The 115,343-nt window shown below is 52.4% G+C and carries 101 protein-coding genes and 1 other RNA gene (1 of these 102 only partly in view); 69 read left to right on the top strand and 33 right to left on the bottom strand.

Annotated features, from left to right (window positions below; translation table 11 throughout):
• The 3 genes in view from C9I99_RS17260 to C9I99_RS17250 are tightly spaced (at most 13 nt apart) and all read left to right on the top strand, a layout consistent with a single transcriptional unit that may run on beyond the window.
• Window positions 1-2,324: the 3' portion of an efflux RND transporter permease subunit gene (locus C9I99_RS17260; RefSeq protein WP_107350095.1), read on the top strand. Its footprint begins 229 nt before the window's first position; 2,324 of the gene's 2,553 nt are visible here — the last part of the coding sequence; the start codon falls outside the window, past its left edge; it ends in the stop codon at window positions 2,322-2,324.
• A gap of 13 nt (window positions 2,325-2,337) precedes the next feature.
• Window positions 2,338-3,117 carry an outer membrane lipoprotein-sorting protein gene (locus C9I99_RS17255; protein WP_107350094.1) on the top strand — a complete coding sequence of 260 codons (780 nt, stop codon included), beginning with the start codon at window positions 2,338-2,340 and terminating at the stop codon, window positions 3,115-3,117.
• Window positions 3,114-4,367, top strand: coding sequence for a DUF1302 domain-containing protein (locus tag C9I99_RS17250; protein ID WP_107350093.1), 1,254 nt, complete (start codon window positions 3,114-3,116; stop codon window positions 4,365-4,367). Before C9I99_RS17255 ends, C9I99_RS17250 begins: the two co-directional genes overlap by 4 nt.
• Before the next feature lie 54 nt (window positions 4,368-4,421).
• Here the strand turns inward: C9I99_RS17250 and C9I99_RS17245 are convergent, their stop codons facing one another.
• Both C9I99_RS17245 and C9I99_RS17240 read right to left on the bottom strand, forming a co-directional pair.
• A complete protein-coding gene (locus tag C9I99_RS17245; protein WP_166645474.1) occupies window positions 4,422-5,132 on the bottom strand; it encodes a response regulator transcription factor in 711 nt (236 codons plus the stop codon).
• A 152-nt stretch (window positions 5,133-5,284) separates the two neighbouring features.
• The gene (locus C9I99_RS17240) at window positions 5,285-6,178 is read right to left on the bottom strand and encodes a LysR family transcriptional regulator (protein WP_107350091.1); all 894 of its coding nucleotides are present in this window, start codon (window positions 6,176-6,178) and stop codon (window positions 5,285-5,287) included.
• A 251-nt stretch (window positions 6,179-6,429) separates the two neighbouring features.
• Between C9I99_RS17240 and csrD the strand changes: the two genes are divergently transcribed.
• From csrD to tldD, 25 genes are all read left to right on the top strand, one after another.
• The gene (gene csrD / locus C9I99_RS17235; protein ID WP_107350090.1) at window positions 6,430-8,400 is read left to right on the top strand and encodes an RNase E specificity factor CsrD; all 1,971 of its coding nucleotides are present in this window, start codon (window positions 6,430-6,432) and stop codon (window positions 8,398-8,400) included.
• Between the two features lie 128 nt (window positions 8,401-8,528).
• Window positions 8,529-10,022, top strand: coding sequence for a PilN domain-containing protein (locus tag C9I99_RS17230; RefSeq protein ID WP_107350089.1), 1,494 nt, complete (start codon window positions 8,529-8,531; stop codon window positions 10,020-10,022).
• Window positions 10,019-10,654 carry a type II secretion system protein GspM gene (gene gspM / locus C9I99_RS17225; protein WP_107350088.1) on the top strand — a complete coding sequence of 212 codons (636 nt, stop codon included), beginning with the start codon at window positions 10,019-10,021 and terminating at the stop codon, window positions 10,652-10,654. The genes C9I99_RS17230 and gspM overlap by 4 nt, the downstream gene beginning before the upstream one ends.
• Window positions 10,647-10,970 carry an MSHA biogenesis protein MshK gene (locus tag C9I99_RS17220; protein WP_243734638.1) on the top strand — a complete coding sequence of 108 codons (324 nt, stop codon included), beginning with the start codon at window positions 10,647-10,649 and terminating at the stop codon, window positions 10,968-10,970. Before gspM ends, C9I99_RS17220 begins: the two co-directional genes overlap by 8 nt.
• A gap of 17 nt (window positions 10,971-10,987) precedes the next feature.
• The gene (gene mshL / locus C9I99_RS17215) at window positions 10,988-12,649 is read left to right on the top strand and encodes a pilus (MSHA type) biogenesis protein MshL (RefSeq protein WP_107350086.1); all 1,662 of its coding nucleotides are present in this window, start codon (window positions 10,988-10,990) and stop codon (window positions 12,647-12,649) included.
• A 3-nt stretch (window positions 12,650-12,652) separates the two neighbouring features.
• The gene (locus tag C9I99_RS17210; RefSeq protein WP_107350085.1) at window positions 12,653-13,495 is read left to right on the top strand and encodes an ExeA family protein; all 843 of its coding nucleotides are present in this window, start codon (window positions 12,653-12,655) and stop codon (window positions 13,493-13,495) included.
• Window positions 13,496-13,498: 3 nt separating this feature from the next.
• A complete protein-coding gene (locus C9I99_RS17205; protein WP_107350084.1) occupies window positions 13,499-14,713 on the top strand; it encodes a tetratricopeptide repeat protein in 1,215 nt (404 codons plus the stop codon).
• A gap of 2 nt (window positions 14,714-14,715) precedes the next feature.
• Window positions 14,716-16,431 (top strand): GspE/PulE family protein, encoded by a 1,716-nt coding sequence (locus C9I99_RS17200; RefSeq protein WP_107350083.1) that lies wholly within the window; start codon window positions 14,716-14,718, stop codon window positions 16,429-16,431.
• A gap of 19 nt (window positions 16,432-16,450) precedes the next feature.
• Window positions 16,451-17,671, top strand: coding sequence for a type II secretion system F family protein (locus C9I99_RS17195; RefSeq protein WP_107350082.1), 1,221 nt, complete (start codon window positions 16,451-16,453; stop codon window positions 17,669-17,671).
• Window positions 17,652-18,134, top strand: a complete 483-nt coding sequence (locus C9I99_RS17190; protein ID WP_243734637.1) for a hypothetical protein — start codon at window positions 17,652-17,654, stop codon at window positions 18,132-18,134. Before C9I99_RS17195 ends, C9I99_RS17190 begins: the two co-directional genes overlap by 20 nt.
• A 56-nt stretch (window positions 18,135-18,190) precedes the next feature.
• Window positions 18,191-18,787, top strand: a complete 597-nt coding sequence (locus tag C9I99_RS27570) for a prepilin-type N-terminal cleavage/methylation domain-containing protein (RefSeq protein WP_107350081.1) — start codon at window positions 18,191-18,193, stop codon at window positions 18,785-18,787.
• Window positions 18,788-18,810: 23 nt separating this feature from the next.
• Window positions 18,811-19,284: a type II secretion system protein gene (locus tag C9I99_RS17180; protein WP_107350080.1), complete on the top strand. Its 474-nt coding sequence runs from the start codon at window positions 18,811-18,813 to the stop codon at window positions 19,282-19,284.
• A 95-nt stretch (window positions 19,285-19,379) separates the two neighbouring features.
• A complete protein-coding gene (locus C9I99_RS17175) occupies window positions 19,380-19,916 on the top strand; it encodes a prepilin-type N-terminal cleavage/methylation domain-containing protein (protein WP_107350079.1) in 537 nt (178 codons plus the stop codon).
• A complete protein-coding gene (locus C9I99_RS17170; protein ID WP_107350078.1) occupies window positions 19,900-20,625 on the top strand; it encodes a type IV pilus modification PilV family protein in 726 nt (241 codons plus the stop codon). The genes C9I99_RS17175 and C9I99_RS17170 overlap by 17 nt, the downstream gene beginning before the upstream one ends.
• A complete protein-coding gene (locus tag C9I99_RS17165) occupies window positions 20,625-21,389 on the top strand; it encodes a PilW family protein (RefSeq protein WP_107350077.1) in 765 nt (254 codons plus the stop codon). Before C9I99_RS17170 ends, C9I99_RS17165 begins: the two co-directional genes overlap by 1 nt.
• Complete coding sequence (locus C9I99_RS17160) at window positions 21,379-21,813, top strand: MshP protein (RefSeq protein ID WP_107350076.1); 435 nt, start codon at window positions 21,379-21,381, stop codon at window positions 21,811-21,813. The genes C9I99_RS17165 and C9I99_RS17160 overlap by 11 nt, the downstream gene beginning before the upstream one ends.
• Entirely contained in the window at window positions 21,810-26,123 is a 4,314-nt protein-coding gene (locus C9I99_RS17155) for a DUF6701 domain-containing protein (RefSeq protein ID WP_107350075.1), read from the top strand. The genes C9I99_RS17160 and C9I99_RS17155 overlap by 4 nt, the downstream gene beginning before the upstream one ends.
• A 115-nt stretch (window positions 26,124-26,238) precedes the next feature.
• Window positions 26,239-27,282 (top strand): rod shape-determining protein, encoded by a 1,044-nt coding sequence (locus C9I99_RS17150; protein ID WP_107350074.1) that lies wholly within the window; start codon window positions 26,239-26,241, stop codon window positions 27,280-27,282.
• A 40-nt stretch (window positions 27,283-27,322) separates the two neighbouring features.
• The gene (gene mreC / locus C9I99_RS17145; RefSeq protein WP_107350073.1) at window positions 27,323-28,183 is read left to right on the top strand and encodes a rod shape-determining protein MreC; all 861 of its coding nucleotides are present in this window, start codon (window positions 27,323-27,325) and stop codon (window positions 28,181-28,183) included.
• Window positions 28,173-28,661 carry a rod shape-determining protein MreD gene (mreD, locus tag C9I99_RS17140; protein ID WP_107350072.1) on the top strand — a complete coding sequence of 163 codons (489 nt, stop codon included), beginning with the start codon at window positions 28,173-28,175 and terminating at the stop codon, window positions 28,659-28,661. The genes mreC and mreD overlap by 11 nt, the downstream gene beginning before the upstream one ends.
• Window positions 28,662-28,768: 107 nt before the next feature.
• Window positions 28,769-29,347 (top strand): Maf family protein, encoded by a 579-nt coding sequence (locus C9I99_RS17135; RefSeq protein WP_107350116.1) that lies wholly within the window; start codon window positions 28,769-28,771, stop codon window positions 29,345-29,347.
• 8 nt (window positions 29,348-29,355) lie between these two features.
• On the top strand, window positions 29,356-30,825 hold the full coding sequence (gene rng, locus C9I99_RS17130; RefSeq protein WP_107350071.1) for a ribonuclease G: 1,470 nt from the start codon (window positions 29,356-29,358) through the stop codon (window positions 30,823-30,825).
• A gap of 14 nt (window positions 30,826-30,839) precedes the next feature.
• Window positions 30,840-34,724: a YhdP family protein gene (locus C9I99_RS17125; RefSeq protein ID WP_107350070.1), complete on the top strand. Its 3,885-nt coding sequence runs from the start codon at window positions 30,840-30,842 to the stop codon at window positions 34,722-34,724.
• A 66-nt stretch (window positions 34,725-34,790) separates the two neighbouring features.
• Window positions 34,791-35,615, top strand: a complete 825-nt coding sequence (locus tag C9I99_RS17120; RefSeq protein WP_107350069.1) for a carbon-nitrogen hydrolase family protein — start codon at window positions 34,791-34,793, stop codon at window positions 35,613-35,615.
• A 46-nt stretch (window positions 35,616-35,661) separates the two neighbouring features.
• Window positions 35,662-37,110 carry a metalloprotease TldD gene (gene tldD, locus C9I99_RS17115; RefSeq protein ID WP_107350068.1) on the top strand — a complete coding sequence of 483 codons (1,449 nt, stop codon included), beginning with the start codon at window positions 35,662-35,664 and terminating at the stop codon, window positions 37,108-37,110.
• Window positions 37,111-37,222: 112 nt separating this feature from the next.
• On the opposite strand, the gene yjgA is transcribed toward tldD, so the two are convergent.
• A complete protein-coding gene (yjgA, locus tag C9I99_RS17110; protein ID WP_107350067.1) occupies window positions 37,223-37,747 on the bottom strand; it encodes a ribosome biogenesis factor YjgA in 525 nt (174 codons plus the stop codon).
• A gap of 170 nt (window positions 37,748-37,917) precedes the next feature.
• On the opposite strand from yjgA, the gene pmbA reads away from it, so the two are divergent.
• Window positions 37,918-39,261 (top strand): metalloprotease PmbA, encoded by a 1,344-nt coding sequence (gene pmbA, locus C9I99_RS17105; RefSeq protein ID WP_107350066.1) that lies wholly within the window; start codon window positions 37,918-37,920, stop codon window positions 39,259-39,261.
• A gap of 150 nt (window positions 39,262-39,411) precedes the next feature.
• On the opposite strand, the gene mgtE is transcribed toward pmbA, so the two are convergent.
• The 12 genes from mgtE to C9I99_RS17045 all read right to left on the bottom strand — a co-directional run bounded on the left by mgtE (window position 39,412) and on the right by C9I99_RS17045 (window position 48,820).
• Window positions 39,412-40,770, bottom strand: a complete 1,359-nt coding sequence (gene mgtE / locus C9I99_RS17100; RefSeq protein WP_107350115.1) for a magnesium transporter — start codon at window positions 40,768-40,770, stop codon at window positions 39,412-39,414.
• A gap of 232 nt (window positions 40,771-41,002) precedes the next feature.
• Complete coding sequence (locus tag C9I99_RS17095; RefSeq protein WP_107350065.1) at window positions 41,003-41,278, bottom strand: HPr family phosphocarrier protein; 276 nt, start codon at window positions 41,276-41,278, stop codon at window positions 41,003-41,005.
• Complete coding sequence (rapZ, locus tag C9I99_RS17090) at window positions 41,278-42,129, bottom strand: RNase adapter RapZ (protein ID WP_107350064.1); 852 nt, start codon at window positions 42,127-42,129, stop codon at window positions 41,278-41,280. Before rapZ ends, C9I99_RS17095 begins: the two co-directional genes overlap by 1 nt.
• A gap of 40 nt (window positions 42,130-42,169) precedes the next feature.
• Window positions 42,170-42,619 carry a PTS IIA-like nitrogen regulatory protein PtsN gene (gene ptsN / locus C9I99_RS17085; protein ID WP_107350063.1) on the bottom strand — a complete coding sequence of 150 codons (450 nt, stop codon included), beginning with the start codon at window positions 42,617-42,619 and terminating at the stop codon, window positions 42,170-42,172.
• Between the two features lie 3 nt (window positions 42,620-42,622).
• Window positions 42,623-42,910, bottom strand: coding sequence for a ribosome hibernation promoting factor (hpf, locus tag C9I99_RS17080; RefSeq protein ID WP_107350062.1), 288 nt, complete (start codon window positions 42,908-42,910; stop codon window positions 42,623-42,625).
• Between the two features lie 26 nt (window positions 42,911-42,936).
• Entirely contained in the window at window positions 42,937-44,427 is a 1,491-nt protein-coding gene (locus C9I99_RS17075; protein WP_107350061.1) for an RNA polymerase factor sigma-54, read from the bottom strand.
• A gap of 110 nt (window positions 44,428-44,537) precedes the next feature.
• Complete coding sequence (gene lptB, locus C9I99_RS17070) at window positions 44,538-45,263, bottom strand: LPS export ABC transporter ATP-binding protein (protein WP_107350060.1); 726 nt, start codon at window positions 45,261-45,263, stop codon at window positions 44,538-44,540.
• 7 nt (window positions 45,264-45,270) lie between these two features.
• Window positions 45,271-45,774 (bottom strand): lipopolysaccharide transport periplasmic protein LptA, encoded by a 504-nt coding sequence (gene lptA / locus C9I99_RS17065; RefSeq protein ID WP_107350059.1) that lies wholly within the window; start codon window positions 45,772-45,774, stop codon window positions 45,271-45,273.
• A complete protein-coding gene (gene lptC / locus C9I99_RS17060; protein WP_107350058.1) occupies window positions 45,761-46,318 on the bottom strand; it encodes an LPS export ABC transporter periplasmic protein LptC in 558 nt (185 codons plus the stop codon). The genes lptA and lptC overlap by 14 nt, the downstream gene beginning before the upstream one ends.
• Window positions 46,315-46,866, bottom strand: coding sequence for a 3-deoxy-manno-octulosonate-8-phosphatase KdsC (kdsC, locus tag C9I99_RS17055; protein ID WP_107350057.1), 552 nt, complete (start codon window positions 46,864-46,866; stop codon window positions 46,315-46,317). The genes lptC and kdsC overlap by 4 nt, the downstream gene beginning before the upstream one ends.
• Window positions 46,866-47,837, bottom strand: coding sequence for a KpsF/GutQ family sugar-phosphate isomerase (locus tag C9I99_RS17050; RefSeq protein WP_107350056.1), 972 nt, complete (start codon window positions 47,835-47,837; stop codon window positions 46,866-46,868). The genes kdsC and C9I99_RS17050 overlap by 1 nt, the downstream gene beginning before the upstream one ends.
• Before the next feature lie 14 nt (window positions 47,838-47,851).
• Complete coding sequence (locus C9I99_RS17045; protein ID WP_107350055.1) at window positions 47,852-48,820, bottom strand: calcium/sodium antiporter; 969 nt, start codon at window positions 48,818-48,820, stop codon at window positions 47,852-47,854.
• A gap of 420 nt (window positions 48,821-49,240) precedes the next feature.
• Here C9I99_RS17045 and mlaF point away from each other — a divergent pair, with 420 nt between their 5' ends.
• From mlaF to murA, 7 genes are read left to right on the top strand one after another with little or no spacing between them, the layout of a single operon-like run.
• Window positions 49,241-50,065: a phospholipid ABC transporter ATP-binding protein MlaF gene (mlaF, locus tag C9I99_RS17040; protein WP_107350054.1), complete on the top strand. Its 825-nt coding sequence runs from the start codon at window positions 49,241-49,243 to the stop codon at window positions 50,063-50,065.
• Complete coding sequence (gene mlaE, locus C9I99_RS17035; RefSeq protein WP_107350053.1) at window positions 50,062-50,844, top strand: lipid asymmetry maintenance ABC transporter permease subunit MlaE; 783 nt, start codon at window positions 50,062-50,064, stop codon at window positions 50,842-50,844. The genes mlaF and mlaE overlap by 4 nt, the downstream gene beginning before the upstream one ends.
• Before the next feature lie 37 nt (window positions 50,845-50,881).
• Window positions 50,882-51,358 (top strand): outer membrane lipid asymmetry maintenance protein MlaD, encoded by a 477-nt coding sequence (mlaD, locus tag C9I99_RS17030; RefSeq protein WP_107350052.1) that lies wholly within the window; start codon window positions 50,882-50,884, stop codon window positions 51,356-51,358.
• Between the two features lie 12 nt (window positions 51,359-51,370).
• Complete coding sequence (gene mlaC, locus C9I99_RS17025) at window positions 51,371-52,015, top strand: phospholipid-binding protein MlaC (RefSeq protein WP_107350051.1); 645 nt, start codon at window positions 51,371-51,373, stop codon at window positions 52,013-52,015.
• Window positions 52,008-52,319: an STAS domain-containing protein gene (locus C9I99_RS17020; protein WP_107350050.1), complete on the top strand. Its 312-nt coding sequence runs from the start codon at window positions 52,008-52,010 to the stop codon at window positions 52,317-52,319. The genes mlaC and C9I99_RS17020 overlap by 8 nt, the downstream gene beginning before the upstream one ends.
• A 20-nt stretch (window positions 52,320-52,339) precedes the next feature.
• The gene (gene ibaG / locus C9I99_RS17015; RefSeq protein ID WP_107350049.1) at window positions 52,340-52,597 is read left to right on the top strand and encodes a BolA family iron metabolism protein IbaG; all 258 of its coding nucleotides are present in this window, start codon (window positions 52,340-52,342) and stop codon (window positions 52,595-52,597) included.
• A 10-nt stretch (window positions 52,598-52,607) separates the two neighbouring features.
• Window positions 52,608-53,864: a UDP-N-acetylglucosamine 1-carboxyvinyltransferase gene (murA, locus tag C9I99_RS17010; protein WP_107350048.1), complete on the top strand. Its 1,257-nt coding sequence runs from the start codon at window positions 52,608-52,610 to the stop codon at window positions 53,862-53,864.
• A 91-nt stretch (window positions 53,865-53,955) separates the two neighbouring features.
• Here the strand turns inward: murA and degS are convergent, their stop codons facing one another.
• From degS to zapG, 3 genes are all read right to left on the bottom strand, one after another.
• Entirely contained in the window at window positions 53,956-55,023 is a 1,068-nt protein-coding gene (gene degS, locus C9I99_RS17005; RefSeq protein ID WP_107350047.1) for an outer membrane-stress sensor serine endopeptidase DegS, read from the bottom strand.
• A 188-nt stretch (window positions 55,024-55,211) separates the two neighbouring features.
• Window positions 55,212-56,579 carry a Do family serine endopeptidase gene (locus tag C9I99_RS17000; RefSeq protein WP_166645473.1) on the bottom strand — a complete coding sequence of 456 codons (1,368 nt, stop codon included), beginning with the start codon at window positions 56,577-56,579 and terminating at the stop codon, window positions 55,212-55,214.
• Window positions 56,580-56,689: 110 nt separating this feature from the next.
• A complete protein-coding gene (gene zapG / locus C9I99_RS16995; protein WP_107350046.1) occupies window positions 56,690-57,139 on the bottom strand; it encodes a Z-ring associated protein ZapG in 450 nt (149 codons plus the stop codon).
• Window positions 57,140-57,381: 242 nt separating this feature from the next.
• Here zapG and zapE point away from each other — a divergent pair, with 242 nt between their 5' ends.
• From zapE to sspB, 8 genes are all read left to right on the top strand, one after another.
• Window positions 57,382-58,479 (top strand): cell division protein ZapE, encoded by a 1,098-nt coding sequence (gene zapE / locus C9I99_RS16990; RefSeq protein WP_107350113.1) that lies wholly within the window; start codon window positions 57,382-57,384, stop codon window positions 58,477-58,479.
• A gap of 283 nt (window positions 58,480-58,762) precedes the next feature.
• Complete coding sequence (gene rplM, locus C9I99_RS16985; protein ID WP_107300019.1) at window positions 58,763-59,191, top strand: 50S ribosomal protein L13; 429 nt, start codon at window positions 58,763-58,765, stop codon at window positions 59,189-59,191.
• A gap of 15 nt (window positions 59,192-59,206) precedes the next feature.
• Complete coding sequence (rpsI, locus tag C9I99_RS16980; protein WP_107350045.1) at window positions 59,207-59,599, top strand: 30S ribosomal protein S9; 393 nt, start codon at window positions 59,207-59,209, stop codon at window positions 59,597-59,599.
• Window positions 59,600-60,030: 431 nt separating this feature from the next.
• Window positions 60,031-60,621: a ubiquinol-cytochrome c reductase iron-sulfur subunit gene (petA, locus tag C9I99_RS16975; protein WP_107350044.1), complete on the top strand. Its 591-nt coding sequence runs from the start codon at window positions 60,031-60,033 to the stop codon at window positions 60,619-60,621.
• Window positions 60,621-61,886, top strand: coding sequence for a cytochrome b (locus tag C9I99_RS16970; protein WP_107350043.1), 1,266 nt, complete (start codon window positions 60,621-60,623; stop codon window positions 61,884-61,886). Before petA ends, C9I99_RS16970 begins: the two co-directional genes overlap by 1 nt.
• Window positions 61,883-62,620 (top strand): cytochrome c1, encoded by a 738-nt coding sequence (locus tag C9I99_RS16965; protein ID WP_107350042.1) that lies wholly within the window; start codon window positions 61,883-61,885, stop codon window positions 62,618-62,620. Before C9I99_RS16970 ends, C9I99_RS16965 begins: the two co-directional genes overlap by 4 nt.
• A gap of 85 nt (window positions 62,621-62,705) precedes the next feature.
• The gene (sspA, locus tag C9I99_RS16960; protein WP_107350041.1) at window positions 62,706-63,344 is read left to right on the top strand and encodes a stringent starvation protein SspA; all 639 of its coding nucleotides are present in this window, start codon (window positions 62,706-62,708) and stop codon (window positions 63,342-63,344) included.
• 2 nt (window positions 63,345-63,346) lie between these two features.
• Window positions 63,347-63,841 (top strand): ClpXP protease specificity-enhancing factor, encoded by a 495-nt coding sequence (sspB, locus tag C9I99_RS16955; RefSeq protein ID WP_107350040.1) that lies wholly within the window; start codon window positions 63,347-63,349, stop codon window positions 63,839-63,841.
• An 88-nt stretch (window positions 63,842-63,929) separates the two neighbouring features.
• Here sspB and C9I99_RS16950 read toward each other — a convergent pair whose 3' ends face one another.
• Genes C9I99_RS16950 through C9I99_RS16935 form a run of 4 tightly spaced genes read right to left on the bottom strand, consistent with a single transcriptional unit; the run spans window position 63,930 to window position 67,262 of the window.
• The gene (locus C9I99_RS16950) at window positions 63,930-64,469 is read right to left on the bottom strand and encodes a BON domain-containing protein (RefSeq protein WP_107350039.1); all 540 of its coding nucleotides are present in this window, start codon (window positions 64,467-64,469) and stop codon (window positions 63,930-63,932) included.
• A 20-nt stretch (window positions 64,470-64,489) separates the two neighbouring features.
• Entirely contained in the window at window positions 64,490-65,080 is a 591-nt protein-coding gene (locus C9I99_RS16945) for a phosphoheptose isomerase (protein ID WP_107350038.1), read from the bottom strand.
• A 3-nt stretch (window positions 65,081-65,083) separates the two neighbouring features.
• Complete coding sequence (locus tag C9I99_RS16940; protein ID WP_107350037.1) at window positions 65,084-65,452, bottom strand: YraN family protein; 369 nt, start codon at window positions 65,450-65,452, stop codon at window positions 65,084-65,086.
• Window positions 65,436-67,262: a penicillin-binding protein activator gene (locus C9I99_RS16935; protein ID WP_107350036.1), complete on the bottom strand. Its 1,827-nt coding sequence runs from the start codon at window positions 67,260-67,262 to the stop codon at window positions 65,436-65,438. Before C9I99_RS16935 ends, C9I99_RS16940 begins: the two co-directional genes overlap by 17 nt.
• A gap of 61 nt (window positions 67,263-67,323) precedes the next feature.
• Here C9I99_RS16935 and rsmI point away from each other — a divergent pair, with 61 nt between their 5' ends.
• The 18 genes from rsmI to mutT all read left to right on the top strand — a co-directional run bounded on the left by rsmI (window position 67,324) and on the right by mutT (window position 89,431).
• Complete coding sequence (gene rsmI, locus C9I99_RS16930) at window positions 67,324-68,184, top strand: 16S rRNA (cytidine(1402)-2'-O)-methyltransferase (protein ID WP_107350035.1); 861 nt, start codon at window positions 67,324-67,326, stop codon at window positions 68,182-68,184.
• A gap of 133 nt (window positions 68,185-68,317) precedes the next feature.
• An RNA gene (gene rnpB, locus C9I99_RS16925) (RNase P RNA component class A) lies at window positions 68,318-68,707 on the top strand.
• 275 nt (window positions 68,708-68,982) lie between these two features.
• Entirely contained in the window at window positions 68,983-69,930 is a 948-nt protein-coding gene (rsmH, locus tag C9I99_RS16920; RefSeq protein ID WP_107350034.1) for a 16S rRNA (cytosine(1402)-N(4))-methyltransferase RsmH, read from the top strand.
• Window positions 69,927-70,247 carry a cell division protein FtsL gene (gene ftsL / locus C9I99_RS16915; RefSeq protein ID WP_107350033.1) on the top strand — a complete coding sequence of 107 codons (321 nt, stop codon included), beginning with the start codon at window positions 69,927-69,929 and terminating at the stop codon, window positions 70,245-70,247. The genes rsmH and ftsL overlap by 4 nt, the downstream gene beginning before the upstream one ends.
• Window positions 70,247-72,025, top strand: coding sequence for a peptidoglycan glycosyltransferase FtsI (gene ftsI / locus C9I99_RS16910; protein ID WP_107350032.1), 1,779 nt, complete (start codon window positions 70,247-70,249; stop codon window positions 72,023-72,025). Before ftsL ends, ftsI begins: the two co-directional genes overlap by 1 nt.
• Window positions 72,012-73,523 carry a UDP-N-acetylmuramoyl-L-alanyl-D-glutamate--2,6-diaminopimelate ligase gene (gene murE, locus C9I99_RS16905; protein WP_107350031.1) on the top strand — a complete coding sequence of 504 codons (1,512 nt, stop codon included), beginning with the start codon at window positions 72,012-72,014 and terminating at the stop codon, window positions 73,521-73,523. The genes ftsI and murE overlap by 14 nt, the downstream gene beginning before the upstream one ends.
• A complete protein-coding gene (murF, locus tag C9I99_RS16900) occupies window positions 73,520-74,908 on the top strand; it encodes a UDP-N-acetylmuramoyl-tripeptide--D-alanyl-D-alanine ligase (RefSeq protein WP_107350030.1) in 1,389 nt (462 codons plus the stop codon). Before murE ends, murF begins: the two co-directional genes overlap by 4 nt.
• The gene (mraY, locus tag C9I99_RS16895) at window positions 74,908-75,990 is read left to right on the top strand and encodes a phospho-N-acetylmuramoyl-pentapeptide-transferase (RefSeq protein WP_107350029.1); all 1,083 of its coding nucleotides are present in this window, start codon (window positions 74,908-74,910) and stop codon (window positions 75,988-75,990) included. Before murF ends, mraY begins: the two co-directional genes overlap by 1 nt.
• A 1-nt stretch (window position 75,991) precedes the next feature.
• Window positions 75,992-77,356 (top strand): UDP-N-acetylmuramoyl-L-alanine--D-glutamate ligase, encoded by a 1,365-nt coding sequence (gene murD / locus C9I99_RS16890; RefSeq protein ID WP_107350028.1) that lies wholly within the window; start codon window positions 75,992-75,994, stop codon window positions 77,354-77,356.
• A complete protein-coding gene (gene ftsW / locus C9I99_RS16885; RefSeq protein WP_107350027.1) occupies window positions 77,356-78,564 on the top strand; it encodes a cell division protein FtsW in 1,209 nt (402 codons plus the stop codon). The genes murD and ftsW overlap by 1 nt, the downstream gene beginning before the upstream one ends.
• On the top strand, window positions 78,551-79,624 hold the full coding sequence (murG, locus tag C9I99_RS16880; protein WP_107350026.1) for an undecaprenyldiphospho-muramoylpentapeptide beta-N-acetylglucosaminyltransferase: 1,074 nt from the start codon (window positions 78,551-78,553) through the stop codon (window positions 79,622-79,624). Before ftsW ends, murG begins: the two co-directional genes overlap by 14 nt.
• 14 nt (window positions 79,625-79,638) lie before the next feature.
• Window positions 79,639-81,096 (top strand): UDP-N-acetylmuramate--L-alanine ligase, encoded by a 1,458-nt coding sequence (gene murC, locus C9I99_RS16875; RefSeq protein ID WP_107350025.1) that lies wholly within the window; start codon window positions 79,639-79,641, stop codon window positions 81,094-81,096.
• A 220-nt stretch (window positions 81,097-81,316) separates the two neighbouring features.
• A complete protein-coding gene (locus C9I99_RS16870; RefSeq protein WP_107350024.1) occupies window positions 81,317-82,084 on the top strand; it encodes a cell division protein FtsQ/DivIB in 768 nt (255 codons plus the stop codon).
• Between the two features lie 52 nt (window positions 82,085-82,136).
• Complete coding sequence (gene ftsA, locus C9I99_RS16865) at window positions 82,137-83,393, top strand: cell division protein FtsA (protein ID WP_107350023.1); 1,257 nt, start codon at window positions 82,137-82,139, stop codon at window positions 83,391-83,393.
• 33 nt (window positions 83,394-83,426) lie between these two features.
• A complete protein-coding gene (gene ftsZ, locus C9I99_RS16860; protein WP_107350022.1) occupies window positions 83,427-84,620 on the top strand; it encodes a cell division protein FtsZ in 1,194 nt (397 codons plus the stop codon).
• Between the two features lie 115 nt (window positions 84,621-84,735).
• The gene (lpxC, locus tag C9I99_RS16855) at window positions 84,736-85,653 is read left to right on the top strand and encodes a UDP-3-O-acyl-N-acetylglucosamine deacetylase (RefSeq protein WP_107350021.1); all 918 of its coding nucleotides are present in this window, start codon (window positions 84,736-84,738) and stop codon (window positions 85,651-85,653) included.
• A 541-nt stretch (window positions 85,654-86,194) separates the two neighbouring features.
• Window positions 86,195-88,921, top strand: a complete 2,727-nt coding sequence (gene secA, locus C9I99_RS16850; RefSeq protein ID WP_107350020.1) for a preprotein translocase subunit SecA — start codon at window positions 86,195-86,197, stop codon at window positions 88,919-88,921.
• Window positions 88,922-89,023: 102 nt separating this feature from the next.
• Entirely contained in the window at window positions 89,024-89,431 is a 408-nt protein-coding gene (mutT, locus tag C9I99_RS16845) for an 8-oxo-dGTP diphosphatase MutT (protein ID WP_107350019.1), read from the top strand.
• Between the two features lie 162 nt (window positions 89,432-89,593).
• Here mutT and yacG read toward each other — a convergent pair whose 3' ends face one another.
• From yacG to nadC, 8 genes are all read right to left on the bottom strand, one after another.
• Window positions 89,594-89,812 (bottom strand): DNA gyrase inhibitor YacG, encoded by a 219-nt coding sequence (gene yacG, locus C9I99_RS16840; RefSeq protein ID WP_243734636.1) that lies wholly within the window; start codon window positions 89,810-89,812, stop codon window positions 89,594-89,596.
• 8 nt (window positions 89,813-89,820) lie between these two features.
• Window positions 89,821-90,558, bottom strand: a complete 738-nt coding sequence (zapD, locus tag C9I99_RS16835; RefSeq protein ID WP_107350018.1) for a cell division protein ZapD — start codon at window positions 90,556-90,558, stop codon at window positions 89,821-89,823.
• 19 nt (window positions 90,559-90,577) lie between these two features.
• Window positions 90,578-91,198 carry a dephospho-CoA kinase gene (gene coaE, locus C9I99_RS16830; RefSeq protein WP_107350017.1) on the bottom strand — a complete coding sequence of 207 codons (621 nt, stop codon included), beginning with the start codon at window positions 91,196-91,198 and terminating at the stop codon, window positions 90,578-90,580.
• Window positions 91,199-91,201: 3 nt separating this feature from the next.
• Entirely contained in the window at window positions 91,202-92,071 is an 870-nt protein-coding gene (locus C9I99_RS16825; protein ID WP_107350016.1) for a prepilin peptidase, read from the bottom strand.
• A gap of 171 nt (window positions 92,072-92,242) precedes the next feature.
• Entirely contained in the window at window positions 92,243-93,463 is a 1,221-nt protein-coding gene (locus C9I99_RS16820) for a type II secretion system F family protein (protein WP_107350015.1), read from the bottom strand.
• 91 nt (window positions 93,464-93,554) lie between these two features.
• On the bottom strand, window positions 93,555-95,255 hold the full coding sequence (gene pilB / locus C9I99_RS16815; protein ID WP_107350014.1) for a type IV-A pilus assembly ATPase PilB: 1,701 nt from the start codon (window positions 95,253-95,255) through the stop codon (window positions 93,555-93,557).
• Window positions 95,255-95,701, bottom strand: a complete 447-nt coding sequence (locus tag C9I99_RS16810) for a pilin (protein ID WP_107350013.1) — start codon at window positions 95,699-95,701, stop codon at window positions 95,255-95,257. The genes pilB and C9I99_RS16810 overlap by 1 nt, the downstream gene beginning before the upstream one ends.
• Window positions 95,702-96,002: 301 nt before the next feature.
• On the bottom strand, window positions 96,003-96,890 hold the full coding sequence (gene nadC / locus C9I99_RS16805) for a carboxylating nicotinate-nucleotide diphosphorylase (RefSeq protein WP_107350111.1): 888 nt from the start codon (window positions 96,888-96,890) through the stop codon (window positions 96,003-96,005).
• Between the two features lie 358 nt (window positions 96,891-97,248).
• Here nadC and ampD point away from each other — a divergent pair, with 358 nt between their 5' ends.
• From ampD to lpdA, 5 genes are all read left to right on the top strand, one after another.
• Window positions 97,249-97,803, top strand: a complete 555-nt coding sequence (ampD, locus tag C9I99_RS16800; protein ID WP_107350012.1) for a 1,6-anhydro-N-acetylmuramyl-L-alanine amidase AmpD — start codon at window positions 97,249-97,251, stop codon at window positions 97,801-97,803.
• A 315-nt stretch (window positions 97,804-98,118) separates the two neighbouring features.
• Entirely contained in the window at window positions 98,119-98,892 is a 774-nt protein-coding gene (gene pdhR, locus C9I99_RS16795) for a pyruvate dehydrogenase complex transcriptional repressor PdhR (RefSeq protein ID WP_107350011.1), read from the top strand.
• 82 nt (window positions 98,893-98,974) lie between these two features.
• On the top strand, window positions 98,975-101,638 hold the full coding sequence (aceE, locus tag C9I99_RS16790) for a pyruvate dehydrogenase (acetyl-transferring), homodimeric type (RefSeq protein WP_107350010.1): 2,664 nt from the start codon (window positions 98,975-98,977) through the stop codon (window positions 101,636-101,638).
• 14 nt (window positions 101,639-101,652) lie between these two features.
• Window positions 101,653-103,572 (top strand): pyruvate dehydrogenase complex dihydrolipoyllysine-residue acetyltransferase, encoded by a 1,920-nt coding sequence (aceF, locus tag C9I99_RS16785; protein WP_107350009.1) that lies wholly within the window; start codon window positions 101,653-101,655, stop codon window positions 103,570-103,572.
• A gap of 182 nt (window positions 103,573-103,754) precedes the next feature.
• Window positions 103,755-105,182, top strand: a complete 1,428-nt coding sequence (lpdA, locus tag C9I99_RS16780) for a dihydrolipoyl dehydrogenase (RefSeq protein WP_107350008.1) — start codon at window positions 103,755-103,757, stop codon at window positions 105,180-105,182.
• 122 nt (window positions 105,183-105,304) lie between these two features.
• Here lpdA and C9I99_RS16775 read toward each other — a convergent pair whose 3' ends face one another.
• From C9I99_RS16775 to C9I99_RS16765, 3 genes are all read right to left on the bottom strand, one after another.
• Window positions 105,305-105,772 (bottom strand): hypothetical protein, encoded by a 468-nt coding sequence (locus C9I99_RS16775; protein WP_133638257.1) that lies wholly within the window; start codon window positions 105,770-105,772, stop codon window positions 105,305-105,307.
• A gap of 60 nt (window positions 105,773-105,832) precedes the next feature.
• On the bottom strand, window positions 105,833-107,899 hold the full coding sequence (locus tag C9I99_RS16770; RefSeq protein ID WP_107350006.1) for an LruC domain-containing protein: 2,067 nt from the start codon (window positions 107,897-107,899) through the stop codon (window positions 105,833-105,835).
• Between the two features lie 249 nt (window positions 107,900-108,148).
• Complete coding sequence (locus C9I99_RS16765; RefSeq protein ID WP_107350005.1) at window positions 108,149-110,065, bottom strand: methyl-accepting chemotaxis protein; 1,917 nt, start codon at window positions 110,063-110,065, stop codon at window positions 108,149-108,151.
• A 60-nt stretch (window positions 110,066-110,125) separates the two neighbouring features.
• Here C9I99_RS16765 and C9I99_RS16760 point away from each other — a divergent pair, with 60 nt between their 5' ends.
• Window positions 110,126-112,438: a patatin-like phospholipase family protein gene (locus tag C9I99_RS16760; protein ID WP_107350004.1), complete on the top strand. Its 2,313-nt coding sequence runs from the start codon at window positions 110,126-110,128 to the stop codon at window positions 112,436-112,438.
• A 274-nt stretch (window positions 112,439-112,712) separates the two neighbouring features.
• A complete protein-coding gene (acnB, locus tag C9I99_RS16755; protein ID WP_107350003.1) occupies window positions 112,713-115,310 on the top strand; it encodes a bifunctional aconitate hydratase 2/2-methylisocitrate dehydratase in 2,598 nt (865 codons plus the stop codon).
• The last annotated feature ends 33 nt before the right edge of the window (window positions 115,311-115,343 follow it).

The raw sequence follows: 115,343 nt of genomic DNA, 5'->3' as shown, positions 1-115,343 counted from the left end.
AACCTTCGATTTTCAATTCGTTGTCACTGGCAGAGCTGCACCGGTTTACTCTGGCATTGGAGCAGCTGTCGCTGACCGTAGCGGCAGATGCGGAGAGAGTACACAGTTACTTGCTGCAGTTGGAAAAGCAGGGAACCTTGAACAATCAAGCACAGGAACTGAAAGCAAGGCTAACCCGTTATCTTGGCGGTGAGCAGCATTTTGCGCCTTTCAGTGCTGTTGACTACAGTCAGCTCAAGCGATTGGGCAGACAGTTTGAGCTGGGTGGCCTGATGACGGCAGAAGAGCTGGCCGGGTATACCGATTTTCTGACTCGGGTCGCGCCGATCCACAAGGTCCGCAGTATCGTGCGTATTGAAAGCGTGACTGCCAGTGGGGATGAACTGGATATTCACCCTATGATGTTCCAGATCCCGGACACCGAGGCTGGCATTACAGCACTGCAAGAAGAAGCCTATGCGAATCCATTGCTGAGGAACATCCTGTTCTCCGACAATCCGCAGGTTATTAACACCTTGGTTGAGTTGTCGATACTTCAAGATGATGCGCCAAATATGCGCCGGGTTTACAATGCTATTTTGGCCTTAGTCGAGCAAGAGGGGTTCAGTGATAGTTATCATTTGGGCGGGCCTCCGGCTATTTTTGCCCAAACTTCTGCCACGATGGAAAACGACAGCAACACCTTCTTCCCTGTTGTTTTTGCTGTCGTTATGCTGCTGCTCTATGTCTTGTTCCGTAACGTCAGGAACATGCTGTTGCCGGTATTGGTTGCTGTGATCAGTGTGATTTGGACCATGGGGACCATGGCCATTTTTGGTGTGCAGCAAAATATAGTCAGCACTATGCTCCCGGTATTCCTGATCGCCATTGGTGTCGCGGACAGTATTCACTTCTTGTCTGAGTACCGCTCCCGGACTCAAAGGGGAGAGAACCGACCGGTTGCCGCGGTAGTGGGTGTCTTGTTCAGGCCTATGTTGATGACATCCGTCACCACTATGGTCGGCTTTTTGTCTCTGACCTACACCCCGATCCGTTTTATTCAGGAGTTCGGTATTTTTGTTGCCGTTGGGGTTGGTTATGCCTTCGTGATCACCATGGTACTGCTACCGGCATTGCAATATTGGTTAAAACCGGAGAAAGCGGCCAATCTGCAGAAGTCGCCGCTGATGACCAACTGGATCAAAGCCAATGTGGATTTGGTTGTACGCCATCCGCGCCGAATTTGGTTTGGCGCTGCTCTTGTCTTGCTGTTGTCCGCCGCCGGGGTTACCCGGCTCACCATAGATAATGAGATGATTGGCTACTTCTCGTCGAGTACCAAGGTGTACCAGGATAATGAAGTGTTCAAGAACCACCTAGCGGGTGGTGGTGTGATTGAGTTTATCGTATCGGCAGAGCAAGCCGATTATTTCAAACAGGCTGCTGCCGTCGAAGGCTTGGAACAGGCTTCGAATAAGCTGAAAAGCTTGCCATATGTTGGTGATGTTTACGATCTACCTGCTTTTATGAAATTGATGAACAAGGCCCTTCATGGTGATGACCCCGCGGCTTACCACCTGCCACAGGGGGCCGAGGATATCTATGCCCAGTACCTGTTCCTATACGAAAACAGCAACGGTGATGAAATTTTCAATGTAGTCAGCGAAGCTGCCAACGAGGCAAGGATCATTGTTTTTGTTCGCTCTGACAAAACGTCGGTAATGGATAATATTTCAAGTACCATCGTGCCGTATATCGAGCAGCAGTTACCTGATGTGAAAGTGACTCCGGCTGGGTTTGGTGAGGTACTGATTGCGACCCGGGATGAGATCATTTACAGCCAGATCTCCAGCCTGTTGTTGTCATTTGGCTTTGTCTTCCTTGCGCTATTGGGACTGTTCCGTTCGTTGATCTATGCCGTCATTGGCATTGTGCCTCTGTTACTGACGGTTACCATCAATTTTGCCATCATGGGATGGAGCGGGCTGTTCTTGGATGTCGGCACCGCGATCGTTGCGCCGATTGCCATCGGTATCGGGGTGGACTATGCCATTTATTTCATTAACAGCTGCCGCCGACAAGGGACGGTTTCTGCCGAGACCTTGCAGCGTACTCTCAGTCATCTTTACCCTCCGATTGTCTTCAACACCCTAGTACAGGGATGTGGGTTCTTGGTACTGGCCCTATCAAGCCACCAAGCCCTGATTAATCTTGGGATCCTCGTATCACTGACCATGCTGGTGACCGCTGTGGTTACCCTGTTGATGCTGCCATCAATCATGCTGTTGCTGTTTGGTGCCAAGTCATCACCAGTGACACCGGCAGAAGAAGCTCCGGCTTCTTGAGGGGGGAGAAGGTATGAATAAGGCAATAATGGCTGTGATGTTCAGTGTGTTTGCGGCCGCCAGTCAGGCTGCCGATCCCAGCACATTGATGGAGAATGTGAAGTGGCGCGAAGATGGGGTATCGCGGACCGCCTCTGTCACTTTGTTGTTGACTGATGCTCGCGGCAATGAGCGACAGCGTGAAGTGGCATTCATCGAAAGGGATCGCGACAACGTCCGCGAGACACGGCTGCTGATCCAGCAGCCACTCGATGTGAAAGGAACGGCTATTTTGCTCAAGAGTGATGCCGAAAAGGCATCTTCTGAGGATGATATTTGGCTCTACCTTCCCGCGTTGAAGAAAGTTAAGCGGCTGTCAGCAACCAATAAGCGTGGTCGTTTTGTCGGCTCGGAGTTCAGTTATACCGATCTCGAGTGGCTACGGGTCGAGGATTTCAGCTATCAGCTGCTGGGCGCGGAGACCTGGCAGGGTGATACGGTTTATAAGATTGAAGCTTTGCCTGCGTCACAGGAGGTGATCAAGAAGACAGGCTACAGCAAGAAAGTTCTCTGGGTGAATCCGAACTACGACATGGTAGTCAAGGCCGTTTACTTTGACGAGCGTGAGCGTGAGCTCAAGACCATGCAGGTCGACGAGGTCAGTCAGCTACAGGGTTACTGGACGGCGGTGGTACAAACTATCCATAACCTCCAGTCCGGCCGGACAACAAAGATGGTGGTTAATGACATTGAGTATGACACCACAATACCGGCCAAGCATTTCAAGCAGCAAAATCTCAAGCGCGCATTATGAGTATGGAAAGCATGTTGATTTGCCGATATTTGTTGGTTGTTGCGGCTGTGTGGACAGCCGCTGCAGGGGCCAGTGACGCTTGGCTGGAGGGGCAGTTTGATATCCGGTCTGGTTATGGTACCAGCAGCCATGAATGGCAAGAGCAGAAGGCTCAGCTGCAATTAGCGGGTCAGTGGGAAACAGGCAGCACTGGTGGCTTCAGGCTTGCGGGGCTGGGGGTATACGATCACGTATACAGCCGCTCGGAATATGCGGGGACACCGGCAGAAGATCTTCGTAATGAATGGGAACTAAAGGACGCCTATTGGCTCTACGAGGGGCCGACCTATGCCTTGACCATGGGGACCCAGCAAGTAACGTGGGGAGAAGGCGATTACTACCGGGTACTCGATGTTATCCACCCGCTCGATGTTCGGTATTACTTACTCAATTATATTGATGATTTTTCGCTGGCCAAACAGTCGCTGGCCATGGTCAATCTGGAATGGTTCGGTGATGACTGGACCCAGCAGTGGCTATGGATCCCTGAATTCAAGGAGACGCTGTTGCCACCATCGATGAGCCGCTTTGCTTCTCCGAACTTGGAATGGGTATATCAAACATGGCAGGGGCTTCCAGAGGACAAACCGGCGGACTTTTCCCTCGTGGATTCGTCTACCGGAGTCAGGCTGAGCCGTGGCTTCGACTGGGCGGATATGGCGCTGTATGGTTACTATGGCTGGAATGGTGATCCGGTGATCGGCCGTGAAGTCAGTTGGCAGCGAAGGACGGTGCTTGGGATCTCACTGTCACGAGCGGTTGGTGCATGGGTCCTGCGCAATGACAGTGCGGTGTGGTTGGATGACGCAGTAGGCTTTGACGGTAGTGGGTTTGTCGAGCGGCATCGCGGCCATATATTGCTGGGGGCTGATCTGGCGGAGCAATCTTACAGCCTCAGTCTACAAGCCTATCAGACGTGGATTATTGACCCTGGCCCGGAGGCATCGTTGCAGCTTCCAGCCCAAGAGTTGGCGGTGTCGCTCTATGGGGATTATCGGTTGCTTGGTGATGATCTGATGTTAAGTGCTTTGGTATTGCATAACTTTGATACAGAAGTGGGATTGGTCGAACTTAAAACCGAATACCGGTTACAGGACAACATTATGCTTTCCGCACTGCTGGATCTGTTTTGGGGGGATGATGACCATACCTTATTGGGTGGTTATCAAGATCAGAACCAGATCACGGCAAAGATCAGTTACTACTTCTGAGTTCTGGAGTAAGGGGGAGCGGGTTGACCTGGTTAACCCGCTTGGCTGAGGTGCTTAGTAGTCGATCAACCGGAACTGGATAGCCTTTGCCAAGGCGTGGGTTCGGTTGGTTGCGTTGAGTTTGTGGCACAGATTCTTGATATGGAATTTGACGGTTCGCTCGGAAATGGACAGGATTTTGCTAATTTCCCAGGTCGATTTTCCTTCCTTGATCCATTGCAGCACATCGTATTCCCGCGGTGAGATCTGTTCGTCCAGGATATGGGGGCTGCGGCGGATCGCTTCATGGAAACTGGGCAGCAGGTACTTGACGATTTTGGAAAAAACCTCAGAAGCTTCGTTATGGCTGCAGTCGAGGGTCAATACCGTATTGTTGCTGCTGTTTGGCGAGGAAAAAGAGGCAATAAGGTTGTTTTGGCCAAGGATCCCGAAATCACATTCCCCGGAGTGACTCAGCCAAAATGGCTCTTGTTGGTTGATCGCGTAGTAGAGATCCTGGTTGTTGAGCAAGTACTCAGGTGCAGCCAACTCTTTTTGCTTATCACGAGAGATGTTTTTGCTAACGACCTTCAATCCAAATGCCGATAAGGATTGGCTGGACTGCGGTGCTGATGAGACATGAATCAATGTGGCCTTATCAAATGGGATCACCTTGCTCATGGCATCAAAAATCGCATTGAACTCTTCATCTTTGTTGACATGCACAAGATCCATATTCAAATCTAGAATAGCTTGCATGTCTGATTTTCTAATTTGTTGCTGCATGGTCGACATCCTGTCTCTTTAGATCTTTCGCCAATTATAAGCCAAGAGCTCATTGAGAGAAGAGAGTGCCGGTGTCTGGTAAATGGTCCGTCGGTTTAAAACCATACCTTTCGAGTGACTTCACAGCCGGTTGTAATTGATAGCTAAGTCATTTATCTATTTTCCTCAGCCGGGTTGGACTTGGCCTTGATGAAATCAATGAACAGCTTGGTTTTGACATGGTTGTAGTCAAGTTTGGGGTAATAGGCATAGGCTGAATTGACGGGCTGTTTCAGCTCAGGCAATACCGGTACCAAAAGGCCCTTGAGCAGTTCTCTTTTGACCGTGTTCTCACCCGATAGGATGATCCCCATCCCCGCAACGGCCGCCGCAACCAGGGCCTCGGGGTTCTGGGTAGTAAAATTGCCCTTGAGCCGTAACCGGATATCGTTTTCGAACAGGTGCTCCTGTTCATGGCCGTGGGTGCCGTACATCAGGCAGTTGTGCTGTGTCAGTTGCTCAGGGCTCTCAATCAGCGGCTTACCTTCGAGGTACGAAGGAGAAGCGTAGAAGCCATTGCTATAGTTGAACAGCTTGGTCGCAATGTAACTCGACGAGTTGAAGTCGGTTAACTCCCTGCTGATAAACACATCCAGGTTGAGATCCGGCAGCTGGCCCGGAGTGTTGGTATGGAGTTCGACCTGGATGTTGGGGTAGACCTCAATAAATTCGGCCAAGTAGTTAACCAGCAAACGGCTGCCGACGGCCAGCGGCGCACCAATCCGTAGTACCCCGCTGACTTCACCGTAGGTCGAAGTGGTTTCGGCCAGCATCTGATGCCAGTCATCGAGCAAGCGTGCACTGCGTTGATAGAAAAGGCGGCCGGCGTCGGTCATGGTGAGGCTGCGGGTGGTGCGTTTGAGTAACTGCACACCCAACTGCTTTTCCAGCCAAGCTAACCGCTTGGACAGGGCAGAGCTGGACGTATTGAGCTTGGTAGCGGCCTGGGCGAGGGAGCCCTGGTCGACCACGGTGACAAAGCTTTTGGTACAGGTGATCCAATCCATGTCGTAAAAAACCTATCGCGCTGGTGGTGGGCCCAAATTGCCGTTTTCCCTACATTACCATGAGTTTATGTTCGGTTCAGACTGTTTCTGTGCCTATCGGGTTTTACAAAATTGTTAATTTGTCGACTTTAGCACTGACAGTATGATTAATTGAATGGTATTTTGCTTGCAATATACCACCGTAGCTTCGCCTTGCAGAAATGTGAAATGGCGATGTATCTGTTTGACTCATTGATTTTTTTTGGCTGCTTATGAGAAAAGCTTCAGGGATGCGCTTAACCAACCGTCTGGTTGCCTTTGTTACGTTAATTGTGATTTGTGCCATTTTCGTCATTTTTATCGGCGGAGCGGTGAGTTTTCGTAAGTTAGGGCAGGACTATCTCACTCACTATCTTGATGGTGTTGTGGGCGTTATCGACCAGGAGTTGGCGGATCCTCAAGGGTCGCAGGCCATATCGCGTTGGCTGCCGAAATTGCTCAAGGCCAGTAATGTGGTTGAGCTAGAAGTCGGCAGCACCGCTGGCGTTGTTTACTCCTTCCAAGGGCTGCAGCCGCTCTCCGATCCGAGCATCCTTCATGAAAGTCGCTACGCTCTCGAGCATAATCCAGGCTTTACGGTCACCATGAAGTCGATCCCGCCTTACACCGAGTTTACCTATTCGATAGGGGCGATGTCGTCGATCAGCTTGGCGATCGCGATCATCATCATGGGGCTGGTCTGGGGCATGGACTGGCTACGTCGCCAGCTGGAAGGCTCGGAACGGCTTGAGCAGCGCGGCAGGTTGATATTGGCCGGGCGGGTCGAAGAGAACGAAGTGGGCGATGAAAGGGAGTGGCCGGCAACGGCGAGCCTTGCGCTAGATAAAATGATCGCCGAGCTCAAGGATGCCCGTCAGGAGCGAAGTCGGTTCGATACCTTTATCCGTACCCATACTTTCCTCGATCAGCTGACAGGGGCGGCGAACCGGGTGCTGTTCGATAGCCGGTTGCAATCGATGTTGCAAGATCAGGAAACCCACGGGGCGGTTATTCTTATCCGGATCACCGACTGGGAGGAGCTGCTGGCCGACAAGGGCAAGGCTGAGGCCGATGAACTGGTTCAGGATGTCGGGGGGATCTTGTCGAACCTGATCCAGCGTTACCCGGATACGGTATTGTCACGCTATTTCGATGCTGAGTTTGCTATTTTGCTCCCCCAGCAGTCGGTGAAAGAGGTCAAACAGTTCAGCAATGCGTTGATGAATGCGTTGGACCGGCTGTCACCGCCAGTGCCGCTGGAGCCAGATAACTGGTGCCATATCGGGGTGACTTTCTGCGCCAGCGGTGAACGTCGTGGCCGGATCATGGATGAAGCGGATATGGCTCTGCGCAGTGCCCAGCTGCAGGGAACCAACAGTTGGTATGCCTTTAAAAAGGATCAGCAGTTTGAAGATGCTCGCGGCAGTGTTCGCTGGCGTACCTTGCTGGATGCGATATTCAATAGCGGTGGCCCGATACTGTACCAGCAACCGGTACAGTTAGTTGATGGCAGCCCGCTGCACCGTGAACTGCTGTCCCGTATCCGTGATGAGAACGGTATGCTGATCAAAGCCTCACGTTTTCTGAGTGCTGTCGAACAAGTGGGGTTCAATGCTCGGATGGATAAATCCGTGGTGACTAAAGCATTGCATATGCTCAAGAGTGAACCGGTGACTGAATCCATTTCTGTCAACCTCAGCGTTGAAGCCTTACTGGAGAAGAGCTTTGTCAAATGGCTGCGGGATGAGATGCTGCAGACCCCGCGTACGGTACTCAACCGGTTGTCGTTTGAAATTCCCGAAGGGGGATTGGTTAAACACCTTGATGCCATGCGTCCGGTCACCCGGATGTTGGTGGGACTTGGTTGTCAGCTGGTGGTCGATCAGGCCGGTCGTACGATTGTCAGTACTCACTACATCAAGGATATCCGCGCTGATTACATTAAATTGCACCGTAGCTTGGTGCGCGAAATAAATCTTCGCCAAGAAAACCAGCTATTCGTCAGGAGTATGTTGGGTGCCTGTGCCGATTCTGATGTTAAGGTCATTGCGGTTGGTGTTGAAAATGCCAAAGAGTGGCAAGTTCTCAAACAACTAGGCGTTAATGGTGGTCAAGGTCGCTACTTTTCGCCTGAAGTGTCAGCCGAACAAGATGTTGGCCAAGATAATAACTCACGGAAATTGTTTGGAAAAAACACCGGATAGAGCAAAAAATCACTATTCATTATGAGATTTATCATTATAATGGTCAAAATATTGACACCTCGTGGTCAAAATAGTTAAAGCCTTTCCATATCTCCTGATATAAGCCTGTTAAAGCCAAGTAGCCTGAAATGATAGTGAAGAAATTATTAAGGAAGAAGACATATTCTCCTGTTGCAGGGATGGCATTGTTTGCCGATACCGTGGCCTTGGTCTATCAGGAAAATAAAACGTGGATCACCGATGAACTGCCTGTGACCGGGCTTGTCGGCTGGCCAAATGCAATTCAATCCCTGATTGAAAAGCACCAGCTCAAAGGCGCTGATATCCGTCTTGTCCTTGGCCATGGCTTGTACCAAAGCATGCTGATAGACAAGCCTGAGTTACCGCGGGAAGAGTACCCGACGGCTTTGCCATTTTTGGTCAAAGAGCTGGTCAATGAATCGCCGATGGAGTTGGTGGCCGATGGTTTTGTCGCGCCGCTGAAAGATCGCCTTCAGGCATTCTCGACCCAGAAAAAACAGATTGAGCCGCTGGAAAAAGCCTGCCGAGAGGCCGGTTGCGAGTTGATGTCTGTTTCCGCCGAAGAGGTGGTGTGGGGGCAGTTAACCGCGTTTGAGCGCAGCCAACTGGTACTGCACCGTCGTGGTAAAACAAACCTGCAATTATCCGCTTTCAAGCATCAGGTGTTGTGCTTCCAGCGTCAACTGCGCGGTTTTAGTGTGCCATTGTTGGCCGCTGATGATACCCCGTCACAGGAAAAAGGCTTGCAGCTTGACGGGTTAGCACTGGAGTTGCAGCGCTCGCTCGATTTTCTCAGCGCCCAACTGCGCGACGCGCCCATTACCCAGCTATTGATATCTTGCGATGACGATGATGACGATGAATTGGCCCAAGCGCTGAGCCAGCGTCTCAATGTGAAGGTTGCACCTGTCACCCCTTCGCACCCGTCTTTGGCGAGCAATGCGGTACGTGTTGCCTATTGTACCGTCATTGAACCAGAGCATGTGGGGATTAACTTTTACAGCGATGCCCTCAAGCCGAAATTCGATTTGATGACCTTGCCCAATATTGTCATGAGCTGGGTGGCGATCACCGTTATTTTGGCTGCACTGGCTGGTTGGTTTAGCTGGCAGGGTTACCAACAGCAGCAGGCGCTGGCTTCAGAGCAGCAGCGCTTGCAACAGAAAACCGGCGAGGTCGAACGGGCCAAAGCGGCGCTGGCGCAGCACTTGCCAAGTCAGCTGAAAGTCGATGTTGCCAATGGGTTGGAGCAGCACCTTGCCGATAAGCGGGCAGCACTTGAGGCAATAGCCTTACATGACAGCAGTTTGCAAGTGGGTTATGCCAGTATGATGCAGCAGCTTTCAGCCGCGGCCAGTGGTGATATTTCAGTCCAGCACCTGCGGGTGAAAGGGCCGCAGCTTAACCTCGAAGGGCTGGCGCGCACACCGGATGCGGTTCCGGCGTGGCTGCAGATGTTTAAGCAATATCCTTCGCTGTCGGATCGCCGCTTCAAATTGATGTCCTTGGGCCGCAACAAACAAAACATTGTGACCTTCAAGCTGCTGGCCGAGCGTAGTCAGCCAGTCGCTCAGGCTGTCACGCAAGGAGTCGGCCAATGAACCAGTGGCAGAGGTTATGTGACAAATTTGAACTGCTGACCAAACGCGAAAAATGGCTGATTGCCGTGTCGGGCTGGATAGCCCTGCTGTTTGTTGGCTTCGTGGCTATTATCGAACCGCAAGTCAAAGCCATTGATGCCGCCAAGGGGCAGCTTCAATCAGTGAAAAACGCGTTGGTAACGAACACTAACCAGCTGTTGGTGATGGAGCGTAAGCTCAAGGGGGATCCCGACGCTGATATTGATGAGCAGATCAGCGAGCTAGAGCGGCAGAATACCGACTTGGATACACAGCTGGATGGCCGGGTATCCAGCTTGGTTACCCCGGTACAGATGTCGGCGCTGATGGAGCAAGTGCTCCAGCATTCGCGCAAGCTCAAGTTGCTTTCACTTGAATCACTGCCGCCAGTCCAACTGGTTGGTGGGGAAGATCAAGGCTACTTCATCCACCCGGTCAGGCTGACATTGCGTGGCCGCTATTTCGATTTGATCCGTTACCTCGAGCAACTAGAAGCGTTGCCTGTCCAGTATTACTGGCGCAGCATGGACTACCAAGTGGATAACTACCCTTGGGCAGATATCAAGTTGGAAGTCTACACACTCGGTATTAGCGAGGACTTTATTGGTGGTTAGATTAGTTATGATGGCCGTGGCATGGTTGATGATGCCACAGGCACAGGCCGCGCAGGATCCCACGGCGCCATTGGGCTGGCAGGCGCCGGTGGTCAAGGCAACCTCATCACGGGCGCGCCTACCTGAATTGCAGGGCATATTTTGCGATCAGGATGGTCAGGCATGCCGGGCCATCCTTAACAGTGTGTCGGTCGGAACCGGTGGGCGGATCAGCGGTTATACCCTCAGCCAAGTGACGGATGATTTTGTCATCCTGCAGCGGGGCGGTCGGCAGTGGCGACTGGAAATGTTCGCCGATAACATAAAGTCAGAGTAGAACAAGAAGTGGTAAACATGCGTGGATTAATAATAGCCGTTGTCATGGCTTCCCTGGCAGGATGCTCGACCAATATGGGACACCGTGATCCGGTGGAAATGAAAAGCGCCCTAAATCAGGCCGCTAACGAAGCCAACAGCCGGCCACTGATGGATTTGCCGACGGCGGTCAGCGATGATTTGATGCCGGGCCTTGATGGAATGGATTATGCCAGCCAGTCAGTGCTTGAAAAGCGCTTTCGGGTCAATGCCCGCAATGTCGATGCCAAAGCCTTTTTTGGCAGCCTAGTCAAAGGCACGCCATTTAACATGGTGATCCACCCGGAGGTTCAGGGCCGTATTTCCCTGACCCTGCGTGACGTGACGCTTGATGAAGTGTTGTCTGTGGTTTCTGACATTTACGGTTATAACACCACCCGCAAGGGCAACATTATCCAGGTCTTCCCGGCCACCTTGCGCACCGAAGTGATCCCGGTCGATTACCTTCAGCTACAGCGCCGCGGCGTGTCCCTGACCTCCCTGACAACCGGTTCTATCACCAATAGTGATTCCGGTAACTCTGGCCGCTCTAGCAATAATTCTGGCAGTAACAGCAGCAATAAGAGTAATAACAACAGCTCAAATACCATAACGGGCGGTACGACCATCGAAACGGTGTCAGAAAGTGATTTCTGGGCGCAACTCGAAAAAGCCGTGCAAGCGATGATTGGCAGTGGCCAGGGTCGCAGTATTGTTGTCTCGCCGCAGGCGAGTTTGATTTCGGTACGTGCTTACCCGAACGAGCTGCGAGAAGTGAAAGAATTCCTTGGCATCTCCCAGCAGCGCCTCAAGCGCCAGGTGGTGCTTGAAGCCAAAATTATGGAAGTGACGTTGAGTGACGGCTACCAGCAAGGTATCAATTGGAGCAACATCACCAAGTCGATTGGCGGTACAGATATTATTTTCGGCCGCGGCGATATTTCGAGCGGTAATATTCCGACCTTGCCAGGGGCCGATCCTATTGCTGCGCTGCTTGGCGGGCAGACCAACATTACCATCTCGGACGGCAACTTCGATGCGGTACTGAGCTTCCTTGATACCCAAGGCGATCTGAACGTGCTGTCCAGCCCGAGAGTCACCGCCGCCAATAACCAGAAAGCGGTGATCAAAGTGGGTAGCGATCAGTATTTTGTCACCGATATATCGGGTGGTGAGGTCAATAGTGATGGTGGAACCGCATCTCCGGATATCCAACTGACACCGTTCTTCTCCGGGATCTCTTTGGATGTTACCCCGCAAATTGGCGATGGAGGTGGGGTCTTACTGCACGTTCACCCTGCGGTTATCGATGTTGAAACCGAGATTCGCGACATTGCGCTGGGGGATACCTTTGGTACTTATCAGCTACCTCTAGCGAAGAGCTCTATTCGAGAGTCGGATTCGGTGATCCACGCTCGCTCCGGTGATGTGGTGGTGATTGGTGGTTTGATGAAATCAGCGACGACGGATCAAGTTTCTAAAGTGCCACTGCTGGGTGATATTCCAATGCTGGGCCATCTGTTCCGCAACGTGAATAAGCTGCAAACCAAAACTGAGTTGGTGATCTTGCTTAAACCGACGGTTGTCGGCGAGCAGACCTGGCAGCAGGAAGTGGAGCGCTCCCGCGCCCTGATCAACGAGTGGTTCCCCGAAGAGGGCTAAACCATGTACCTCGAGCATTTCGGTATGGTGTCAGCGCCTTTTGGCCTGACACCCAATACCCACTTTTTCCATGCCTTGCCTCCGCACTTGGAAGCGATCGATACCACCTTGGCCGCGCTGGGGATGGGCGAGGGGATCATCCAGATTGCCGGCGAAGTGGGTACGGGCAAAACCGTGGTTTGTCGGATGCTGATCAATCAGTTGCCTGAGCATTTTGAGTTGGCTTACTTGCCGACACCAGCAGAGAGTGGCGTGGCACTGCGAATCGCGTTGTCTCGTGAATTGGGACTGGCAAGCGAAGGCGATAACAGCTTACTGGCCGACAGGTTGCAGCAAGCGCTGTTGGCACGTAAAGCGGTGGGCAAAACCGTGGTGGTGTTGATTGATGAGGCTCAGGCACTGCCGGATGATGCCCTGGAGGCAATTCGGCTGTTGGGCAACCTGGAAACCGAGCAAGAAAAGCTGCTGCATATTGTGCTGTTGGGGCAGCCCGAACTCGATAAGCAGCTTGCCAGACACGAGTTACGCCAGTTCCGCCAGCGGATCACGTTCCGCTGTGAATTAAGGCCGTTGAATTTAGCCGAGACGCTAGCGTATATCGAACACCGCTTACACACCGCAGGTATCGAACGCGAGTTGTTTGCCTTGCCACAGGGCAAGGCGGTTTGGCAAGCGAGTGGCGGCATACCGCGACTCATTAACCAGCTGTGTCACAAGGCGTTGATCGCCGCATACAGCGAAAACAAATTGATGGTTGAGCGCAATGAGGTACTCGTGGCGATCCGCGATACCTTGGGTGCGCGCCAGCCGAAATGGACATACCCGGTACTGTGGGGATGGCAATAGCCGATGAGTGAACTGAATAAAAAACTGAGTGCGTTAAGCCGTCAGCAGGGCCAAGGCCAAGAGCCGGCTATCTCGCGCAGTGAGATAAAGCCCGCAACGATTAAGCCCGTAAAGCAAACAAACCTAACACCTTGGGCAACGCTTGGCGTACTGAGCCTGGGTATCGTGATCGGTATTGGCGGCTGGCAGCTGTGGGCGAGTGATGATCCGGTTGGTGAGGTGGTGATGGCGGTCAATCCGGTTGCGCCGGTGGAAGCCGCTCCCGCGCCAGTGGCTGCTGAGGCTCCCGTTGTGGCAGAAAAGCCTGCTGAGCAGCCTGATCTTGCGCGGGCTGAATCGAAACCCATTGTCGAAGCGGCGCCTAAGGCCGATGCCGAAGTGGTAGCCAAAGCCGATACCAAACCGGCTCCGGTTCAGCCTCTGAAAGAGGCCCCCGTCCCTGCAGTAAAGACGAAAGCACTAAAAGCTGAAGCATCAAAGCCGGTTGCGCCTAAATCCGTAGCGCCTAAACCGACTGCGACTCAGTCAGTTGCGAGAAAGCCTGCAGCGTCAGAACCTACCGCCGGTCAAACCCATCAAATCGGCGGCGTAGATATGATGGACGGTGATGAAAGCTTGATGATCGAAACCGTTGAGCTTGATGCAGGCCAACTGGCCCAGATTGAATACAGTAAGGCAGAAAAAGCCCTCAAGCAAGGGGATAGCCGTAAGGCGATTGGCTACTTGGAATCGGCCGTCAAATACCAGCCTGAATGGATCACTGCACGCCAGAAGTTAGCGGCGCTGTATTACGGCCGTGGTGAAACCCGCCGTGCGATAGCGACCTTGCAGCAAGGGTTGTCTTTGGATGCTAGCCAACCGGATTTACGTTTGACCATGGCCAAGTTGTTGGTCAATGAGTCGCAGCAGCAGGCGGCACTGAATGTCCTGAGTCAGTTACCAAGCCACACCCATAGCGGCTATTTGGCGATGCGCGGAGCATTGGCCCAGCAGCTTAACCAGAATGACTTGGCACTGAGTAGCTATCAGAACCTAGTCAAAGCCGAGCCTTATGACGGCCGCTGGTGGCTGGGGCTCGGGATCGCGCTTGAGCGTGGGCAAGAGCGGGATCAAGCCGAGGAAGCTTACCAACATGCATTGCGTATGGGGCAGATCTCCGGTGAGACACAACGGTTTATTCGTCAACGCCTGGCCGTATTGGCCGGTATGAAGGGGTAATAATGGCACTTCGATTACGTAAACGCCTTGGCGATCTGCTGATAGAAGAAGGCATTGTCTCTCCTGACATGCTCGGTCAGGCGCTGGACAACCAGCAATCTACCGGCCGTAAGCTGGGTGATACCCTGATCAGCCTAGGCTTTCTGAGCGAGCAGCAGATGCTGCAGTTCCTTTCTCGCCAGCTTGATATTCCGCTGGTCGACCTTAACCGTTTGACCATTGATACCAATGCGGTCGCCTTGCTGGCTGAGGTCCATGCCCGCCGTTTGCGAGCTCTGGTGCTCAGCGAGCAGGATGGCATGGTACGGGTTGCCATGAGTGATCCGGCAGATTTGGCCGCACAAGAAGCGGTGTATGATCAGCTGGGACAGTATCGTATCGAGTTGGTGATTGCCTCTGAGCGCCAGTTAATCACGGCCTTTGACCGCTACTACCGCCGTACCCAAGAAATTGTTTCTTTTGCCGAGCAGCTGCAGGCCGAACACCAGCACCATTCCGACTATTCCTTTGGTCTGGACGATAACGACAATGATGAAGTCACCGTCGTCAAGCTGATCAACTCGCTGTTTGAAGATGCTATCCAGGTGGGAGCGTCGGATATCCATATCGAGCCCGATAGCGATGTGCTGCGGATCCGCCAGCGTATTGATGGCGTGCTGCATGAAACCCTGCTTAAAGAGTCCGGTGTTGCATCGGCCTTGGTACTGCGCCTCAAGCTGATGGCCAGCTTGGATATTTCCGAAAAGCGCTTGCCACAAGATGGCCGCTTCAACCTATCGGTGCGCGGCCAGTCGGTCGATGTCCGTCTTTCGACCATGCCGGTCCAGCACGGCGAATCGGTCGTGATGCGTTTGCTCAACCAGTCGGCAGGGATCCTCAGCCTCGAGCAAATCGGTATGCCCGATGACATCTTGCAGCGCTTGCGCCGCCAGTTGCGCAGGCCGCACGGGATGATTTTGGTCACCGGCCCGACCGGCTCGGGTAAGACCACCACCCTGTATGGCGCACTGAGCGAGCTCAACCAGCCGGGCAAGAAGCTGATCACCGCCGAAGACCCGGTCGAGTACCGCTTGCCGCGAGTCAATCAGGTGCAGGTTAACAGCAAGATTGGCCTGAACTTCTCGTCGATTCTGCGTACCTTCCTGCGCCAGGATCCCGATATCATCCTTGTGGGGGAGATGCGAGATCAGGAAACCGTTGAAATCGGTTTGCGCTCCGCCCTGACCGGTCACTTGGTGCTGTCAACGCTGCACACCAACGATGCGATAGACAGTGCCCTGCGCATGATCGATATGGAAGCGCCGGGGTATCTTGTAGCAAGTGCAGTACGGGCGGTATTGGCCCAGCGTTTAGTCCGGCGGGTATGCAAAGATTGCGCGACTGAGCATGATCTTGAACCGGCCAAACAGCAGTGGTTGATGGCGAGGTTCCCGCATTTGGGTGACGCCACATTCCGTAAAGGACGCGGCTGCCAGACCTGTAACTTTACCGGTTACCGTGGCCGTATTGGTGTGTTCGAGCTATTGGAGATGCAACCAGACATGATGGATGCGCTGCGCGGGGGCGATGCCGTGCTGTTTAGTCAGACCGCCCGCCAGTCACCGGGTTACAAACCGTTGATTGAGTCAGCGATAGAGTTGGCGCAGCAAGGGGTGACCAGTCTGGATGAAGTGTTGTTGCTCGGTGAGGGCGACGAACACAACAGTTACGTAGTGTAACGGTTAGCAGGAAAGGATCATGGCAGTATTTAACTACCGCGGCCGAAGCAGCCAAGGTGACATCAAGCGCGGGCAGCTTGACGCCGCGTCGCAAGACGCAGCCGCAGATATTCTGATGCGCCAGGGCATCATTCCGCTCGAAATTCGCGAAGGCAAAGCGAAATCCGGTGGGATCGACTTGGAACACCTGTTCAAAAACCGGATCCCGCTTGAGGTATTGGTGATTTTCTGCCGCCAGTTATACAGCCTGACCAAAGCTGGCGTGCCCTTGCTCCGAGCGGTGCGTGGTTTGGGCCAGAGTGCCAGCCATCCTTTGATGCGAGACACCTTGGATGCGGTGGTGGTCGAGCTGACCAACGGCAAGTCATTGTCGGCGTCAATGAAAGCCCACCCAAGGGTGTTCTCTGAACTGTTCGTGTCGATGATCAGTGTCGGCGAAAATACCGGTCGCTTGGACGAGACCTTGCTCCAGTTGGCGCAGTACTTTGAACAGGAAATGGAAACGCGTCGGCGGATCAAGTCGGCGATGCGTTACCCGACTTTCGTGCTTATCGCGATCACTCTGGCGATGTCGGTATTGAACATCAAAGTGATCCCGCAGTTTGCCTCGATGTTCAGCCGCTTCGGGGTTGAGCTGCCGTTGCCGACCCGTATTTTGATTGCCACCTCGAATGTGTTTGTTCACTACTGGCCTTTGATGCTTGGGGCGATCATTGTGAGTTGGATTGGTCTTAAGGTGTGGCGTCAAACACCTGCCGGTGGTGAGCAGTGGGATAAATTCCGGTTAAAAGTGCCAATTGTGGGCGATATTATCAATCGTGCCCAGCTATCGCGTTTTTCCCGAACTTTCGCACTAATGATACGTGCCGGGGTACCGCTCAATCAGGCGATCCAGATGTCGGCGGAATCGCTTGGCAATAACTACCTGGAAAACCGCCTGATAGAGATGAAAAACGGTATCGAGAGCGGTAGCAGCATTGCCGCAATGGCTCGCCAGTCGGGGGTCTTTACCCCTTTGGTACTGCAGATGATTGCCGTCGGTGAGGAGACCGGTCAGGTCGATGTTCTCTTACTTGAAGTGTCGGACTTTTACGATCGCGAGGTCGATTACGATCTCAAGACGCTGACCGCCCGTATCGAACCTATCTTGTTGTTTATAGTGGCGATTATGGTGCTGATCTTGGCACTGGGCATCTTCCTGCCAATGTGGAGCCTGCTCGATGTGGCGCGCGGTGTCTAGCCTTAAGTCCGACGGTCATGTGCGCTGGTTTTTTTGGTGCGGAGTCATTTTCTTGCTGCTCTGGATGTTGCTTGTGCAATGGCACAAGGTCAACGAAGGGGCGGAGCAGGCCCGGGTCAAATTATTGGCACAAACCATGAGCCGCAGTGCATCGGCAATACGCCAGCAGTGGGAGCTTGAAAATAAACCAAGCCACTCTCAAACCAACGGTATCGAATATTCATTTACCCGTTATGGGTGGCCGATAATCATACGTAATGAGCATATTGACTGCGCAGAAATGTGGGACTTATTGTCTTCACGACAGGCATCGATCGATTACATAACCCTTATCGATAAAAAGAAAGTGAGATCAGAGCGTTATAATTCGTGTTATTTCCAAATTACTGACGGAAAATGGCTAGCATTATTTTATGAAAATGAGACAATACACACCAACGGTTTTTTGACGCTGCCCGAATAATGGTGACGTCGATTTGACAAAACAACATTACAAAAACAAAAAAAGGGTGAGTAAAGATGAAAAAACAAGCCGGTTTTTCGTTGGTGGAGTTGGTGATCGTCATTATCGTGGTTGGCCTGTTAGCTGTAGCTGCACTACCGCGATTCCTGAACGTCACCGATGAAGCGAAGAAAGCACAAATTGAGGGTGTGGCGGGTAGTTACGCGACAGCTGTTCTTTCTGCGCGCGCTCAGTGGGAAGCGAATGGTCGTCCTGCGGCAATTATTAATAATGAAAAAGTGAATAGCGTGAGCTACGACGGTTCGACGTTCATGCTGACGGCAGAGCAAAGTGGTGTACGCGTCGGTTACCCTATTCACTTTGGTCAAGATAACAGTGCAACAATTGGTGGCTTGGATAATACCGAATGTAAGGTTTTGTTCGAGCAGTTAATGCAAAACCCACCGCAAGTCGCTGAGATTGATGATGGGAGTATCCTAGACGGCAACTACCAATATGCGGCTCGCAAAGATTCTAGTGGTAATAATGCTGCCTGTACTTATTTCCAGTTGGCATCAGTTACAAACAATGCTGGTGGAGTGGCTCAAATAACATCAGCACACTCTTTTACCTATAAGCCTAATGAAGGCTCCGTTGTCGTTAACATTCAATAATAAGTTGTATTTGGAGAAGTACTATGAAACGTCAAGGCGGTTTTACGCTAATTGAAATGGTTGTGGTTATTGTCATTCTGGGTATTCTTGCCGTGACAGCAGCACCACGTTTTTTGAACCTGCAAGATGATGCGCGAAACTCTTCGCTTCAGGGTCTAAAAGGAGCTATCGACGGTGCAGCAGGTATTACTTTTGGTAAAGCTGCAATTCAAGGTAAAGAAGCTGCAGACTCAGGACAAAACGTTGAGGGTATTGCGCTTGTTTATGGTTACCCAGCAGCGACATCAGCAGCGCTTGAAGCTGCAGTTAATGGCTTGAAGGAAGACTGGAAAGTTGTTGAAAGTGATAAGCTTGTCGAAGGTGAGGATGACGGTATTGCATATACCTTTAAGGCTCGAAACGATAAGGGTTGTTACGTACATTATAAAGCTGCGACTTCATCAGCTGCTGCCACAACTAAAGTTGTGACTGCTAATGGTTGTACTACTTCAAACTAATAAACAGCGCTCTTCGGAGCGCTATTTATTCAGGGTAATAATCTCGATTATGGCCCTGAATAAATAGAGACTAACAATAACTTCCCGGGTGACCCATGCCCCGACTGTATTCCGGAAAAAGCTACGCAAAAAACGCCGGCTTTACGCTTATCGAACTCATCATTGTTATCGTGCTGATTGGCATAATCAGTGTGACGGCCGCCTCGCGCCTGTTTGGCCGCAGCGGGTTTGATGCTGTATTAGCCCGTGATCAAGCCATTTCCATCGCCCGTCAAATTCAGTTGGTGGGAATGAATAGCCCGGTAACCCCAGCCAACCCAAATAGCTGCCTTGCCCTTCAGATAAGCACCACAGAGTTTGGCTCTGAAAATTGTGCTAGCAATAGCCACTCGACTCGCAAGCTGACTTTTGAGAACGATATGGTTAAGTTCGCCTTTTTTGATGGCGCAAATTCACACACTTCAGCAGCTATTTATTTCGATATGCTCGGTCGCCCTTCAGTCGTACAACATCAGCAATTGCAGCGCATCTGTACCGCCTCAAATTGTCAGGTGACCATTACTTCTCGCAATGGCGAACAAGCGAACTTATGCATTAACAGTGAGGGGTTTATCAATGACTGTACCCTCTAAATCCCTATTTTCTCGCTCACCGCGATTGCCTAATTCGCTTCGTCAGCAGGGCGGCTTTACCTTGATTGAAGGGATCATCACCATAGTGATTTTAGGGATTGCCATGGTGACCCTGACCAGTTTTTTATTCCCGCAGGTCGAGCGTTCGGCAACACCTTATTACCAAGCCCGAGCGGCGGCTATCGGTAATGCTTTTCTTAATGAAATTCTTTCGCGCAAGTTTGATGAACACTCAGACCCGTTCGGCGATAGCGTGGTGCGCTGCGGTGAAACCCATGAGGGAACAACCTATACCTGCAGTGAGCCCGACGAGAATGGCGTATGGCCGATAGATAAAGCGAGTGAGTACTTCGACTACGTGGTGCCGGGCAGCTCGCTGCCGGCAGGGAAAGGATTGGTGGTGGCTATTGCCAATGATGTCGATGATTTTCATGGCTGTTGGGGCGATTTATCACTTTGTTATGACCGTTATAGCCATAATCAGTTTCCTTGGCGCGGGGCGATAGAAAACCTCACTGGTGAGTCTGTGGCTGAAACAAACACCTATAAGAATATGACCGTAACGGTGAATGTCAGTTATGACAATCGCTTCAATAGCGCAGATCCGCAAAGCTCGACTTATCCCCATCAGCACAAGCGCGTAGTGGTCGAGGTCGATACCGGCCACTACGGTAAGCTCGATTTTGTTGCCTATCGGAGTAACTACTGATGGGGCAGACTGTTGTGATGAATAAAACTGTTGTGATCAAGAAAAATCAGGGCTTCTCGCTGATGGAAATGGTGATCGCTTTGGTGATCCTCGGCATTATTTCGCTGGCGATAGGCAGCTACCTCCAACTGGGCGCCGAAGGCTATATCAGTACGGTCAGTCGTGACCGTGTCCAGTCCCAAGCGCGCTTTGCCCTCGAGAAAATGACCCGAGAAATTCGCCATGCCGCGCCCAATAGCCTTGCCTCAACGGGAAACTGCGTGAGTTTTTATCCGATTCATTTGGCCGGCTTTACCCTAGGTAATGCTCGTATGATGAATATTGAGTTAGTGCCTACTATCGGTACGGCTGAGCAGTGGCAGACAATAACCGGCAGTGACCAATTGGCTCTCGCCGCAGGGCTGGGAAATGCCGCGGAATATGCCGCACAAGCTTTTAAAATCAACCGCGTCAATGCCGGGCCAGATGGTAATGGAACGGTGTTGGTCAATGTCATCGCCCCGCTCGATAACCGCTCCCCGGCTAATCGTGCTTACGCCTACGGCCAACCTGTATCTTTCTGTTTGGAGGCCAACGTACTGAGGCGTAAGTCTGGTAACAGCAGTGCAGTAATAGCAGAACAGGTGTCAGGCTTTGATGTTGCGGTGAGTGGTAAAGGACTGGAAAACAACAGCATGGTCCACATTAACTTGGCATTCCAAGATGGCCGGACAGGTGAACGCTTCAGCTACGAACACACAGTGCAGGTGATCAATGTTTTATAGCAGGCAGCGCGGTAGCGCGCTAGTCGTGTCACTCTTTATTATTACCGTGATGGGGGCCTTTGCCGCTGCGATGATCCGTATTGACTGGTCAGGACAAGATACCACGGCCCGCGAAGTGTTCTCGACCCGGGCTTGGTACGCTGTCCACTCCGGTAACGAAATTGTGTTGAGTAAATTATTTCCGCTCGGGCAGACCGCATCAGACCCTCAAGCCTGTAACCAAATGTATGATTTTAATACACAAGCAGAGCTGTTTTCGTGCCAGACGTTACAGGTCAGCTGTAAAACCCAAAGTTACAAAGAAAACGGCCAGCCAGCCAATAAGTATCAATTAGAAAGCACGGCAACTTGCGGTAATGGACAGTTTACAACGACCCGTACCCAAGAAGTGTGGGCGAAGGATTTGGAGATTGCATTACCATGAGGGCCATAAAATATTGCCTTTGGCTATTGATGCTGGCAACAGCTTTTCCGGCTTCAGCGTTGGAATTCCGTTTTGGTGAATACCAGTTATCGGCTCAAGGTCTCACCCACTGTATCGGTTCTGAGGCAGAAAAAAGCTGTGAAATTAAATTCGATCAGCCATTTACCACTAAGCCTTTAGTGTTTTTGATGCCGACTATCGAGGAAGGCCGCGGCCGGGATGCCCCGTCGACGCTGCGCCTGGTCGATGTCAGCGAAACCGGTGCGACGTTCCGCCAGTACATTGCGCCGAGGCGCGATGGGATCACGCTCAAGCCGGTTGGCCAACACTGCTCTCCTAATAACAAGGAAAACTTTTGCCTCGAAACGGTGCCGATGCAGAAGGTGCGCTATTTTGCCATTGAGCCCGGTACGCTGAACCTTGGCGACAAGGGACGGATTCAAGCCGGTACCGTGGAGATCAGCCGCTATCTGGTAGGGGGCAAGCCGGTCAATAAAGACAACCTGCAGCAGATATCTTCGCCGGTCAATTTTGACCCGGCCTTCAACAATCCAGGGATATTGGTCAGCCTGCAGGGCGACGGGCGGACTGACCTGGGCCAAAGAAGCAACTGGATCACGCCCGCCGTGACTGCGGTTGAACCGGATCTTAACCGGGTGTTCCTGGCCTTGGAGCGCTCCGAGTTGGCCCACAGCAACCACTACAATGGTGACGCACAAAAGGTGGCGTATATCGTTGCCGAGGGGCGGGGTAGTTATAAAGGACTCCAGTTTGCTATGGGGGCGGGGGCAACGCTGAATACCTTGGTTAACGGTTTAAAGAAGTTCGATCAGGTCACCGAGCCGGTGTTGCGCCAGTGTGCCGCTACTGTCCCGGTCCCGGCCGGATTTTCCGAGTTCCCGTTTATCATTGCCTCGAAAAACTCGCGCAAGGGCAACAACGGGGGTTGGATCCGCCTGTGCCGGTTGGAAGAGTCCGGCAGTAACAGCCACCGGGTAAGCTTTGTCAATGATGAGGATATCAACGAGAGCAAATATAACAGCGTTGAGCGCAAGCACCTGAGTGAGAACATCGGTTTTATGGCTTTCCAGCGTAAGGTCAGCGAGCAAACCTGTGATGTTTTTCCGGGGCCGGCCCAGACCTGGACCAATCAAAGTAACTACCACGCCAAGCTGCACCACATGGCCCTGATCAACGGTACCTACAAAGAGGGCGGCCGGCACTATCTCTGGTTCAAGGCGACCTCGAATGGGACCGACACGGCCTGTGACGGCGAAGCGTGTAACTACCCTGGCTATAACCAGCCGGATCGCTGGGCGACCAAGCCCGATCTGGGGGATTTTGTTGAGGCTGGGCAATATGCTCCCGATTACTATCGCGACAATACGCTCGAAGAGTACGGCACCTTCTACATGGGGAGGGCATCCGCCGATGCCGAGGAGCTTCGCAATGGTGCCGGAGAGCGGATCCGCCTGTTGGATCTTAACGATGGGGTGACGCTGCACCTCTACAGCGGTACCTACTGGTTCGAAACTATGCGTATTAGCTCCGGTAGCCGGATCGTGACCCATGGCAACGTGGTGATCCATACCAAGAACCTCAATGCTGCCGACTCTTCTTCGGTCGGACCGGCGAACGGCGAGCCGGACCGGCTAGAGATCTACGCGCATGGCCAGGGCGATATCGATATCGCTAATGTCTACCTGAGTAAGGGAAGCTCCATCACCGGCTTGGTGTATTCCGAGGCCAAAGTGACGATTGCCGGCGGTCTCTGCCAGTGGGAGGGGGACTGTGAGGTGACGTCGATCACCGGTGCGGTTACCGCAGCACGGCTGGACATGAACAGCAGCAAATACAATTCCACCGCCGTTATCAACGGCAAGAGCTCGTGTTTTGAGACGACGCCGGATTTTTCCCTCGACCTGACGCCTAAGTGGCAGCAGAACATGTTGTGCGAGAGCCAGGAGGTGTTGTTCTCGTTGGCACCGGATAACGGCTCGGGCGAGGCTTTCGGTGGCGATATTACGGTCAGTATAACGGCTAAGACCGGACAGTCGGCTTCCGGGGTTTGGTCGACCACGAAGCTGGAAGGGAGTCATTACGGCCAGCCTTTTCAAGATGGAGTCCCTTTTACGGTGCCGGTCAGTCCGCTTGATAATAATCGTAAGCGGATATGGTTCAAGAGTGACTACCTCGGTGAACTCGAGCTAACGGCGACCATTGAGGGGCTCAGTGGCAATCCTGCTGTTGGTCAGTACCAATTTTTGCCGGGGGGCTTTGTTATTACCGCTAACCCGTTGCAGTTAGTGGCTGGCAGACCGGCGAAAATCACGGTGAAGGCAATGGCTTGTGATAGCGGAAATGCTGTTATTGCTGAATACACCGGTAGCAAGACACTTAATATCAACACCGAATATGACAAGCCTTCGACCAGCAATAGCCGTAATGACAACGTTATGCTGCGAAGCACCGCAGGTAATGACAGGGTGACATGGCAAGGCTCTCAAGGGCTGTTTACGTTCGTCAATGGTGTCGCCAGTAATGTGCCCGTCAAATACGACGATGCTGGTGAGATGACGTTGATCTTGTCAGATCCCAAGTGCACCAAGGACCGCTGTGATTTAGGGGCTATTGGTGGTCAGTCTTCGGGAAGTAAGTCGTTGCCTGCAGATTGGCAAGGGCTAACGGGATCGGTATTGGTTCATAGTCGTCCTTATACCTTTGCCTTGTGTCAGTCTGGTACTCCGAATATCGAGCAGGCGAGTGGCGATGCCAATAGTGGCCAAGGCTTTAATGCTGCAGGTGAAACATTTCACACTCTGGTTAAGCCTGTTATTTGGCAGCAGGGTGACAATGTTGCTGCATCAGGTATACAACCTGCGGTAGATAGCAGCACCATGTGCCACAACCGATTGATCACCGAAAACTTCTTTAAATCTAAGGCCCCTGCGGCTTTGGTGGCACTGAGCCATAAACGTCAAACCCCTGCTGATAAACGGGCAGTGGAAGGCAACTTGGCGGGCGGTACTGCGAAGGCCAATACCTTGCTAAAGACCCAGCCATATAGTTTGCAGTGGGATGACGTTGGTAGTATTCGCTTGTCAGCTGATAGCCAAAATAACTACCTCGGTATGGATATTAATGCAGGTTATCGTGATGTTGGTCGTTTTTACCCTAAGTACCTCAAACTCATCCGTGATGATTTGCAATACCCGTCAGGGCAAAGAGAATTTGCTTATATGGATCAGCCGTTTGCCTTTGACTTCACTGTCGGAGCTTTTGCCGATGGCGGACAGGGGAAAGCAGGTAATGCGGTAAAGAATTATTGGTTGTTTGAACAAGGTGTTGCCAAACCTAAATATAAAGCAGGGTTGGAGTTAGTGGTAATAGACAGCACCCAAGCCGATGAGGTTGTCGAGCGGGATCAACGTCTTGAATATGCCTCGCGTAAAGGGAGCCCCTATGTGTGGTCTTGGGCCGGGACGGCATGGGCACCGAGTGCCGCTCAAGATCTGACATCGCAAGTGGCGATCACCGATCCAAACTTTACCGTTGTTCGCGATTACACGGTGGGACACCGTGGTACCCAGCCTCGAACCAGTCAGCAAGATGGCCCTTTTGATGGCATGAACACCCGTATGGGGTTGAAAGTTGTTCCTGCCAGCGATCCAATCGACTGGGCCTATTTAGCCCTTAATGATGACGTGGTGTTGGAGGAGAGTGCTAAACGAGATTCGATTCAAATCTGGCGCACTCACCCTGATATCCGCTATGGCCGCATGGCACTGGATGATGGCTCTGGCCGCTTTGACAGTGAATTGTCGATACCGCTTCGCGTCGAATACTGGGATGGTTTTGACTTTGTGACTAACAAGCAAGACAGCCGTGCTGTATTCGACGGCAAGCTGGCGTGCAAACAAATTCTTTCCCAGTCTGACACTGCCGTGACAAGCGCCTCGTACACTCAAGGGTCAGGAAATGTAGAATCAGGGGAGATTCGCTCCGGCGAGTTTGTTGCGGTTCCTACCGAGGTGAAGGGGAGTGATGGTAATCGATTGATTTACCGTGAACAGGTACGTTTTTGGCAGAAAGTGATTAGCGATACGCCTCAAGCGATAGATAATGAGCCTGAGATCCGCTGTGAAGGTGGACCTTCCAGCGGCCAGCGCAATTATCAGCCATGGCTGACCTTCGACTGGCGTGGTAAAGGTGACGAGAGTCCGCACTCGACTGTGACCTTCGGCGCCTACCGAGGTAATGACCGAGTGCTCTACCGCGGTGAAAAGGGTATTAATACAATGCTCGATTAAATAAAATGCCGATCTGTGGCAGGTTTGACAAAGCTTACCTTGTCTCGATCCGCCCCCCTTGATACATTTAGCGCAATTTAACGAATTTGTGAGCTTGCAGGATTAGCCGAAGACTATGTTTAAAAAACTTCGTGGCATGTTTTCTAATGACCTGTCTATTGACTTGGGTACAGCCAATACCCTTATTTATGTCAAAGGACAGGGCATCGTACTGGATGAACCATCAGTAGTCGCGATCCGTCAGGATCGTGCCGGAGCAACTAAGAGTGTGGCTGCTGTCGGTCACGACGCCAAGCAGATGCTGGGCCGTACTCCAGGCAATATTGCGGCAATCCGTCCGATGAAAGACGGTGTTATCGCGGACTTTTATGTTACTGAGAAAATGCTTCAGCATTTTATCAAGCAGGTACATGACAACAGCCTGCTGCGTCCAAGCCCACGAGTTCTAGTTGCGGTTCCTTGTGGCTCTACTCAGGTTGAACGCCGTGCTATCCGTGAATCTGCCCAAGGTGCAGGTGCCCGTGAAGTGTACTTGATCGATGAGCCAATGGCGGCAGCGATCGGTGCTGGCATGCCAGTGTCTGAGGCAACCGGCTCGATGGTGATCGATATCGGTGGTGGTACGACGGAAGTTGCCGTGATCTCGCTTAACGGCGTGGTGTACTCATCGTCTGTCCGTATCGGTGGTGACCGTTTCGATGAAGCGGTTATCAACTACGTACGCCGTAACTACGGCAGCCTGATCGGTGAAGCGACCGCTGAGCGCATCAAGCACGAAATCGGTTCGGCTTACCCGGGTGATGAAGTGCGTGAAATCGAAGTGCGCGGCCGTAACCTCGCTGAAGGTGTGCCACGTAGCTTTACCCTGAACTCCAACGAAATCCTAGAAGCGTTGCAAGAGCCGCTGACAGGCATCGTATCTGCAGTTATGGTTGCACTCGAGCAGTGTCCACCAGAGCTGGCATCGGATATCTCCGAGCGCGGTATGGTATTGACCGGTGGTGGTGCGCTGCTGCGTGACCTTGACCGTCTACTGACCGAAGAAACCGGTATTCCAGTGGTTGTGGCCGATGAGCCGCTAACTTGTGTTGCCCGTGGCGGCGGCAAGGCCCTGGAAATGATCGACATGCACGGTGGCGATCTATTCAGCGAAGAATAATGCCCGCTCGGGCATGTCGACAAACAGGTTATAGTGTTACATGAAACCTATCTTTGGCAGGGGGCCTTCCCTGCAACTGCGCCTGTTTCTAGCCATTTTACTGTCGGTTGGCCTTATGCTAGCCGACAGTCGTCTTGACGCCTTTGCCAACGTCCGTTACCTGCTCAATTCGGCCATCTCCCCGTTGCAATATGCGGCTAACCTGCCGCGGGACTTGCTCGGTGGGGTATCCGGACAGTTCAGCTCGCACCGGCGTCTGCTGGCAGAAAACAAAGCCTTGCAACGTGATCTGCTGGTTCAGCAGAGCGATGTATTGCTTCTGGAACAGTTAAAACAAGAAAACCAACGCCTGCGTGAACTGCTGGGCTCGCCGTTTGTCCGCGATGAGAAAAAGCTGATCGCCGAGGTGATGGCGGTGGATTCCGATCCTTATAGTCATCAGGTGATGATCGACAAGGGCCGGGTCGACGGGGTCTATGAAGGCCAGCCGGTGATCAACGAAAAGGGGATTGTCGGTCAGGTTTCGTACGTGGGGGCCCACAACAGCCGAGTTTTGCTGTTGATTGACCCAACTCATGCAATCCCGGTTCAGGTGGTCCGCAATGATATTCGGGTCATAGCCTCTGGCAGCGGTCAGGTTGATCAAATCCAGTTGGAGCACGTGCCAAGCAGTACCGACATCGAAGTGGGCGATCTGCTGGTGAGCTCAGGCTTAGGTGGCCGTTACCCGGAAGGGTACCCGATTGCCTATGTGACAGAGTTTTCGTTTGATAACAAGCGTCCGTTTGCCCAGATCAAGGCAAAGCCAACCGTTCAGTTCGATCGTCTGCGTTATCTGTTGTTGGTATGGCCAACCCCGCGTGAAACCTTGACTGAGGGAGAGTTCAATAGTGGCAAATAGTCGCGCTCACGGCCGGATTTGGATTTGGCTGTCGTTTTTAATTGCGCTGATTTTACAAGCTGCCCCTTGGCCGGGTGAGCTGGAGCCTTTCCGCCCATCCTGGGTGGTATTGGTCGCCTTTTACTGGGTTCTGGCACTGCCGCACCGGGTGAATGTCGGGACGGCATTGTTCCTGGGTTTACTGTGGGATTTGATGCTCGGCTCGACACTGGGTGTGCGGGGGCTGATGATGGCTGTATTGTGCTACATCGTCGCACTTAACTTCCAGGTGTTACGTAATCTATCCTTATGGCAGCAGGCCATGCTGGTTGCCTTACTGACGCTGGGCGGAAAGTTAGTCGAGTTCTGGGCCGAATACCTGGTATCGGTGATCACTTTTAACCCGGAGCGGCTATGGGCCGTGTTACTTAACTTCTTGTTATGGCCGTGGTTATTCCTGCTGCTGCGGCGGATACGACGTAAGCTCTCAATTCGTTAAATTAGTCTCCCAATGGGATCCGTTCAATGCTAGGGTGTAACCAGACACATCGAGCGTGCTTGAATGGATCACATTGATTTATCACACAAAAGAAAATGAATGATATCATGTCGACACCGCAACTGTATTTGGCCTCGGGCTCTCCGCGCCGTAAAGAACTCCTGACCCAGCTTGGCTACCAGTTTGAGCGGGTCGTGGTGGATGTTGAAGAACAGCATCAGGCAGGCGAGTCGCCTGAAGACTATGTTCAGCGCTTGTCAGTGGACAAAGCGCTGGCCGGGGTTAGCGCAGTTGCAGGCAGGGCGCCGGTGCTAGGTGCCGATACGATAGTCGTCGCGGGCGAACGTATCTTGGAAAAACCCAAGGACTTTGATGATGCCCAGCAGATGCTGCGCCTGCTGTCAGGCAAGCGACATCAGGTAATGACGGCTGTGACCGTGGCCAGTCATGAGCGCCAAGAAACCCAGTTGGTCGTTACCGATGTGTGGTTCAAAACACTGTCGGAAAAAGAAATCGAAGACTACTGGCACAGTGGTGAGCCACAGGACAAAGCAGGAAGCTATGGCATTCAGGGGATCGGCGGCAAGTTCGTCGAGCGTATCGATGGCAGTTATTACGCTGTGGTGGGGTTACCTTTGGTGGAAACCGACATCATGGTTCAAAACTTTTTAGGTTTATCAAATTAGAGGCAACCATGAGCACAGAGCTGCTAATTAACGTGACCCCGAGTGAGACTCGTGTCGCCATGATCGAGGCGGGGAGCCTTCAGGAAGTCCATATCGAACGTGAGTCCAAGCGTGGGATTGTTGGCAATATTTATAAAGGGCGAGTCAGCCGTGTGTTGCCGGGTATGCAGGCCGCTTTTGTTGATATCGGCCTTGAAAAAGCAGCGTTCCTGCACGCATCAGATATTGTTCCCCATACCGAGTGTGTGGCGGAAAACGAGAAACAGCAGTTTCAGGTACGTGATATTTCAGAGTTGGTTCGCCAGGGCCAGGATCTGGTGGTGCAGGTGGTTAAAGATCCATTGGGCACCAAAGGGGCACGCCTGACCACCGATGTAACCTTGCCATCTCGCTACTTGGTCTTCATGCCGGGCGCAAGCCATGTCGGCGTGTCGCAGCGCATTGAGAGTGAAGATGAACGCGAGCGCCTAAAAGCGGTGGTCAATGAATACTGCGATGATCTCGGTGGCTTCATTATCCGTACCGCAGCGGAAGGGGCGACCGACGAAGAAATGGCGCAAGATGCCGCGTTCCTTAAGCACCTGTGGCGTAAAGTTCTTGAGCGCCGTGCCAAATACAAACCGAAGTCCATGCTCTACGGTGAGTTGGGACTGGCGCAGCGTATCTTGCGTGACTTCGTTGGTACCGAACTCGACAGCATCCTGGTCGATTCGCGTTTGGGCTTCGAGAAACTCAAGGAATTTACCGATGAGTTTGTCCCTGAGCTGAGTGAAAAGCTGGAATACTATGCCGGCGAGCAGCCAATTTTTGATTTGTTCGACACCGAAAATGAAATTCAGCGCTCGCTCGATCGCAAGGTCGAGCTGAAATCGGGCGGTTACCTGATCATCGATCAAACCGAGGCGATGACGACCGTCGATATCAACACCGGTGCCTTTGTTGGCCGCCGTAATCTTGAAGAGACTATCTTCAACACCAATATCGAGGCAACCAAGGCCATTGCCCGCCAGTTACGACTGCGCAACCTGGGCGGGATCATCATTATCGACTTTATCGATATGGCCCACGACGATCACCGTCGCCGGGTGCTGGTGGCGTTGGAGCAAGCACTGTCCTACGATAGGGTGAAGACCAACATCAATGGTTTTACCCAGCTGGGCTTGGTTGAAATGACTCGTAAGCGAACCCGAGAGAGTATCGAGCATGTTCTGTGCGATACCTGCCCGACCTGTGAGGGGCGTGGTACGGTGAAGACCGTCGAAAGTGTTTGCTACGAAATTCTGCGTGAAATCACCCGAGTCAACCGTGCCTACGATGCGGACAGGTTTGTGGTATATGTGTCTCCGGCTGTGGCTGAAGTATTGGCTGGCGATGAGTATCATGCGCTTGCTGAGCTAGAAGTTTTCATCGGCAAGCAGGTGAAAGTCAAAGCCGAGCCACTGTACATACAAGAACATTTTGATGTCGTGATGATGTAAAGCGGGGCAATAGTGTGACAACAGTTCCAGTTCGGCTGGCACGTGGATTGATGTGGCTGGTACTGACAGTGTTGGTACTGGCCGCTGTTGCGATCAGCGGTCTGCGTTTTTACCTTCCCCAGCTCAATGAATACCGTGAGCCGATCCGCCAATGGGTCTCCGAACAAGTCGATATGAGGCTCGAGATTGAGTTGGTTGAAGGCCATTGGCGCAACGCCGGCCCGTCTTTAGTGCTACAGGGGGTTAAGGTTAACCTGCCGGGGGCCCCCGAATCGCTGGTCAAGGTTGGCGATGTCTCGATGCAGCTCGATATGCTGGGGTCGGTGCTTAGCCTCAGTCCGGTATTTCAAGATCTCCGGATTGATGAGCTGAGTTTGGACCTTACCCGTTTGTCGGGTAACGGCAGTGAGAAAACCGCCGACTCAGAGCGCAGCCAGATGGCGACAATTGAGCGGCTGGAAGAGCTGCTGTTTGTTCAGTTGGGTCAGTTCTCTGTTCGTAATTCAGATATAACCTTAATGTCCCCGGCCGATGAGAAGCTGACGATCGACATTCAGGAGTTGAAGTGGGATACCCATAACCGCCAGCGCCGGGCGGAAGGGGTAGTCAGTATCGCCGATACCCACTTTAGCCAAATGCAAGTGATTGCTAACCTTTCCGATAACCGCTCTTGGGCCAAGATGTCCGGTGACATCTATCTTCAGGCGCGTAACCTTTCTGTGACCCCGTGGCTGAACAAGCAGCACCTGACTGATGCCAATATCATAGGTAGTAACCTTAATGCCGAAGTGTGGCTGACGTTATCCAATGGTGCCTTGCAGCAGAGCGTGGTCAAGCTCGATGACAGCTTCCTGCGCTGGCAGCTGGGCGAAGATAAGCACCAGTTCCGGGTGAAGCAAGGGTTGGTAAAGCTTCTGCCACTGGATGATGATAACGGCAAGCCGGGTTGGCGCATTGACAGTGACAAAATGGTATTGGAAACCGATGGGAAGCCTTGGCCAGCATTGGATATTGCGGTCAGTTGGCGACCGGGTGACTGGAAGCTGGCAGTGAGCAAACTTTCGCTTACCCACCTGCAACCCTTTACGACTTTCCTGCCGGATGACAGCGAGCTGGTCGATGTGCTGTCGACATTGCAGCCATCGGGCCAGATCAGCGAGCTACGGGTCGCTGCAAATCAAGGCACAGCGCCGCAGTTCTCTTTTCAGGTTCACCAACTGGGGATGAAACAGTGGGCGCTACTGCCGGGGATCCACAAGCTGGATGCTGTGGTTGCGGGCACCACCGAGGGGGGGCGCGCGGTCGTTAGCCTGCAAGACGATGAATTGCCATATGGTGAAGTCTTCCAGGCACCGCTCAATATCAATTCGGCCGATGTGGCGGCCTATTGGCAAGTTGGCGATGACGGTTGGCGTTTGTGGAGCGATAAGATAGATGTGGCCACCCCGCACCTTAAGGTCGATGGGCAATTTAGGCTGGACTTCCCGGCCGATGCGCCGTCTTGGTTGTCATTCTACGGCGAAGCGAGCCTGAGCAATGCCGGCGAGACCTGGCGCTACCTACCCACCTTGGCGCTGGGCCGCAGTCTGACCGATTACCTGTCGGCAGCGATCCGCGGTGGTCAGGCTAAGTCAGCCCAGCTGCTGTGGTATGGCGAGCTTTCTGATTTCCCCTATGGCAACCAGGATGGTGTTTTTCAGGCCTATGTCCCGTTGCGCAACGGCACGTTCAGCTTTGATACCGCATGGCCGGAGTTGACCGATCTTAAGCTCGACCTGCTGTTTGAAAATGATTTTATGTACCTCGATGCGACGCATGCCAAAACCCTGGGCGCGACGGCATCCCGGGTGACGGGCGATGCCGAGCTAAGCAGTGATGGCCACTTGAAACTGAACGTTGATGTGGCTGCCGATGGCGAGCAGGTACGTGATTATATGTTGGCAACTCCGCTGGTGGACTCGGTGGGGGCGGCGCTGACGACGGTTCAGGTCGGTGGACCGGTTACCTCGCAGTTCAAACTCGATATTCCGTTTGACGGCACCGATGTCAGGGCTTGGGGCAGTGCCGAGCTGACGGATAACCAAGTACAGCTTGAAGCGCCGCCGCTCACCCTTGAAGGGGCGAGCGGAACTATTACGTTTGATGATGACAAGGTCTCGGCGGACACTCTCACCGCGAACTTGCTGGCGCAACCGCTTACCGTGGGCTTTACCGGTAACAGCGTAGCGGATGGGTACCGGGTCGATGTTGCTCTCAGTGGTGATTGGCAAATCGAAACCCTGCAGCAACAGGTACAGGACCCGTTGTTGGCCAAGGTGAAGGGCCGCAGCCGCTGGCAAGGCAGCGTTGGCGTTGATCTCAACGATACCGGCTTTGAATATCAGGTCGGGATTGAAGCGGCCTTGGCCGATGCCGTTAGTTCATTGCCTTATCCGCTGACACTGAAGTCAGGTAGTCCTGATGCGTTTAGGCTTGATGTGACTGGCAACGGGCAGGCATTGATCGGTAAGGCAACACTGCCGGACGTACTCTACCAAGCCAAGATTAACCTTACCGGTGAGAAGCTTAATATTGATGCCAGCCAGATGGCAATTGGTCGTACTGCGCTGCGTGCGCTTGCAACCCGTGAGCACGGCTTGGATATTGTGGCCGATAAGGTTGATGGCGACCGCTGGGTTGATTTGATTTCGGCTGTTCATGACAAAGTTGAAGCAGAGGCTGCTTCCGGCAGCGCATCGGTGAAGCCGGATATTCCCGTTCCGTCCCGTATTAATGCGAAGGTTCGCCAGCTTAAATTGGGCGCATTGGATTGGAACCGGGTTGACTTGTCGGCGAACAAACTTGCCAATACATGGCAGTTCCGGCTCGATAGCCGGGAAGCAAAAGGGCAAGCACGCTGGCCGCAGGGGCAGCCGTTGGATTTGACGATCGATACCTTCCATTTGAACTTGCCGCCGAGCGATGACACGGAGATCAGGGAAAAATATAAACCGCAGCGCGATATCCCGACGGCGACCGATTTTGATCGCAATATGATGGCCAATATGCCGGAGGTTGACTTGGTCTTGCGCGATGCGTGGCTGCAGGGTTATCGTCTCGGGGAGGTGTCTGGTAAGTTGCGCCGTGAGGGCAATATGCTGGAGCTGAGAAACTTTACCGTGGACTCCGGTGCCACATCGCTCAACCTTGATGGACACTGGAGCCTTGATGGCGATCGCAGTGAGACCCAAATCGCTTTTGATATTGATGGCCAGAACAGTTCAGATTTGATGGGACGCTTTGGTATTACCGGTGGGATCCAGGGAGCGACATTCAGTACCTATGCCTCTATCCAGTGGCAAGGCGCGCCCTGGTCGATGCACCGTGAGACCTTGACCGGTGAGCTGAAGTCGGAAACTGGACAGGGGAGCATCAGCGATATCGGCGGTGCGGGCCGTTTGCTTGGATTGTTTAGTATTGATTCGCTGATCCGCCGGATGCAGCTTGATTTCTCAGGGATTTTTGACGAGGGGCTGGCATTCAACTATATCCGTGGTAGTGGCCGCATTGAAAATGGCCGGTTCGAGACTGACAATATCAAGATGCAGGCGCTTGCCGGTGACATGTTTATCCGCGGAAGTGCTAACCTTGTCAATGAGACGGTCGATGCGAGGGTGAGATTCATCCCTGATTTCACATCAGGAATTCCCGTTCTGACCGCGTTTGCGGTAGCGCCCCAAACGGCAATTTATGTCTTTGCTATTTCAACGGCACTCTCGCCTGTTCTGGATGTATTCACTCAAGTTAACTATGTGGTGAAAGGGCCGATTGACGCACCGGTTGTCACCGAGCAGTCGCGCTTTACCGGCGAGTACAATGTCTCTGAGATACTGGAAGGTAAGGATAAGGACGCAAAATAACAACAATACCCGTAGAGCAGCTACCCTTACTGGTGGCTGACTAGCGGCAGCAAAGGGAGAATGCAGATGGCTAAATTCGGTATTGTACAAATGACTTCAGGGGCTGATCCGCAGACCAATCTTAAGCACCTGAAGATGAAACTCAAAGGCCTGCAGTTGCAGGGGGCAAAACTGGTTGTGACACCGGAAAATTGTCTGGTGTTCGGTTCTAGCGACGATTACAGAGCCCATGCTGAGTATCTCGGCGAAGGTCCGCTGCAGGCCGAAGTGGCCGCACTGGCCAAGCAATTGGGGATCTGGGTGTTGATTGGCTCGATGCCTGTCCGTCAGCTCGATGGCGCCATTACGTCCACCGCTTTGCTGTTTGATGATCAGGGGCAGCTCCAGGGGCATTACGACAAGCTGCATATGTTTGATGTGGAAATTGACGATGCCCACCATAGCTACCGTGAATCCGACACATTCCGTGCCGGGCGTGAAACCAAGGTGATCACCACGCCGTTTGGCAACATCGGTTTATCTATCTGTTATGATGTTAGGTTTCCGCAACTCTATGCTGCCCTGCGTGAGCAGGGGGCGGATATTATCGTGGTCCCCGCGGCATTTACCAAAGTGACCGGCAAGGCCCATTGGGAACTATTGTTACGAGCCCGTGCCGTTGAAACCCAGTGCTGGATGGTTGCAGCTGCCCAGTGGGGGGAGCACAATGATCAGCGGGAGACCTGGGGACACTCGATGATTGTTGATCCTTGGGGGCAGGTGGTTGCCTGCCAGCAACAGGGGACCGGGGTGATGATAGCCGATGTCGATCTTGATTTGAGTAAGGCGATCCGAACAAACATGCCACTTGTTGAGCACGCAAAGTTCAGTGTTCAGCAACGTGAGGGCTGACCGGCAGAGGGGCTGGCTGGCAATGATGAATATAAGAGCAAATTAAATGACGCTGGAAACTGTAGAAAACACAATGCTGGCCCAGTCAGGGTTGGGACGTGAAGAGCTAAACCAAGTATTGGGGCTGGTAGCGGCACGCAATGTCGATTATGCCGATATTTACTTCCAGTCATGCTGGCATGAGTCTTTGGTGCTTGAAGACAGCATCATTAAAGACGGCTCGTTTAACATTGATCGTGGTGTCGGTGTCAGGGCGGTGTCGGGGGAAAAGACCGGCTTTGCCTATTCCGATCAAATCAACCAGTTAGCCTTGCAACAAAGTGCCAAGGCGGCCCGCGGTATTACCCGCAGCGGTGGTAACGGTCAGGTAAAGGCGTTTGCGCCTGTTACAGCACAAGAAATCTATGCACCGGTTAACCCTCTGGATAGCTTCGACAAATACCAGAAGATTGCCCTGCTTGAGGAAATCGACCGCTATATCCGTACCAAGGAGCCTTTGGTCAAAGAGGTCTCTGTCAGTATCAACGGGGTGTATGAGCAAGTGTTGGTTGCCGCGTTGGACGGCACTTATGCAGCAGATATCCGTCCGTTGGTCCGTCTTTCTGTCAGTGTATTGATTGAAAAAGGTGACAAGCGTGAGCACGGTAGTGCCGGTGGCGGTGGCCGTTATGGTTATGAGTATTTCCAAACCGATGAAGGCAATGGCAAAACCGTTGCCCTGAACTATGCCGATGAGGCGATCCGCCAGGCGCTGATCAATATCGATGCCGATGAGGCGCCAGCTGGCACCATGCCGGTGGTGCTAGGCGCGGGCTGGCCAGGGGTATTGTTGCATGAAGCGGTTGGCCATGGTCTGGAAGGTGACTTCAACCGCAAAGGCTCGTCGATGTTCTCGGGCCAGATGGGCCAGCAGGTGACATCCAGTCTGTGTACCATTGTCGATGACGGCACCCTGGCTGATCGCCGAGGCTCGATCAATATCGATGATGAGGGAACGCCGGGCCAGTACAACATGCTGGTTGAAGGGGGGAAGCTCAAGGGCTACATGCAAGACAAGCTCAATGCCCGCTTGATGGGGGTGGCTCCGACGGGTAATGGTCGTCGTGAGTCTTATGCGCACCTGCCAATGCCACGTATGACCAATACCTACATGTTGCCGGGTGAACATACGCCGGAAGAGATCATTGCCAGCGTTAAGCAAGGTGTTTATGCGCCGAACTTCGGTGGTGGCCAGGTCGATATTACATCGGGCAAGTTCGTGTTCTCGGCATCGGAAGCTTACCTGATTGAAAACGGTAAGATCACCCGCCCGATTAAAGGGGCAACTCTGATCGGCAGCGGTATCGAAGCGATGCAGCAGGTGTCTATGGTCGGTAACGACTTGGATATTGACCGCGGTGTTGGTGTCTGTGGCAAAGCCGGCCAGAGCGTACCTGTCGGCGTAGGGCAGCCAACCCTGAAAATAGAATCCATGACAGTGGGCGGAACTCAGTAATACCAACCTACATAAATACTTGACCAACGATTTATCCAGATTGGTATAAAAGAAAAGCCAGCGAAAGCTGGCTTTTTTGTATCGGCGTATCAACAAACAACAAAGCGGTTGTTTAGTCAGTCAGGTACAGCGCTTTGAGGTACTGGAAAATTTCGCGGTACGCTTTAGCTGGCTTACCCTGGGCCTTTTCTTTGTTGGCTTGGCGAACAAGTTGGCGCAGGCGCTGGCGATCAGCGTCTGGGTGATCAACCATGATAGCGTTAATCATGCTATCGCCGTTTTCAATTAGCCTGTCGCGCTTTTGCTCAAGCTTCTTTAGTTCGGCTGTTGCTTGGTTGTGCTTGTTGTTCAGCTTGTCCAATGCCGCTTGGATAGGCTCAACGTCAACCTGGCGCATCAGTTTACCGATGCGCTGTAGTTGACGGCGGCGCGCTTCTTTGTTGAAACGCTGGGCGTCTTTAACGGCTTCAAGCATCTCTTCATCAAGAGGCACTTTGGCGAGTGCATTAGGTTTAAGCTCAACCAGCTGTTCACCTAGCTTCTGGAGGGCATCCATGTCGCGTTTCATCTCGGATTTACTGACCCAGATGATTTCTTCTTCCGGTTCCCATGGGGCTTTTTGGTTTTTACGGCTCATAACAGGCTCATGACGATTGCATTTGGTTTTTATTTTACCAGTTTAATCGCGATTTGGGGCGCAAATTCCACCTAGGCAGTGTTATCCTAAGAGTAATACCCAATTCATTGGCTTATCCTTCACGCTGAAAGCGTGACCTGAACGGAATGGCCATTTTTGAGACGATAAGTATGGACGTGAGAGAACAGGTTGCCCAGCAGCGTGTGGAACTAGAGGCCGCAGTGGCAAAAGCTCTGGAAGTTGCCGGTCAGCAAGCTGATGCAGCGGAAGTCGCGATTAATAAAACCACAGGGATCAGCGTATCGACCCGGATGTGCGAAGTCGAGAATGTCGAGTTCAACAGCGATGGGGCTCTGGGTATCACGGTCTATCGTGGTCAGCGTAAAGGCAGTGCCTCGACGTCGGACCTGAGCGAAAAGGCGATTGCCCAGACGGTTGCGGCGGCGCTGGATATCGCTCGCTATACATCCGAAGACCCGTTTGCCGGTCCCGGTCCTGCTGAGCTGATGGCCAAAGATATCCCTGATTTGGATCTGTTCCACCCGGATGAGCCTGAGCCGGATCATGCCGCTGAAATTGCTGCCCGAGCCGAGCAGGCGGCGCTGGAGTTTGATCCTCGTATCAAGCAGAGCGACGGTGCCAGCTACGATAGTCATTACGGGATCCGCGTCTACGGCAATAGCCACGGTATGCTGGCTAGCTATGCCTCGAGTCGCCACAGCACCAGCTGTTGTGTGATTGCCGAGGGCAAGAACGGCGAGATGGAGCGCGACTATAGCTATACGACGGCACGCTGTGCCAGCGAGCTGTGGACGCCGGAAACGGTTGGCCGCCATGCTGCTGAGCGAACAGCTGGCCGTGTTGACCCGCATAAACTGTCAACCCGAGAAGCGCCGGTGATGTTTGCAGCCGATATTGCGACCGGTATGTTTGGTCACTTGGTGATGGGGATCAGCGGTTCTAACCTGTATCGTAAATCGTCATTCTTGCTTGATAAGCTGGGTGAGCAGATCTTCCCAGAGTGGCTCAACATCAGTGAGCGCCCTCATATCCTGCGTGGCATGGCCAGTACGCCATTTGATAGCGAAGGCCTGGCAACCAAAGATCTTGAGATTATCCAGGATGGCCGCCTGCAATCGTACTTGATGACGAGCTATGCTGCCCGCAAGCTTGGCCGCCAGCCTACTGGGCATGCCGGTGGTATCCATAACTGGTTGGTGAACTCGACCGGTGAGAGCTTCGAGCAGATGCTCAAGAAGATGGACCGCGGTCTGTTGGTGACCGAGCTGATGGGCCAGGGCGTTAACATCGTGACCGGTGATTACTCCCGTGGTGCAGCGGGTTTCTGGGTTGAAAACGGTGAAATCCAATACCCGGTCAGTGAAATTACCATTGCCGGTAACCTCAAAGATATGATGCAAAATATCGTGGCCATTGGGACCGATACCGAAACCCGCAGTCAGATCCAAACCGGGTCAATGTTGCTTGATAGCATGAAGATCGCGGGTGAATAACCCTCGGGATCCTAGGAGATAGATCCTAGCTCCTAGAGAGAGCTGTTTCTAGGTTCTAGGATCCAGGAACTCGCCATAAAAAAGCGAGAGCATTGTTGCTCTCGCTTTTTTTATGTCTGTCGTTTGGACTTAACGATTTATATAAACGGTTTAGACAAGAAATAGGGTCGCCAAGCCGAGGAAGACGGATAGACCGATGATATCGGTAATGGTGGTCAGGGCCATCCCGCCAGCCAAAGCCGGGTCGATGTTCATCTTCTTAAGCATAATCGGAATACAAACCCCGGCCACCCCGGCGACCAGCAGGTTGGTCAGCATCGCGCCGGCAATAATGGCACCTAGCAACAGGTTACCCTTCCAGAGCACCACTACACCGCCAATAATCGCCGCCCAAAGAAGGCCGTTGAGCAGGCCTACCCGGGCTTCTTTGCTTAATAGCCAGCGGGTGTTGGTTTCCCCGATGTGGCCGACGGCCAAGCCGCGGATCACCAGGGCAACGGTTTGGTTGCCAGCTACACCACCCATTGACGGCACGATGGTCATCAGGATGGCAATCGCTGCCATTTGTTCCAGCGTTTCTTCGAACAGGTTCGATACCGATGCGGCGGCCAGCGCGGCCAGCACGTTGACACCCAGCCAGATGCTGCGTCGCTTGGCCGACTTGACCACCGGTGCAAAGGTATCTTCGTCGTCATCCATACCCGCCATGCTCATCATCGAGTGCTCGGCGTCTTCACGGATAATATCGACCACATCATCGATCGTAATACGGCCGACGAGCTGGTTGTCGGCATCAACAACCGGGGCTGACAGCCAGTTACGGCGCTCGAACAGGTTGGCCACTTCGCCATCGTCCATATCGACCGGGATCGCTTCGTCAGCGTCGTCCATCACGTCATGGATTTCGGTGTCTGGCTGGGTGGTGATCAGGGTCGCAAGAGACAAATGCCCGATCAGTTTCTCGTTCTGGTCGACAACATACAGGGCATCGGTAGCTTCCGGTAGCTCGCTTTTCATGCGCAAGTAGCGAAGTACGACATCTGCAGTGACATCGCTGCGGATGGTAATAAAGTCGGTGCTCATGATCCCACCGGCGGTTTCCTCCGGATAGGCCAACGCCTTTTCTACTCGGTGCCGGTCGGTGGCATCCATCTGGGCCAGTACTTCTTGGTACTTGCTGTCGGGAAGGCTACGCAGGACGTAGGCGACGTCATCCGTTTCCATCCCTTCGGTGACAGCCGCCAGCTTATCCGGTGCCATCTGGGCAACAATACCGTCTTTGACGTCTTCTGAGAGTTCGTCAAGGATTTCACCCTGTTCTTCGGGATCGGTTAGCTGCCACAGAACCTGACGCTCTTTGGGCGGGGAAGCCTCTAGCAGGTGGGCAATATCTTCCGGCTCCATATCCTGGAGCATGCGGCGGACATGGACAAACATGCCGTTTTCAAGCGCTCGGTTGACTTCTTGCAGCGTTTGATGAGTTTGATCTTGATCGATGACATCGGCCATTGTTTGCAGTACCCCAAATGACTCAGATGTGAAATACCTCAGTGTACCCGCCTGACAAGTGGCGGATGACGAGATGGTATAACAGCGCAATAAATTGAATTTTAACGCAATCATCGGGGTGTGTCTCACCAGATGTGAGAGGAATTGATGAATTATTGCACTAGCGGCTTGGTTGCCGGTGAGGAGCGGCCGGCGAGGTTACCGGCGTTAACGTTTTAGGGGGTTGATCCGGTTAATTTTCTTCATCAAAGCCCGCTTCGATCAGTGTGCTGACAGCCTTGATAGCCTGCTCGGCATCATCACCTTTGGCGCAGACTACGACCTGTTGGCCTTGGGCTGACTCGAGCATCAGGAGTCCCATGACACTGTCAGCGGTGGCACTCTTTTCACCATTGCGGATGGTGATACTGGACTCGAAACTCTGTGCCAGCTCAACCAGTTTGATGGCAGCCCGGGCATGGAGGCCCAGGCGGTTTTTGATAAACAGTTCACGTGAGAAAACGGTCATTATTTGCTTTTTTCCAGCGTGCGGTGCCTCACCTGAACTTGGTGGCCTTCGTAGCGGAAATACTCTGCCAGTTGCTGAGTAATATAGACCGAGCGGTGTTGGCCACCGGTACAGCCTATGGCGACGGTGATATAGCTGCGGTTATTTTTCTCTAGCATTGGCAGCCAGGTTTCAATGAAGTTCCGTACCTGATAGATCAGTTGGCTAACCTCGGCATGGCCCGACAGGTAATCTTTGACTCCCTGATCTAAGCCCGTGAGTGGCTTGAGCTCAGGGATCCAGTGTGGATTCGGTAAGAAGCGGACATCGAATACATAGTCGGCGTCGTTGGGCAGGCCGTACTTGAAGCCGAAGGACTCGAATACCATGATCAGCTCGCGCGACTCACGGCCCAGTACCCGTGAGCGGACCGTTTCACTCAAGTCATGAATCGACTTGGTGGTGGTATCTATTACTAGATCTGCCCGGGCCTTGAGGCTGGAAAGCTGGGTACTTTCCGACAAAATTGCTTGCTCCAGGGTCATACCATGGCGTGATAGCGGGTGCAGACGGCGGGTTTCGCTGTAGCGCTTGACCAGTGTCTTGTCATCGGCATCAAGGTAGATCACATTGACATCGACGTCATCACCGAGGGTGTCCAAGGTATGGCTGATTTCTTCGGGATCATCGGGCATGTTGCGCACATCAATACTGACGGCGATATTTTGCTGGTTGCCTTGCTGGGTCTCAATGAACTGAGGAAGTAGGTTAACCGGAAGGTTATCAACACAGTAATAGCCAAGATCTTCCAATACCCGCAGGGCGATGGATTTTCCTGAACCCGAGCGTCCGCTTACGACCATTAACATCATGGCTGGCAATCCTTAACATTCATGGAGAGTGTGGCGTTCATTATGAATCACAGGTCAGGATTTGATAAAGCTCTTCGTCACTTTTTGCGGTGCGTAGCTGCTTACAAATCTGTTTGTTACTCAGTTTTTCAGCCATGCTGGACAGGGTCTTGAGGTGCTGCTGGCACTGCTCGTCAGGAACAAGCAAGGCAAAGAGCAGATCCACAGGTTGGTTGTCGATGGCGTCGAATTGGATGGGGGCCTGGCACTGGATGAGCACGGCAATGGCTTGATCGCTGCTGCTGATCCGGCCATGCGGGATCGCGATACCGTTGCCGATACCGGTACTGCCCATCTTCTCACGGTTGAGCATACACTCGAACAGCGGCTGGGGGTTTTGGTCTAGGTGCTTGGCAGCGACTTCGCTGATGATTTCCAAGGCACGCTTTTTGCTGGAGCAAGGGACTGCACTTTTCGTGCAGTCCAGGCTCAATACATTACTCAGTTGCATGATTCAGTGGTTGTTGAGCTTATCTTTGTGTTTGTTAAGTTGACGAACCAGTTTATCAGTTAATGCATCAATAGCGGCATACATATTTTCCGAATCCGCTTTTGCGTGGATTTCTCCAGCGTTAATATGTAGTGTCGCTTCAGCGACTTGTTGGAGCTTTTCAACGTTCAGGATGACATGGACATTATTGATTTTATCGAAAAACCGCTCTAGCTTATTGAACTTCGTCTCCACGTACTCACGCATGGATGGGGTAATTTCTACATGGTGGCCAGTGAGATTGATTTGCATAGACATCTTCCTTCTTGTGGTGTCTGTTAGAGCAGACGTTTTCGCTGATTGGACGGCGGGATACCCAATGATTCACGGTATTTAGCAATAGTCCTTCTTGCTACCATGATTCCTTGGTCCGCCAGAAATGTCGCTATCTTGCTGTCACTAAGCGGTTTGGCCTGATTCTCGGCGGCTACCAGCTTTTTCACCAAGGCCCGGATGGCTGTGGATGAACACTCGCCTCCGTTGTCGGTGCTGACGTGACTAGAGAAGAAGTATTTCAATTCAAAGATCCCACGCGGCGTGTGCATGTATTTCTGCGTCGTCACACGGGATATGGTGGATTCATGCATATCGACCGCCAGTGCGATATCGTTGAGTACCATTGGCTTCATGGCTTCCTCGCCATATTCGAAGAAGTCCTGTTGGTGCTCGACAATGCAGCGGGCGACTTTCAATAAGGTTTCGTTGCGGCTTTCTAAGCTTTTGATCAGCCATTTGGCATCTTGCAAATGGGTGCGGATAAACTGGCTGTCAGCCGAGTTGCGGGTACTCTTGCTCAGAGCAGCGTACTGTTCATTGACTTTGATCCGCGGCACACTGTCTGGGTTGATGGTGACCACCCATTTGCCGTGATCTTTGAATACCGACACATCAGGGACGACATATTCGGTATCTGAGGTCACCACGCGGTTACCTGGTCGTGGCTCCAAACCATGGATCAACTGCATGACTTGCTTGAGTTCAGGCTCTTTGAGCTTGGTGTCACGCATTAGCTGACGGTAATCACGGTTTGCCAGCAGGTCGATGTAATCAGTCAGCAGCGTCCGGGCTTCGGTAAGCCAAGGGGTATCCGGCTGGAAGGTTGCCAGTTGCAGCAGTAGGCATTCCTGCAGGTTGCGGGAGGCCACGCCAAGCGGATCAAATTGCTGAATACGCTTGAGGACGGCTTCGACTTCATCGAGCTCGACATCGTCATCGCCTTGGCTCTCGAGAATATCTTCGACAGAGCAGGTGAGGTAGCCTTTTTCGTCGATGGCATCAATGATGGAGGTTGCGATAGTGCGGTCGGTTTCACTGAACGGGGTCAGCTCAACCTGCCACATCAGATAATCCTGCAGGCTTTCGGTGGTTTCGCCTTGGTATACCGGCATGTCGTCATCCATGGCGATACCGGTATTGCCGGTACTGGCACTGTAGACATCATCCCACGTGGTATCGACCGGGAGATCTTCCGGCATCTCTTGCTGTTCAATGGCATCGGAAGTGTCAAATGAGTCAGCGTCAGCAGCTTCGGACTGACCGTCGTCGTTGCTGCTATCCGCTGTGTCGGCAGTTGCCGAATTCCCGTCAGCTTCCTCGTTGCCCGCTTCTTGGGTCCCTTCTTCCAGCTCCAGTAACGGGTTTGCATCCAGTGCCTCTTGGATTTCCTGTTGCAAATCCAGAGTCGATAACTGCAACAAGCGAATAGCTTGCTGGAGCTGAGGCGTCATTGCCAATTGTTGACCAAGTTTAAGCTGGAGCGAGGTTTTCATATTATTGTATGTACCTTTATTTTTATCGCTGGTTTTTGCTGCCTTGTACCCGAAATAGTGACCGAATCCTCTGCGTTCACAGTGGCTTCAATCAAACCTCTATAAATTAACTATAGACGGAACTGGTCGCCCAGATAGACTCGTTTCACATGTTCATCATTGAGTACTTCAGATGGCGTACCGTGAGCAATCAGTTGTCCTTGGCTGACAATATAGGCTTGCTCGCAGACATCCAGTGTTTCCCTAACATTATGATCGGTGATCAGTACGCCAAGGCCACGATCGCGCAAATGTTCGATGATTTTCTTGATGTCGATCACAGATATAGGGTCAACGCCGGCAAAAGGCTCATCGAGCAGGATGAATTTCGGGTTGGCGGCCAATGCCCGTGCAATTTCTACTCGCCGCCGCTCACCCCCTGATAGTGCCATACCCAAGCTGTTACGAATGTGCTGTATGTTGAATTCATCCAACAATTCTTCCAGTTTTTCCTGGCGCTCAAGCTTTGACAGCTCTTTGCGGGTTTGCAGAACAGCCATCAGGTTATCGTGGACCGATAGCTTGCGGAAGATCGACGCTTCCTGCGGCAAGTAGCCAATCCCCATTCGTGAACGGTTATGCATCGGCTGCAGGCTGATGTCAGTATCGTCAATGGTGATGGTGCCCTCATCACGAGCCACCAGGCCGACAATCATGTAGAACGAGGTGGTCTTGCCCGCGCCGTTGGGGCCGAGCAGGCCGACAATCTTGCCCGACTCGACTTTGAGGCTAACATCAGAAACCACTTTGCGGCCGCTGTAGCTTTTGGCTAGGTGTTGTGCTTTTAAGGTTGCCATAGCGTGGTTACTTCTTGTCGTTGTTCAACTGGTTCGGCTGAAGGATCGTGGTGACACGCTGCTTCTTGCTGCTTTCGGCCACCAATTTCTGCTGGTCGATACGGTAGCTGATCACATTACCTTTAATTTCGCTGCCTTCTTGGATCAGGATGGCCTCTTCGGTCATCTTGAGGAACTCGGTCGCGGTCTCGTAGCGCATTTTATTGGCTGAGCCATCAATTGGCTTGCCGTCATCCATCAGCTGGTGGAATGTCGCTGGATTGCCGAAAGCATCAATGGTTTCTTTGCCTTCCTGGCCACCAGGACGGGTGACAACCACTCTGTCGGCGCGGATATCGATACTGCCTTGGCGCAGGATGACATTGCCGGTGAAGGTCACGACATTCTTCTGAATATCCAACTCCTGGTTGTCTGAGTCGATATAGATAGGCTGCTCGGTGTCATTACTCAATGCCCAACTGGCTGTGCTCAGGCACAGGCAGAGCAGGGTCGTTAATTTATAGCGCTTCATATCTACCTTTTACATTATTTAATAAGGTGGCGATGTTACGGTCCATGTTGCCTTTCATGCCTGTCCCTTCATTTTGGAAGGCATCACCGGTAATAATGACATGATCCGGTGTGTTGAAATCCTTGCTGACCAAATTCAGTCGCAAGGTATCGGTCTGAATGACGCGAACGGCGGAGTCTGGTAACAAGTTGAAGATACGGACATTACCTGTCATTTGCAGGATATGGTTTTTATCCAGCCGCGCTTCATTGGCGCTGATCCGCCATTCGGTTTCACTGCCGTTCTTGTATACCCACAACACCGGTTCGACAAAATCAGTATTGCCGCTCTGGCTGAAATGCTCGAGGTAATCGGCATCAATTTGGTAGCTGCGCAGCCCAGATTCATTGAAGGATGTATTAACAACAGACTTACCGGTGAAAATCGGCTTTTCTGCATCCGGGGCGATCTGGATGTCCTCCGCCCAGTGCTTCTCAAGTAGGTAATAGCCTGTCCATGCACAAAAGACAATCAGCAGCGCATAGAGTAGCCGTTGTAAGCTCATATACTTAAGCCTTTATGTTTATCTAATTCCCCGCGGGCTTCAAGGATCAGATCACACACTTCGCGCACGGCACCGAATCCGCCCTGGATTCGGGTGACAAAGTCTGCCCGCTGGGCCAATAGGGGGTGGCCGTCGGCCACACAGACGGAAAGACCGATTTTTTCCATTACTGGCCAATCAATCAAATCATCGCCGACATAGGCGGTGTGTTCCGGTGCGATACCAAGGTTGGCAATGATATCCTCGTAGGCAGCCAGTTTATTGTCCTGCCCTTGATAGACGTGTTTGATCCCAAGGGCCGACATCCGGTTCTCGACAATTGCCGATTTACGGCCGGTGATAATCGCCACTTCGATACCGGCACCCATCAAGGATTTGATGCCATAACCGTCGCGGGTATGGAAGGTCTTTAGTTCTTCTCCGTCATTGCCCATATAAATGCGGCCGTCAGAAAAGACACCGTCGACATCGCAGATCAGCAGCTGGATGGTGCGGGCATGGGAGAAAACAGCTTGGCTGACTGGGCCGTATAGGGTCTCGATTTGCATTACATCACTCCCGCTTTCAGTAAATCATGCATGTTTAGCGCGCCGACCAGTACACCGTTATCGGTGACTAGAATGCCGCTGATCTTGCGATCTTCCATCAGTTTCAGACCTTCGGCCGCGAGCACGTCAGCGCTGATTGTCGCTGGGCTGCGGGTCATCACCTCACCGATAGCCGTGTTGTGGATATCAACACGGTTATCCAGTAGGCGGCGGAGATCACCATCGGTAAAGATACCAAGCAGTTGCTGCTCTTTATCAATGATAGCCGTCATTCCCAAGCCTTTGCGAGAGACTTCCAGTAACGCATCCTTGATCAGCGCCTGTTCACTGACTGCCGGCAGACGTTCACCGGTGTGCATGATATCGCTGATTCGCAGCAGTAATTTTCGGCCCAATGCGCCGCCCGGGTGGGATAGAGCAAAGTCGTCAGCAGTAAAGCCACGGGCTTCCATCAAGGCAATGGCCAAGGCATCACCCATCGCCAACGTTGCGGTGGTGCTGGACGTCGGTGCCAAGTTGAGCGGGCAGGCTTCTTTGTTAACCGTGATCTGCAAGTGGATCTGCGACAGTTTCGCCATGCTTGATTCCGGCTTGCCGGTCATGCTGATCAGTGGAATGCCCAAGCGTTTGATCACCGGCAGCAGAGTCAGGATTTCCGATGCTTCCCCTGAATTGGAGATAGCAAGCACCACGTCGCCTTTCTCGATCATTCCTAAATCACCGTGGCTGGCTTCGCCCGGGTGGACAAAAAAGGCCGGTGTACCGGTACTTGCCAGAGTTGCCGCCATTTTGTTGCCAATATGGCCGGACTTTCCCATTCCCATGACAATGACTTTGCCATTGCATCCACTGATCAATTGGCAAGCCTCGGTGAAGCTACCATTGATGTAGTGGGTCAGCCCTCTGAGTGCATCTGCCTCAATTTCAATAACTTTTCGGCCAATTTCGCAATAATCAAACGCTGTAGACATAGTATTCCTCTCCATTAGGCCGCTAGATTATAAAACAGATAACCTTGATAGGCGATAAACGTTGCCAGCAGGATGAAACCTTCTACGCGGTTGATTCGGCGACGTTTTCCAAGCGCCATTAGCACCAGCAATACCGATACACCCAACATGACGTAGTAGTCACGGCCCATCGCCAGCGGGCTTAGGGTTGACGGGTTGAGCAAGCCCGGGATCCCCATCACCGCCAGAATGTTGAATACGTTGGAGCCGATGATGTTACCGACCGCCATATCATCCTCACCTTTGAACAGGCTGGCAATCGAAGCCGCCAACTCTGGCAGGCTGGTGCCAATGGCGATAATCGTCAGGCCGATCACCAGATCGCTCATGCCGAAATACTTGGCTATGATCACGGCCGAGTCGACTAGCATGCTCGCGGCAAAAGGCAATAGAACCAAGCCAATCAGGGTCCACATGATGGCTTTGGGGTTGCTGACCCCGTCAGGGATTTCGGACTCCTGCTCTTCAACCAATGGATCGCCGCCGGTCACTTTGGCATTACGGCTGATTTTCAGCATCGTGAGCAAAAAGGCTACAAACAGCACGACCAGCAGCACCCCCTCAAGGAAGCCAAGGTGGTTGTCCCACAGCAGTACGCCAGCAATCAGAGTGACCCCCATCATCAGCGGCAACTCACGACGGATAATGCCCGAGCTGATAGATAGTGGTTTGATCAATGCCGTGATACCGAGGATAAGCGCAATATTGGCGATATTGGAGCCCAGCACATTTCCGACTGCGGTGTCTGTTTTACCTTCCAAGGCGGCGGTTGCCGATACCATCATTTCTGGGGCAGAAGAGCCCATCGCCAGAATGGTCATACCTATGACAAGTGGTGTAACACCAAGATTTTTCGCAAGCGCCGCAGCGCCATAAACAAGTCGATCTGCGCTCCATACCAGTAAAGTCAGTCCGATACAGAGAAACACGATGGCTTCGAGCATTGTTATCCCTTTTGTAAAAGTGTGCTGGGATTGAATCACTACTGCATGCCGGATGTGGGACAGCGATCCAATTGGGGGTGATAAATATAAGAGACTAATTTTGACGGTTCAGCCATGAAAAAGAAAGCAAAAGGGATGAGAAATTCATTAATAGGGCTGGATTTTTATGGCCTTGGAGCAGCGCCGCAGTAGGGCGGGGCGGATCCGACCCAAAGAGGGGGCGTTTTGGGCTGGCGTATGCCGTGATTGTCTATCAGGCCGAGAAATCACAGACTTCTTACAGTTCATCCCTTGAGTTGGTTGCATAATCTACCTATCATCAAAGACATAAAGATAACTAATTAATTCTATTCATATAATGTCGCTTGTTATGCTAATAGGGCGGCAATTTGACAGGCAGGACTGCCAAATAAGGTAACTATGGAGCAGACAGAGGCGCTGGTTTCCATCCGGCATATGACCTTTTCCCGTGGCGAGCGAAAAATTTTCGATGATGTGTCATTGGATGTACCCAGGGGCAAAGTGACGGCGATTATGGGGCCGTCGGGGATCGGTAAGACCACCTTGCTGCGGCTGATCGGGGGGCAGATTGTACCGGATTGCGGTGAGATCTGGTTCGAAGACTGGAATATTCCTGCCCTTGGCCGCAATGAGTTGTATCAGGCCCGTAAGAAAATGAGCATGTTGTTCCAATCCGGGGCGCTGTTCACGGATATGACGGTATTTGACAATATTGCGTTTCCGCTGCGAGAACATACTGAATTACCGGACGATTTGTTGCGTACTTTGGTCTTGCTCAAGCTTGAGGCCGTGGGGTTGCGCGGTGCCGCTCAGTTAATGCCGAGCGAACTCTCTGGGGGGATGGCCCGACGGGCTGCCCTGGCAAGGGCGATAGCCCTTGATCCTGAGCTCATCTTGTATGATGAACCTTTTGTTGGCCAAGACCCGATCACCATGGGCGTGCTGGTAAAACTGATCCGCGATCTTAATCAGGCGCTCGGTATCACGTCGGTGATTGTTTCCCATGATGTGCCCGAGGTGATGAGTATTGCCGATCATGTTTATATTCTTTCCGGTAGCCAAGTCATCGGTCAGGGCACACCGGAGGAGTTACTGGCAAACCCTGATCCGCGTATTCGTCAGTTTATAGATGGCCACGCCGATGGGCCGGTGCCGTTCCGCTACCCCGCCCAGCCCATTGAGCAGGAGTTGTTTGCGGATGATGGCAAGGAGCAACACGCATGATCACTGAGTATGTTTCCCGTCAGGGCCGGCGGGCACTGGATATGTTCCAGACCATGGGCCGGGCGACGCTGGTGCTTTACGGCGCGCTGGTCAGTCGGCCACAGCCCGGCAGGATGTTCCCGTTGTTGCTGCGTCAGCTGTATTCGGTTGGCGTGCTGTCGGTAGCGATTATTTTGGTCTCCGGCCTGTTTATCGGGATGGTGCTGAGCCTGCAAGGCTATATTGTGCTGGTGGACTTCGGGGCTGAAACCAGTCTTGGCCAGATGGTTGCCTTGTCTTTGTTACGAGAGCTAGGGCCTGTGGTGACCGCTTTGCTGTTCGCCGGACGGGCTGGCTCGGCGTTGACTGCTGAGATCGGCTTGATGAAAACCACCGAGCAGCTGTCGAGCATGGAGATGATGGCGGTGGATCCACTGCGCCGGGTGATTGCCCCACGTTTCTGGGCCGGCGTTATTTCGATGCCGCTGCTGACGATGCTGTTCTGCGCCGTAGGCATTTGGGGAGGCCAGTTGGTGGGGGTTGACTGGAAAGGGATTGATTACGGCAGCTTCTGGTCGGTGATGCAGTCTTCGGTTGACCTTGGCTATGACATTGGTAACAGCATTATCAAGTCGGTGGTGTTTGCCATTACCGTCACATGGATTGCGGTGTTCAATGGGTACGATGCGGTGCCGACCTCCGAAGGGATCAGCCGGGCAACGACCCGTACTGTGGTGAATTCTTCTTTGGCTGTCCTGGGCTTGGATTTCGTCCTAACCGCCTTGATGTTCGGCAACTGATACAGCCGTAATGCGTTAATACAACAGGAAAAAACTGATGCAGCAAACGAAAAAACTAGAATTATGGGTAGGCAGCTTTGTATTGGCTGGTCTGGCTGCCCTGCTGGTGTTGATCTTCAAGGTTGCCGATGTCCAGAATTTGGGTGGCTCGGAAACCTACACCCTCGAGGCGCACTTCGACAATATCGGCGGCTTGAAAGTCCGCTCGCCGATCAAGGTCGGTGGGGTGACGGTGGGGAAAATTACCAAGATTAGCTTAGACACGGACACCTATGTGCCGGTGGTGACGCTAGCGATAGAGAAAAAATTCGGCTATTTCCCCGAGACCAGTTCGGCGGCCATTTTGACCTCCGGCCTATTGGGTGAGCAGTACCTTGGGCTTTCCCCTGGCTTTATTGATGAAGATATTGAAATGCTCCGGGAAGGGGATTTGATTGAAGACACCCGATCGGCGCTGGTGTTGGAAGATATGATTGGCCAGGTGCTTTACAGCATCGGCGGCGACAGTAATTAAGAGGGCACACCTATGAAATGGTTTCGTTATGTACTTATGATGTTTGTCTGCCTGCCGCTGGTTTCGCAGGCCGCTGTGGTCGACAAGACCAACCCTTACACCATGATGGATCAGGTATCGAGGACGACGTTTGCCCGCTTGAAGTCGGAGCAGAGTTTAATCCAGCAGAACCCCGAGCGTTTGCGTACTGTCGTAAAGCAAGAATTGCTGCCTTATATCAACACTCGCTATGCCGCTTACAAGGTCTTGGGTCCCCAGTTGCAAAAAACCACGGCGCAGCAACGTAATGATTTTGTGGCCGCGTTCACTGACTACCTGGTAGCCTCCTATGCCCAAGTGCTGACCCAGTACACGGATCAGGACATTGAAATCGAGTCGCCAAAGCCGATCCCGGCCAACCGCACTGTTGTGTCTGTCCGAGTGGATATCGTTGATACCAAACGTCCGCCAATCCGCCTGGATTTCAAATTGCGTAAGAACAAGAAAACCGGCGAGTGGCAGGGCTTTGACATGGTGGCAGAAGGGGTCAGTATGATCTCGACCAAACAGAGCGAGTGGAATGGGCAACTGCGTAGCCAAGGTGTTGATGCTGTGACCCAAGATCTGAAGCGCTTGTCAGCCAAGCCAATCCGCCGTGAGTCAGAAAACAATGACTAAGCAAAAGATTGGGTGGCAAGCTCAGGAAAATGGTCTTTACTGCTTGTCAGGGGCATTGGAACGTGACACAGTTCCAGCTTTTTGGCAGCAACGCCATGAATGGATGCCGCAGGATAGCACTGTGCAGCTGGACCTGGCTGCGGTCGGTCGGATAGATTCTGCCGGCATGGTGATGTTGCTACACGTATACCAACAGCTGAGCCAAAATGGGTCTGAGCTGAAAATATTAAATGTGCCAGAGCAGCTTGTCACGCTGCTTCGTCTGAGTCACGTTGAGTCAATGTTAGCTGCTTGCATTGAATGAGCAGCGAAAGAGGATAGCTTGTGGAAATCTCTGAAATTAAGAATATTCTAGAAAATGCTCTGGAGCTTGACGAAGTGATCGTCAAGAGCGACGGCAGCCACTACGAAGTGATTGCTGTTGGCGCCATGTTTGAAGGTATGAATCGTGTTAAAAAACAGCAGGCTATCTACAGCCCGCTGATGGGACAGATCGCAGCGAATGAAATTCATGCGTTAAGCATCAAAACGTACACGCCTGAAGAATGGGCTCGTGACAAAAAATTGATGTCCCTGTCTTAAGAGGTTAATGATGCAGAAGTTTCGAATCCAGGGCGGTGGCCCATTGAGTGGCGAAGTCTCCATTTCTGGTGCTAAGAATGCAGCATTGCCTATTTTGTTCGCAGCCCTATTGGCCGAAGAGCCAGTAGAAGTAGCGAATGTACCAAAGCTACGTGATATCGACACCACCATGGAGCTGCTGAGCCGCTTGGGCGCTAAAGTCTCCCGTAATGGTTCAGTCCATGTGGATGCCGGCCCGGTTAATGAGTTTTGTGCGCCGTATGACTTGGTGAAAACCATGCGTGCATCTATTTGGGCGTTGGGCCCGCTAGTGGCACGCTTTGGTCAAGGGCAGGTATCCCTGCCGGGTGGCTGTGCGATCGGTGCTCGTCCTGTGGATCTGCATATCCACGGTCTTGAGCAGCTGGGTGCACAAATCACGTTGGAAGAAGGTTATGTGAAAGCCTCCGTTGATGGCCGCCTGAAAGGTGCCCACATTGTGATGGATAAAGTCAGCGTGGGTGCGACCGTGACTATCATGTCTGCGGCGACACTGGCTGAAGGTACAACCGTTATCGAAAATGCAGCCCGTGAGCCGGAAATTGTCGATACGGCTGACTTCCTTAATACGCTGGGTGCGAAGATTACTGGTGCCGGGACCGATACTATCACTATCGAAGGTGTTGAGCGTTTGGGTGGCGGTTACCACGAAGTGGTCGCTGACCGTATCGAAACCGGTACATTCTTGGTGGCTGCTGCTGTCTCTGGCGGTAAGATCATGTGTCGCAATGCCCGTCCATCACTGATGGAAGCGGCGTTGGCTAAGCTTGAAGAAGCCGGTGCCAAAGTTGAAACTGGTGATGACTGGATCAGTTTGGACATGACTGACCGTGAGCTAAAAGCCGTTAACATCCGTACGGCTCCGCATCCAGGTTTCCCAACAGACATGCAGGCGCAGTTCTCGTTGCTGAACTTGATAGCGAAAGGGACAGGGATCATCACCGAGACGATTTTCGAGAACCGTTTCATGCATATCCCTGAGCTGATCCGTATGGGAGCTCATGCCGAAATTGAAGGCAACACGGTGATCTGCGGTGATACCGATGGTCTGAGCGGTGCTCAGGTAATGGCAACGGACTTGCGTGCTTCTGCCAGCCTAGTGATTGCCGGTAGTATCGCGAAAGGCGAGACGATTGTAGATCGTATCTACCATATCGACCGTGGCTACGAGCATATCGAAGCCAAGTTCAGCGCCCTAGGTATGAACATCGAGCGTTTCAGCGAGTAATATACATTACCGTTTGAATGCGACAAAAAACCAGCCATTCGGCTGGTTTTTTTGTCGCTAGCATCCAGTGCTGAGGTTCAATAACCTTGCCTCAATAGCCGTTTGGGTCATCACCAATTTTGACTTTTAGGTTGGTTGGCTCACCATTGCGCAGTACTTTCATATCGACATCGGTCCCCGGACGAAGCTCGGTCACGATATCTAGCACGTTGCGGCGGTCAGTGACTCGCTTGCCGTCAATCTCTATTAGGATGTCCTGTACCTTGAAGCCAGCTTTAGCTGCCGGGCCGTTGGGATCCATTCCCATCACAATGATCCCGCTGATTTGCTCGGCATCGTAAAGCCTTGCCATGACCGGGTTGATGTCTCGGGCTTCCAAGCCGATATAGCCACGGATCACGCGCCCGTCGGCAATCAGTTTGTTCATGATCTTCTGCGTGAGCTCATAGGGGATAGCAAAAGAAATCCCGTACGTTTCAATATCCGTTGTCTGCTGGAACGAAGCGGTATTGATCCCGACCAGCTCGCCGCGGGTATTGACGAGGGCTCCTCCGGAGTTCCCCTCGTTGATCGCGGCATCGGTTTGCAGGAAGTCCTGCCGGCCATAGAAGCTCATGCCTGAACGGCCGGTTGCGGAGATGATCCCGTAGGTGGTGGTCTGGCCAAGGTTATAAGGGTTGCCGATGGCCAGTACGACATCGCCAACTGCTGGATGGTAGTCTGAGCTGGTCGGGATCACCGGGAGGTTCTCGGCTTGGATTTTCAATACCGCTAGGTCGGTGCGCTGATCTTTACCAATCAGCTGGGCGGTAAAGATCCGACCGTCTTGCAGCGCAACAATCACCTGATCGGCTTCTGCCACGACATGGTAATTGGTAACGATGTAGCCTTTGTCGCTCATGATCACGCCGGAACCCAGACCTTGGGTGCTGAGCTGCAAGCGGTCCTCGGCATTGTAGCGGCGGTTGTAGATATTGACGACAGCCGGGGAGGCGCGGCGGACGGCATAGTTAAAGGAAACTTGGGTCTGGTTGACTTCAATCGGGGCCAATACCTGGGGCGTATTGAACATCTGGGTGCGCAGATCAGGGAAGATCAGTAGCAGGGCGATGGCCGTGACGACACCAAGCAAAATGGATCGAGCCAAAAAAGCCAGCATGTTCGCTCCCTTGAATGAATAAACTACTGATAATAGCCGAAGAGGGTACCATTACCTTAGACAAGATACCAAATATTGGCTGTGTATTTTATTGAATAATTTACCAAAAGCTCAGCCTTGGCTAAGCAGGATTTACGGGGGGGAGGGAAGCACGGCAGCCGGGCTGGCCGGCTGCCGTTGGAGCAGATTTAGCGGATGATCAGATAAAGGATGCTGTTATCCCGTTTCACTTCAAGAGCCAGCACGCTTGGCTTTTTATCAAGGGCTTTTCTCAGCTCCCCTAAATTACGGATAGCCTGTCGGTTGACGCCAAGAATGATGTCCCCTTCACGCAGGCCGAAACGGGCTGCTTCGGAGTTCTCCTGCAGGCTGGTGACCTTGACCCCTTTTGCACCGTCACTTGACGTGGTATTGGCAAATTCCGCGCCGGCCAGGCCTTGATGCAAGCTGTCCGCTTTGACTTTGTTGACCGAGGCTTCATGCAGCTTGGCGGTGACATCGAGCTTTTTGCCGTCACGGATAATACCGAGGGTCACGTTTTTGCCTGCGCCCAGGGTGGCGATTTTCGCGCGGAGCTCACCAAAGGTACGGATCTGCTTACCATTGACCGACACGATAATATCTCCGGCCTTCAAACCGGCTTTCTCGGCGGCAGAGTCTGGCATCACCTGGTTGATGAAGGCACCGTGGTTAGTCTCATAGCCAAAGGCTTCGGCCAACTCGGAGGTCAGCTCCCCGCCCTGTACGCCGAGGATACCGCGTTTGACCTCGCCAAACTCGAGGATCTGCTCAGTCAGGTTTTTCACCATGTTAACCGGGATAGCAAAGCCAATACCGACGTTGCCACCATTGGGGCCGAGAATAGCGGTATTGATACCGACCAGCTCGCCGTTGAGGTTCACTAGGGCACCACCGGAGTTACCGCTGTTGATGGCGGCATCGGTCTGGATGAAGTTTTCGAAGTTTTCAATATTCAGGCCGCTGCGGCCAAGGGCTGAGATGATCCCTGAGGTGACGGTTTGGCCGAGGCCGAACGGGTTACCGATGGCGACGGCAAAGTCACCGACGCGCAGCTTGTCGGAGTCGGCAAGCTTGATTTGGGTCAGATCGCTGGCGTCTTTCAGCTTGAGCAGGGCGATATCCGACATTTCGTCGCTGCCGATCAGCTCGGCGGTGACTTCACGGCCATCATGCAGTTGGACCATGATTTTGTCTGCCCCACCGATCACATGGTGGTTAGTGACAATATAGCCCTTGTCGGCGTCGACAATCACTCCCGAGCCCAGCCCGCGGAAAGGACGTTCGCGGATTTGTTCTTCAGGAAAGTCAGGGCCGAAAAAGAAGCGGAACGTTTCGGGTAAGCGCTGTTTGGATACTTGTTTACCTTCAACGGCAATGCTGACGACTGCTGGGGTGACTTGCTCTAGCATCGGGGCTAGGCTGGGCACCTGCTGGTTGTTAACTGACTGGGGAAGGGCGGCGGTTGCCGTCACTGGGGTAATAACTGAGCTGATGCCAATAGTCAGGGCGCTTAAAACAAGTAATGATTTTTTCATTATGACTAAACTCCGGTTTTCAAGTCCAAGCGCAGGCACACTTCCTAGTGTGTTGATATACCTGCTTTATCTCAGACTTGAAAACGGGTGTTTAGTTCCTAAGAATTTTCTTAGCTCGCTTTGGACTCTTCCGTTTCAGGCTTAGGTTCGTCGGCAACCGATTCTGGCTTTTGGTCTTTAAGCAGGCCGGTTGCACCGTTGGCATAATCGCGAGGTTGTTTGTCCTGAGTTTGCTTGGCGTCCTTCACTGCTTCCAGCGTGCTGATGCGGCGGGCAAATGGGTTGTCTTGCTCCGGTAGGTTCGGCATCAGCTCGGTCGATGTTTTCGCCATGTGCTCGTAGAGCTTGCTGTAGTCTTTAGCGATGTTGTCCAGTAGCTCTGAGCTCTGGGCGAAATGGTCAACCAGCTCCTGACGGAATTGCTCGAGTTCGTATTTTGATTTATCCAGCTCTTTTTTCAGTTCTTTTTGCTGTTTCAAGCCTTTATTGCTCAGCCGCATGGCAAAGGCACCGACAATGGCACCGGCAATGAAAATCAGCAGCGCATAAATCCAAGCCATGAAAAACTCCTTTTGCTCTTTTATAGGGACAGGGGGATAACGGCACCGAGAGGCAGGCGGACCTGCTGGGACGGAACGGTGGACGTTGATCATCATCCCTGTTGTATAACATCAAGATTTAATTGGCGCTGAATAGCTCGCCAACTTCACCTACTCATCAACTTGTCTAGATACTATACATGTACATGAAGCAGCATGGTACTATCTCGCATATGGAGAATGACGGCTTGGGCGTGACAAGGATGACCCCACAACAACAATACCAACATGATCTTGAATGCAGCGATTTCGTTGCCGACCCGGCCCAGGCCATGGCCGTTCGTCACCTTGATGACCTCTATCACCGGCTTCTGGAGCCAAGGCCAATAGCGGACAGAAGCTGGGTTGATCGTCTGATGCGCCGACCCGCGAAATCCACAGCACCGGTGAAAGGGCTCTATTTCTGGGGGGGAGTCGGGCGCGGCAAGACCTATCTGGTTGATACATTTTTTGAGTGCCTACCAACAGAGCGTAAAATACGGGTCCATTTCCACCGCTTTATGCACCGGGTGCATCATGAAATGAAACAGCTGGAGCAGCAGGTGGATCCGCTTGAAGTGGTCGCCGAGCGATTTTGTGCAGAAACGGACATTATTTGCTTTGATGAGTTCTTTGTCTCGGATATTACCGATGCGATGATCCTCGGTACCTTGTTCGAGGCACTGTTCCGCCGGGGCATCACGCTGGTGGCAACGTCAAATATTCCGCCCGATGAACTTTACCGCAATGGCTTGCAGCGGGCCCGTTTCCTGCCTGCTATCGAACTTATCAATAGCCATTGCGAAGTGGTGAATGTGGATTCCGGTATTGATTACCGGTTACGCACGCTGGAGCAGGCCGAAATATACCATTTCCCACTCGATGCGCAGGCTGAACACAACATGCAGCATTATTTCGAGCAGTTGGCGGCTGGCGAGCACCGCACGGGGGGAACGATTGAGGTGAATAACCGGGCTCTGCCGATCCGCCATGAGGGGAAGGGGGTGATCCATTTTGATTTTTCCACCCTGTGCCAAACCGCCCGAAGCCAGAGCGACTACATGGAGCTGTCGCAGGTCTACCACACCGTGCTGATGTCTGGGGTGACTCAGATGCAGGAGGATGATAGCGATACTGCCCGGCGCTTTATTGCTCTTATTGATGAATTCTACGAACGTAACGTCAAATTGATTATTTCTGCCGAAGTGGACTTGGTGCAGTTGTATCGGGGCGAAAGGTTGGCTTTTGAGTTCAAGCGTTGCTGTTCACGACTAATCGAAATGCAGAGCCACGACTATTTGGCCAGTGCGCACATTCCATGATGTCATGGAGGCCGGGTTGGTCATCATAGTAAAAAAGGCCCTAAATAGAGGTTGATAACCTTCAGTTTTGGGCCGTAACCGCGTCAAGTGAAAAAATCACATTTTTTTTTCAAAAAAAGGTGATTTTTTCCCCACCCTTCCCTATAATCTTGCGACCCACCGTACCTGTAACGGCAAAAGCCGGGAGTGCCAACTACTCGAAGGGGTTATGACTGGGGCTCTGTACAGAGGGAGCATACTGCTCCTGTAAAGTGAAACTATTTAATTTTGGGTAAGAATTAGCATGAAAACTTTCGTTGCTAAACCAGAAACAGTAAAACGTGACTGGTATGTTGTTGACGCTGAAGGTAAAACTCTTGGTCGTCTAGCAACTGAAATCGCATCTCGTCTACGTGGTAAGCATAAGCCGGAATACACTCCGCACGTTGACACTGGTGACTACATCGTAGTTATCAACGCTGAAAAAGTTGCAGTAACAGGTGCTAAGCGCACTGACAAGATGTACCACCACCACACTGGTTACATCGGTGGTCTGAAGTCTATCAGCTTCGACAAGCTTCTTGACAAGAAACCAGAGATGATTATTGAAACTGCTGTTAAAGGCATGCTTCCTAAAGGTCCTCTAGGCCGTGCTATGTACCGTAAGCTGAAAGTTTACGCAGGTACTGAGCACAATCATGCTGCACAGCAGCCTAAAGTTCTAGACATCTAATTGGGGAAGATGACAATGGCAGAGAATCAATACTACGGCACTGGTCGCCGCAAAAGCTCAGCTGCTCGCGTTTTCATTAAACCGGGTACTGGCAACATCGTAATTAACAAGCGTAGCATCGAAGAATACTTCGGTCGCGAAACTGCTCGCATGGTTGTTCGTCAGCCTCTAGAGCTAGTTGAAATGCTTGAGAAACTAGACCTATACATCACTGTTAAAGGTGGTGGTATTACTGGTCAATCTGGTGCTATCCGTCACGGTATCACTCGTGCACTTATGGAATACGATGAAACTCTACGTCCAGCACTACGCGCAGCGGGTTATGTAACTCGTGATGCACGTAAAGTTGAGCGTAAGAAAGTTGGTCTACGTAAAGCACGTCGTCGTCCACAGTTCTCTAAGCGTTAATTTTACGCTTCAGAATTTATTCTGGAAACTGTGTGCAAAAGCTCAACCTTCGGGTTGGGCTTTTTTATTGCCTGTATAACCTGCCTCTCTATCACATCTAAGCAACAATCCCGCCGAGCCTAGCCGTATATCCATACCTTTCCTTGAACCTTTGTGCAGATTAAATCAGCGATACAACAGCCGCTTGCATCATTAAATGTAACAAAAAGAACATACCTCTCACATTTGTTGCGAAAAGGTAGCTTTGTCTTGTCAAAAAGTGGGGTTTTCTTTATCATTTGGCGTGATAAGCAACAGCTTTACACCACCATTTAGGCCTTCCTGATTGGAAGGGAGCTGTTGTTTCTTTCCGTTGAAAGTTAGCCGTAAGCTCCAGGGACGCATAAGGAAATAATAATAATCCAGAGCGGGAGCACATGGGAGAATGTTGGATGAGCAATGCGCCAGTAAGTAACGGCCGACGCCGCTTCCTGACTGCGACGACTTCGGTTGTTGGAGGCTTGGGTGCAGCCGCTGTAGCCGTGCCTTTTATCAAATCATGGAACCCGAGCGCGAGAGCAAAAGCCGCGGGTGCCCCAGTAGAAGTTGATATCAGCAAGTTGGAAGAAGGCCAGATGGTCCGCGTCGAGTGGCGTGGTAAACCGGTCTGGGTGGTCCGCCGTAGCGATGCTGTTTTGAAAGAATTGGGTGGCCATGATGGCCAGCTTCGTGATCCGTCTTCGGCGGAACCGCAGCAGCCCGGATATGCCCAGAATGAATTTCGTTCAGTTAAACCTGAAATCTTTTTAGCCGTAGGTATTTGTACCCACCTTGGCTGTTCACCTACCTATTTACCCAATACCTTCAGTGAGCAGGTCAATGGTATTTCGTCTGGATTTTTCTGCCCGTGCCACGGGTCGAAATTTGATATGGCGGGCCGGGTCTTTGCTGGGGTGCCAGCGCCATTGAACCTGGTGGTGCCACCGCATACATTCCTGGATGATAATACCATTTTGGTTGGTCAGGACGAGGAGAATGCCTAATGGACGCATTACTTGGATGGTTTGAAAAACGCCTGCCAATGATGAATGCCTACAAGAAGCATTTGTCAGAGTACCCGATGCCGAAGAACTTCAACTTCTGGTATCTGTTCGGTTCGCTGGCCATGTTGGTGTTGGTCAACCAGATCATTACCGGGATCTGGCTGACGATGAACTACGTGCCTTCTGGCGACGGGGCTTTTGCCTCGATCGAATACATCATGCGCGATGTCGAATATGGTTGGCTACTTCGCTATATGCACTCGACAGGGGCTTCGGCATTCTTTGTCGTAGTTTACTTGCATATGTTCCGGGGCCTGATTTACGGTTCATACCAAAAACCCCGTGAGCTGTTGTGGCTGTTCGGGATGCTGATCTTCCTGGTGCTGATGGCAGAGGCCTTTATGGGCTACCTATTGCCATGGGGCCAGATGTCTTACTGGGGTGCCCAGGTCATTATTTCCCTGTTTGGTGCCATTCCGGTGATCGGTGATGATCTTACCTTGTGGATCCGTGGTGACTACGTGATCTCCGGTGCGACTCTGAACCGCTTCTTCGCCCTGCACGTGATTGCGCTGCCAATCGTGCTGCTGCTGTTGGTCGTGCTACACATTCTGGCGCTGCATGAAGTAGGTTCGAACAACCCGGACGGTATCGAGACTAAACTGCCAAAAGGCAGCAAGGGTGAGGGTTACAAAACCCAGTTCCCGTTCCACTCTTACTACAGCAAGAAGTATGACATTATCGACTCCATCCCTTTCCACCCCTACGGGACAGTGAAAGATATGGTGGGGATTGCGGTGTTTGCCTTCCTGTTTAGCTATGTGATCTTCTTCAATCCAGAGATGGGCGGCTACTTCCTTGAGCCACCTAACTTTGAAGCGGCCAACCCACTGAAGACGCCTGAGCATATCGCACCGGTTTGGTACTTTACCCCGTTCTACGCCATCTTGCGTGCGGTACCGGACAAGCTGCTAGGTGTCATTGCGATGGGAGCCGCGATTGTCGTGCTGTTCCTATTACCGTGGTTGGATCGCTGTAAGGTGCGTTCATACCGTTACCGTAGCAAGCTGCATCTGGCCAATATTGCCCAGTTCACTATTAGCTTCATTGCATTGGGTATTCTGGGTGCATTGCCGGCAACGCCGACCTACACCGTTCTGGCGCAGATCTTCAGCTTTGCGTATTTCATGTTCTTCGTCCTGCTGTTTTTCTACAGCAAGAACGAAGCGACCAAACCGCTACCAGAGAGGGTAACATTCAAATGAAGACGTTGATTGTAATGCTATTTGCCCTGCTGCCGTCTCTGGTCATGGCTGCGGGGCCATCGGTGCCGTTGGACAAAGCCAACAATGATCTGACCGACAATGCTTCGCTGCAGCGCGGTGCACAGACCTTCATGAACTATTGCTTTGGTTGCCATGCGACCCAGTATCAGCGCTATGAGCGGGTGGCAACTGACCTCGGGATCCCGGCTGACTTGATGATAGAGCACATGATCTTTGATCCAGAAGCCAAAATTGGTGAGCTGATGGTCAATGCTATCCCGACCGAATACGCGGCGGCATCGTTCGGTGCGCCAGCACCAGACCTGACCATGGTGGCTCGTGTTCGCGGTACAGATTGGCTATATACTTACCTGCGTGCTTTCTATGCCGATCCGAGCCGTCCGTTCGGGGTCAACAATGTGGTCTTCCCGAGCGTAGGGATGCCCCATGTGCTGGAAGAACTGCAGGGGGTGCCGAGCAAAGTCTATGAAACCCGCTTGATCGACGGCGAAGACGTGCAGGTCTATGTCGGTATAGAGTCTGACGGCACGGGCGAACTGAATGATGAAGAATATGACGAGGCCGTGCGAGACCTGGTCAATTTCCTTGAATATTCAGCAGAGCCAATGAAGTTAGAACGCCAACGTCTGGGTTACTGGGTAATGGGTTTTATCGTGGTATTCTTTGTACTAACATTACTGTTGAAGAAAGAATATTGGCGTGATGTCCACTGATCAGGTAATCTAGTGGGTTAGAATCTCGCAATGGGGGCATCGGCCCCCGTTGCTTTTTGTGTATTTAAGTATACTGGAGGGGTTAATGGCTGTTGCTGCCAATAAACGCTCGGTGATGACTCTGTATTCTGATGCTTCTGACATCTACAGCCATCAGGTGCGTATCGTACTAGCAGAAAAAGGTGTAAGCGTTGAAATTGAGCTGGTTGACCCAAACAACCTGCCGGAAGATTTGCTTGACCTAAACCCGTACAACTCTGTGCCGACCTTGGTTGACCGTGAGCTTGCACTTTACCAAGCAAGTATCATTATGGAGTACTTGGATGAGCGTTTCCCTCATCCGCCATTGATGCCTGTTTACCCTGTTGCTCGTGGTAACAGCCGTTTGATGATGTACCGTATCGAACGTAACTGGTACACATTGGCTGAAAAAGTGAATAACGGCACAGCTGACGAGGCTGATAAAGCGCGTAAGCAGCTGCGTGAAGAGCTGATGGCTCTTGCCCCAGTATTTGCTGAGTTCCCTTACTTCATGAGCGAAGAGTTCAGCTTAGTTGACTGTTACCTGGCACCGCTGTTGTGGCGTTTGCCTGAAATGGGTATCGAGCTGACTGGTGCTGGTGCGAAAGAAGTCAAAAACTACATGACTCGCGTTTTTGAGCGTGATTCATTCTTGGCCTCGTTGACTGAAGCAGAGCGCGAAATGCGTTTGGCTGGCAACTAATGATGGACATCGACAACATGACACCGCGTCGACCGTATTTGCTGCGCGCTTTCTATGATTGGCTGGTAGATAACGATTTGACCCCGCATTTGGTGGTTGATGCAACGCTACCGGGTGTCAAGGTTCCGATGGAATTTGTCAGTGACGGGCAGATTGTCCTGAACGTTGCCCCGCGTGCGGTCGGTAATTTGGAGCTGGGTAACGAGGCTATCAGCTTCAGCGCCCGCTTCAGTGGCCGCCCACACACGGTGATTGTCCCGCTTTATGCTGCGATGGCTATCTACGCCCGCGAAAACGGTGCTGGTACTATGTTTGAGCCAGAACCTGCTTATGCGACGGATATGGCGGACATCGAAGCTGTGGATGATATTGCTGATGAGCAGCCTCAAGAGGTGCTAGTACCTCTTGAGCCTGTGGCTGAAGCCGTTTCGGATATTGAACCTGATGATGAGCCGCCGCGCCCTCGTGGCCGTCCAAGCCTTCGTGTCGTGAAGTAATCACGTCGTACGTGGTGAATGAAACGCATAAAAAAACGCAGCGAAAGCTGCGTTTTTCTTTTCTATGTCCATTCTTCCGATGCTAACCCTAGTCCTCAGGGTATTCAAACACCTTAACCACCTTCTTGACGCCGGACACATTGCGCGCGATATCGGCGGCCACATTGCCCTGCTCTCGATTGACATAACCGAGCAAAAAGACTTCCTGGCCTTCGGTGACCACTTTGATGGTCGCATCTTGTAACTGCTTGCTGCCGATAAGCTGGGCCTTGACCTTGGTGGTCAGCCAACTGTCTTTGCTCACTTCACCCAGTTGGGGCAGTGGGCGGATTTGGAGCTGGTTGTAAACCGTGTTGACATTTTTCAGCTCTCTTACTTGCTGTTCCAGCTGATGGCTGTAACTCTGCTCGGTTGCCTGGCCGACCAGCAATACTTTGCCATCGACGGCAATCGCATTGACCCGGGCATGCTGCCGATAAGGCGGCTTATTGGCAAGGCCGCCGACTTCCATTTCGATTTCTTGATCGTACCATTGCTGCTTGGTCGAGCGGGTATCGGCCGGATTGAGAGCCGCACATGCCTGCAGGCCGAATGCCAGCAGGAGAACAAATAGCGAGCGCCAGTTCATGGTTACCTTCCTTGTTGAACTTATCCTTCGTGATGAGGGAACAAAACCTTGTCGATCAGATCACACAGGCAGTGGACCACCAACAGTTGTCCTTCCTGGATTCGTGCTGTGCGCTGTGACGGAATACGGATCTCGACATCTTGGATGCCTAGCAGACCTGCCATTTCGCCGCCGTCTTTGCCGGTCAAGGCGATGATCGTCATATCCCGGGTCAGCGCCGCTTCCATGGCCTTGATAATATTCTTGCTGTTGCCGCTGGTCGACAGCACGAACAGGATATCGCCGGCCTGGCCGAGAGCCCTAACTTGCTTGGAGAAAATTTCATCGTGGTGATAATCGTTCGCCACTGCCGTCAGGGTGGTGGTATCCGCTGTCAGGGAAAGGGCTGGCAGGCTTGGACGCTCAGTCTCGAAGCGGTTGATCAGGCAGGAAGCAAAATGCTGCGAGTGCGCAGCCGAACCACCATTACCGCAGCAGAGGATTTTGTTGCCGTTGAGCAGGCTTTGCACCATGACCTGGGCTGCCTGGGAAATTGCGTCTGGCAGGGCCTCGGCGGCGGCAATCTGGGTTTGGATGCTTTCAGTGAAACTTTCTTTGATGCTCTCTAGCATGGATTAACCTTCTACTAGGGTGTTGGTAAACCATTCGATCTGTGGAGGGGCGCCTTCGAGCGATACCACATCAAATCGAAACTCTGTGTGTTCAATGGCGAAGCCATTTTTCTTAAGCCAAAACAAGGCTGCACGCTTAACGCGTTGCTGTTTGCGCCAGTTTACCGCTTCTGCGGCCGAACCGTAACGGTTGTTTTTGCGGAATTTGACTTCGACAAAGACCCAGCACTGCTGATGGCGCATGATCAGGTCTATTTCGCCGCTGCGGCACTGGAAGTTACGGGCGTGGGATTGCAGGCCATGGCGGCAGAGATACTGCTCGGCCATGGCCTCGTAGGTTTGCCCTTGCTGGCGCCTATTGAGCGGGCTCAATACCGTTCCCGGTATAGATAGCCCAGCTCAGCTGGCGCTGGATCACACACTGGTCATCAAGGCTGAGCTGGCCGGTATTGCCCTGGGTCGTATAATTATCGACCACACGCATCTGTGGCAGCTCGGACACCATCTTATAGGCATCCATCCCGAAGGCATGAAGGCGTATATCGGTATTCTTGCTATCCGGCCACAAGTCTTCATAGCGGTTCATGAAGTTGTGGTTGGCATCGATAAGCAACGGGATATCGCTAAACTCGATACCACGGATCTCTGACGTGTTGGCATCACGATCCGGGTAGCTGCGCGAGCTGGCATACAGTTTCGGTTGCGAGGCATCCGGGTTGATGGCCACTTCGATAAACGGCTTGAGCAGTGTCAGCTCGTTGACATTGGCGATCAGGTAGACCGAATCGGTATCGCGGCGGCTGCGCGGTTCGGCTTCGAGCTCCATTCCCAGCACCTGCTGCATCTGCGTGATGCGGGCCTGGCTATCGGTCAAACCGAATACCGCGGCAATTTCCTGCTGGATCTGCTTGCGTGAGCTGAACTGGCGGGTTGCCGGTGTATTGCCGGTCAGTTGCTGCCATTGCTCGATGAAGGCATTGCTGACGCGTCCACCAAAGCTGTTGCCCGGTGCCAGTACCATCGGGTATTGGTGGCCCTTGGCAAACAGGTGGCGGGCGGCCTGCTCGGCTTCCTGCTCTGGTGAGAGCGAGAAGTAACAGGCGTTATCCTGGGTCAGCTGGCTTGGATCCGGCTCATTGAGCGCTAGCAGGGCGATATTGCTGCTATTGGCTCGCTGGAATTCGGTTATTTTGTTTTTGCGCAGCGGACCGATCACCATCTCGACGCCGCTTTGCTCGAGTTTGGCCATAATCGTCGCCATGCTTTCGGCTTCCGTATCGTAGACGGTCAGCTCGGTTTGGGCCTCGCGGCCGGTATCGTCGAGCATGGCATTGATAAAGCCATCGCGGACCGCTTTGCCCGATTGCTCGAAACGACCGGTGAGCGGCAGTAGCAGGGCAACATTATCGAGCTGGGCTATGTCCAGCGACATAATACTGTCCAGATCCGCTGGCAGGTATTGGTTTGCCGGGTGGTAAGGGTTGCTGGCCAGCCAGTCTTCGACCATGCCCTTGAGTTTGACCGGGCGCTGGGAGTAGGTGTTTTTCAACACCGCCAGCTGGATCCAGCCACGCAGCACCTCTTCGTCACCGGCAAGGGTAACGGATTGGAGCTGGTTATTGCTGTAGTTGGACAAGTCCTGCCACAGGTTCTGCCAGTTTGCGGCTTTCTGGTCATTGTTCAGGTACTGATCCAGCGCGGTACGCGAGCGGGCTGCGTTGAGCGGTTGGTTGGTCTGACGGTAAAGCTCAGCACGCAGCATGTGGTAGCGCAGGTACTGGCTATCGGCCAGAGTCCACCACGGCTGGAAGTTGAGTGAATCAAGTGCCGCTTTAGGCTGGCCTTGCTGGTAGCGCAGGGTCGCCCGTGCCAGCTGCCATTCTGCCATCTGCAGTGGATCCATGTTCATCCGACTCAGACGGTTAGCAAGTTGCTCCGCTTGGCTCCACTGACCTTCCTTGATCAGCGCCTTGAGCGCCAGGATATTCCAGTTGATGCTCTCGGCACCTTCACTTGATTCGGCTTTGATCAGATAATTGGCTGCGCTATCAGTAGCGGCAGCGGTAATATCGGTGGCCACGACAGGCTGGTTAGAGGTACTACAGCTTGCCAGAAGCACGGCAAGGGCTACAGGGGCTAACAGTCGTGATACACTTTTACGCTTATGGGTAAAATTGAGCATTGAATTCATTCAACTGTGACAAATTACTCTCTATATTAATTGCAGATGAGATCTTAGACAAATGAGTGAGACCAATTCATGCACGGTAGATGTCGCAACTTTGTACATCGTACCTACTCCAATCGGTAATTTGGCGGACATTACGCAGCGTGCATTGGACGTATTGGCAAATGTCGATCTGATTGCCGCCGAGGACACGCGACATACATCGCGCCTGCTGACCCATTTTTCGATCTCGACCCGCACCTTTGCGCTTCACGATCACAATGAGCAGCAAAAAGCTGATTATCTGATCGAAAAACTTCAGGCCGGTACCAGTATCGCACTTGTGTCCGATGCCGGTACGCCGCTGATCAGTGATCCAGGATACCATCTTGTCAATCGTTGTCGTCAGGCGGGTGTAAAAGTTGTCCCGCTTCCGGGGCCTTGTGCTGTTATTACCGCGCTTAGCGGTGCAGGCTTGCCGTCGGATCGTTTCAGCTTCGAAGGCTTCTTGCCACCGAAGAGCAAGGGGCGTCGTGACCGCTTCCAGGAGCTGGCTGATGACGAGCGCACGATGATTTTCTATGAGTCACCGCACCGCATCACGGATTCTCTGGCCGATATGCTGGCGGTGCTGGGTCCTGAGCGTCAGGTGGTCTTGGCGCGCGAGTTGACCAAAACCTTCGAGACAATCCACGGCGCGCCGCTGGGCGAGCTGATTGACTGGCTTGGTGAAGACAGCAACCGTACACGCGGTGAGATGGTTTTGCTGGTTGCCGGTCACCGTGCCGAGAAAGAAGATTTGCCGGCAGATGCACTGCGTACACTGGGCCTGTTGGTTAAAGAGCTGCCATTGAAAAAGGCCGCGGCACTGACGGCAGAAATTCACGGCGTGAAGAAGAATGCGCTGTACAAGTGGGGACTGGAAAACCTCGATTAATCATCGATGTTTTGGACCCTCGGTTTTCGTTCCTAGCCCCGAGGTTTCTGCTCTGGTGTATTTTTCACCGTATCTAGATTTTGTAGGATTTTTCACTGGTAACTGTGAGCCAAGTCCTATACAATCGCCCGCCTGAGTTGGCCAAGGTAACCGCTGCCTCGTTGATGTCCTTTGGGAGACTGACGGGGGGGAGGAAAGTCCGGGCTCCACAGGGCAGGGTGCCAGATAACGTCTGGGGGGCGCGAGCCCACGACCAGTGCAGCAGAGAGCAGACCGCCGATGGCCCATTCTTCGGAGTGGTGCACAGGTAAGGGTGAAAGGGTGCGGTAAGAGCGCACCGCGCGGCTAGTAATAGTTCGTGGCACGGTAAACTCCACCCGGAGCAAGACCAAATAGGTCCCTAATGGCGTGGCCCGCGTTGGGGACGGGTAGGTTGCTTGAGCCTGTGAGTGATTGCAGGCCTAGAGGAATGGTTACCACCGCGCAAGCGGGACAGAACCCGGCTCATCGGCCAACTCACCCCTTTAGCATAAAAGGTGATGTGAGGTCTCTTGCGAGGCTTTGCATCACCTTTTGTCGTTTTAGCCCCGCAATAAATATCAAGTGATTGTTAGAATTGCGGCCCTCGGCTTGACATCTTTTTTATCAAATACGTACACTTTGCGGTGGGAATTCGTGGAAAATGCTTTTAAAACAGCGTTTTAATAGCCTAAGTTAATGAATTTCCACTGTTACTGGATTTTATGCCAGTTCGTTGTTAACGGACTGTACGCTTCCACAAGAGCTGAATAAATACTTATGTCTGAACAGTTTGAGCACGTCTCGGTTTTACTTCATGAATCTGTTGATGGTTTGGCCATCAAACCAGATGGTATCTACATCGATGGAACATTTGGCCGTGGTGGACACAGCCGCCTGATCCTTTCCCAACTAGGTGAAAACGGTCGCCTTTACAGTATTGACCGCGATCCTCAGGCGATTGCCGAAGCCCAGAAAATTAATGATCCTCGGTTTAATATTATCCATGGTCCATTTTCAGGCATGGAAAAATATATGGAAGAGCGTGATTTGATTGGTCGCGTGGACGGGGTCCTGTTGGATCTCGGTGTATCATCTCCGCAGCTCGACGATGCCGAACGCGGCTTTAGTTTTATGCGTGATGGGCCGCTTGATATGCGTATGGATCCGACATCGGGGATCTCGGCGGCGGATTGGCTGGCTGAAGCCGAGGCTGATGATATTGCCTGGGTACTGAAAGAGTTCGGGGAAGAGCGTTTTGCCAAGCGTATCGCCCGCGGTATTGTGGCATACCGGGAGGATCCGGAGAACGAGCCGCTGACCCGCACCACTCAACTGGCCAAGCTGATTGCCAATGTTTCGCCGTTTAAGGATAAGCATAAGCATCCTGCAACGCGAAGCTTCCAGGCGATCCGTATTTATATCAACAGTGAGCTAGAAGAAATCGAGACAGCGCTCAAAGGTGCGGTCAATATTCTGGCAACTGGTGGCCGTTTGTCAGTGATCAGCTTCCACTCGCTGGAAGACCGTATGGTTAAGCGCTTTATCCGCAAACAGAGCAAAGGGCCGGATGTACCTGCAGGCTTGCCGTTGACGGAAGAGCAGATCAAGGCGCTGGGTAGTGCCGATCTCAAGCCGGTAGGCAAAGCGATTAAACCGTCACAAAATGAAGTGAGCGGTAATACTCGCTCCCGTAGCTCAGTGCTACGTTTGGCCGAACGCCTATGAAGCAACAACCAGAACCCATAGATAACCTGGCCCAGATCATCGGTCGGGATCTATTATCTGCCGGTCGTATTCCGATGATATTGTTGGTTCTGGTGTTGGTTTCTGCACTGGGAGTGGTGTTGATCACCCATCACTCCCGTCAAATGATTGCCCAGCAGGAGCAACTGCTGATCGAGCGGGATCAGCTCGATATCGAGTGGCGCAATCAGATCCTTGAAGAGAGCTCACTGGCCGAGCACAGCCGGATTGAACGTTTAGCCGAACAGGATATGGGCATGCAACGTCCATCACGTGATAGCGAAGTTATTGTTAAGTAATGAAAAAAACAAAACCTATCAAGCGTTCTGATAAGCAGAATCAACGTCGCCAGAAAGCGCCACCGGCATTTATCCCGTGGCGCTTTGGTGTTATTTGCGCATGTATATTCGTGGCGTTGGTGGCCCTCGTCGGGCGCTCAGCCTATATCCAGGTCCTTGAGCCCGGCAAGTTGATCCAGGAAGGGGATCTGCGTTCGCTGCGGGTCAAGGCTCTGCCTTCTGCCCGCGGTATTATCTCCGACCGTAATGGCGAGCAACTGGCAGTGAGTGTGCCGGTCCAGGCCGTATGGGCCGATCCGGTCCAAATTTTTAAAAATAATGGCTTGGCCCAGCCCGAGCGCTGGTATGCCCTTGCCGATGTGCTGGGGATCGATCGCCAAGGCTTGATGACCCGCATCGAGAAAAACAGCAAGCGCCGCTTTATCTACCTGCAACGCCAAGTGAGTCCGGCGATGGCCACCTATGTCGGCAAGCTCAAGTTACCCGGTATTGGCCTGAAGGACGAGTCCCGCCGTTTCTACCCTGCCGGTGAGGTCAGCGCACATCTCATTGGTGTTACCGGTATTGATAGTCACGGCTTGGAAGGGGTTGAGCGGACCTATGATGGTTGGCTGACCGGCGAGCCAGGCCGCCGCACTGTGCGCAAGGACCGTTATGGCCGCGTGGTTGAGAATATCTCCCTTAAAAAACGTGAGCCGGGCAAGCCACTCAGCCTGAGTATCGATCAGCGCCTTCAGGCTGTTGCTTACCGGGCGGTGAAACAAGCGGTCGCCGACTATCAGGCAACATCCGCGTCGGTGGTGATGGTCGATGTACGAACCGGTGAAATTCTGGCGATGGTTAACGCCCCATCTTACAACCCGAATAACCGTGATCAGCTGCAAAGCTACCGGATGCGTAACCGGGCGATCACCGATGCCATGGAGCCGGGGTCGACCATCAAGCCGTTTGTGGTCTTGGCAGCAATGGAAAATGGCGTTGCGGATGAAAATACCGTTATCGATACCGGCAATGGGCTGATGCAAATCGGTGGTAGCCGAGTACGTGATGTCTCGCGTGTTGGCAAGGCAAACCTCGCCAAGATCCTGCAGAAATCCAGTAATATAGGGGTGAGCAAACTCTCGCTGGCGATGCCGGTCGATGCGGTGCTGGGGATGTACAGCAGTGTTGGGATGGGAGATGCCTCGGGGATCAACCTGATCGGTGAGGCACAAGGCTTCTTCCCCGACCGCCGCCGCTGGTCTGATTTTGAACGGGCGACACTCTCTTTTGGCTACGGTATCTCGGTCACCCCAATCCAGTTAGTTCGGGCCTACGCCACGCTGGGTGCGATGGGCGTCAACCGACCGCTTTCTATTCTGAAGACCGAAGCGGTGGTACCTGGGCGCCAGGTGGTATCGGCCGAGAATACCCGCGAGCTACTCAATATGCTTGAGCTGGTCACCCACAAAGGGGGCAGTGCCCACCGCGCGGCAATACCGGGGTATCGCGTTGGTGCGAAAACCGGTACGGCGAAAAAAGCGGTGGCGGGTGGCTACAGTGATGAATATGTGGCAATGACCGCAGGGTTGGCACCGATCAGTAACCCAAGGCTGGCAATGGTCGTGGTGGTTAATGAACCCCAGGGCGATGCCTACTACGGTGGTGCCATCGCCGCGCCGATTTTCTCCGAAGTGATGGAGAGCGCATTGCAGATTTTGAATATCCCGCCGGATGCGGGAACGCTTGAAGATTTAAACGTTGTGAACCACAGAGGCAAGACCCATGCCGGAACCTAAAGTATTACACGCCGTTGGCGAGCTATTATCGCCATGGCTGGAGGGCCTTTGCCTACCAGAAGCCCTGGCCGCAGCCTCCATTTCGGGGATGACCCTTGATAGTCGGCAGATCAAGCCTGGTGAGATGTTCGTCGCCGTGAAGGGCCACAGTGTCGATGGCCGGCGATTTATTGCCAAGGCGCAACAGGCCGGTGCGGCACTGGTGTTGGCACAAGCCGATACCAAGCAGGCTTATATCGAACAAAACACTGGTGGTGCCGTGATTTACCTCCCTTTCCTTGGTGAGCAGCTATCGGCCATTGCCAAGCGCTTTTATGGCGCACCGGACGAGCAGATAGATGTTGTTGCCGTAACGGGTACCAATGGCAAAACCACCATCAGCCAGTTGCTGGCGCAATGGGCGATGCTGCTCGGTCAGCCGGCTGGCGTGATGGGAACAACGGGCAATGGCCTGTTGGATCAGATCCAACCTGCGACCAATACCACTGGCAGTGCGCTTGAGATCCCTTGCGTATTGCAGCAGATGGCAGCCCAGGGGGCCCGCTTTGCGGCGATGGAAGTCTCTTCCCATGGTTTGGTCCAGGGGCGAGTGAAAGCGTTGGCATTCAAAGCCAGTATCTTTACCAACCTCAGCCGTGATCACCTTGATTACCACGGTGATATGGCGAGCTATGCCGAGGCCAAGAAAACCCTGTTTACCGAGCACCAAAGTGGTGTGGCGGTGATTAACGCAGATGATGTGGTTGGTCGTGAATGGCTGGCAGATCTTCCGCAGGCCGTTGCCGTTGCGATGGAACACAAGCATTTGGCGGGTCACCAAGGGCAAACGCTGTGGTTAGAATCGGTTGAGTACAGTGCCCAGGGCGTGACCGTCGCTTTCGATTCAAGCTGGGGAGCTGGGCAGTTTACTGCGCCGTTGGTCGGGGCATTTAATGTCACCAACTTATTGCTGTCATTGGCAACGCTGCTGGCGACAGGCCATCAGATGTCCGCGTTGCTGGCTGTTGCGCCGCAACTGCAGGCCGTTACTGGCCGGATGGAAGTTTTTCAAAAGCCTGACAAACCTATGATGGTTGTTGATTATGCTCACACCCCCGATGCACTGGAGAAAGCTTTGCAGGCTTTGCGCGTGCATTGTCACGGCAAGCTTTGGTGTATTTTCGGCTGTGGTGGCGACCGCGACCGCGGCAAACGGCCCTTGATGGCGCAGGCAGCGGAAAGCTTGGCGGATAAGGTTATCCTGACCGATGACAACCCGCGCAGCGAGTCACCGTCGGCCATTATGGCGGATATGCTGGCTGGTCTGGCAAAGCCGGAGCAGGCCCAAACGATTCACGAACGCCGTGAAGCGTGTCAGTGGGCACTTACCCAAGCGGGTGCCGACGATATCGTGTTGGTCGCAGGTAAAGGCCACGAAGACTATCAAATCTTGGCTGATCGCACTATTCACTACTCCGACCGTGAGACGGTCGCCGAATTGCTGGAGGCAAAGGGATGATCCCGGTTCAACTTTCTCTACTGGCTGAGGTATTGGGTGGCAAACTGGTCGGTAATGACATCACTATCTCAGCGGTATCAACCGATACCCGCCAAATCGCGGACGACACCCTGTTTATTGCCTTGATTGGCGAGCGTTTCGATGCCCATGACTTCTGCCTAAACGCCGAAGAGCAAGGTGCTGCAGCTCTGTTGGTGAGCAAGCACTTACCGGTTAACCTACCTCAGCTGGTTGTTGACGATACCCACAAGGCACTTGGCATGCTCGGCGCATGGCTCAAGGCTGAAATGGAGCTGCATCACGGCTTGAAAACCGTCGCCCTGACCGGCAGCTGCGGTAAAACTACAGTGAAGGAAATGGTCGCTGCTATTTTGTCGCTCAAAGGTAAGGTGTTGGCAACGGGGGGTAACTTCAATAACGATATCGGTGTACCGCTGACCTTGCTTCGGCTTGAACCTGAGCATGAGTTTGCGGTGATTGAGCTGGGTGCCAACCATCAAAAGGAAATCGCCTATACCACGAATTTGGTCAAGCCGCAGGTCGCGTTGATCAACAACCTGGCTGCCGCTCACCTTGAAGGGTTTGGCTCGCTGGATGGTGTGGCAAAAGCCAAAGGGGAAATCTTCGAAGGTTTGGAGCTGCGTGGTAAAAACGCGGTCGCCATTATTAACCTTGATTCCAATGCTCAGGAAAAGTGGCACCAAATGCTGGAAAAGCATCAGTTGCAGACGTTTTCTGCCACTCAGCCTGAAGCAGATTTTCACGCGGTTGACATAAGTATTAACAGTATAGGCCGTGCTTGCTTTACAATGCGCACCCCCAACGCAACATTTCCGGTGAGTTTGACGCTGGCGGGTGGTCATAATGTCGCCAATGCCCTTGCCGCTGCCGCGCTGGCAATGGCGATGGGGGCGACGCCGGAGCAGGTACAAGCTGGTTTGGGCGGCGTGGCCAATGTTAAAGGCCGTGTTGATATCACTGAGCCGTGCCACAACCTAAGGTTGATTGATGACACCTACAATGCCAGCGTTGCGTCGGTTAAGGCGGCTATCGATCTGCTGGCTGGCTTTGACGGTCAGCGGTGGTTCGTGTTGGGGGATATGGCCGAGTTGGGCGATGACAGTGCATTATTGCACCGCGAAGTGGCAGAGTATGCCCTAGAACGTCGCCTCGATAAGGTACTGACGTTCGGTAATGCTAGCCAAATCGTCAGTACGCTGAACAACGGCCAACATTTTAACGATAAAACAGCATTGATCGAGACTTTGCAGCAGCAGCTTGATCCTTTGCTCAATGAAGACAACATCCAAGTGACAGTGCTGGCAAAAGGAGCCCGTAGCTCCCGCATGGAAGATGTGATTGTTGCACTGCAGGAATATAAATAATGATTTACTGGTTAGCTGATTTACTGGAATCGACATTTCCATTTTTTCGACTGTTTGAATACCTGACTTTCCGCGCCATCATCAGTATCTTGACGGCACTGATGATCTCGCTGTGGATGGGTCCACGCCTGATCGCCCGCCTGCAGATGTTGCAGATCGGCCAGGTGGTCCGTCACGACGGCCCTGAGTCGCACTTTAGCAAACGCGGCACCCCGACGATGGGCGGGATCATGATCCTGGCAGCGATTGCGATTACCGTTTTACTGTGGGCTGATCTGAGCAACCCGTATGTCTGGGCGGTACTTACCGTCATGCTGGGCTACGGTGCGGTTGGCTTTGTCGATGACTACCGCAAGGTGGTACGCAAAAACACCGATGGCTTGATCGCGCGCTGGAAGTATTTCTGGCAGTCAGTGATTGCGCTGGGCGTGGCGTTTGCTCTGTATATCCATGGTCAAGATACCGTGGCAACCCAGCTGGTGGTACCGTTCTTCAAGGATGTCATGCCGCAGCTTGGTCTGTTCTATATCGTCTTTACCTATTTCGTGATTGTCGGTACCAGTAATGCGGTGAACCTGACCGACGGCCTTGATGGCTTGGCAATCATGCCGACTGTCATGGTTGCCGGTGGTATGGCTTTCATTGCTTGGGCGACCGGCAACGTTAACTTTGCTAACTACTTGCATATCCCATACCTGAAAGATGCCAGTGAACTGGTTGTCGTCTGTACTGCGATTGTCGGTGCCGGTTTGGGCTTCCTGTGGTTTAACACCTACCCAGCCCAAGTCTTTATGGGCGATGTCGGTTCGCTTGCCTTGGGCGGCGCGCTGGGTACCATCGCGGTCTTGGTTCGCCAAGAGCTATTGCTGGTTGTGATGGGCGGTGTGTTCGTGATGGAAACCGTCTCGGTGATCCTGCAGGTTGGTTCATACAAGCTGCGTGGCCAGCGGATCTTCCGCATGGCACCGATCCACCACCACTATGAATTGAAAGGCTGGCCAGAGCCGCGTGTTATCGTGCGTTTCTGGATCATTACCCTGATGCTGGTATTGATCGCGCTGGCGACCCTGAAGGTACGATAGGATGAAAGGCTTGGAAGGCGTAAAACAGGTTGTGGTGATCGGGCTGGGTATGACCGGCCTGTCGGTGGTAAACCATTTGTTGAGGAATCCTCAGCCATTGGACATCAAGGTCATTGATACCCGCGAGCACCCTCCAGGCCGCGAGCACTTACCCGAATCCGTTGCACTGTGCAGTGGCTATTGGCAGATGGACTGGCTGATGGCAGCAGACTTGATTGTTTCAAGTCCGGGGATTGCCTTGGCGATCCCGCAGCTGCAGCAAGCGGCTACCGCCGGTATAGAGATTGTCGGTGATATTGAGTTGTTTGCCCGCGCGGTCGATAAGCCCGTGGTAGCGATCACCGGATCCAATGGCAAGAGTACCGTCACCAGTTTGGTGGGTGAAATGGCTAAAGAAGCGGGTATTAACGTCGGTGTCGGCGGCAATATCGGCTTCGCTGCGCTGGATATGCTGGCCCAAGATCATGATCTTTATGTGCTCGAGCTTTCCAGCTTCCAGTTGGAAACCACCTCTAACCTATCACTCAACGCTGCGGCATACCTGAACTTGTCCGAAGATCATATGGACCGGTACCCGGGCGGCTTGGCGCAGTACAGTGCCGCTAAGATGCGCATCTTTGATCACGCCGAGTTGGCGGTGTTCAACCGCGACGATCTGGCGACCAAGCCGGAGGTCGACGGCAGCGAACTTGAGCAGGTTAGCTTTGGGCTAAATACCGGCAATAGCGACAGTACTGAGCGCTATGGCTTGGTGATGCATCAAGGTGAAGAATGGCTGGCCGTGGCGGGTGAGCCGGTTATGCCAAGCACCGACATCGCCCTGGTGGGGCGTCATAATGTGGCCAACAGCCTTGCCGCATTGGCGTTGGCTGATGCGGTTGGTATCGAACGCGAGGCCGCCTGCCGAGCCCTGCGTCGCTATAACGGTCTGGCCCACCGCTGTCAGCTCGTCGCCGAGCAACATGGCGTGAAGTGGGTCAATGACTCCAAGGCGACGAATCTGGCCAGCACCCTGGCAGCCCTCAACGGTTTGCAGCTTAACGGCAGGCTTCACTTGCTGGTCGGTGGTGACGGTAAGGGCGCGGATTTTTCCGAGTTGGCCCCGATCTTGGCTACATTAGATACCCAATTATATTGCTTCGGCCGTGATGGCGAGCAGTTTGCCCCACTCGTCTCCCAGCCGGTGATGGTTGAGACCATGGAGCAAGCCATGTCACACGCTGCGCAAACAGCCCGTGCTGGTGATATGATCTTGCTATCACCGGCCTGTGCGAGCTTCGATCAATTTGCTAACTTTATGGTGCGCGGTGATACGTTTGTCGAGTTGGCACTATCACTACAGCATCAAGTGGGTCAGGATAGCTGATGGCAGGAGCGGTAAAGGAAGGGATGGGGCAGTTTTTTGAGTGGATGACAAAACCGGCAGTACAGAGTCCGTATGACCGACAGTTGGTTTGGATTGCGTTGGCCCTGATGGTGACCGGCTTGGTGATGGTGACGTCGGCCTCGGTGCCGATTGCGACCCGTTTGACGGATATGCCGTTCTATTTTGCCCTGCGCCATGGTTTTTTCCTTTTTTGCTCACTGGTCTTGGCCAGTTTTGTTCTGATGATCCCGCTCGAGAAGTGGCGCCAGTACAGCGTGCCGATGTTGATCCTTTCCATTGTCCTACTGGTGGTGGTACTCGGGGTTGGCCGTTCGGTCAATGGTGCATCGCGCTGGATCCCGCTGGGGATTTTCAACCTCCAGCCAGCCGAAGTGGCCAAGCTTTCCTTGTTTCTTTTCATGTCGGGCTATCTGGTTCGCCAGTACGAACAGGTCCGGCAATCGTTTGTCGGTTTTGCCAAGCCCTTGCTGGTTTTGGCTTTGCTTGGGGCGCTCTTGCTTGAACAGCCGGATCTCGGTTCGTTCGTGGTGATGTTCGTGACTACGGTCGGTATGCTGTTCATTGCCGGTGCCAAGTTGTGGCAGTTTATTGTGATGATCGGTGCGGCTTGCTTTGGCATTGGCCTGCTGATCGTCTTTGAGCCCTATCGTCTGCGAAGGGTGACCTCGTTTCTGGACCCGTGGGAAGACCCGTTTGGCAGCGGCTACCAGCTGACTCAGTCCCTGATGGCCTTCGGTCGCGGTGAATGGCTAGGGCAAGGCCTTGGCAACTCAATCCAGAAATTGGAATACCTGCCCGAAGCGCATACCGATTTTGTCTTTGCGGTGCTGGCCGAGGAAGTGGGCTTGATCGGAGTCACGGTCGTGTTGCTGCTTATCTTCGCATTGGTTTTCAAAGCCTTGATGATTGGCCGCCGCTGCCTACAGACAGAACAGCTATTTGGCGGTTTTCTGGCGTTTGGTTTTGCCTTTTGGTTCGCCTTCCAGACGTTGGTTAATGTAGGCGCCGCCGCGGGCATGGTGCCGACCAAGGGCCTGACCCTGCCGCTGATCAGTTACGGTGGCTCAAGTTTATTTATTATGGCTACTGCGGTCGCCATTTTGATCCGGATTGACTATGAGCAGCGGATCGCTGCCAAAGCGATGCCGGATCCGGAACTAGAAGAAAATGACCATGAACAAGAATAAACGCTTGCTGGTGATGGCGGGCGGAACCGGAGGACATGTCTTTCCGGGGCTGGCGGTCGCCAAGCGGTTACAACAAGAAGGTTGGGACATCCGCTGGCTCGGCACTGCCGACCGAATGGAAGCCGAACTGGTACCAAAGCACGGTATTGATATCGACTTTATCAAAGTAAAAGGCTTGCGTGGCCAAGGTATTACCCGTCTGTTGGCGGCACCCTTTAAAATTGTCGGTGCAATCTTGCAGGCCAGGAAATACATCAAGGCGTGGCAACCAGATGCCGTATTGGGCATGGGTGGTTATGTCAGTGGCCCTGGCGGTGTTGCCGCTTGGTTGTCCGGTGTCCCAGTGATCCTGCATGAACAAAATGCCGTTGCCGGTTTGACCAACCAATGGCTATCGCGCATTGCGGCCAGCGTGCTGCAGGCCTTTCCAGGTGCCTTTCCGAATCGTGAGGTTGTCGGCAACCCGGTGCGCGAGGATGTGGTATCACTGGCAGAGCCTGCGCAACGCTTTGCTGAGCGTGAAGGTCCTATCCGGGTGCTGGTGATGGGCGGCAGCCAAGGAGCGCGGATCCTCAATCAAACCTTGCCTCAAGTTGCGGGACTGCTGGGCGATAACGTCACCGTGTGGCACCAGGCGGGTAAAGGCGCTCAGGCGCAGACTGAGCAAGATTATGTTGAGTATGCCAACGGACAGGCCATCAACTACCAAGTAACAGAATTTATCGACGATGTGGCAGCCGCCTATGCCTGGGCCGACATCGTTGTTTGCCGCTCGGGTGCCCTGACGGTCTCCGAGCTGTCGGCAGCCGGCCTTGGTGCCGTGTTTGTGCCTTTCATGCACAAAGATCGCCAGCAGGCGTTGAATGCTGACCATCTGGTCCAGTGCGGTGCCGCGAAAATGATTGAGCAGCCAGAATTGACCGTAGAGGGTCTGGCCGACACCTTACAACAATTAGATCGTGCACAGCTGGCCAAGATGGCACAGGCAGCACGTGACGCAGCGATTGTCGATGCCGACCGCCGGGTGGCGGATGTGATCAAGTCGCTGGCAAAGCAATAAGATGAGACAAAGTGATGAGTAAACTGGATAACCAGCAATTAGCAAAAATTAGAACCATGGTGCCAGAGATGCGCCGCGTAGAGCGTATCCACTTTGTTGGAATTGGCGGTGCCGGGATGAGCGGTATCGCGGAAGTGCTGGTTAACGAAGGCTACCATGTCAGTGGTTCAGACTTGGCACCCAACGCGGTGACCAACCGGTTGGCAGATAAAGGAGCGGAGATCTTCTTTGGTCATGCCGCCAGTAATATCGAAGGCTCCAGTGTCGTGGTGGCCTCGACCGCGATAGACCAGAGCAACCCTGAGCTGGCCGCCGCCCGCGAATTGCGTATCCCTGTGGTTCGCCGTGCGGAAATGCTGGCCGAGCTGATGCGCTACCGCCACGGTATCGCGATTGCGGGTACCCACGGTAAGACGACAACCACCGCACTGGTGACCCAGATCTATTCTGAAGCCGGTTTGGATCCAACGTTCGTCAACGGTGGTTTGGTCAAGAGCGCAGGGACTAACGCCCGCCTTGGATCGAGCCGCTACCTGATCGCCGAAGCTGACGAGAGTGATGCATCATTCTTGCACCTGCAGCCGATGGTGTGCGTGGTGACGAATATCGAAGCTGACCACATGGATACCTATGGCGGTGATTTTGAAGTCCTGAAACAGACATTTGTCGATTTTCTTCACAACCTGCCGTTCTACGGTTTGGCGGTGATGTGCATTGATGATCCTGTGGTGCGTGAGCTACTTCCAAAAATTGGCCGTCAGGTTATCACTTATGGCTTCTCTGAAGATGCAGATGTGCGTTTGGTTGATTATGATCAGCGCGGCCAGCAGGGATATTTCTCCATACTACGCAAAGGCAAGCCGGCACTGGAAATCAAATTGAACATTCCAGGCAAGCACAACGCCCTCAATGCCACGGCGGCTGTCGCCGTCGCGTCTGAAGAAGGCGTTGCCGATGAAGCTATCGTCCAGGCACTGGCTGAGTTTGAGGGAACAGGCCGACGTTTTGATCATCTTGGTGATTTCGAAACCGGCAACGGTAAAGTGATGTTGGTGGATGATTACGGCCATCATCCGAGCGAGGTGGATGTGACGATTCAGGCTGCCCGTGCAGGCTGGGAAGACAAGCGCCTGGTCATGGTGTTCCAACCGCACCGCTATAGCCGTACCCGTGATCTGTATGATGACTTTGCTCATGTCCTCGAGCAAGTTGATGTACTCGTCATGCTGGATGTGTATTCTGCCGGTGAAGTGCCGATTGCTGGTGCGGATGGGCGTGCTTTGTGCCGTACGATTCGTGGCCGTGGTAAACTGGACCCGATTTTTGTCCCGAATATCGATGCACTGCCGTCTACTTTAGCCAATATTCTACAAAATGATGATTTGGTTCTGACACAAGGTGCTGGCGATGTTGGCAAAATCGCTCGTCAGTTAGCAGATATGCAACTGAATATTGAGCAAATGAGCCAATAAAATTTTTTGGCTGTATAAAAAATATATATTTGGCTTGTTTTTTGCTTTAATTTAAGCCTTTAGCCAAGGATATGCGAGGAATCGGCTATCAGATGTTGGAGAGCTGCATCTTGCTCGCTATAATCTGTCAACTTTACGTGAAAAGCGGAAAGGGTTGAGGGAATGACCTTGCCGCTTTTGCTGGTTAGGTATCGGCTATGACATCGGGATTAAACTATTTATGGCTGATAGTGTCCTAAAAAGAATATCGTTTTCTCCTGCGGCATCGTTACATAACCGCGGAGGATTGGCTTTTTTTCTCTTTGTGATCGGGTTTGTTGCCTGGCTGTTCAGCGCGGCAATCAACTGGATGACAGATGCCAACCGGCTGCCGTTGTCACAGCTGGTGGTTCAAGGTGAGTTACACTACCTCACCCCCGGCGATGTTCGGGCTGGTATTATGCACCTTGAGCAGCTTGGCAGTTTCATGACCCAAGATGTGGATGACATTCAGCACGCACTAGAGGCCATGCCTTGGGTGGCGCGGGCCTCGGTGCGCAAGCAGTGGCCGGATACCCTCAAGGTATTTCTTGTCGAGCAAGATCCCGCAGCGTTCTGGAATGGCCGAGACCTGGTCAACCATGACGGCGAGGTGTTCAAGGCACCGCCTGAGCAGGCTGGTCAATTACTGGTGGGCTTAGCTGGACCTGAAGGGACCAGTTTGGAAGTCTTGTCTGCATTGCACGAAATGCAACCGAGGTTACAGCATGCGGGCTTTGAAATTGCTACGCTGGCATTAAATGAACGTCGGGCTTGGCGGGTTTGGTTAACCAACGGCGTCAGGCTTGAATTAGGGCGTAAGGAGCGCATGGAGCGGATTGAACGTTTCATCGCCTTATCCCCGCAATTAGAACAGCACGGACAGGCTATCGAGTATATAGACTTGCGCTATGATACCGGAGCTGCTGTAGGCTGGGTCACCGATCCAGATCAGAGCAAAACCAAATAGATTGGCTCGACCGCAGCCTGTTTGGCTTAAGAGAACTATAAGAGTAGGCGCTATGACGAAGGCGGCAGATAAAAAACTGATAGTAGGCCTGGATATTGGTACGTCCAAAGTCAGTGCTCTAGTCGGTGAAGTGCTACCGGATGGCGAAGTTAACGTCATCGGGGAAGGTAGCAGTCCGTCCGGCGGGATGGATAAGGGCGGAGTGAATGATCTCGAGTCTGTAGTCAAATCGGTACAGGGCGCGATCTACAAAGCAGAGCTGATGGCAGATTGCCAGATCTCTTCGGTATTTTTGTCTCTTTCCGGCAAGCATATCCGCTGCCAGACGGAAGAGGGCATGGTGCCGATTTCCGACAAAGAAGTGACCCAGGATGACGTAGATAATGTTATTCACACGGCTAAGTCGGTAAAAATTAGTGATGAACATAAAGTTTTGCATGTAATTCCTCAGGAATTTGCTATTGATTACCAAGAGGGAATTAAAAATCCTGTTGGTTTATCTGGGGTACGCATGGAAGCCAGTGTTCATTTGATCACCTGCCACAACGACATGGCGCGAAATATCGTCAAAGCGGTAGAGCGCTGTGATCTCAAAGTCGATCAGCTTATTTTTTCCGGTTTGGCTGCCAGCCACGCCGTGTTGACGCCTGATGAACGTGAATTGGGTGTCTGTGTGGTTGATATTGGCGGCGGTACAATGGATATTGCTGTCTGGACCGGTGGCGCTTTGCGTCATGCGGCCGTGATTCCTTATGCCGGTAATGTCGTGACCAGTGATATTGCCTACGCGTTCGGTACTCCGCTAGGAGATGCTGAGGAAATTAAAGTAAAATATGGCTGCGCCTTGAGCGAGCTGGTCAGCAAAGATGCCAAGGTCGATGTACCGAGTGTCGGTGGTCGTCCGTCGCGCAGCCTGCAAAGTCAAACATTGGCTGAAGTGATAGAGCCCCGCTACAGCGAGTTGCTTGGTCTGGTTAATCAGAAGCTGATAGAAGTACAAGATCAACTGCGTAATGCAGGAGTGAAGCACCAGCTGGCCGCAGGCATTGTCCTGACCGGCGGTGCGGCTCAGATGGAAGGCCTGGTGGAGTGCGCCGAGCGCGTATTCAGCAACCAGGTACGTGTTGGCCTGCCGCTTAACGTCGTCGGGCTGACCGAACATGTGCAATTCCCACATTATGCAACGGCAGTAGGCTTACTGCATTACGGAAAGGATAGTCAGACATTTGACGATAGTGAAATTGAGCAGAAGCGTTCTGTTTCTGGCTTTTTCTCTAAGCTTAGTGGCTGGTTAAGAAAAGAATTTTAACCCTGATGCGAACAGGATGGACGGAGAGAACACATGTTTGAACCGATGATGGAAATGTCTGACGAAGCAGTAATTAAAGTCATAGGCGTTGGCGGCGGCGGTGGTAACGCAGTCGATCACATGGTACGTGAATCAATCGAGGGTGTTGAGTTTATCAGTGTAAACACTGATGCTCAGGCACTTCGTAAAACCAATGTAAGTACAGTGATCCAGATCGGTGGGGCTATCACCAAAGGTCTGGGTGCGGGCGCTAACCCACAGGTTGGCCGTGACTCGGCATTGGAAGATCGCGAAGCGATCAAAGCAGAGCTTGATGGCTCTGACATGATTTTCATTGCAGCAGGCATGGGAGGCGGTACCGGTACCGGTGCAGCCCCGATTATTGCTGAAGTGGCGAAAGAACTTGGGATCCTGACTGTTGCGGTGGTGACTAAGCCATTTAGCTTCGAAGGCAAAAAGCGCATGGCGTTTGCCGAGCAGGGTATCGAGGAGCTGTCAAAGCATGTTGACTCGCTGATCACGATCCCTAACGAAAAACTACTGAAAGTGCTTGGCCGTGGTATCACATTGTTGGATGCCTTCGCCAAAGCAAATGACGTATTGAAGAATGCGGTACAGGGTATTGCCGAGCTGATCACCCGTCCGGGCATGATCAACGTCGACTTTGCTGACGTACGCACCGTTATGTCTGAAATGGGTCACGCCATGATGGGCAGCGGTGTTGCAACCGGTGACGATCGTGCTGAGGAAGCGGCAGAAATGGCTATTTCTAGTCCGCTACTGGAAGATATCGATCTGGCTGGCGCGCGTGGTGTTCTTGTTAACATTACAGCGGGTCTGGACATGCGTCTGGACGAGTTCGAAACGGTAGGTAATACCGTGAAGGCATTTGCTTCTGACAACGCTACCGTGGTTATTGGTACGTCGCTTGACCCAGAAATGTCTGACGAGCTACGTGTAACGGTTGTTGCGACGGGTATTGGCAAAGAATGCAAGCCTGACATCACGTTGGTGACGGGTACCGCTAAGCCGGTACAGGCCGTGGCAGCGGAGAAACCAGCGGCAGCTTCTGCTCCGGCGGAAGAAGCCAAAGCGGCGCCATTGAACCAGCCGGCCTCGGCAGCTGATTCTGCCAACCAGCAGGCGGCGACAGCGGCAAATCCGAAGCCTCAGGCGGATCACGACTATCTGGATATCCCAGCATTTTTGCGCAAGCAAGCTGACTAAACGCGCAAAATATTTTGGGAAGCTGGTTAAAAAGTGATAAGATATCTGTCCTTGCCCTTTTTTTGACTAAGGGTTGGGGCCGATATCATGGCAATTTTATAGTTGAGACAAGCAGATGATAAGACAACGTACACTGAAAAGCATTGTGCAAACGACTGGGGTGGGACTTCACTCTGGCCGTAAAGTGACGCTTATTCTTCGTCCTGCTGCTGCAAACACTGGTGTGATTTATCGCCGTACCGATTTGAATCCGCCTGTTGATTTTCCAGCAGACGCAAACTCGGTCCGCGACACCATGTTGTGTACTGCTTTGGTTAATGAACAAGGCGTACGTATCTCAACGGTTGAGCACCTTAACGCTGCGTTGGCAGGAATGGGTATCGATAATGTGATTATCGAGGTTGATGCACCTGAAATTCCGATTATGGATGGTAGCGCCAGCCCGTTCATCTACCTGCTACAGTCTGCCGGCATCGATACCCTGAATACGCCTAAGCGTTTCTTGCGTATCAAGAAAACTGTTCGCGTCGAAGATGGTGATAAATGGGCAGAACTCCGTCCTTTTAACGGGTTCCGTTTGGACTTCGCTATCGATTTTAATCACCCGGCGATTGATTCAGAGCAGCAGCGTTTGGTTCTGGATTTCTCCAGCCAGTCATTTGTCAAAGATATCAGCCGTGCCCGAACTTTCGGTTTCATGCGTGATATCGAATACCTCCAGTCACAGAATCTGTGCCTGGGCGGAAGTTTTGACAATGCGATTGTACTTGATGATTACCGTATTCTTAATGATGAAGGGCTTCGTTTTGACAACGAGCTCGTGACCCACAAGGTCTTGGATGCCATTGGTGACCTTTACATGTGTGGCCATAACATTATTGGTGAAATGGTGGCTTACAAGTCAGGCCATGCGCTTAACAACATGCTACTGCGTGCAGTACTTGCTGATCAAGAAGCGTATGAATGGTCGACCTTCACTGACGAGCAGCAAGTGCCTGTCACCTTTGCTCAACCAGGTATGGTACTGGCATAAACTAGCCGAGTGCCCACTCAACGATTTCAAAAACGCTGGACTGTGTCCGGCGTTTTTTTATGCCGCGTATTTATTCTTTTCTCTGGATACGAGCCGTTAGTCGCACGTAGTACGACATTCTGGGGCAAAAGTAGTGGCTAAGTTCTAATTTTTCGAATATGGAAAACATCGTCGGGGCATTTGCCATAGGCGACACCGCCAATATGGCTTATTATATCTAGCTTGGGAGAGCATTGACCAAGGTCGTTTGGCTTAATGAGATCTGCTTGGGTTTACCCCCTCCACGGATGGCCGATGGTGTTCAATTTCTGGTATTGTTTTCATTTATCCCTTGAAATGGTCGACTCGTACCACAATATCATCAATAACCATTGTTTTTCGTATCGGCTTCCGTAGTCACACCAGTGGCGAATTTAGACGGGACAGGGATGATTAATCGCAAGTCTAAGCCTCGCGCTTTGTTGATATAATCCCGGTTGAAAAATTCAGATTAAGAATTCAGCCTGATGGGTTGAAATAACTAAGAGAAAACGGCAACGCCATGTTATCAAAACTACTGACCAAAGTTATCGGTAGCCGTAACGACCGCACATTGCGTCGTATGCGCAAAATTGTTGACCAGATCAACAAGCTTGAACCTCAATTCGAAAGCTTGCAGGACGAAGAACTAAAGGCCAAAACGGTTGAATTCCGTGAGCGTATTGAGCAGGGTGAAAACCTTGACCAGCTACTACCTGAAGCCTTTGCTACCGTACGTGAAGCGTCCAAGCGTGTGTTTGGTATGCGTCACTTCGATGTCCAGCTGATCGGTGGTATGGTATTGAATGCTTGCCAGATCGCTGAAATGCGTACTGGTGAAGGTAAGACCTTGACCGCTACCCTGCCAGCTTACTTGAACGCCCTTACCGGTAAAGGCGTGCACATCGTTACGGTGAATGACTACCTAGCCGCACGAGATGCCGAAACCAACCGTGCTTTGTTTGAATTCCTTGGTATGACTGTTGGCGTTAACGTGCCAAACATGCCGCCTCAGGCGAAAAAAGAAGCCTACTCAGCCGACATCCTATACGGCACCAACAACGAATTTGGTTTTGACTACCTGCGCGACAACATGGCATTCCGCCCAGAAGATCGCGTACAGCGCGAGCGCTTCTTTGCGGTCGTCGATGAAGTCGACTCCATCCTTATCGATGAAGCCCGTACCCCGCTTATCATTTCTGGCCCAGCCGAAGATAGCTCGGAGCTATACACCAAGATCAATACCCTGATCCCACAATTGGTAAAACAGGATCAGGAAGACAGCGAAGAATACCGCGGCGAAGGCCATTACACGGTTGATGAAAAATCGAAGCAAGCGCATTTAACCGAAAACGGTCAGGAGTTTGTCGAAGAGCTGCTTAAGCAAAACGGCATGATGGAAGAGGGCGATACGCTTTACTCGCCAACAAACATCAGCCTGCTGCACCACGTCAATGCCGCATTGCGTGCCCACGTGCTGTTCGAGCGCGATGTTGACTACATTGTTAAAGACGATGAAGTGATCATCGTCGATGAGCATACCGGCCGTACTATGCCGGGCCGTCGCTGGTCAGAAGGTCTGCACCAGGCTGTTGAGGCCAAAGAAGGGGTGAAGATCCAAAACGAGAACCAGACGCTAGCGTCTATCACGTTCCAGAACTACTTCCGTCTTTACACCAAGCTGTCAGGCATGACCGGTACAGCTGATACCGAAGCATTCGAATTCCAATCTATTTATGGTCTGGAAACCGTTGTGTTGCCAACCAACAAGCCGATGATCCGTGATGACATGGGTGATTTGGTCTACATGACTGAGCTGGAAAAATTTGCGGCGATCAGTGAAGACATCAAAGAGCGTGTCGAGAAAGGCCAGCCGGTATTGGTTGGTACGGTTTCGATTGAAAAATCTGAGTTACTGTCTAAAGCGCTGAAGAAGCAAGGTATCAAGCACGAAGTCTTGAATGCCAAGTTCCACGAGCGCGAAGCCGATATCGTTGCCCAGGCCGGTGCGCCTTGCGCGGTGACTATCGCAACCAACATGGCAGGTCGTGGTACGGATATCGTATTGGGTGGTTCATGGCAGAGCGAAGTGGCGAAGCTGGATAACCCAACTGACGATCAAATTGCCAAGATCAAAGCCGATTGGCAGCAGCTGCACGATGCCGTGCTGGCGTCTGGTGGTTTGCACATTATCGGTACCGAGCGCCATGAGTCTCGCCGTATCGATAACCAGCTACGTGGTCGTTCTGGCCGTCAGGGTGATGCCGGTTCCTCGCGTTTCTACCTATCGATGGAAGACGGCTTGATGCGTATCTTCGCTTCGGATCGTGTTTCGAACATGATGAAGAAGCTGGGTATGGAAGAAGGCGAAGCGATTGAGCACCCATGGGTGACCAAGGCGATCGAAAACGCCCAGCGCAAGGTTGAAGGCCGTAACTTTGATATTCGTAAGCAGCTGCTTGAATTCGATGATGTGGCTAACGACCAGCGTAAGGTGGTTTACGAGTTGCGTGATGAGCTGATGAACGCTGAAGATATCAGCGAGATGATCGAGCAAAACCGCGAAGACGTGATCCAAGCGGTGATCGATGGCTACATCCCGGCACAGTCGCTGGAAGAGGTGTGGGATATCCAGGGTTTGGAAGAGCGCCTCAAAGCCGATTACGATATGGAGCTGCCTATCCAGCAGTGGCTGGACAGCGAAGAGAAGCTTTACGAAGAAGCGTTGCGTGAACGTATCGTAGAGCAAGCTGTTGAAATTTATCGTCACAAAGAAGAAGTTGTGGGCGCGGAAGTACTGCGTAACTTCGAGAAGACGGTCATGCTGCAAAACCTTGATACGCTGTGGAAAGAGCACTTGGCCGCAATGGATCACCTGCGCCAGGGCATCCATCTGCGTGGCTATGCCCAGAAGAACCCGAAACAGGAATACAAGCGCGAGTCGTTTGAACTGTTCGAAGAGATGCTGGAGAGCCTGAAGTCTGATGTTATTGCGATTTTGAGCAAAGTACGTGTTCAGCAGCAGGAAGAGGTTGAGCGCGTGGAAGCGGAGCGTCGCCGCCAGGCTGAAGAGCTTGCTCGCCGCCAGCAGTTCCAGCATCAGAATGCGGAAAATCAAATTGCCGACGAAAGCCAAGCAAGCGATGAGGCTGCGCCATACCAGCGTGAAGAGCGCAAGGTAGGTCGTAACGAATCGTGTCCATGTGGCTCTGGCAAGAAGTACAAGCAATGCCACGGTAAGATCAACTAATCGGGCTGCTTAACCCATATAAAAGGCCGCATTCGCGGCCTTTTTATTATGCTTCACTTAATAAAGAGACCTGATGATCAGGCAGTGAGAGAGTAAACGGCTTTGGAAAAGAAACAGGTGTGGATTTCGGCGGGGATTATTCTTAATGCCGAGCAAGATAAAGTATTCATTACCCAGCGGGCTGCCAAGTCTCACCAGGGCGGTTTTTGGGAGTTTGCCGGCGGCAAGGTCGAAGCGGGTGAATCGGCCGAGCAGGCGGTTGTCAGGGAGCTGTATGAGGAAGTCGGCATTCAGGCAACAACACTGGAGCACTTCATGGCACTGGAGCATGACTATCCGGAGAAGTCGTTGAAGTTTGATTTTTTCTTGGTACGTGCATTTGAAGGCAAGGCCTATGGCAAAGAAGGCCAGCCAAGCGAGTGGGTGCGTCTGGAAGAGCTAACTAACTACGCATTCCCAGAAGCCAACGATGTGGTGCTTCAAAAGCTCGCTGCGCTTAGCGAGGCTTGAGGCTAATCGGCTCGAGGCTAATCGGCTCGAGGCAATTGTCAGTGTTAGACAGATCAATGTAAAAAAGGGGGCTTATCTTATGATAAGTCCCCCTTTTTTAATCAGTGAGTAATGAGCTCTTGCTCTTCCTCGCGCCGAGGACCAAGGGCCCCTAGCCGCAGATCAATATCCCATATCTTCCGACCAGCCGTCGGAATCTGACAGGTCCGGGGCACCTGGGATCGTTTTCTCTTCTTCTGCCCACTCACCCAAGTCGATCAGCTGGCAGCGCTTGCAGCAGAATGGACGGAACGGGCTCTGCTCTCCCCACACAACATCGGTTTGGCAAGTCGGGCATTTCACCACGGTGATCGGTGTGGCTGGTGTGTTGGATGGTGTCACGTGTTACCTCAGCAAATCGCTAGTTTAAATTCAATCGTCTCAGCAATACCGGCACCTTCTTCAAATGGCATGAAGCGAATGGCAAACCGGCTGCGGTGTCCTGATATCATAGGGTAGACACCATGGCTGGGGCAAATATCCAGTCGGATCAGACTGGCTTCATTCGCATCGTGCTGGAAGAAACCACCACGCGCAACTTGATTTTGGAATTGGCCACTTTCGCGCACCAGCTTGAGCCAAAGGCTCAGGGCGACACTGAGCTCTTTGATTTGTGAGAGCCAATTGGCCAAATCACTCTGCTTGTGGGCAAGGGGTAAATGCAGCCAGTGGTGCAGGGCCGGCAAATCAAAGCAGCAGCTGCCCCCCGGGATCGAAAGGCGTTGTTTGATCGCGCCGAGAAAACGGTCTTCGCGCAGGGTCTGGCCCAGGCGATTGGCGGTCAACAATTGGTGTTGGCCTTGCTCCAGTTGGTCGAGTAGGGCCAGCAGGGCGGTTTGATCCACCCCGTCAATGTTAAGCCAGTGCTTGAGTCGCCCGCGTTGCTTTTCAAGATCTTTGGCGAGTTCAGCCTTGAGCTGGATCTGATCAAGAATTTCCAGCAAGTCAAACAGAGCGCGGAAGAATAGCTGATACTGCCATGGATCGCTGAGTGCGCTGGCATGGTGCATTTGGCGGATCAGGTATTCCAAACGAAGGTAAATCCGTACCTTTTCGTTCAACGGGTGTTCAAAGCGGTTTACTTGCATATCAACCTACCCAAATTAGTTAGCACTGCGGTGTATTGTTTTGCTGGCGGCTCAGCGCCAGATATTCTAGGTGCAGTTTGGTCACTTGCTGCTCGAGGTTGTCACCATTGCCATTATTGCAAATTATATCGTCGGCAGCAGCAAGGCGTTGTTCGCGGCTGGCCTGAGAAGCCAAAATACGGCGAACCTGAGCGGTAGGGACATTGTCCCGCTGCTGGGTCCGTGCTACCTGGATCGCTTCATCGACATCGACCACCAACAGGCGGTCGGTCATTGCCTGCAGGTTATTCTCTACCATTAGCGGGACAACCAGCAAGCAATACGGTGATTGGGCTGCAGCGATATCTTGTTGCATTTTTTCCCTGATCATCGGGTGCAATAACTGGTTAAGCCACTCTTTTAATTGACTATCACTGAAGATGGCTTCACGCAGCTTACTGCGATTAAGCGACCCATCTGTCAGTAAGATGTCAGAACCCAGCTTCTCTACAATGGCTTGCAGACCGGTGCTACCGGGCTCAACCACTTCGCGGGCAACGATATCGGCGTCGATGATATCAATATGCTTGGCGGCAAATAAATTGGCCACGGTGGTTTTTCCGCTGCCGATCCCGCCGGTTAGTCCGATGACAAGAGACATAAATCAAAGCCCTAGATATGAGGTTAAATACCAGTTGAGCAACGGCTCACCCCATAGCATCGCCACCCAGCCGGCAATGGCCAGATAAGGGCCGAATGAAAAGGGTTGCTGCCCGTCAGCCTGCTGGCGGCGCATCATGATAATGCCGCAGATGGCACCGACCAGAGAGGAAAACAGCACGACAAACGGCAGTAACTGCCAGCCCAGCCAAGCCCCGAGGGCAGCCAATAGCTTGAAGTCACCGTATCCCATCCCTTCTTTGCCAGTCAGTAGCTTGAAAGTCCAGTACAGGCTCCATAGCGAGAGATAACCGGCCATGGCACCGATAATGGCATCTTGCAGGCTGACCGGGGAAATCCCCAGCAGCGCCAGCATTACCCCCGCCCACATCAGTGGCAGGGTGATTTGATCTGGCAGTAACATCTTGTCGATGTCGATGAAGGTCAGGGCGATCAGGGAGAAACTGAACAGGATCACCGCCAGCGACCACGGCGAAGGTGGCAGATAGAGGGCGACAGTGGTGCTTACTACGGCGGTCAATAACTCGATGGCCGGATAGCGGGCACTGATATTGGCTTGGCAGTGACGGCATTGTCCCTTGAGCAGCAGCCAGCTGATCACCGGGATGTTATCCCACATGCTGATCTGTTGCTGACAGTGGGGGCAACGCGAGCGCGGGATACTGAGGTTAAAGGTACCGGTGTCTTGTTGCGGGCCGAGTTCAGGAAAATACTCGGTGCAGTCGGCTCTCCACTGGCGCTCCATCATGATTGGCAGGCGATAGATCACCACGTTGAGGAAACTACCAACCAGCAACCCGAAAATGGCCGCAAAAACAGGAAATAACCAAGGATATACAGACAGCAACGTCATGAAAAAACTCTCATATTACTCAATGGGGATATTGTAGGGGAATCATGCCGGAGGATAAAGGCAGAACCGAGGAAAAGCAGAGCTATAAACTGGCATTCATTGGATAAATCCGGCATGCCCATAGCCCATAGCGCACCTAGGGACTAGGATCCAGGATCTCGCCTCTTACAACTAGCCAACCACACTCATCAGCTTGAACACCGGCATGTACATAGCAACCAGCAATCCGCCGATGACCGTACCGAGGAAGATGATAATCAGTGGTTCGAGAATTTTACCAAGGTTATCAACGGTATTATCGACATCGCTCTCGTAGGTGAAGGCCACTTTGTTGAGCATGTCATCAATCGAGCCTGACTCTTCGCCAATCATCACCATCTGCAGCATCAGCTCGGGAAAAACCTCGCTGTGGCGCAGGGCAAGATGGAGCGGCATACCGGCGGCAGTGTTGCCGTGCGCGCCTTCAATGGCTCGCTCGATAAAACGGTTGCCCGCGGTCTTGCCTGCGGCCTCGATACCGGTCAGCAATGGGATCCCCGAAGAGAAGGTGGTGGCAAGGGTACGGGCGAAACGGGCAATCGCCGCCTTGAGCATGATCGGCCCGACGATGGGGAAGGCGAGCAGGGCACGGTGGACCCGCAGCTTGTTGCTATCCGATTTGCGATAAGCCATCACGGCAAGCATCGAGGTAACCAGCAAGCCCAGTGCGAGGAGGGGGCCGTCATTCAGCAAAAAGTTAGACACATCGATGATTTTTTGGGTGAACCACGGCAGCTCGGCACCAAACCCCTTAAAAATGCTGGCAAATTGCGGGATGATGAAAATTAGCATCAGCAAGGTAACGAGAATGGCGGTAAGGGTGACCATGGTGGGGTAAATCATCGCCTTGATAACCTTTTTACGCATGGCTTCGCTTTTTTCCCGGTAGCTGGCTAGGCGCTCGAAGGCTTGTGCCAAATGGCCGGTTTGCTCGCCGGTGGCGACGAGATCACAATAGAAGTTATCGAACAGCGGCGAGCTGGTATTCAAGGCTCTGGCCAGGCTCGAGCCCGCTTCGACCTGGTTGCCGACCATGGTCAGCGTGGCTCTGGCCTCGGCCTTGTTGTGGCTATGCGCAATCAGCTTGAGTGCCTGTACCACCGGAACCCCCGAGTTGACGATGGTTGCCAGCTGGCGAGTGATGGCGGTGACATCCTGGGCGGTAAATTGGTTGCGGCGCTTGCTCAGGGTCGAGGGCTTGTAGCGCTTGATTTTTTTGACTTGGATTTGTTGCTCGCCGAGCTTGGTACGGATCTCTTGCTCCTGATAGCCGACCATGATGCCGGACAGGCGCTTGCCGCGAGGGTTGATCCCGCGCCAGCGGTAGTAGCGTATTTTTCTTTCCTGGGCCATGGCTTACTCTCTAGCTATTCAAGGTACTGGTATTTTTAAGGTATTGGCTCTTGTGGGGCGATGAGATGCCGTGCTCTGACATCAAGAGCTCTTAAATAAAATGGAGCACGCGCTGCAGCTCAGCCAAGCCGGTGGTGCCTTGGCACAGTTTTTCTATGCCGGCCTGCTTGAGGGTGATCATCCCTTGCTGGCAGGCAATCTCTTCCAGCTCCAGGGTACTGGCCCCTTGCATCAGGGCTTGGGATAGCGGGCGGGAAAAGGGCATGACCTCATAAATCCCCACCCGGCCCAAATAGCCTTTGTTGCAATCATCACAACCGTTCAGGTTGGCTTTGAACAGTTCGGCATCCGGCGGTATATCGAGCTTGGCGCGCAGCAACGGGTCAATGTCGTCCGGCTCCTTGCAATGCGGGCATAGCCGACGGGCGAGGCGCTGGGCAATGATCAGGCTGAGCGACGAGGCCAAGTTGAAATCCTCTATCCCCATGTTGGTCAGGCGGGTAATGGTCTCCGCTGCCGAGTTGGTATGCAGGGTGGAGAGCACCAGGTGACCTGTCTGGGCCGCTTTGACCGCAATACTGCCGGTTTCGATATCGCGAATTTCGCCGACCATGACCACGTCCGGATCTTGGCGCAGGAAAGCCCGCAGCGCTTCGGCAAAACCCAAGCCGGTAGCGGGGTTGATCTGCACCTGGTTGATCCCCGGCAGGTTGATCTCGACCGGATCTTCGGCGGTGGAAATATTGCGTGTTTCGGTATTGAGGATCCTAAGGCCGGCGTACAGCGAGACGGTTTTGCCGCTACCGGTCGGGCCGGTCATCAGGATCATGCCTTGCGGCTGATTCAATGCATCAAGGTAGGCTTTTTTCTGACCGTCGTTGTAACCAAGGAGCTCAATGTCGAGCTTGCTGCTACTGGCATCGAGGATCCGCAATACTACCTTTTCGCCCCACATGGTCGGCAGGGTCGATACCCGCAAGTCGACCGAGACACTCTCGGACAGCTTGAGCTTGATCCGGCCGTCCTGCGGGATCCGTCGCTCGGCAATATTGAGCCGTGACATCACCTTGAGCCGGGTTGATAGTCGGCGTGATAGATTCGCCGGCGGGGTGGCGTACTGGTGCAAGATACCGTCGCAGCGAAAGCGGATCCGAGAATGCTTCTCGTAGGGCTCGAAGTGGATATCCGAGGCGTTTTTGCGCAGCGCATCGAGCAGAGTCTGGTTGATATAACGGGTGACCGGGGCGCTGTCGCTGCTGAGATCCGTGGTGTCATCGACCAGCTCGCCATCACTGAGATCGACCAGATCGGTCAGCTCACTGTCGCTGATCCCGCGTTGCGGCGCATGCTGTTCGGTGCCCTTGAGTTCACTGCCATAGATCCGGCGAATCGCGGCTTCGAGCTGCTTGTATTCGAGCAGCATCGGCTCGACCTGCTTGCCGGTGGCGAAGCGGAACTCATCGAGGGCATCAAGGTAGGTCGGGTCGCACAGACCGATAAACAGGGTATTGTCGGTGGCGCTCAGTGGCAGAACCCGGTGGCGCAGGATCAAGTCACGCAGGTTGAGGCGCTTGCAGCACTCGGCATAGTCATACTGGTGGGCATCGACCAGTGCGACGGCAAAAATGACTTCCAGCTGGCGGGCCAGGTCCTGGCTGGTCATGATCCCCAGCCCAATCAAGGCGGCAGGTACAGACAGCTTGTCTGCCTGTACCTGGTCGATCACCTGTTGCAACTGCACCGGGCTGATCAGCTCAGCCTGGTGCAGGATTGACGCGAGGTTGGTGTGCATTAGCTGCCTGAACAGTCAATGCCGCGACCTGGAGTCGTAGCTGCGCATCCTGTACCGGTGAGATCCCAATCCATTGCCCCATTAGTAATACTTGGAGTAAGGGTAATTGCCATGTTGGCTCCACCAGCTTGGCCTGTCGAAGTGACTGTGATTACACCATCAGCGACAGATATTCCATCGACAAAATTCACTGTAGCACCACCATTACCAACGGCGATGGTATCTGGGATGCCATTTGTGTTGTGGGCACAGCCAGTTAGAGTACCTAAATCCTGTGCACAGAGTGCCACTGCGGTTTTAAAGCCGGTAGTCCCCGCCACTGCACCTGCCATACGGGCACGCTGGGTGTAGTCAGAGTACGCCGGAATCGCGAAGGCTGAGATAATCCCAATAATCGCCACCACAATCATCAATTCAATCAGCGTAAAGCCTTTTTGTCCTTTCATTGTTTTGTCCTTGTATTATAACCATCACTTGTTTGTGTGTTGGTAGCATACGCTTGATATTCATAGTGTTTCATTGCCTGCGAGAGGTTGCTGGAAATGGTTCAAAGATATAACAGCGGTGTTGCAGCGCTTGCAGTCAGAGTTGCGAGTTATTTGGCGTAGGTGCGCAGAGGACAAGGAGGGCGGTTGGATTGAAGTTATTGATTTAATGGTCAATTTTTAAGTTTCTGGGCTGAGGCCCAAAAACAAAACAGGCCCCCAAAGGAGCCCGCTGTGATATTCGCGTTGAAACCTGGTGCGTCTATTTGAATCGCATCGACAAGTCCATCGCCTTGAGGTGCTTGGTCAGCGCGCCGACGGAAATATAATCCACGCCGGTTTGGGCAAACTCGCGGATGGTATCCAGCGTGACGTTGCCGGAGTTCTCCAGCGAGGCACGGCCAGCGTTGATGGCCACTGCTTGGCGCATCATGTCGGTGGTGAAGTTATCCAGCATGATGATATCAGCACCGGCATCAATGGCTTGTTGCAGTTCCGCCAGTGATTCGGTTTCTACCTCGACTGGCTTGCCTGGGTTAAGCTGCTTGGCGCTACGGATAGCCTGTTCGATACCGCCACAGGCGATGATGTGGTTCTCCTTGATCAGGTAGGCATCGAATACGCCGATACGGTGGCTGTAACCACCGCCGCAGGTGACGGCATATTTCAGCGCGCTGCGCAGGCCCGGAATCGTCTTGCGGGTATCGAGCAGGCGGCAGTCGGTACCTGCGAGTTGTTTGGCATACTCGGCAACCGTCGTCGCACAACCTGACAGGGTCTGGATGAAGTTCATTGCGTTGCGTTCGCCGATCAGCAGGATACGAGACGGGCCACGCAGGGTGCACAGGGTTTGGTTCGGCTCAACCGTGTCGCCATCTTCGACATGCCACTCAATGCTGACTTCGCCTCCCAGTTGGCGAAATACTTCCTCGGCCCACATCTGGCCGCAGAAAATACCGTGTTCACGGGTAATGATAGTGGCGACCCCTTGACTGTCCGCCGGGATCAGGCTGGCAGTGATATCGCGGCTGGCGTCAATCTCGCCACCGAGATCTTCACGCAGGGTATCGGCAACGGCACGGGTGATTTCGAGGGGAAGTTGCTGTTTAAGGTAATTCAAGCGCGATTCGCTGTCGTGCTTCTTTTCCATTTGAGTCATGACAAATCCGTAGCAAGGTTTGGCTGCTGAATAGGGGCGGGAGCCGCTCCCGGGTTAACTGGCGCTGATCATACCGCGATGTGCCCTTAGATCCTAGGTGCGAGTGCCTAGTTCCTGGGAAAAGCGGGAAAAGGCGGTGCTAGAGGGCGAGTTCCTAGATTCTAGTACCTAGAACAGAGCGGGGAGCACGGAATGAAGAAGAGCAGGTTCGAGGTCCTAGAGGGAGCAGGAAAGGCAAAAAAAAGAGCGAAGAGCTTGACGTGTTATCGCTATCAGTAAATGCTTCCCCAGCACTTCTCCAGAGACTAGGATCGAGAGACTAGGATCGAAAATCCCCCAGGACTGAACAATGTTAGTTATAAACCAAGACCATTGGCTGGAAGGGGTCAAGCATGTCCCTTCACCGTTCCATGATGTCAGGCCGGATAGTGACGATATTTCGCTGCTTGTTGTACATAATATCAGCTTGCCGCCGGGCCAATTTGGTGGCCCGTATATCGAGCAGCTGTTTACCGGTACGCTAAAATCTGACGCACATCCCTATTTCGAGTTAATTTCCGGTTTTCGGGTATCAGCCCACTGTCTAATTATGCGAAATGGCGATATTATCCAGTTCGTTCCGTTTAATCGTCGAGCTTGGCATGCAGGTGTGTCGACATTTGCAGGCCGTGACAAATGCAACGACTATTCAATTGGAATTGAACTGGAAGGAACGGATACCCTGCCATATACCCCAGCCCAGTATGACACCCTTACCGCGCTAACCCAGGTACTGCTCGGTCACTACCCCCGCATGGATGCCAGCCGGATCACCGGCCATGAGTTTATCGCTCCCGGACGCAAAACCGACCCGGGTCTGGCCTTTGATTGGCTAGCGTATAAGTCTTCAATTTTGCTCAAATAATCGCCTCTTAGCCACATGGCTGATGAAGAAATTGGCGGGGAAATGTAACAGGTAATTGGTCTGACCATAGTGTGTTTCTTCGCCAGCTCTTGCCCTAACCCCTGTTGAATACTAGTGTTTGCCATGTTTTAACAAGTTTTCATAATTTGAAATTTTTGTTAAATCACCCCTCGTTCTATGATTTCAGTCAAGTTGTCGGTAGACATCCTCAATTATTTCTGTAAAATTTCCATCTATAGTTAAATTGGTAATACCAATTATCCGTATTCCGGACGACCTTGAAACGCAATAAGTGCAACCAAGAATAAATAACTAATGACTTATAAACGAATTCGCCAACCCAAGCTCTCCGATGCTATCGAGCAGGAACTGGAGCACCTGATCCTAGAGGGAATCCTATCCCCGGGTCAGCAGCTGCCGCCTGAACGTGAGTTGGCCAAACAATTCGATGTTTCTCGCCCATCTGTCCGTGAAGCTATCCAGCGCCTAGAGGCAAAAAAACTGCTCACGCGCCGCCAGGGTGGCGGAACCTTTGTGACCGAAAAGCTATGGCAGAGCTTTTCCGAGCCACTGTTGGAACTACTTTCCGCCCACCCAGAGACCCAGCTAGACTTGTTGGAGTCGCGCCACGCCCTAGAGGGCCTGGCTGCTTACTATGCCGCCCTGCGCGGAAACTCTGAAGATTTCACCCGTATTCGTGACTGCCATACGCGGATACAGGAAGCCCAGCAGCAAGGTGATATGCCGGCCGAAGCCGCCGCTGTGATGCAATACCTGATAGCGGTGACCGAGTCCGCTCACAACGTGGTATTGCTCCATATCATCCGTAGCCTTGCCCCTCTGCTGGAGCAAAACGTATTACAAAACTTTGAGCTCCTGAACCGTCGCCCTGATGTGGTGGAAAAGGTGCGCAATCATCGAGCCAACATTGTCCAGGCGATTGTTTCGGGTGAGCCCGAACAGGCCCGCGAAGCATCGCATGCACATTTGGCTTATATCGAGGAAACCTTGTTGGATTTATCGCGAGAAGACAGTCGACGACAACGCTCTCTTCGACGCATTCAACAACGCAAGGACGGGCTGGATTAGCACCTCTCATATAAGCCGAGGGCGCTAGTAAACAGTCGCGACATTGTTAGTTTTGTAGATTATCAACGAAAGGATAGATCGCATGTCTGAAGTCATGAAAAATGACGTGGATGCACTGGAAACTCAAGAGTGGCTAGCAGCCCTAGAGTCAGTGGTTCGTGAAGAAGGTGTAGAACGCGCCCAGTTCCTACTTGAGCAAGTACTGGACAAGGCTCGTCTTGATGGCGTAGATATGCCAACAGGTATGACAACCAACTACATCAATACGATCCCAGCTGCACAAGAACCTGCATACCCAGGTGATACAACACTTGAGCGCCGTATTCGTTCCATTATTCGTTGGAACGCAATCATGATTGTACTGCGTGCTTCTAAGAAAGATTTGGACCTAGGTGGCCACATGGCTTCTTACCAGTCTGCATCTGCATTCTACGAAGTCTGTTTCAACCACTTCTTCCGTGCACCAAACGACGTTGATGGTGGCGATTTGGTTTACTACCAGGGTCACATCTCTCCAGGTATCTATTCTCGCGCATTTGTTGAAGGCCGCCTGACTGAAGAGCAGCTAGACAACTTCCGCCAAGAAGTAGACGGTAAAGGTATCCCTTCTTACCCGCACCCTAAACTAATGCCTGAATTCTGGCAGTTCCCGACGGTATCTATGGGTCTGGGTCCAATCTCTGCTATCTACCAAGCACGTTTCCTTAAGTACCTTGAAGGCCGTGGCCTGAAAGAGACTTCAGCGCAACGCGTTTACGCGTTCCTGGGCGATGGTGAGATGGATGAGCCAGAATCTCGCGGTGCGATTTCTTTCGCTGCGCGTGAGAAGCTAGACAACCTATGTTTCCTAATTAACTGTAACCTACAGCGCCTAGACGGTCCTGTAATGGGTAACGGCAGCATCATCCAAGAACTTGAAGGCCTATTTAAAGGCGCAGGTTGGAATGTTGTTAAAGTTATCTGGGGTAGCAACTGGGATTCACTACTAGCGAAAGACACTTCCGGTAAGCTTCTTCAGCTAATGAACGAAACTATCGATGGTGACTACCAGACATTCAAATCTAAAGATGGCGCCTACGTACGTGAGCACTTCTTTGGTAAGTACCCAGAAACAGCGGCACTTGTTGCTGATATGACTGATGACGAAATCTTCGCACTTAAGCGTGGTGGTCATGACTCATCTAAACTGTTCGCTGCATTCAACAATGCAAAAGAAACAGGCGGTAAGCCAACCGTGATCCTAGCTAAGACTGTTAAAGGTTATGGCATGGGTGAAGCGGCAGAAGGCAAAAACATCGCTCATGGTGTGAAGAAAATGGACATGACGCATGTTCAGCACCTACGCGACCGTCTAGGCCTACAAGACATTCTTTCAGATGAGAAGATCACAGAGCTTCCATACCTGAAACTGGAAGAAGGTACGGCTGAGTACGAATACTTGCATGCTCGTCGTAACGCGCTGCACGGTTACACGCCTAAGCGCCTGCCTAAGTTCACACAAGAGTTCAAAGTGCCTGAGCTAGACGCGTTCTCTTCTCTCCTTGTAGAGCAGAAGCGTGACATCTCGACCACAATGGCTTACGTACGTACGCTAAACATCCTTCTGAAAGATAAGAGCATTGGTAAGAACATCGTGCCAATTATCTGTGATGAAGCACGTACTTTCGGTATGGAAGGTCTATTCCGCCAGGTGGGTATCTACAACCCACACGGTCAAGAATACACACCTGAAGACCGCGGTGTAGTCTCTTACTACAAAGAAGCGACTTCTGGTCAGGTTCTTCAGGAAGGTATCAACGAACTCGGTTCAATGGCATCTTGGGTTGCTGCGGCAACGTCATACAGCACCAACGACCTGCCAATGATCCCGTTCTACATCTACTACTCAATGTTCGGTTTCCAACGTATTGGTGACATGGCATGGCTAGCCGGTGACCAACAAGCTCGTGGTTTCCTACTAGGTGCTACAGCTGGTCGTACAACGCTGAACGGTGAAGGCCTACAGCACGAAGATGGTCACTCGCACATCCAGGCGAACACGATCCCGAACTGTATCTCTTACGACCCAACGTTTGCTTACGAGCTAGCGGTTATCATGCAAGACGGTATCCGTCGCATGTACGGTGAGAACCAAGAGAACGTGTTCTACTACCTAACGGTAATGAACGAAAACTACGCCATGCCAGCAATGCCAGAAGGCGCTGAAGAAGGCATCCGTAAGGGTATCTACAAGCTAGAATCTTACGCGGGCGAGAAGAAAGTTCAGCTGATGAGCTCTGGTACTATCATGAACGAAGTACGCAAAGCTGCACAGATCTTGAGCGATGACTACGGCGTTGCTTCTGACGTTTACTCTGTGACTTCATTCAATGAACTAACACGTGACGGTCAGGATGCAGAGCGCTTCAACATGCTTCACCCAGAAGCAGAAGCGAAAGTACCTTACATCACTGAAGTGATGGGTACTGAGCCAGCTATCGCTGCGACTGACTACATGAAGAACTACGCAGAACAAGTTCGTGCGTTCATGCCTTCTGAGTCTTTCAAAGTACTTGGTACTGACGGTTTCGGCCGCTCTGACAGCCGTGCGAACCTACGCCGTCACTTCGAAGTTAATGCTGGCTACGTAGTTGTTGCTGCACTGACTGAACTGGCTAAGCGTGGTGATGTTGAGAAGTCAGTAGTTGCACAAGCAATTGCTAAGTTCGACATCGACGCAGACAAGATCAACCCGCTATACGCGTAAGAGGCAAATTAAACATGGCAATCGAAATTAATGTACCTGACATCGGTGCAGATGAGGTTGAAGTAACTGAGATTCTTGTTAGCGTTGGCGACAAGGTTGAAGAAGAGCAGTCACTGATCACTGTAGAAGGCGACAAGGCTTCTATGGAAGTTCCAGCTTCTCAGGCGGGTATCGTTAAAGAAATCAAAGTGGCTGAAGGCGACACTGTTTCTACCGGTTCTCTAATCATGATTTTCGAAGCAGAGGCGGCCGGCGCTCCGGGTGCTGCTGCGGCTGAAGCAGCGCCTGCTGCTCCAGCTCCAGCGGCGGCTCCTGCGACTTCAGAACTTAAAGAAGTTCACGTACCGGATATCGGTGGCGACGAAGTTGAAGTAACAGAAATCATGGTTGCAGTTGGCGACAGCATCGAAGAAGAGCAGTCTCTTCTTACTGTTGAAGGCGACAAAGCATCAATGGAAGTACCAGCACCATTTGCTGGTGTTCTAAAAGAAATTAAAATTGCAGCAGGCGACAAAGTCTCTACTGGTTCTCTAGTTATGATCTTTGAAGTGGCCGGCACAGCTTCAGCAGCGGCACCAGCAGCAGTTGAAGCGCCAGTAGCGGCAGCTCCTGCAGCCTCTGCAGCAAAAGAAGTCAACGTGCCAGACATCGGCGGTGATGAAGTCGAAGTGACTGAAATCATGGTTGCAGTTGGCGATACAGTGGAAGAAGAGCAATCTCTAATCACTGTTGAAGGTGACAAGGCTTCGATGGAAGTGCCAGCACCATTTGCAGGTACGGTTAAAGAAATCAAGATTGCCGCTGGCGACAAAGTGTCAACTGGCTCACTAATCATGGTCTTCGAAGTGGCGGGCGCAGCTCCAGCAGCGGCTCCAGTGGCAGCAGCTCCAGTGGCAGCAGCTCCAGTGGCAGCAGCTCCAGCGGCGGCACCTGCTCCGGCTGCAGCTCCAGCAACTCCGGCTTCAAGCGGGACGCCGGCCGCAGGCGACTTCCAAGAAAACAACGAGTACGCACACGCGTCTCCAGTTGTTCGTCGTCTGGCGCGTGAATTCGGCGTTAACCTATCTAAGGTTAAAGGTACAGGTCGTAAGAACCGTATCCTGAAAGAAGACGTTCAGAGCTTCGTTAAAGATGCACTTAAGCGTCTTGAGTCTGGTGCTGCGGCATCTGGCAGCGGCGACGGCTCTGCGCTTGGTCTACTACCATGGCCGAAAGTTGACTTCAGCAAGTTTGGTGAGACAGAAGTTCAGAAACTTTCTCGCATCAAGAAGATCTCTGGCGCTAACCTACATCGTAACTGGGTAATGATCCCTCACGTTACACAGTGGGACAACGCAGATATCACTGCTCTGGAAGCATTCCGTAAAGAGCAGAACGCGATTGAAGCGAAGAAAGACACTGGCATGAAGATCACGCCACTTGTTTTCATCATGAAAGCGGTAGCGAAAGCGCTTGAAGCCTTCCCTGCATTCAACTCTTCGCTATCTGATGACGGTGAAAGCCTGATCCTGAAGAAGTATGTGAACGTAGGTATCGCAGTTGATACGCCAAACGGCCTTGTTGTTCCTGTCTTCAAAGACGTGAACAAGAAAGGTATCTACGAGCTATCTGATGAGCTGAAAGCGATTTCTAAGAAAGCACGTGCTGGTAAACTGACTGCTTCAGACATGCAAGGTGGTTGTTTCACTATCTCAAGCCTAGGCGGTATCGGCGGTACTGCGTTCACACCAATCGTGAACGCACCAGAAGTTGGTATCCTAGGTGTATCTAAGTCTGAAATGAAGCCAGTGTGGAACGGCAAAGAGTTCGAACCACGCCTACAACTTCCATTGTCTCTATCATACGACCACCGTGTGATCGATGGCGCGGAAGGTGCTCGCTTCATTACATACCTGAACGCGTGTCTGTCTGACATTCGCCGTCTGGTACTTTAAGGTTTCCTAACCCAACCTCCATGCCTGCTAAAGCAGGCATGGAAGTGTTGTGTAGCTCACAGGCTATAGCAATTTTCTTTTCAGTTTGTTAACACCTCTGTAAAATCGTTAGCCAGCTGAAACAAAAAGTAGAACACGAATACTTAGCCTGTTAGGGATAAAAGACTTACAACGAGGTCATGATGAGTAAAGAAATTAAAGCCCAGGTAGTGGTGTTGGGTTCAGGCCCTGCAGGTTACTCTGCGGCATTCCGTTGCGCCGACCTAGGCCTAGAAACGGTACTAATTGAAAAATACAGCACCCTAGGTGGTGTATGTCTGAACGTGGGTTGTATCCCATCGAAAGCGCTGCTTCACGTTGCGAAAGTCATCGAAGAAGCTAAAGCGATGGCCGACCACGGTATCGTCTTTGGTGAGCCGCAGACCGATATCTCTAAGATCCGTCTATGGAAAGAAAAAGTCATTACCCAGCTAACGGGCGGTCTTGGCGGTATGGCTAAGATGCGTAAAGTTAATGTAGTTAACGGCTACGGTAAATTTACTGGCCCTAACACTATCGTTGTTGAAGGCGAAGGTGGTGCGACGACTATTAATTTCGACAACGCTATCGTTGCGGCAGGTTCTCGTCCAATCGAGCTACCGTTTATCCCGCACGAAGATCCACGTATCTGGGACTCAACTGACGCGCTTGAGCTGAAAGAAGTACCAGAGAAGCTACTTGTTATGGGTGGCGGTATCATCGGCCTGGAAATGGGTACGGTTTACCACGCACTGGGTTCTCAGGTTGACGTTGTTGAGATGTTTGACCAGGTTATCCCTGCCGCAGATAAAGACATCATCAAAGTCTTCACAAAACGCATCAAGAAGAAATTCAACCTGATGCTAGAGACGAAAGTAACGGCTGTTGAAGCGCGTGAAGATGGTATCTACGTGTCAATGGAAGGTAAGAAAGCACCTTCTGAAGCGGTACGTTATGACGCAGTTCTTGTTGCTATCGGCCGTGTACCTAACGGTAAGCTGATTGACGCAGAGAAAGCGGGTATCGAAGTTGACGAGCGCGGTTTCATCAACGTTGACAAGCAGATGCGTACTAACGTTGCTCACATCCACGCTATCGGTGACATCGTTGGCCAACCAATGCTTGCTCACAAAGGTGTGCATGAAGGTCATGTGGCCGCTGAAGTTATCTCTGGTAAGAAGCACTACTTCGATCCTAAAGTTATTCCTTCAATTGCCTACACTGAGCCAGAAGTTGCATGGGTGGGTAAGACTGAGAAAGAAGCAAAAGCTGAAGGTATCAACTACGAAGTTGCTACTTTCCCTTGGGCTGCTTCTGGTCGTGCAATCGCCTCTGACTGTGCTGACGGTATGACGAAGATGATCTTCGACAAAGACACGCACCGTGTTATCGGTGGTGCAATCGTTGGTACTAACGGTGGTGAGCTACTGGGCGAAATCGGTCTAGCGATCGAGATGGGCTGTGATGCAGAAGATATCGCATTGACTATCCACGCTCACCCAACGCTACACGAATCTGTTGGTCTGGCTGCAGAAGTATTCGAAGGTTCAATCACTGACCTGCCAAATGCCAAAGCGGTTAAGCGTAAGTAATTGCTACTTTGCTAACGACTATGAAAAAAGCGCCCTAGGGCGCTTTTTTAGTTTCTGATAGGGCCAGGGGCTCGTGGCTACAGGCTGGCGGGTAAAGAGTGGTTCAATGGTCCATCGCCGCTTTACGGATACTGCAGCTCTTTACCATCACTGAGCGCAAACACCTTGGCAATAGGGGGGATGCTGGTATCGGTAAACATCACCAACATCATCAGTGATTGCTGCTGTTTGCCAAGCGTCAGGGTTTGGTTCAGCTGGCCGTCATCGGTAACAAACAACAGCAGTTGTGTATCAGGGTTAGGGATGGGGGAATTGTCATCGCCACTCCATTGCTGGTAAAAGCCGACATAAGCGCGTTGGTCGGTGAGAGACCGTAGGTCGACATTCACCTTCAGTTGCTGGCTGGTGGTGAAATCATAATTTGGCGCTACCTTGATACTTGCCATGGTAACCGGGTCGTCGTCACCATTCGCATTATTCTCTGCCGGTGTCGAGGCGGATGGAGGAGTATCACCGCCGCCACCACCACAACCGGTCAGTCCCAAGGCCAATATCCAACTGCAAATTAAGAGCGTAAATTGTTTCATCATCCATTCCTCTGTTCTTCCAATTATTGCTATGCCAAGCGATTGCTCTTAGGGGCCATGCTGTTATTCGAGGCCATAGAGGTGTTGGCTAACCCTTTTTGATTTAATAAACCAGTCGACATGGGTGCCCGTTGTGGCGTAATCGAAAAACCGAGGGTAAGCCAATAACATATCGACTTGCTCTAGTGGGTGAGACCAAGTCTCTGTGACGATAAACCCCCATGGCAGGCCATTTTCGGTGCGGTATAGGCTGCCGATTCCGCTGTCACTGCGATCATCGTAGTTACCCATCAGCTCTAGGCTGGCATTGCCTAACTGGGTTGGTTCGTAGTCATCTAGATGGATCTCAAGCCCGCGCCCAACGGATGTACCTTCGCCATGGTTGAAACCATCGACTGCAAAAATGAAGGGGTCATAAGGTGCAGCAGGTAAAGTCCAAGATTTCACTCCTGCTGTGAGGGGCAAAGTGACAGAGAAGTGGAATCTCTCGACTTCTTGGCAGTTTTCAAGTGTACGGTGGAAGCGGCAAGTCGATTGAGTATGGGGGGTGAGATCGTCTGAAATAATCAGTACTGTATTGCCCTGGCCTGCCTCTAGTGGTGAAACGGCCACCAGTTTGCTATTGCGGGTAAAGATAATATCGCTTTCACTGACTGAGCTGCGGCTTAATAGCGGTAGATGGATGCCAAAGCCATTTCGGTAATCGGCTCCCAGTGCTTGCAGGTTGCCGGAAATCTTGATCTGGCGGGCATCATTGTTTTGATCGGTTTGAACCTCTATTTGATAGCGCATCACCACATCATTGAGATCGTAATCGCCTTCACGTGGCCAGCTATCTTCAAACGCAGCGGTAAAGGGTCCGTAGCGCGATGTGTTTAGTTGGTCATTTTCCAGTGTTATTAGGTAATCTTCGACCTCACCATCAGGCGCTCCACCAAATGAAGGTAAGTCCTGAATACTGCTGATGCGAAATCTCGCCCAGGTGTCACCGGCACTGACAAAATCTGGCACATTGACTATCAGTGAGTTCATGCCTGCTGCAAGTGTTTGGCCAAAGCTGATTTGCTCATTGCTGTCGGAAAAGTCACCGTCTTTATTCCAATCAATCCAGGCATTGAGGAATCCGCCAGCCCGGTTGGCCGTGACCGATATCAGCGCCTGCTCACCACTTTGCAGTGGGGTGATAATGACGCCGTCCTCATCATCGGTGCCGGTTTCATCATCGCTGGTACCAACCACAGCTTCACTGTCAGGTGCAACGCCACCGAGGAAGAGAGAATTGTTGCTGAGATCGTGACGGGCACCGTTATTGTCGACCGAGGTTTGATAGCTATCCGGGGCATCACCTAAATCGATGGTTTCAATTTCGACTGGCGCTGAAGCACAGCGTACCCCATCGTTAAGGCCCGACTTTGGACCCGCAGCGAAACGGGTGGCGGTGGGCACGACATTACTAGGATCAGATATATCAATGGTAAAGATGATGCCGTCTTGGTTGCGGCTGAAGTAAAACTGCCCGCTGGCGTCAAAATAGGCTGCGCCAAAGGTGCCGGTGACACCGGCATTACCTAAAACCGTCTTGCTACCGTTATTGGGGCTGATACGGTAAAGGTAACCGCGCTTGTTATCAATGGCGTAAATGTTGCCATCGTCAGGGTGAAAAGCAAAATCCGTGAGCTTCATGCTTGAATCACTGCCTTCAACCTTGATGCCCTTGAGGAAATTTGGGTCGCTTTCATCGAGTGGGATTTTGTAAAGTCCCGAACGATAGAGGTAATAGGTGTTATTGGCGACATCACCGACATAAAAAGGCGAGTCGGGCAGACCTGTGACGGGCAAGTCGGTCGCAGTAAAGTCATTGCCGACCTTGACCACCTTCTTATTGGTGGTGTTAAAGGCATAAATAAAATTGTCGGTTTCATTGTAGCCTGCCGCATTGAGGTTACCCTTTTGACCAATATCCGTTTGCAGGGTCTGGTAGGCACCCGTTAGCAGGTTGACCCCGTAAATGTTGGTTTGAGAGTCCTGCATTAAAAAAGCAGAGTATGGGCAGGTATCAAAGGCTGCACTGTTGGCGTTGTGACTCAACAACAAAAAAGGCACTACCGAAAGTAAAAATTTTTTATCCATGGTTAAATTTCCCCCTGAGCTTATTAGCACTAATCAACTTTGATGCCATGATGTTAACCTTCTGTTTTGTTGGTTTTTTTTTGCGGTCTTTTGAGCGGCAGATGGTTAGAGCTTTGTATCTTGCGAAGCATTATGTCTACGAGGTGAGAGTCTAGCGGAAGGCGTTAAGTACAAAAAAGGGAGAGCAAGTTGCTCTCCCTCAGATAAATAAATGCTAATTGTTGCGGCTACCTACACCGCTAAGCTTGGTTACAGCTTGAAGGTACCGACCATGTCATCAAGACGCTTGGACAGATCGCGTAGCGCCTGGCTTGATTGGGCCAGCTGCGACGCGGTATCGGCAGTGCGCTGGGTGGTTTCGTTGATATCTTCTATGTTGCAGTTGATATCGCTGACCACGGTTGATTGCTCCTCGGTGGCGGTTGCCACTTGGGTATTCATATCGGATATCAGGGTAATGCGGTCAGATATTGATAACAGAGCACCTGAAGCCTCATCAGCGGCTGACACCCCAGCGGAGGTGAGCTGGCGGCTCTGGATCATTGCGCTGACCGCGTTACTGGCTTCTTCCTGCAGGCGGTTGATCATTGCCTGGATTTCATCCGTAGAGTCAGCGGTTCGGCTGGCGAGACTGCGGACTTCATCGGCCACTACGGCAAAACCGCGGCCCTGCTCACCGGCACGGGCGGCTTCAATCGCGGCGTTGAGTGCCAGTAAATTGGTTTGCTCTGAAATACCGCGGATCACATCCAGGATACTGCCAATCGCTTGGGTGTTGTTGGCGAGCGACTCTATCACCTCGCTGACTTTGGTCACATCATTGGATAGCTGGTTGATGGTGTCGCGCGCTTGACTGACTACCTGCTGGCCGCTCTGGGTCTCGTTCTCGGCATTGTGTGCCGCATCGGCTGCCTGTGCAGCATTGCTGGCGATTTCATTGACGGTAGCCCCCATTTCATTGATGGCGGTGACGACCTGCAGGGTGCGATCACGTTGGTTGTGACTGGTATCCAAGGTGATTTCGGCTTGGTGAGCGACCGACTCTGCCGCTTCACGCAGGCTGTTACCGGTCTCGGCGACTTCTTTTACCGAGTAATGAATTTTGCCGATAAAGCTATTGAAGCCTGCAGAAAGCTGAGCAATTTCGTCATTCCCCGTGACTTCAATTCGGTGGCGCAGATCGCCTTCACCTTCACCCAGATCTTTGAACATGGCGGCAAGGCGAGAAATTGGCTGGGTAATGTTGCTGCCGAGCCAGATGGCAAGCAGAACAAAAATGGCACCGATACCGGCTGTCCATAGCATGATTTGCTGGCGGGCTTGGTTCAGCTCAGAAAAGGCTTCTTCAAGCGGCATTTGGGCAACCACATACCAGTTCATTGACGGGATGTAACTGGTGGCCACCAAGATATCTTGGCCATTGATGGTTTGCTGGACGATATTGAAATCATCTTGTGCCATTAGGGTGGCGGCTGCCTGGGAGCCGTAGAGATTGGCTAGCTTTTTATTGCCCATTACACTACGGTCTCGGTGGAGCTGGATCCGGCCATCGCTATCGGCAAGAAACACAAAACCGGTTTGCTCCAATTGGAACTGGTTGATAAAGCGCACCATTTCGGCAAGTGATTTTGACAGGCCGGCCATACCTTTGCCGTGCAGCTGCTGGTAGTTGACAAATAGCTTCATATCGCCGTTATTTTCGCGAAATACACTGAGCGAACGGGCTTGGCCTGATTGGGTGAAATCATAAAACCAGCTGTCTTTTTGAGGCGTCAGGCGGCGCAGGAAACCATTCTGGTTCCAGTAATCACCACTGGTACGATCAGCAATAGAAGCATCGAACAATTGGTACTGGTTCTTGATATCATTGAGGCGCTGGATTATTTTGCTTTCATCAGCTTGGGTTCTGCCATCATGATAGAGGTCGGTAATAAAATGGCTGGTCGCCAATTGCTCGGCAGCCCCCAGCATCAATGAAACTTCTTTGTCGATGCTATTACGAATTTGCAGTAGGGTAGCCGGGAGCTCCGATTGCATCAGCCGATTTTCGACCACTTGCCTTGCTTGCTTTTGGCTAATCATACCAACCAGTAAGGTTGAGGCAGTAACCGCAAGAACCATTGCCAGGATCAGCTTTTGTTTGATTGTTAATTGGTTGAACTTCATAGTCTTTATAGTTTTATCTGAAGATGTGAACGTAGTGTGCGTTCACGGAATAAGTAGCCCATGACCCAAAAACAGCCATTTGCGGCAACTCACAGTGTGTTTTATTACCTGCAACATTGTTGCATAACTTTAGTGCTAAGTATCACATTTTTATGCTTGTACAGTGTACCTTTTTCTTCTCTCGCCTTTGCCGAGCAGCGACCAAAAATCGGAGTGGTGCTGGGCGGTGGCGGAGCCAAGGGCGCAGCCCATATTGGGGTGCTCAAGGCACTGGAAGATCTTCATATCCCCGTCGATTACATTGCGGGTACCAGTATGGGAGCCTATGTCGGTGGTTTGTATGCGACCGGGATGAGCGCCGATGAGATTGAAGCTCTGTTGACGAGTGTTAACTGGGAGAAAGGCTACCAAGACCGGGTCATGCGCGGCGATCGCCGAGTGAGGGAAAAGCAGCAGGAGGACCGTTACCAAATCACGAGTGAATTTGGATTTGGGTTTTGGGAGGTCAAAGCACCGAGGGGCATTGTTCAGGGGCAGACCATGGGCGAAATCTTACGCTCGACATCTGGCAACCTGCCCGTTTTTGACAGCTTCGATCAGCTGGTGATCCCTTTCCGCGCAGTGGCGACAGATATCGAAAACCTCCAGCCTGTGGTGCTTGCCAAAGGCGACTTGGCCGAAGTGATGCAAGCCAGTATGTCTATTCCGGGTTTGCTGCCGCCCAAGGAGCTTAACAACCAGCTTCTCGTCGATGGCGGGATCACCGACAACCTGCCGATAGAGGTAGTGCGTAATATGGGGGCAGATATCATTATTGCGGTTGATATCAGCAATGAATTCAAAAATCGCAATGAGCTCAATACCTATTTTGCGGTTATGGATCAGCTGACGGACTTTATGGTGCGCGATAATGCTGACCGCCAGATTGCCTTGCTATCAGACGAAGACTTTTTGATCCGACCGAATATCCGCGGCATCAAAACCACAGACTTCGCCCGTATGCCGCTGGCCTTCGAGAGCGGCTATGTCGAGGTGATGGCCATGGCCGATGAGTTACACCATCTAGGCCGGAGCACCTGGTTCCAGGACTACATCGACAACAAACAGAAACGCCGGCGCCAGTTGGTACCGCTGGATGAATTGGTGGTCGATGAAATCCGGTTGTACAACAACAGCAGCTATGCCGATGAAGTGCTACTTGGCCGCTTACAGCTTGAAGCCGGAAAGGCCATTAGCTCGGAGGAGTTGGACGAGAGTGTACACAGCTTGTACGCTCTGGATCGCTTTGAACGGGTAGATTACCGTATTGAGCGAATCGATGATGAGAATGTTATCTTGCTCAATGTGAAGGAGAAAAGCTGGGGGCCAAATTTCATCGACTTCCGTTTTGCCCTTGAGGATGATTTTGAAAACAGTACCGATTACTCCTTTGGAATGGCGTTCAATGTCACTGGGCTTAATCGTGCAGGGGCTGAGTGGCGAACCGAGCTGGAGTATGGGTCGGATAAACGTATTGCGACGGGGTTGTACTTGCCTTTTGTCAGAGATCACGACTGGTTTTCATTGATAACGGCGGAGTATAAAAGTACCGATTACAATATTCCGTTATTTGGCGAAGAGCCTGCTTTAGAAGATATTGATTTTTTTATTCCAGCAACCTATACCGATACTATTTTTGATGCATCGTTTGGTTGGCAGCCAAGGTTATGGCAAGAGTTTCGGGTAGGCATGCGCTATCTCAGCGGGGAAACGGAAGTACTGGGCTTTCCAAGTTTCGGGGTCGATAAGCGCAAGAGTCAAATTGGCTATATTCGTTACAGCCTAGATACGCTGGATGACTTCATGCTGCCCAAGCAAGGTAATTTGTTCGAACTAGAGCTGGCAGCATCGGATGATCAAAGTCGCTTCCAAGGCGAGGAGTTTGATGACTTCTCGGTGCATTTTGATATGAACTGGAAGGGGGCGGTGACCTATGATGACCATACCTTCATTGGCAAGGCGGAATATGGCCGGGTACGATCGGACTTTGATTTGCGACTCGATCCTAAAGAGCTCGGCGGTTTCCTCAATTTGTCAGGGATCCCGAAAAACAGTTTGTCGGGCAACAACAAAATATTCACTGCGGCCATATACCGCTACAACCTGATGGAGCAGGACTTTGGCCTGTTTAAATCCTCGGTCTTTTTCGGTGGATCGGTGGAGTATGGCGGGGTCTACAACAATTCTGATCTGAGTTTCAAGGATGTTCCGCTCTATACTGCTGGCAGCTTGTATTCGGGGATCACTACGCCGGTTGGGCCGCTTATCTTGGCCTATGGCCGTACTGAGCAGTCAAACCATGCGTTTTATGTTTTCTTTGGCGGGGCGCTGTAATATAACAAGCTGAAATAAAGGCGAAAAGGATCCGGTTGGAACAACCGTTCCTCACGTTTATTCAAAATTTGTGAATGTTGTAAAAAACGGCAGGATTTTAATATTACGTTAAATCTGGTATGCTCGACGAACGGTTTTGGTCTCCGTTGGCTGAAATAGAAACATTTTCTATGTGACAGAAGGAATATCACGACCTTCCACCATGCTAACGGCAGATCAATCACTTCCAAGGATGTTTGGCCATTGCGGCCAAACCTAAAATGAGGAATATGTCGTGCTTGAAGCCTACCGTAAACACGTCGAAGAACGTGCTGCAGAAGGAGTTGTTCCAAAGCCTCTCGATGCTGAGCAAGTTGCCGCTTTGGTTGAATTACTGAAGACCCCACCGGCAGGTGAGGACGCCTTTCTGCTCGATCTGCTGGAAAATCGTATTCCCCCTGGTGTCGATGAAGCGGCCTACGTCAAGGCTGGTTTCCTTGCGGCACTGACTAAAGGCGAAGCGCAGTCCCCAATCGTCAGCAAGGAAAAAGCGGCCGAGTTGTTGGGTACGATGCAAGGTGGTTACAACATCGAACCGCTGATCGCCTTGCTTGACGATGATGCCCTGGCCCCGATTGCGGCCAAAGCGTTGTCCCATACTCTACTGATGTTCGATGCCTTCTATGATGTCGAGGAAAAAGCCAAAGCCGGTAATGTATTTGCCAAGCAGGTGATCCAATCCTGGGCAGACGCCGATTGGTTCCTATCCAAGCCAGAGCTGGCTGAAAAAATCACCTTGACGGTATTCAAAGTCACTGGCGAAACCAATACCGATGATCTTTCACCGGCACCGGATGCATGGTCACGTCCTGATATCCCGTTACACGCCTTGGCGATGCTGAAGAGCGAGCGTGAAGGTATCGAGCCTGAACAACCAGGTTCAATTGGTCCTATCAAGCAGATTGAAGCGCTGAAAGAGAAAGGTCACCAGCTTGTTTATGTCGGTGATGTTGTCGGTACGGGGTCTTCTCGTAAATCGGCAACCAACTCGGTGCTGTGGTTCATGGGTGACGATATCCCTAATGTCCCTAACAAGCGCGCCGGTGGTTATGTTCTTGGCGGCAAGATTGCCCCTATCTTTTTCAATACCATGGAAGATGCTGGTGCACTGCCGATCGAAGTGGATGTCACGGCGCTGAACATGGGCGATGTGATTGATGTCTTCCCGTTCAAAGGGGAAGTTCGTCGCCACGGTAGTGACGATGTGGTATCGACCTTTGAGCTCAAAACAGATGTGCTGATTGACGAAGTGCGTGCTGGTGGCCGTATACCGTTGATTATCGGCCGCGGCCTGACGGATCGTGCCCGCCAAGCGCTGGGCCTACCTTCATCGGATGTGTTCCGTCGCCCAGTGGCGGTAGAAGATTCAGGTAAAGGTTACAGCTTAGCCCAGAAGATGGTGGGTAAAGCCTGTGGTGTGGAAGGTATCCGTCCGGGGACCTACTGTGAGCCGAAAATGACAACGGTAGGCTCGCAAGATACCACCGGCCCAATGACCCGTGATGAGCTAAAGGATCTCGCGTGCCTGGGCTTCTCGGCTGAACTGACCATGCAGTCGTTCTGTCATACCTCGGCCTATCCTAAGCCGATTGATGTCAATACCCACCATACTCTGCCTGACTTCATCATGAACCGCGGTGGCGTGTCGCTGCGTCCGGGCGATGGGGTTATTCACTCATGGCTAAATCGTATGCTACTGCCTGATACCGTGGGTACCGGTGGTGACTCTCACACCCGTTTCCCTCTGGGGATCTCGTTCCCTGCTGGCTCGGGTCTGGTTGCATTTGCCGCCGCCACCGGTGTGATGCCGCTTGATATGCCAGAATCTATTTTGGTTCGTTTCAAAGGAGAGATGCAAGAAGGGATCACCCTGCGTGACTTGGTGCATGCCATCCCTTACTACGCGATCCAGCAGGGCCTGTTGACGGTTGAGAAAGCCGGTAAGATCAACGAATTCTCTGGTCGTGTACTGGAAATCGAAGGGGTTGAGCACCTAACGGTCGAGCAGGCATTTGAACTGTCTGATGCATCAGCCGAGCGCAGTGCTGCGGGCTGTACGGTGAAGCTGTCGCAAGAGTCGATTACCGAGTACCTGAACTCGAATATCGTGATGCTCAAGTGGATGATTGCCGAAGGTTATGGCGACCGCCGTACTATCGAGCGCCGTATCACGGCGATGGAAGAGTGGTTGGCAAACCCTGAGTTGATGGAAGCAGATAACGATGCCGAGTACGCGCATGTTATCGACATTGACCTGGCAGATATCAACCAGCCTATCTTGTGTGCACCAAACGATCCGGATGATGCGCGTCTGCTATCCGATGTGCAGGGTACTGCAATCGATGAAGTGTTCATCGGTTCGTGTATGACCAACATCGGCCACTTCCGTGCTGCAGGCAAACTGCTTGAGAAGTTCGGTGGCCAGCTCGATACCCGCCTGTGGGTCGCACCACCAACCAAGATGGATAAAGATCAGCTTACCGAAGAAGGCTACTACGGCATCTTTGGCCGTGCGGGTGTGCGTATTGAAACCCCGGGCTGTTCATTGTGCATGGGTAACCAGGCCCGCGTTGCTGATAAGGCAACCGTGATGTCGACTTCTACCCGTAACTTCCCGAACCGTTTGGGAACCGGTGCTAATGTCTACCTGTCTTCTGCCGAACTGGCAGCGGTCGGTGCGATTCTTGGCCGTATCCCAACCAAGGACGAATACCTTGAGTACGCCAAGCAGATCGATGCGACGGCAGCGGATACCTATCGCTACCTCAACTTCCACCGCATGGCGCAGTACACCAAGAAGGCCGAGGATGTGATCATCCAGCAACCGGCCTAAGGGTTAACTGGCTGATACTTGAAAATCAATAAT

Origin of the sequence: Photobacterium lutimaris, from assembly GCF_003025555.1 — a bacterium.
Taxonomy (GTDB): Bacteria; Pseudomonadota; Gammaproteobacteria; order Enterobacterales; family Vibrionaceae; genus Photobacterium; species Photobacterium lutimaris.
Note: the sequence above shows the minus strand (reverse complement) of the source record. Positions and strands in the feature narration are given on the sequence as shown.

Excerpts from the sequence above, each read along its gene's own strand:
- C9I99_RS16775 (WP_133638257.1), bottom strand. The coding sequence starts at position 105,772 with ATGATGAAACAATTTACGCTCTTAATTTGCAGTTGGATATTGGCCTTG.
- ampD (WP_107350012.1), top strand. The coding sequence starts at position 97,249 with ATGTTAGTTATAAACCAAGACCATTGGCTGGAAGGGGTCAAGCATGTC.
- C9I99_RS17245 (WP_166645474.1), bottom strand. The coding sequence starts at position 5,132 with ATGCAGCAACAAATTAGAAAATCAGACATGCAAGCTATTCTAGATTTG.
- hpf (WP_107350062.1), bottom strand. The coding sequence starts at position 42,910 with ATGCAAATCAATCTCACTGGCCACCATGTAGAAATTACCCCATCCATG.
- coaE (WP_107350017.1), bottom strand. The coding sequence starts at position 91,198 with ATGTCTCTTGTCATCGGACTAACCGGCGGGATCGGCAGCGGAAAAACC.
- ftsA (WP_107350023.1), top strand. The coding sequence starts at position 82,137 with ATGACGAAGGCGGCAGATAAAAAACTGATAGTAGGCCTGGATATTGGT.
- ftsI (WP_107350032.1), top strand. The coding sequence starts at position 70,247 with ATGAAAAAAACAAAACCTATCAAGCGTTCTGATAAGCAGAATCAACGT.
- mgtE (WP_107350115.1), bottom strand. The coding sequence starts at position 40,770 with ATGGCCGATGTCATCGATCAAGATCAAACTCATCAAACGCTGCAAGAA.
- kdsC (WP_107350057.1), bottom strand. The coding sequence starts at position 46,866 with ATGCAAATCGAGACCCTATACGGCCCAGTCAGCCAAGCTGTTTTCTCC.
- mlaC (WP_107350051.1), top strand. The coding sequence starts at position 51,371 with ATGAAATGGTTTCGTTATGTACTTATGATGTTTGTCTGCCTGCCGCTG.
- aceF (WP_107350009.1), top strand. The coding sequence starts at position 101,653 with ATGGCAATCGAAATTAATGTACCTGACATCGGTGCAGATGAGGTTGAA.
- C9I99_RS17020 (WP_107350050.1), top strand. The coding sequence starts at position 52,008 with ATGACTAAGCAAAAGATTGGGTGGCAAGCTCAGGAAAATGGTCTTTAC.
- C9I99_RS17160 (WP_107350076.1), top strand. The coding sequence starts at position 21,379 with ATGTTTTATAGCAGGCAGCGCGGTAGCGCGCTAGTCGTGTCACTCTTT.
- C9I99_RS16765 (WP_107350005.1), bottom strand. The coding sequence starts at position 110,065 with ATGAAGTTCAACCAATTAACAATCAAACAAAAGCTGATCCTGGCAATG.
- C9I99_RS17165 (WP_107350077.1), top strand. The coding sequence starts at position 20,625 with ATGGGGCAGACTGTTGTGATGAATAAAACTGTTGTGATCAAGAAAAAT.
- C9I99_RS16950 (WP_107350039.1), bottom strand. The coding sequence starts at position 64,469 with ATGAACTGGCGCTCGCTATTTGTTCTCCTGCTGGCATTCGGCCTGCAG.
- yjgA (WP_107350067.1), bottom strand. The coding sequence starts at position 37,747 with ATGAGCCGTAAAAACCAAAAAGCCCCATGGGAACCGGAAGAAGAAATC.
- tldD (WP_107350068.1), top strand. The coding sequence starts at position 35,662 with ATGACGCTGGAAACTGTAGAAAACACAATGCTGGCCCAGTCAGGGTTG.
- C9I99_RS16760 (WP_107350004.1), top strand. The coding sequence starts at position 110,126 with ATGACCCAAAAACAGCCATTTGCGGCAACTCACAGTGTGTTTTATTAC.
- rapZ (WP_107350064.1), bottom strand. The coding sequence starts at position 42,129 with ATGATGTTAATGGTCGTAAGCGGACGCTCGGGTTCAGGAAAATCCATC.
- C9I99_RS16770 (WP_107350006.1), bottom strand. The coding sequence starts at position 107,899 with ATGGATAAAAAATTTTTACTTTCGGTAGTGCCTTTTTTGTTGTTGAGT.
- ftsL (WP_107350033.1), top strand. The coding sequence starts at position 69,927 with ATGAAGCAACAACCAGAACCCATAGATAACCTGGCCCAGATCATCGGT.
- C9I99_RS17000 (WP_166645473.1), bottom strand. The coding sequence starts at position 56,579 with ATGAAAAAATCATTACTTGTTTTAAGCGCCCTGACTATTGGCATCAGC.
- pmbA (WP_107350066.1), top strand. The coding sequence starts at position 37,918 with ATGGACGTGAGAGAACAGGTTGCCCAGCAGCGTGTGGAACTAGAGGCC.
- C9I99_RS17155 (WP_107350075.1), top strand. The coding sequence starts at position 21,810 with ATGAGGGCCATAAAATATTGCCTTTGGCTATTGATGCTGGCAACAGCT.
- mreC (WP_107350073.1), top strand. The coding sequence starts at position 27,323 with ATGAAACCTATCTTTGGCAGGGGGCCTTCCCTGCAACTGCGCCTGTTT.
- mraY (WP_107350029.1), top strand. The coding sequence starts at position 74,908 with ATGATTTACTGGTTAGCTGATTTACTGGAATCGACATTTCCATTTTTT.
- C9I99_RS17175 (WP_107350079.1), top strand. The coding sequence starts at position 19,380 with ATGCCCCGACTGTATTCCGGAAAAAGCTACGCAAAAAACGCCGGCTTT.
- C9I99_RS17075 (WP_107350061.1), bottom strand. The coding sequence starts at position 44,427 with ATGAAAACCTCGCTCCAGCTTAAACTTGGTCAACAATTGGCAATGACG.
- mlaF (WP_107350054.1), top strand. The coding sequence starts at position 49,241 with ATGGAGCAGACAGAGGCGCTGGTTTCCATCCGGCATATGACCTTTTCC.
- secA (WP_107350020.1), top strand. The coding sequence starts at position 86,195 with ATGTTATCAAAACTACTGACCAAAGTTATCGGTAGCCGTAACGACCGC.
- rng (WP_107350071.1), top strand. The coding sequence starts at position 29,356 with ATGAGCACAGAGCTGCTAATTAACGTGACCCCGAGTGAGACTCGTGTC.
- pdhR (WP_107350011.1), top strand. The coding sequence starts at position 98,119 with ATGACTTATAAACGAATTCGCCAACCCAAGCTCTCCGATGCTATCGAG.
- zapE (WP_107350113.1), top strand. The coding sequence starts at position 57,382 with ATGACCCCACAACAACAATACCAACATGATCTTGAATGCAGCGATTTC.
- murC (WP_107350025.1), top strand. The coding sequence starts at position 79,639 with ATGAGTAAACTGGATAACCAGCAATTAGCAAAAATTAGAACCATGGTG.
- murE (WP_107350031.1), top strand. The coding sequence starts at position 72,012 with ATGCCGGAACCTAAAGTATTACACGCCGTTGGCGAGCTATTATCGCCA.
- rsmI (WP_107350035.1), top strand. The coding sequence starts at position 67,324 with ATGAGTGAGACCAATTCATGCACGGTAGATGTCGCAACTTTGTACATC.
- nadC (WP_107350111.1), bottom strand. The coding sequence starts at position 96,890 with ATGGAAAAGAAGCACGACAGCGAATCGCGCTTGAATTACCTTAAACAG.
- gspM (WP_107350088.1), top strand. The coding sequence starts at position 10,019 with ATGAACCAGTGGCAGAGGTTATGTGACAAATTTGAACTGCTGACCAAA.
- aceE (WP_107350010.1), top strand. The coding sequence starts at position 98,975 with ATGTCTGAAGTCATGAAAAATGACGTGGATGCACTGGAAACTCAAGAG.
- zapG (WP_107350046.1), bottom strand. The coding sequence starts at position 57,139 with ATGGCTTGGATTTATGCGCTGCTGATTTTCATTGCCGGTGCCATTGTC.
- C9I99_RS17230 (WP_107350089.1), top strand. The coding sequence starts at position 8,529 with ATGATAGTGAAGAAATTATTAAGGAAGAAGACATATTCTCCTGTTGCA.
- C9I99_RS16810 (WP_107350013.1), bottom strand. The coding sequence starts at position 95,701 with ATGAAAGGACAAAAAGGCTTTACGCTGATTGAATTGATGATTGTGGTG.
- C9I99_RS17210 (WP_107350085.1), top strand. The coding sequence starts at position 12,653 with ATGTACCTCGAGCATTTCGGTATGGTGTCAGCGCCTTTTGGCCTGACA.
- rpsI (WP_107350045.1), top strand. The coding sequence starts at position 59,207 with ATGGCAGAGAATCAATACTACGGCACTGGTCGCCGCAAAAGCTCAGCT.
- sspA (WP_107350041.1), top strand. The coding sequence starts at position 62,706 with ATGGCTGTTGCTGCCAATAAACGCTCGGTGATGACTCTGTATTCTGAT.
- zapD (WP_107350018.1), bottom strand. The coding sequence starts at position 90,558 with ATGCAAGTAAACCGCTTTGAACACCCGTTGAACGAAAAGGTACGGATT.
- mlaD (WP_107350052.1), top strand. The coding sequence starts at position 50,882 with ATGCAGCAAACGAAAAAACTAGAATTATGGGTAGGCAGCTTTGTATTG.
- murA (WP_107350048.1), top strand. The coding sequence starts at position 52,608 with ATGCAGAAGTTTCGAATCCAGGGCGGTGGCCCATTGAGTGGCGAAGTC.
- lptB (WP_107350060.1), bottom strand. The coding sequence starts at position 45,263 with ATGGCAACCTTAAAAGCACAACACCTAGCCAAAAGCTACAGCGGCCGC.
- lpxC (WP_107350021.1), top strand. The coding sequence starts at position 84,736 with ATGATAAGACAACGTACACTGAAAAGCATTGTGCAAACGACTGGGGTG.
- C9I99_RS16820 (WP_107350015.1), bottom strand. The coding sequence starts at position 93,463 with ATGGCCCAGGAAAGAAAAATACGCTACTACCGCTGGCGCGGGATCAAC.
- lptA (WP_107350059.1), bottom strand. The coding sequence starts at position 45,774 with ATGAAGCGCTATAAATTAACGACCCTGCTCTGCCTGTGCCTGAGCACA.
- ftsW (WP_107350027.1), top strand. The coding sequence starts at position 77,356 with ATGGCAGGAGCGGTAAAGGAAGGGATGGGGCAGTTTTTTGAGTGGATG.
- C9I99_RS17135 (WP_107350116.1), top strand. The coding sequence starts at position 28,769 with ATGTCGACACCGCAACTGTATTTGGCCTCGGGCTCTCCGCGCCGTAAA.
- rsmH (WP_107350034.1), top strand. The coding sequence starts at position 68,983 with ATGTCTGAACAGTTTGAGCACGTCTCGGTTTTACTTCATGAATCTGTT.
- C9I99_RS16970 (WP_107350043.1), top strand. The coding sequence starts at position 60,621 with ATGGACGCATTACTTGGATGGTTTGAAAAACGCCTGCCAATGATGAAT.
- C9I99_RS17205 (WP_107350084.1), top strand. The coding sequence starts at position 13,499 with ATGAGTGAACTGAATAAAAAACTGAGTGCGTTAAGCCGTCAGCAGGGC.
- C9I99_RS16870 (WP_107350024.1), top strand. The coding sequence starts at position 81,317 with ATGGCTGATAGTGTCCTAAAAAGAATATCGTTTTCTCCTGCGGCATCG.
- C9I99_RS17200 (WP_107350083.1), top strand. The coding sequence starts at position 14,716 with ATGGCACTTCGATTACGTAAACGCCTTGGCGATCTGCTGATAGAAGAA.
- C9I99_RS17050 (WP_107350056.1), bottom strand. The coding sequence starts at position 47,837 with ATGTCTACAGCGTTTGATTATTGCGAAATTGGCCGAAAAGTTATTGAA.
- murG (WP_107350026.1), top strand. The coding sequence starts at position 78,551 with ATGAACAAGAATAAACGCTTGCTGGTGATGGCGGGCGGAACCGGAGGA.
- C9I99_RS17045 (WP_107350055.1), bottom strand. The coding sequence starts at position 48,820 with ATGCTCGAAGCCATCGTGTTTCTCTGTATCGGACTGACTTTACTGGTA.
- C9I99_RS17195 (WP_107350082.1), top strand. The coding sequence starts at position 16,451 with ATGGCAGTATTTAACTACCGCGGCCGAAGCAGCCAAGGTGACATCAAG.
- C9I99_RS17255 (WP_107350094.1), top strand. The coding sequence starts at position 2,338 with ATGAATAAGGCAATAATGGCTGTGATGTTCAGTGTGTTTGCGGCCGCC.
- C9I99_RS17120 (WP_107350069.1), top strand. The coding sequence starts at position 34,791 with ATGGCTAAATTCGGTATTGTACAAATGACTTCAGGGGCTGATCCGCAG.
- lptC (WP_107350058.1), bottom strand. The coding sequence starts at position 46,318 with ATGAGCTTACAACGGCTACTCTATGCGCTGCTGATTGTCTTTTGTGCA.
- rplM (WP_107300019.1), top strand. The coding sequence starts at position 58,763 with ATGAAAACTTTCGTTGCTAAACCAGAAACAGTAAAACGTGACTGGTAT.
- C9I99_RS17180 (WP_107350080.1), top strand. The coding sequence starts at position 18,811 with ATGAAACGTCAAGGCGGTTTTACGCTAATTGAAATGGTTGTGGTTATT.
- murD (WP_107350028.1), top strand. The coding sequence starts at position 75,992 with ATGAAAGGCTTGGAAGGCGTAAAACAGGTTGTGGTGATCGGGCTGGGT.
- C9I99_RS16825 (WP_107350016.1), bottom strand. The coding sequence starts at position 92,071 with ATGACGTTGCTGTCTGTATATCCTTGGTTATTTCCTGTTTTTGCGGCC.
- C9I99_RS17240 (WP_107350091.1), bottom strand. The coding sequence starts at position 6,178 with ATGGATTGGATCACCTGTACCAAAAGCTTTGTCACCGTGGTCGACCAG.
- csrD (WP_107350090.1), top strand. The coding sequence starts at position 6,430 with ATGAGAAAAGCTTCAGGGATGCGCTTAACCAACCGTCTGGTTGCCTTT.
- C9I99_RS17190 (WP_243734637.1), top strand. The coding sequence starts at position 17,652 with ATGTGGCGCGCGGTGTCTAGCCTTAAGTCCGACGGTCATGTGCGCTGG.
- lpdA (WP_107350008.1), top strand. The coding sequence starts at position 103,755 with ATGAGTAAAGAAATTAAAGCCCAGGTAGTGGTGTTGGGTTCAGGCCCT.
- ptsN (WP_107350063.1), bottom strand. The coding sequence starts at position 42,619 with ATGCAACTGAGTAATGTATTGAGCCTGGACTGCACGAAAAGTGCAGTC.
- murF (WP_107350030.1), top strand. The coding sequence starts at position 73,520 with ATGATCCCGGTTCAACTTTCTCTACTGGCTGAGGTATTGGGTGGCAAA.
- degS (WP_107350047.1), bottom strand. The coding sequence starts at position 55,023 with ATGCTGGCTTTTTTGGCTCGATCCATTTTGCTTGGTGTCGTCACGGCC.
- C9I99_RS17170 (WP_107350078.1), top strand. The coding sequence starts at position 19,900 with ATGACTGTACCCTCTAAATCCCTATTTTCTCGCTCACCGCGATTGCCT.
- C9I99_RS17250 (WP_107350093.1), top strand. The coding sequence starts at position 3,114 with ATGAGTATGGAAAGCATGTTGATTTGCCGATATTTGTTGGTTGTTGCG.
- ftsZ (WP_107350022.1), top strand. The coding sequence starts at position 83,427 with ATGTTTGAACCGATGATGGAAATGTCTGACGAAGCAGTAATTAAAGTC.
- C9I99_RS16945 (WP_107350038.1), bottom strand. The coding sequence starts at position 65,080 with ATGCTAGAGAGCATCAAAGAAAGTTTCACTGAAAGCATCCAAACCCAG.
- C9I99_RS17150 (WP_107350074.1), top strand. The coding sequence starts at position 26,239 with ATGTTTAAAAAACTTCGTGGCATGTTTTCTAATGACCTGTCTATTGAC.
- sspB (WP_107350040.1), top strand. The coding sequence starts at position 63,347 with ATGGACATCGACAACATGACACCGCGTCGACCGTATTTGCTGCGCGCT.
- petA (WP_107350044.1), top strand. The coding sequence starts at position 60,031 with ATGAGCAATGCGCCAGTAAGTAACGGCCGACGCCGCTTCCTGACTGCG.
- mshL (WP_107350086.1), top strand. The coding sequence starts at position 10,988 with ATGCGTGGATTAATAATAGCCGTTGTCATGGCTTCCCTGGCAGGATGC.
- pilB (WP_107350014.1), bottom strand. The coding sequence starts at position 95,255 with ATGCACACCAACCTCGCGTCAATCCTGCACCAGGCTGAGCTGATCAGC.
- C9I99_RS27570 (WP_107350081.1), top strand. The coding sequence starts at position 18,191 with ATGAAAAAACAAGCCGGTTTTTCGTTGGTGGAGTTGGTGATCGTCATT.
- mlaE (WP_107350053.1), top strand. The coding sequence starts at position 50,062 with ATGATCACTGAGTATGTTTCCCGTCAGGGCCGGCGGGCACTGGATATG.
- C9I99_RS17095 (WP_107350065.1), bottom strand. The coding sequence starts at position 41,278 with ATGACCGTTTTCTCACGTGAACTGTTTATCAAAAACCGCCTGGGCCTC.
- C9I99_RS16935 (WP_107350036.1), bottom strand. The coding sequence starts at position 67,262 with ATGCTCAATTTTACCCATAAGCGTAAAAGTGTATCACGACTGTTAGCC.
- C9I99_RS16965 (WP_107350042.1), top strand. The coding sequence starts at position 61,883 with ATGAAGACGTTGATTGTAATGCTATTTGCCCTGCTGCCGTCTCTGGTC.